The sequence below is a fragment of the Pontimonas salivibrio genome (assembly GCF_002950575.1).
Classification (GTDB): Bacteria; Actinomycetota; Actinomycetes; order Actinomycetales; family Microbacteriaceae; genus Pontimonas; species Pontimonas salivibrio.
The window spans coordinates 454,341-569,683 of the sequence record NZ_CP026923.1 but is presented as its reverse complement, the minus strand read 5'-3'; the positions used below and the strand labels follow the sequence as shown (position 1 = coordinate 569,683).

Genomic DNA, 115,343 nt, shown 5'->3' with positions numbered 1-115,343 from the left:
TGCCACCAGGGGACCTAGCCCAGGAATTGGTAAAGCAGATAGCCGATCGCGAGGGAGGGCAAGACCGAATCCAAACGGTCAAGCACCCCACCGTGTCCCGGAAGAACACTCGACATGTCCTTCACTCCCACCTCACGTTTGATGAACGACTCCAACAGGTCACCCAGTGTCGCGGTCACGACGACAATCCCACCAATCATTAGACCCCACCACGGGCCCACATCAATCATCCACGTACCGGTCGCCACTCCAGCGATGGCTCCTGCCACGCTGGCGCCGGCGAAGCCCTCCCAGGTTTTTCCGGGGCTGATTGTGGGGGCGAGCTTGTGGCGTCCCAGACTTCGCCCCACGGCGTAGGCGGACGTATCAACACTCACCACGATGATGATGATTGCGAAAATCCACCAGGCACCGCCATCCGAGAGCCTGAGGGCCACCGCGGCGGAACCCATGAAGGGCAAATACATCAGCACAAACCAACCCTGCTGAATATCCCGCGCCACACCGGTCCTTGCGCGGGGTTGAACCATGAGCGCAGTACGGCCCGAAGCAATCAAAATAATGCCGGCAAACAGTGTGGTGAAGAGGCCGTCACCACCGTAAAAGTAGGCGCCGGCGAGGATGCCCAGTGAGACCAGCGACAGCAGGGTTCGCGACAGCCTGGCCCCACCCAGTCGCATTGCCCCGACCAATTCCACGACAGCAAACACAAGGAGTGTGCCGGCGAAAAGACCAAACAAAAGCGGCGAGACCAGTAACGCAACGAGAAAAACCCCACCAAGTGCCAGGCCAACCGCAATGGCTTGCCACAGCGGGCGCCCGGCCGCTTGATCAATTCGTTCGTTGGCTTCGCGAACCTGGTGTTCCCACTCGTGATATTGAGCCTCAACGCCACCCAACACGTTGTCGAGTGGGCTACGCTCCCCCGGTTTTTCTGGGGGTAAGTCGTCTTGGCGGGATTCTGTAGTCACCGCAGGTCACACTTCGAGGAGTTCTTCTTCTTTTCTCTTCAGCGCCTCATCGATTCGATCGATGTGGGCCTTGGTCATTGCCTCAAGTTCTTTTTCTCCGCGGAAGACGTCGTCCTCGCCGACCTCCGAGGTGAGGGCCTCAAGGTCATCCTTTGCTTTACGACGCACACTGCGCACAGAAACACGCCCGTCTTCAGCCTTCTGATGGGCGAGCTTCACGTACTCTTTCCGGCGTTCTTCGTTGAGCTCCGGCATGGTGACACGGATGACTTCCCCGTCATTTTGGGGTGTTGCCCCTAAATGTTGCGCCGCAACGATTGCTTTTTCGATGTCTTTGGCCGCCGACTTGTCATAGGGGGTGATAACCATCGTGCGGGCTTCTTGGACCTGCAGGCCTGCAAGCTGATCCAACGGGGTCGGTGTGCCGTAATACTCGACCATGATTTTTTGAAAGAGCGACGGGTTGGCTCGACCGGTGCGGACATTCTGAAAATCGTTGTGGACGGCGTCGACTGCCTTGCCCATTTTTTCGCCAGCTTCGGTTAGTACGTCTTCGATCATTCCAGCCTCCCGGTGTTGACTTTGAGTGTAACGAGCGTTGCTTTGTGGCCAGTGCTAGGACACCAGGGTTCCGATGCGCTCACCTAATAGGGCGCGGGTGACGTTGCCTGCCGGTTCCATCCCAAAGACCAGCATGGGCATGTTGTTGTCCATGCACAAACTAAAGGCCGTGGAGTCGACCACTTTGAGTCCTTTGACCAGGGCTTCCTGGTAGCTCAACCGGTCGAATTTTTGGGCATCGGGGTTTGTTTTTGGGTCAGAAGAATAGACACCATCGACACCGTTTTTGGCGACGAGGACTTCGTCGGCAAGAATCTCGAGTGCACGTTGGGCAGCCACGGTATCGGTGGAAAAATACGGCAACCCGGCGCCGGCACCGAAGACCACAACACGACCTTTTTCCAGGTGGCGCACAGCGCGCAGGGGGATGTAGGGCTCAGCGACCTGGGTCATCGAAATCGCTGACTGCACGCGCACCTGAGCTCCGGCTTGCTCCAAAAAGTCTTGGAGCGCCAGAGCGTTCATCACGGTGCCCAACATGCCCATGTAGTCAGCGCGACGACGATCCATGCCGCGTTGACTGAGTTCAGCTCCGCGGAAAAAGTTTCCACCACCCACGACGACAGCGATTTCTACTTCTGTCGCTGCTTCCGCAATCTCTCTGGCGATTTGGGCGACCACGTCGGGGTTTACTCCGAGTGCTCCGCCACCAAAGGATTCGCCGGAGAGTTTGAGCAAGACGCGTCTGCGGTTCGCCATCGCTCCTCCTTGCGTCATCGAGGTGTCGCCTAGAAGGTTAGCGCCTCGCGGTCTTGTTGGTGGGTTAGGAACCCACCCGGAAGCGAGCGAACCCGCTCACACTCAGTCCGGCCTGCTCCACAACCTGCGCGATCGACAGTTTGTTGTCGCGGGCGTAATCCTGATCCATCAGCGCAACCTGTTTGAAGAAAGCGCCGAGACGCCCTTCAACAATCTTGGGCAAAGCCGCTTCTGGCTTACCCTCGGATCGGCTAATTTCTTCGACCAGCGCACGCTCTTTTTCCACTGCGTCGGCCGGGACCTCGTCGCGGGTGAGGTACTGGGGGTCCGCAAAGGAAATGTGTTGAGCAATTCCTCTGGCCGTGTCGTCATCGCTTCCGCTATAGCCCACCACGACGCCGACCTGCGGGGGCAGGTCTTTGTTGGTGCGGTGTAGGTAGATGGCGAACTTTTCGGCCTCAAGGTGTGCGACGCGACGCAGCTCAACCTTTTCACCGATGATTGCCGCTTCGCCTTCGATCGCTTCCGACACCGTCGAACCCTCGAGCGGTGCGGCAAGGGCAGAGGCGACATCGGCACTTCCAGCCGCGACGACCGCGTCCAGAACCTTGTCGGCCAACGCAATGAACTTCTCGTTTTTTGCGACGAAGTCTGTCTCGCATGCCAGTTCAATCATGAAGGCGTTGCCACCCGAGTCTTTGGCAGCGACGAGTCCTTCGCTGGTGGAGCGGTCTGCGCGCTTGGCGTTACCTTTCGCACCTTTGAGGCGAAGAAGCTCGGTCGCTTTTTCGAGATCCCCGCCGGCTTCGACGAGGGCATTTTTCGTGTCAACCATTCCGGTGCCCAAGAGCTCCCGGAGCTTTTTGACGTCTTCTAGGGAGACATTCGCCATGCGTGGTTCCTCTACTTCTTCTCGGTCTCGGTCTTCTTTGCCGCAGGCTTTTTCGCAGCAGCAGGCTTCTTCTCAGCCGCAGGCTTCTTTTCCGCAGCAGGCTTCTTTTCCGCGGCAGGTTTCTTTTCGGCCGGCTTTTTCTCCGCAGCAGGCTTCTTTTCCGCGGCAGGTTTCTTTGCTGCGGGCTTTTTCGCAGCAGGCTTTTCTGCCACGGCGGCGGCGTCGGTTTCCGCTTTTTCGGCGGCCGGAGCATCAGCAGCAGGTGCGTCAGTAGCAGGAGCTTCTGTGGTCGACTCCTGACCGGCTTCTAGCAGCTCGCGCTCCCATTCGGCCAACGGCTCAACCGCGGAAACGTTGCCTTCTTGTTCAGGCTTCTGGTGGCGCTCGATGAGCCCCTCAGCCACGGCGTCGGCAATCACTTTGGTCAACAGTGCGACCGAGCGAATGGCATCGTCGTTTCCGGGAATCGGGTAGGCGAAGTCGTCGGGGTCCGCGTTGGTGTCGAGAATTCCGATTACCGGAATTCCAAGCTTGCGGGCTTCGTCAATCGCAAGGTGCTCGCGAATGGGGTCAACCACCCACATCGCACTGGGGGTTTTCTGGAGGTTGCGGATACCACCCAGTGATTTGTGAAGCTTGGTGAGTTCACGCTTTTTCATCAGGAGTTCTTTTTTGGTGAAGCCCTGGGTGGTGTCGTCGTAGTTGACTTCTTCGAGTTCTTTCATACGACCCAAACGCTTTGACACGGTTTGGAAGTTGGTGAGCAAACCACCCAACCAACGCTCGTTCACGTAGGGCTGGCCGACACGGGTAGCCTGCTCGGAAATGGCTTCCTGAGCCTGCTTTTTTGTTCCCACAAACAACACGGTTCCGCCGTGGGCGACAGTGTCTTTGACAAAGTCATAGGCCTTGTCGATATAGGTGAGCGACTGCTGCAGGTCGATGACGTGAATGCCACTGCGCTCAGTGAGGATGAATCGCTTGACTTTGGGATTCCAGCGCCTGGTCTGGTGTCCAAAGTGAACGCCGCTATCGAGTAGCTGGCGGATAGTAATGACGGCCATGGCCGTGCTCCTTCATGTTCTCGGTTTATGCGTGTTCCGGCGGAACACGCCCTGGTGCCGGAGCCCAACCTTCCCTCGACAACATGATGTTGTCGAGGACCGAGGGTCAGATCTCGTGATCGACACGCGAAGTCAGCCGACGAATCGGCTGCTGGGTAGAGCATAGCGGGTTTTACCGGGCTGACACCAGGCCGCACAAGGCTCGCCAGCCGGCTCCGTGCCAGGCAACGCCTCTCCACAGGCGAGCCCACCAAAGAGCCAATCACCAGGTATGGACTCCTGCGTGGGCACCACGATGCCCTGGCCTGATAATCCGGGGATGATCCGTCCACTGCTCACTGCTGTACTAATCGCCAGCCTGGTGGCGCCTCCGCCTGCCGTGTGGACTTGGCCGGTCGCCACCGAAAAGGAAGTCGTGCGGGATTTTGACGCCCCGGAAAGTGAGTGGGGTCCAGGCCACCGCGGCCTGGACCTTCGCGCCTCGGTAGGAACCGTGGTGGTCGCACCCGTGTCAGGCCGTATTCACTTCACCGGTGACGTCGTCAACCGCGCAGTGGTGACCATCCGGACGGCCTCAGGTTGGCTGGTCAGCATGGAACCCGTGCGAGTGGATGGCGAGGTGGGCTCTCGCGTGCGAGCGGGCCAACGCATTGGACGTGTCGCACCGGGCCACTGCCCGGGAGGCTGTCTTCACATTGGCTTGCGTGTGGAGGGCGAATACCGCTCACCGGCACGCGAGCTGGGGATACTTCGCCGAGCGAGGCTTCTGCCGTTCACCAACAGTGGCTACACCGCCGACGGGAATTACCCGAAGGGTGGTCTGGCCAGCGGCACTACCCACCGCCTGTCACACCGCCTGTCACACCGTGCGGGTTACGCCCGAGGGTGAGCTTGGTCAAAAGCGCTGCGCAGTCGCTCGATAGACACGTGGGTGTACAGCTCGGTGGTGGCCAAAGATTGGTGGCCTAAATATTCTTGAACGCTTCGCAAATCGGCACCGTGATCGAGCAGGTGGGTGGCGGCAGAATGACGCAGGGTGTGGGGGCCACTCGGGCCATTACCCGGGTAGGGCTCCAACAACGCGGCGATCAGTTGGTAGACCGTGCGTGGGCCTAACGGCCCACCGCGTGAGTTCAGGAAGATTTTCTTCGAGGTTTTTCCCGCCAACAGCGCCTCTCGGCCCGCTTCGAAGTATTCAGTCAGCGCTGTGTGGGCGGGGCCACCCATCGGCACGACCCGTTCACGGTTTCCCTTGCCCACCACGCGCAGGGTGCGCTCGGTGAAATCGACGGCGTCCATTTCGAGACCGCACAGCTCGCCCACACGAAGTGCGGAGGAGTAGAGCAACTCGACGATGGCGCGGTCACGAAGGCCCACCGGGTCGCCGGTGGCAGCGCGCTGCTCGAGCACGTCGAAAATCTCTGACAGTTGGTGTTCGGTCAGGACACGGGGTAAGCGTTTGGGTGCGCTCGGTTGGTGGATTCCTGCGCCGATATCAACGGCGAGAAGTCCTTGGCGGTGTGCCCATGTGGACCACCCTCGAAGGCTGGAAACCCTTCTGCGCAATGTCCTGGGAGCGAGGCCAGCGCTTGCTTGGTCCCACAACCACGAGCGACACAATTCGGCGTCCACACCGGACATACTCTCGACCCCGGCAGCCTCGGCGTAGTCCACGAGCGACTCTAAGTCTTGCTGGTAGCCGCGCAGGGAATGCTCGGAGAGCTCAGCACTGTCTGCTCTCGCATCCAGGTAAGCACGAATGGCAGCCCCCAGGGTCATAGCCTCTAGTGTTTCGAGCGAAACGGTGAGACCCGTGCGACACACCGGATGGGCTCCCAGTCGACGGATCTGACTATCCGCCTGACTGGGCGGCCTGTTCACCTTTGTTGAAGTCCGAATTTTTGTCGGAAAAGACTGCTCTGCGCTGTTCGGGACTCCACGTCCGAAACTCAGAGAGACGATTTTTGGGCTGGGTGAAGACCACCGGAAGGTCCCCGACGACCAGTTCGGAAAAGACCACCTGTTCGGGGTACACAGACACCAGAGATGCGCTGTGGCCGGCATCGATGCCGCTGAGCAAAGCATCGGCTGCGGCGACCATGTCGATGTTGTAACACATGGCTGCCGCCACCGATACGGGAATGCCTTGGTAGGCCGAAAAGGTGGAGTAATGCAGGTGGCCAGCAAGAATGCCTCGCACGTCACTTCCCGCAATGCTCTGCCACAGTGCGGCTTGGTCATCGAGTTCGATCACGCCCATCATGTCGATGGGCGTGGGGATCGGGGGATGGTGCATCGCCACGAGCGTGCCGTGAGGCGCGTCGGTGGCTAACACTCCTCTCAGCCATTCGTGCTGACCGGCACTGAGTTCACCGTGGTGGAACCCGGGCACGGACGTATCGAGGGCGATGACGCGAAGACCATCGATGTCATACACGCGGTCGAGAGGCTTCCCGTTGTTGTCCTCGTCAAAAAGTATGCGGGCGAAAGGCTCGCGTTCATCGTGATTTCCCATCACCCAGATTATTTGCGCACCCAAAGTCTCGGCAAAGGGCTCCACGCTGCGGCGAAGAGTGCGGTAGGCCTCTTCTTCGCCGATATCGGCGAGGTCACCGGTGAATACCAGCGCGGAGGGTCTCTCACCACTAGCGACGACCCGCTCGAGCAGTGCCGTAAGACGTTCAGCTGCGTCGATAGACCCCCACAGCTGGCGATCCCCTCCGAGGAGGTGGGTGTCGCTGATGTGCAGGAGCGACATCCTGGGATCGGGATGCTGACTCAGAGGGGTGTTCACAGTTACAGATTAGGCTTTCTGACTGATTTCCGGGGGCCACAATATGGTTTCCCCAGCCCACTGTTCAATGACACGCTCTGCGCCACGATTGTCACCGGGTAGCCCAATGGTGCCCTTTTTTTCGGCCTCAACCTGGGTTGCACCTGAATGTGCTTCGCTTTTTTTGTACAGTACTGCCATCACTTCACGCTCAAGGTGGGCCGCATGGGCCGCTGTACTAATCGCCCCGGATCTGAGCGGTGCTTCCACAACAATCGTGAGGGTGGCGAGTGCCGCAATGAGACGGTTTCTGGCCAAGAACCCCTTACCCCCGTGGTGTATCCCGGGTGGCACCTCAGACACGACCACACCCCGGTGGGCAATCTCGGCACACATCCCGCGGTGTTCGGGTGGATAGGGCCGGTTGGGTGACTGAGCGAGCACCGCGATGGTGGGCACCCCAGATTCCAGGGACACCATGTGACCAACCGCATCAATTCCTTTCGCCCCACCAGAGACAATGGTGCGCCCGGCGTTGATCTGATGCCAGGCAATCTCCCGTGCGGCATTTAACCCGAGCGCACTGGGCGTCCGGGTTCCCACAATGGCGACATTTCGCCCAGTCCGCCCTAATACTTCAGCGGCCCCTCGGAAGAACAACGCGAGGGGTGCTTTAGTGCCTAAATCCTTCAGGCTTGCCGGCCAGTGGGTGTCACCGGGTGTGAGCACCTGGAGCCCCTCCCGGGAAATAGCGTCCAGGACATAGGGCATGTGTCCGTCGTGGGGCACGGTGAGACCACTCTCGCGAAGTCTCTTGAGGCACGCTTCTGGACGACCGGAAAGAGGTGTGGGGGAGCCTGCCGACAGAATGTCACGAAGCCTGACGGCTCCAAGGGTGGCCACCAACTCGCCCACGAGAGGATCTCCCGGTGGACTGCACAGCGAGAGCCAGAGGCGTGCCAGGCGTTCGGGTTGCTGGAGGGTCATGGTCGGCTACCGTGGCGCAGCGGCAGATCTCCCACAGGGGCCGCAGGCACACAGGTGCAGAGAGGCCCTCTGCCAAAGAGCTGTGGACTACTCGTCTAAGGCGAGGTCGGTGGGCAGTTTCAATTCCTTGTTGCCCAGTTCTTCCACATTGACGTCTTTAAAGGTCAACACTTTGACAGACTTCACAAAACGATCCGCACGGTATATATCCCACACCCATACGTCGTTTAACACCAGTTCGAAGTAGAAATCACCTCCGCGCTCTTGGACACTTTGGGTGACGTCGTTGGCGAGGTAAAAGCGCCTCTCGGTTTCCACCACAAACTGAAACTGGTTAACGACGTCTCGATACTCGCGGTAGAGCGCGAGTTCCGCTTCCCGATCAAAGTCGTCAAATTCTTCGTCCATGGGCGCCTCAGTCTAGTCCCGATGGGGCGGGGTCTTTCAGGGAGGAAATCCAGGTCAAGCGGTGCAGCGGGCAGGGTCCCAACCGCACAATCGCCTCCCGGTGAGCAGCTGAGCCGTAGCCTTTGTGCCCGGCGAAACCATAGCCGGGATAGTGCCCATCGGCATCAATCATCACCTGATCACGCGAGACTTTTGCAATCACCGACGCAGCCGATACGGCTGCCGCGGTGAGATCGGCTTTGGTGCGGGTCACTACGGACAGACCGGGAGGCAAGTGAGCTGAGAGCCAATCCTGATTCCCATCGAGCAACACCACGGCGGAAGCCGGCTCGCCGATACTGCGCCACGCCTGCCGCACGGCCCTGGCTCCGGCAGCACCCAGGGCTGCCATGATGCCATCGGAGTCGATGGCTGAGGCTTCACTTCTCCCAGAGGCTGCCGCCACCAGCCACTGCTGGGCACGCTGTGCGATGTCTCCCCGGCGCTTTTCTGGAATGAGTTTCGAATCGCGTAGTCCTTCAGGGACCGGCCCGCATCCAGGATTCCAGACACCAGCGCTCACCCACACGGGTCCGGCAATGGCGCCTCGACCGACCTCATCCACACCGATCACATACTGCGCACCCGCATCAACGAGGGCCTGTTCGGCTTCCAGGTGAGGCGCACTCATCCGCGCACAGGGTTGTCGGGAATGCCCTGAAAAACAGTGGGGAAGTTGGCCAACCAGGCCCAGTTCTCCGCCGGCCAGCTCACAACAATGGCGCGACCTACGAGATTATCGATGGGCACAAAACCGCCACCTGGTTTAGACAGGTTGGCCCTGGAATCTGCCGAGTTGTAACGGTTATCACCCATGACCCAGAGTGCATCGTCTGGAACCACCACCGAGAAACTGGAACCACTCACCTCGGTCACCCCCTCAGGAAGCGACACATAGGACTCTTCGAGGGGAACCCCGTTAACACTGAGTGCACCCAGCGCATCACAACACACCACCGTGTCACCGGGAAGGCCAATGACGCGTTTAATCAAGTGTTGGTCACCGGATTCATCGGGAAGCCCGAGCCGTGGCCCGACCCAATTAAACAACCGGGTCAATGGGTCATCTTCGTTGGCAAGCCCACTGGGTAACCACCCACCAGGGTCCACAAACACCACCACATCGCCGTGGTTTAGGTCAATGAGACCCGGGGTGAGCTGGCTGACAATCACCCGGTCATCGATTTGAAGGGTTTCCTCCATGGACGAGGTGGGGATCGAAAACGAGCGAATGAGGAACGTTTTGATCAGAAACGACACCACAAGGGCGGCCAAGACAATGATCAGTAGATCCCTGACAATGACAAACAGGTAGCGACCCAGGCGACTAATCAGACCCTGTGGTGCTTTCTGAGCCACTGCGTCACACCCCCTGGAGCCTCAAAAAAGGACCCTAATGGGGTCGCGATATGTCCTAAGTTTAAGACTCGCGCTTTTCGCGGATGCGCGCTTTCTTGCCGCGCAGGCTTCGCACGTAGTAAAGCTTTGCTCGGCGCACTTCACCGCGGGAGAGAATTTCGATGGCATCAATAATGGGCGAGTGCAGCGGGAACGTACGCTCCACGCCGACCTGGAAGCTCACTTTGCGCACCGTGATTGTCTCGGTGAGTCCGTGACCAGAGCGGCTAATGACCAGACCTTGGAAGGCCTGGATACGCGAGCGGTTACCTTCCACGATGTTCACGTCCACTCGGACAGTATCGCCGGGGCGAATATCGGGAATGTCGGACTTAAGTGACTGTGCGTCAAGCGCATCTAAGGTCTGCATGATTGTTCTCTCCAGGCACCACGGGCTGCCAGCGTAGGGGGAAAAAGGACTTTTCCCGGCTCGAATGTGGTCTTCTGGCGCTCTCCCCCGTGGCAGAAACCAGAAGTTCCAACGCTTCAGTGTGCCACACCTGATACTCTGCGTCGAATCAAGAAATAAATCCCGAAACGGTGTGAGAAGAGTGGTGTGAAGTGAGCATCGATATCGACCCAGGTTCCTCGCTACGCAATGTCCCTGTTCAGAAACGCAGCGCCGACCGCATGGAGGCACTGCTCGACGCTGCCGCCAAACTCATTGACGAGGGTGGCATTGACGCAGTAACGACCACCGCTGTCGCCTACCGAAGCGGTTCCTCCGTCGGTGTGCTCTACCGCTACTTCCCCAACGTCGACGCCCTTCTTCGCCAATTGGCCACCAGAAACCTCCACCTTTACCTCCAGGCAGTGCAAGAAGGAAGCGACCTCACGCCCAATGAGCCATGGTCGTCGTGGGACCTCACCTTGGATGCTTTTGTTCGTTTGTGTCGATCAGAACCCAGTTTCTTGCACCTTCGTTTCGGTGAACTCATCACCGACCGCTTCCTCAGCGAAGAAGAGCCCAACAACTCCATCATCGCCAAAGAGTTCGCGAAACTCGTCTCGGAGACTCATTCCATCCCGGTCACCGAGGAAATGATTTTCCACCTCGAAATTGCTGTGGCAATGGGGCAGGCGTTGATGACCGAAGCGTTTAGGCGAAACCCCGAGGGTGACCCGAAAATCATCGAAGAAGCGCGCAGAGTCATCGGTGACTACCTGCGCAGCAGCGTCCCGATCAAATAATTCGTGCGTATTGCAAGGCTGCGCGCATCCGACATTGAGGCGATGCGCCCCGCTGGTGCTTTCGTGGCCAACGTCCTTCGCGAACTTGTTGACGCCGCCCAGCCAGGAGTGAACCTTCTGGAGCTGGATGCACTTGCCCACGAGCGCATCCGAACAGCGGATGCCACCAGTTGTTACATCGACTACCACCCCTCGTTTGGGGCGTCGCCGTTTGGAAAAGTCTTGTGCACATCGGTTAACGATGCTGCCCTTCACGGACTTCCCCGCGACTACACCCTTCAGCCAGGGGACCTCCTCTCCGTGGATTTTGCCGTCGAGCTTGGCGGGTGGGTTGCCGACTCGGCGAGAAGCGTCGTTGTCGGTGAGGGTCAACCAGAAGACCACACCCTCATTGCCGCCACAGAAGAAGCCCTGTGGGCAGGAATCGAACAGGCCAGGCCCGGTAGGCGCCTGGGTGACATTCAGGCCGCGATCGGCCAGGTGGGCCGTCGCTATGGCTACGCCATCAACACCGACTTTGGTGGCCACGGTGTGGGCCGCACCATGCACGAAGAACCGTCAATCCCCAATGACGGTGATCCAGGTACTGGCCCACTGTTAAAACCCGGGATGGTGTTCGCCATTGAGCCGTGGTTTATGCACACCACCGATGAGTTGGTTGTCGACGCTGACGGGTGGACCCTTCGAAGCGCTGATGGCTCCCGCGCCGCACACAGTGAACACACTGTGGCCATCACCGCAGAGGGCCCGCTGGTTCTCACCGAGAGGCCCCAGTAGTACCGCCCACCGCCAAAGGGGTTACCGGGCGCCGCTAGCTACCGGGCAACAAATCCGGTCGGTTGTGTGTCGTTCGAATAGTGGATTGTTCTGCCCGCCACCGCGCAATCTGATCGTGGTGGCCACTGAGGAGGACTTCTGGAACATCCAATCCCCGCCAGGTAGGGGGTTTGGTGTAGCTGGGGTATTCCACACCCGGTAACTGGTGGCTTTCTTCCACTAAAGATTCCGGATTTCCTAACACCCCGGGCACTAGTCGGACACTGGCTTCAATCATGGCCAGTGTTGCCACATCACCCCCGGCCAACACGTAATCGCCAATACTGAGCTCCCGCACATCAATACGGGGGCGGTAATACTCCACCACCCTCTGATCGATTCCCTCATAGCGCCCGCACGCAAAGATGAGGTGGGTGGAGTGCGCCAGCTCGGCGGCCACGGGTTGACTAAAGAGTTTTCCGGCTGGAGTGGGAACAATCAGGGTGGACTGGTCAGTTACTACCGCATCAATCGCTTGCCCCCACGGCTCTGGGGTCATCACCATTCCGGCGCCACCACCGTAAGGGGTGTCATCGACACTGCGGTGGCGGTCGCTCGTGAATTCCCGCAAATCGTGGATGGCGATCGTCACCAACCCTGACTGTTGGGCTTTGCCCATCAGCGACAACTGCAGGGGCGCAAAGTAGTCGGGGAAAATGGTGATGACGTCAATGCGCAAGGGCATCACCCGATTCACCGGAATCCGAATCACCACTGCCGGGCTCGTCACTGTCAGCGTCAGATAAACCGCCATCGAATAGGCCACCTGGCGGTGTCATCTCGATGTAGCCCTCTTCGGTGTTGACTTCTGGCACGAAGGCTCGAACAAAAGGCAGGAGGACCTCTTCTTGTTGCCCCGGCACCGCCACAGCGAGAAGGTCTTGTGCGGGCAGGTGATCCACCCGAACAATTTCACCTAAACGAGCGTCCCCGCGTCGCACCTCCAACCCCACCAGTTGGTGATCAAACCAGGCGTCGGATTCGGTCGAAACGGCATCGGGGTCTTGCTCAACCCACAAAATAGCGCGGACCAAAGTTTCCGCCCGATCGCGGTCATCAATCCCCTCGAAAAACACCACAGGCTGTGCGTTGTAAAAACGCAACCGGGACACCGTGAGTTTTTGGCCAAACCATTCCGAATCGGTCGGCACTTGAACACTCAAGATGGCACCGGGACTAAAGCGCCCCTCGGGGTCGTCGGTGTAGAGCTCCAGCTTCAGCCCGCCTTTAAGGCCGTGGGCTTTGAGTAACCGTGCGACCCGCAACTCCACGCGCTGGGGCTTTGGAGCCGGAAGGCCACCCTTCCGACTAGACATCAGGAGTCCTGATCGACCACGTCCACACGAACCCGACCGCCTTTAGCGAGCGCCCCAATGACAGCGCGAAGTGCTTTTGCGGTGCGACCGCCGCGACCGATGACTCGACCGAGGTCATCCGGGTGAACCCGGATTTCCAGAACATCGCCGCGGGGGCCTTCGACCGGCGTGACCGACACCTCGTCAGGGTGTTCCACAATTTCTTTGACGAGGTGGGTCAACGCACGGTCTAACATGCTCTACTCGGCCTTTTCAGCTTTGGCTTTGGCGTCGTCGCCTTCGGCAGCAGCTTCAGCGGGTGCCTCTTCGGCCGCAGCTTCAGCGGGTGCCTCTTCGGCCGCAGCTGCGGGAGCGTCCTCAGCGGGAGCTTCCTCGGCAGGCGCAGCGTCAGTAGCGGCCTCTTCAGTAGCGGGGGTCTCTTCCGCAGGGGTCTCTTCCGCAGGGGTGTCTTCGACCGGAGCAGCTTCGGCGGGGGCTTCGGCTACTGCCTCAGCGGGTGCTTCGGCCTTGGCCGGCTCAGTTTTGGCCTTCGGCTTCAAGACGGGCTTCTTCTTGGTGTCCGGGTTGAACTCAGGCTTGGGCTCTGGAGGCTGCACCATGTTCTTGGCACCCTTTTCACCCTTGAAGGTGCCCCAGTCGCCGGTGAGCTTCAAAATCGCCAACACCTGGGGGGTGGGCTGTGCTCCAACACCCAACCAGTAGAGGGCGCGCTCCGAGGTGACCTCGATCAGCGAAGGGTTCTCTGTCGGGTGGTATTTCCCGATCTCTTCAATGACGCGGCCATCGCGCTTTTTGCGCGAATCGGCCACAACAATGCGGTAGTAGGGCGCGTGGATTTTTCCCATGCGCTTCAGTCGAATCTTGACAGCCACGTTTCTCCAGTCGTGATGGGTATTGGTGCCAGGCTCGCAAAACCAGGTGGGGTCTGCTTGCGAGAAAGCGGTGGTCGGGCACTACCGACAGATAGAGGGTCGGACGGTGGTGTTACCAGCGTCCTATTCTGTCAGATTCCTTGGCCCCATGTGACCGTTACCGAAAAACTAGCCCGAAAGGCCGAAACTGGACCCGGGTGCTTCGGGAGGTTTGCCGCCTCGGAGCTGTTGGGCGCGGGTGGCCGGGTTACCCGAGCGTGCTTTAGGTTTTTTCGCTTTGCCTTTGCGTTTCGATTTGCCAGAGCCGCCTCCCGCACCGACCGGACCCATGCCCGGTATTTGGGGAACACCACCTTTGGCGACAGTTTTCATCATTTTTTGGGCCTGTTCGAAGCGTGCCATCAACTGGTTCACGTCGGTGACACTCACACCGGAACCCAGGGCGATGCGTTTGCGACGAGACGCGTTTAACAGTTTGGGGTTCACCCGCTCGGTCGGAGTCATCGACCGGATGATCGCTTCGGTGCGGGCAATATCTTTATCGTCGACGTTGTCCAGCTGCTCTTTCATGCCCCTGGCGCCCGGCAGCATGCCGATCATCGACTGGAGGGACCCCATTTTTTTGACCTGCTGGAGTTGGTCAAGAAAGTCATCGAGGGTGAACGTGTCGGAGAGGAACTTTTGTTCCATTTCCGCCCTAGATTCCTCATCGAAGGCCTTTTGGGCCTGTTCGATGAGTGTCATCACGTCACCCAGGTCGAGGATGCGCTTAGCCATCCGATCCGGGTGGAACACTTCGAAGTCGTCGAGCTTTTCACCCGTTGAGGCAAAGAGAATGTCGCGGTCGGTGATGCCCTTCACACTGAGGGCGGCACCACCTTTTTGGTCGCCGTCGAGTTTGGTGAGGACCACCCCAGTGAAGTCGACTCCGTCACCGAACGCTCTGGCTGTGTGAACAGCGTCTTGACCGATCATGGCGTCTAAGACAAAAAGCACTTCGTCGGGTGTGACCGCATCCCGAATGGCCCTCGCCTGCGCCATCATGTCCTCATCAACACCGGTACGACCCGCGGTGTCGACAATGACGACGTCGTGGAGTTTGTCGGTGGCGAAACGAAGAGAATCTTTCGCGACCTTCACCGGGTCGCCCACTCCGCTACCGGGTTCCGGGGCAAACACCGGAACCTCGACCTGGCCACCCACAATTTGCAGCTGGTCAACCGCACCGGGGCGTTGCAGGTCACAGGCCACCAACACGGGGGTGTGACCTTCGGCTTTCAAGTATTTGGCGAGTTTTCCCGCCAACGTCGTTTTACCGGCACCCTGCAGGCCGGCCAACATGATCACCGTGGGGGGAGTTTTCGAGAAAGTGAGCCCCCGGCCAGTGCCTCCGAGGATGGCTTCTAGCTCCTCCATCACAATGCTGACAACCTGTTGGGCGGGGTTTAGTGCCTTATTGACGTCATCACCCAGGGCGCGCTCCCGCACCGCCTGAGTGAACGATTTCACTACTTCGAGGGCGACGTCAGAATCGAGCAGGGCTCGACGTATTTCGCGGACCGTCTTATCAATATCGCTCGGTGACAGTCGACCTTTTGAGCGCAGCGAACGGAAGGTCTCGGTTAACCGATCGGAGAGGGAACCAAATGCCATGGTGGCTAAAGCCTAGCCGAGTGGCCCTCACAGGCCACCCGAGTCGTAGTCTGGTGGGGTGAGATATTCCTTTGACGACCACACCCCCCAGGTGGATCACTCCGCCTACGTGGCCGCGAGCGCAGACCTGATCGGTCGCGTCGTGATTGAACCAGACGCCTGTGTGCTCTTTCACGCGGTGCTGCGAGGTGACACCGAAATCATCACCCTCGGTCGGGGGTCCAACATTCAAGACGGGGTCGCCGTCCACGCCGACCCCGGTTACCCGGTCACTATTGGTGAGGGTGTCAGTGTGGGCCACAACGCGACGTTGCACGGCTGCACCATTGAAAATGATTGCCTGATTGGTATGGGCGCCACCGTGTTAAACGGTGCCGTAATCGGCACCGGGTCACTTGTTGCAGCAGGCGCGGTGGTGTTAGAAGGTCAAGTCATTCCGCCTGGGAGCCTGGTGGCGGGCCTTCCGGCCAAAGTCCGCCGCGAATTGGGTAGTGAAGAAATTGAGGCGATTCGCGCTAACGCCGCCCACTACAACCAGCTGCGCGTCTCTTACGCGAACCAGCACCCAAGTGGGGGTTAGTCGATTAATGCGGTGGCGAAGGCTTTGGCCGAAAAGCCTCGCAGGTTGTCGAGGCCTTCACCGTCGCCAATGAGTTTCACCGGCAACCCGGTGCGCTGTTGCACGGCGAGTACGAAACCTCCACGGGCTGAACCGTCCAGTTTGGTGAGCACCAAACCGGTCACCCCTGCGTGTTCTAAAAACAGCTCCGCCTGAGATAGGCCGTTTTGGCCGGTGGTCGCATCCAACACCAGCAACACTTCAGATACCGGCGTGAGCTTTTCCACCACGCGGCGCACTTTCCCCAACTCATCCATCAGGTCCGATTTGGTCTGGAGGCGACCAGCCGTGTCGATCAAGACCACATCAATGTGTTGCTCCATCGCGCGAGCGACTGCCTGGTAGGCGACAGATGCGGGATCTTGACCGTCTTTTTCGGGGGTGACAATCTGGGCATCCGCACGAGTGGCCCAGTGGCTCAGCTGATCGACAGCGGCCGCCCGAAATGTGTCGGCAGCCCCAATCAGCACACTGCGTCCGGCACTTCGCAAATATTTGGCGAACTTGCCAATCGTTGTGGTTTTGCCCACACCGTTTACTCCCACAATGAGCACCACAGCGGGTCGCTCCGTCAGGGTCAAGGTGGGGTCGTATTCGGCCAAGTGGGCTTCAATACGCTCTGCCAACAACGCCTTCACATCGCTGGGGCGAGTAAGCCCAATGCGCTCTGCTTCACTGCGCACTTCTGTCAACAATGCTTCGGTGTATTCCACACCGGCATCAGCCATCAACAGGGCATCTTCGAGGTCTTCCCAGGTGGACTCATCAAGAGTTTCTTGCTGCCACAACCCACGAAGGGCGCGGCCTAAAGACCAAGTGGCCACCGGGACTATTCGCCTTCTACCGGGGCGAGGGGCACCACGGGGGTGTCTGTGGAAGAGCTGACGGGCACTTCGGATCCGGCGATGATTGCCTGAGTGAAAATGGAGGCGCTGATGACTGCTGCTGCGGCAATGAGTGTCCAGCCAAAGGCCTGCTTGCGTCCCACACGCCACACACTACCGTGGGTGGGACGCTACCGGTAAGCCGCGTGTTGCGAGAGGCTTACGCGTTGGTGAGTGCTTCGTCTCGCACCCGCTGGCCCACCACAGCACTCACGCCGTCATCTCGCATCGATACCCCGTAAAGGGCGTCAGCGATTTCCATGGTCCGTTTTTGGTGGGTGATGATGATCAGCTGCGAATCTTTTCGCAGCGTCCCCATCACATCCAGCAGGCGGCCCAAGTTGGCGTCATCTAGTGCCGCCTCGATTTCATCGAGGATGTAGAAGGGGCTCGGGCGGGCAATAAAAATGGCGATCAACAGGGCGACGGCAGCCAGCGAACGCTCACCACCAGAGAGCAGAGATAATCTCTCAATGTTTTTGCCTCGAGGGCGGACCGACACCTCAACACCGGTGGTGAGTGGAGCGTCAGGGTCGGTCAAACTCAGTGCCCCTTGACCCCCGGGGAACAACACCGGGAACACTTCATCAAAGGCCGCTTTCGTGTCGGCAAAAGCCGCCATAAACACATCACGCATGGTGTCGTCAATGTCGTCAACAATGGACAACAAATCCCGCTTGGAGGCGTTCACATCCTCGAGCTGTTCCACCAAGTATTGGTGGCGTTTTTCCATCGCATCAAACTCTTCCAACGCGAGGGGGTTTACTCGCCCTAGAGCATCCAACTGTTTTTGTGCCCGCGCTAAACGCTTCTGCTGCTCAGCCCGATCAAAAGGCTTCGTGGCGGGGGTCCAAGCCACACCATCTTCAGCCCCAGCATCCTCTGCGCCACCATCTTCAGCGCGACTGTCCTCAGCGCTGTCGGTGGGGGCAGCATCTTCCTCTTCCCCTTCTTGGAGGGGCACGGGCTGGTCGGGGCCGTATTCGCTGATCAACACGTCAAGGCTCAAGCCCAGTTCATCGGTGGCCTTTTGGGTCAGTTGGCCCAGTTGCAGGTTTCGTTCATAGATGTGCATTTCGACCGAGTGCACACTGTCGGTGAGCGCGGTCAGGCGCTCCCGTAATTGCGCTTCGCGCTGTCGAAGCGCGGCCGCTTTTTCGTCACTGGAGGCCCGTGCTGCTTCCAGTTCGGCGACCCGCCGTGACGATTCCTCCACACTGGCCCTCGCCACCCGCACGAGCGCGGGAGTAATCGCGGCGACGCTGGTGGAGCGACGGTGTAGCTCACGTCTCGCGGCAGCACGGTGGGCTTCTTTTTCCCGCTGGTCTAGCCATGCCTGGTGGCGCTGCTGGAGGGCCACTACCTGGGATTCTTGGTAACCCACGTGGGAGCGTGCTGCTTCAACAGCCACCCGGGCATCCACTTCCCCCGCACGCGCCAGTTCAAGGGCTTCCGCGAGAGCAGCACGACCGGATTCATCGACCGCGACGATGGGCTCTGGCTCTGCCTCACTGTGTTGTCCCGCGTTGTCTAGTGCCTCAGCAGCCAGCGACTTGGCTGCTTCTGCCTGGTCGACTCGGGCTTGCGCCCGCTCCCGCTCGCCCCTGGCCGAATCTAAGGTGGCGGCCAAACTGGAAAGCGCTTCGCTGCGCGCTGCCCTACTGGCTTCAAATTCACGCACTTCGGCTAGGGCTCGCTTTGCTTCGGCTGAGGCCTGCGTGGCGTCGTGTTGTGCCTGTTCCAGTCGGCTGGCCGCCCGTTCCACCTCAGTGGAGACCCGCTGGAGTTCCGTGGTGGCTTGGTCGCGCTCTGCGGTTAACTCCACGGCGCTTTGTTGTGCGCCACTTCCGGCTTGCACCCTGGTTCCAGAAAACAGGTCACCCGCTTTGGTGACAATGACGACGTCGGCGGGCAGCTCCGGGTGACCCACCCAGTGGGTGTTGATTTCGTCTAAATCCTCGGCGATAAACACCCGGTGAAGAACCCTCATGAGTCCTTCTGGGCCATTGGCGACATCAGCGGCTGAAACTAAACCTTCCAACTCGACACGCTCCGAGGTGGCGTGTACTTCATCGACGACGAGGGACAGCCTCGCATCGTCGCGGCCGCTCACCCCGCGGGTGAGATCGAGGGCCGCCTGACGGGTGGACACGACCAGTGCGTCAGCTAGTACGCCGAGCGCACGGGCAATGGCTTTTTCGAAACCGGGATTAATGCTGATGAGGTCGGCAACGCGGCCACGAACACCTTCTAGCTGCTCCCCGGTGCCCGCTTGGTCACTCTCCAACGCGAGGCTCAGTGTGTGCACTGTGGCAGCGAGGGCATCTTTTTCTCGCTCCAACCGGTGCAGTTCATGACGCAGAGTGTCTACGTGTTCTTCGGCTTCTGCTTCACGCCGCCAGGCGTCTTGCAGTGCGCCCTCAGCGCTGTCAGTGGATGCTTCTCCTGAGTCGTCCCCGTCAACCTGTGCGTCGTGCCATTGGCGCTCCAATTCCGCAATGCGCTCATCGGCTAACACCACGGCCTCTTTCGCGACGGCAACATCGGCAGTGGCATTTTCTAGTCGAGAGTGAGCCACCGCGAGCGCTTCTTGGCGCTCCTGGTTTTTTCGCAACCAGGTGTCTCGAGCAGCGCGGGATTGCTGTAGCTGTGTGTCAAACGCTTCTAGGGCAGCGCGGGCACTAGCAGTGAGGGCCGCTTTATCGCCCAGTTCGACTTCGGCTGCGGCGAGCGCCTGACGGGCCGTATCGACTAACCCTTCGGCCTCGTCGCGTTCGTCATCACTCACCCCGGGACCAATATCGCTTGCTTCACTCTGCTCGGCCAACAAGCTGACCCGCTCGGCCGCGAGCGCGTGGAGGGAGTCGATACGCTCGGCGACCTGTCGAAGTGAACTATCCACGCCGCGGGCTTCGGCGACTCCTGTGCTGGCCCGCTGTGCCTCGAGGGAGGCGCTTTCTTCCACGACACGGTCTAGTTCGGTCTGAACCAGGGCACGCTCACTGGCACTGGCGCCTTCACTGGCCTGGTAGTCGGCCAGTTCCCGCTGGAGGGTGGCGACATCGTCGGCGAGGAGACGCGATTTGGCGTCGCGCACCGCCGATTGAATACTTTGGGCTTCTCTCGCGACGTCTGCTTGGCGACCCAGGGGTTTGAGTTGACGACGAATTTCGTTGACGAGGTCTTGGAGGCGGGTGAGGTTGCCATCCATGGCTTCTAGTTTGCGAACCGTTTTTTCTTTCCGGCGGCGGTGCTTGGTAATCCCCGCTGCTTCTTCGATGAAGCGCCTACGGTCATCGGCGGAGGCGTAGAGGACACGGTCGAGTTGGCCTTGGCCGACTATGACGTGCATTTCTCGACCGAGCCCCGTGTCGGACAGGAGCTCTTGAACATCTAACAACCTGGCCGATTCTCGGTTGATGGCGTATTCGCTGGAGCCGTTTCGAAACAGGGTGCGAGAAATGGTGACCTCGGAGTAATCAATGGGCAACACACCATCAGAGTTGTCGATGGTGAGGCTCACTTCAGCTCGACCCAGTGGTCCCCTCGATTGGGTGCCCGCGAAGATGACATCTTCCATGGACCCACCGCGGAGGCTTTTTGCCCCCTGCTCGCCCATCACCCATGCCAAAGCGTCGACGACGTTGGATTTTCCGGAACCGTTTGGCCCCACCACGCAGGTGACACCAGGCTCAAACTGAAGGGTGGTCGGTTCAGCGAACGACTTAAAGCCCTTAATGGTGAGGGACTTTAGGTGCACCAACACTCCTACGCTGTGGCGATACCCCGAGCTGTTGCCCAGGAATTCTTCTGGCTAACCTACCCGTTTACGCGGTGTCGGTTGGCATCTGGGGCACCGAAACGACGAGCGATTCATAAACGGTTCCCGCACAATAGTGCGACCGCATCGCCCGCACGGCGTGCCATCTTGGCCGTAGGCCGAAAGCGACTGGGAGAAATACCCGCTTTGGCCGTTGACGTTCACGTACTGCCAATCAAAACTGGTGCCTCCTTCGGCCAATGCGTCCTGAAATACCTTTCGCACATGACCCAAGAGTTCTACCGCTTTGGCGTGGCTCAACCTGGATGCCGGGTAGTCGTAGTGCAGGCGGCTTCGATAGAGCGCCTCATCGGCATAAATGTTTCCCACCCCACTGGTGAGGCGCTGATCGAGCAGTACCCGTTTAATGCCGGAAGACTTTTTACGTATCGCTCTGGCGAGGACGACATCATCGACAGCCGGGTCGAGGAGGTCTCGTCCAATGTGGTGAACCTGGGAGGGCAACCTCGAATCCTCACCCCCACAACCGGCAGGGACCGGAGTACCCGTGCTGGGGCTTTTCCCATCAGTCGCTTCGACCAGGCGGTCGATGGCGAGTGAACCAAAAAGCCGTTGGTCGACAAAACCCCAGGTGATCGATTGCCCCGATGGGCTACGAAGCTCGAGCGACACACGAAGCAGTGCCCCAAACTGGTCCGGGTGTTCGCCCAAGAGCACCTGACCGGACATCCCCAAATGGCACACCACCGCCTCATCGCCCGGCCGATCGGGCGATGAGGGATCAGATAGCGGCAACCACAAAAACTTTCCTCGACGAATCGCGCCGCGGAGTGTCCGACCGACCAGGCGGTGAGTGAAGTCTTCTGCGGGGCCGTCGTGTCGCTTCAGCGCACGCGGATCAAATACGCGCACATCCTCAATCTGCCAGCCGGTGGAATACGGCTCGATCCCTCGCCTGACCACCTCGACTTCGGGTAGTTCGGGCATTTAGGAGCCTCGAAGCGCACTCAGAGCGTTGCGGGCGGCATCAATTTCGGACAGCTTCTTACTGCTTCCCACCCCGCGACCGACGGGTCCGGGAGAGTGTTGCGGGTGGTCAATAAACACGTCGGCACTAAACGTTTTTTGGTGATCAGGCCCGTCCTCGCTCAACACGTAACGCGGGGGCGGCAGCGCCCGGGAGGCGGCGAGTTCTTGTAGCGCCGTTTTAGGATCCGCCGTCTCATCAAAAGTGCGGGGGTCTTTGATGGTCTCGCCCATTAAGCCGATGACGACGTCATCGGCAGCTTTATGGCCCTGTTCGATAAACACGGCCCCGATTACTGCTTCTAGTGCATCGGCCAGCAGGGACGGTTTGGTGCGCCCATCAGTACGCTCTTCGCCTCGACCGAGCAGAAGAAAATGTCCGAGGCCAATCTCGGTAGCAACCTTCGCGAGGGCGTGAGTGGAGACGACGGCCGCGCGGCGTTTGGCCAATTCGCCTTCTGGCAGCTCGGGGTAGTGCTGGTAGAGCAGTGCGGTCACCGATTGGCCCAACACCGCATCGCCCAAAAACTCAAGGCGCTCGTTGTCGGCACCACCGTTTTCGTAGGCGTAACTAGAATGCGTCAGGGCATGACGAAGTGCCTCGTCAGAGACGCTGACCCCTAATGCCCGGCGCAGGACGTCCCAGTCGGGAGGGCTCATTGTTGGCCCGCCGTCTTCTTAAGCGTCGGAGACGCGGCGACCCTTGTACTCCATGAACAGCGGAGTGCCGTTGGAGTCTTCCACGACGTGAGCGCGGTGGGGAAGGCGATACACGGTGCGCCCGTTCTCCACAACTTTCACCAGCGTGGGAATTTCCGTCTTCCACTGCGAGCGACGTGCGTGGGTGTTCGCGCGGGATTTTCTCCGCTTGGGTACAGCCATGATCTGCCTTCTTTACTCTCTCGAGGTGCCATTCTCGTTGGTTGTGGGGTCTTGGTCCATCAGTTCTCGCAACGCTTCCCAGCGAGGATCAAGCCGGTCTTCCGTGTTTTCCTGCCAGTCGTCCGGGCGTTTTTCTCCCGTTTCCGGATCCAGTCCGGGACAGTCAGGCGAACACATCGGCTGGAACGGTAGCTGCAGAACTACTTGGTCGCGAACGACAATGCCCAAGTCGATGGTCTCATCGACCACGGAGCTATCGTAGCCGTCCTGGTCAAAATACGCGAATAGCTCGGTGAAATCCGTTTCGATATCGAGCTCTACCGGATCTAAACACCGCACACACTGCGCCGCAGCGCGTGTGTGAATCTCGCCGGAGGCGAGGATTCCCTCATGCACGCTTTCGAGTTGGCCAGATATTTCCACACTGGCGCCTTCAGGAACTTGAGCGACCGATTCGCCCCACACTTCAGGGGTCGACACCCGAAGGTCAAGCTCCCGCATCGACCCGGGTTTCCCCATCAGATCGTGCACGGGGAGAACAAAAGCAGAGTGTTGGGCCACGAGGCCAAAGCCTACCGGTAGGTCGGCTCAAGATTTCTGTTGGCCACCACGGGTCAGCGAGCGGCCCTACCAGGATGCTCTGAAGCGGCTGGGTGACCTAGTCGGGAAGGCCGTTGGTGTCGATGAAATCTTTCACGACTTGTGGGACGTAGGGAGAAATATCGCCACCCAGGCGGGCGACTTGTCGCACCAGTGAGCTGGAGACGTGGCCGTGGGCAGGGTCGGGCATCAAGAACACGGTTTCGATATCGGCCAGTTTTCTATTCACAATGGCCATCGGGGTTTCATAGGACACGTCAGCGGGTGAGCGCACCCCTTTGACCAAGACTTTTGCTCCCACTTCGACGCAGTAGTCCACGAGCAGGCCCACACTCCAGGAGGTCACCGTCACTCCAGTGATTCCTGCCTGCCCCAGCGCCTTTTCGATTAACGCCACGCGTTGGGCGATCGGCAGCAGGGCCTTTTTGTCGGGGTTGTGCACCACGACGACGTGTAATTGGTCAAAAAGGCCCTGTGCGCGCCTAATCACATCGAGGTGGCCCAGGGTGACAGGGTCAAAGGAACCGGGAACAACAGCGATCGAGGTCACGCAGTAAGCGTAGCGAAGGGGTATTAACGACGTGTTACGCCACTAGCTACGATCCAAATATTCGGCATCAATTTCTGCCAAACGCTCAGACAGGGCACCGCGCAACCCCGGGTAGTCGGCCAAATCGGGCGAAAGCGCCAATATGGCTTTCGCATCGGCTCTCGCCGATTCAATTAATTCCCCGTCCACACTCACGCGCACCAGTTTCAACCCGGAGCGTCCCCCCGACTGGTTCGCCCCCAAGACGTCACCTTCGCGGCGCAGTTCCATATCAATGCGCGCCAATTCGAAACCGTCCGTGGTGGACGCCACGGCGTCCAATCGTTGCCTTGCCATCGACTCGGCCGGTTGGTGGGTCACCAATAAACACACGCCAGGCAGGCCCCCTCGACCGATGCGTCCGCGCAGTTGGTGTAGTTGGCTGATTCCAAACCGGTCAGCGTCCATCACGATCATCATCGTCGCCTGTGGAACATCGACACCGACTTCAATCACTGTGGTGGCCACCAACAAGTCGAGATCACCAGAGTGGAAAGCGGACATCACGTCCTCTTTTTCTTTACTGTCCAATCGGCCGTGGACAACACCAATATGTCTATTGCCCAACAGTTCATGCTCTTTCAGGGTGGCGGCGAGCTCGAGCACTGCCGTGAGCGGCCGGGCTGGCTCACCATCGGCCTGACCGTCTTCCACACCAGCCACCTGGTCGGGGTAGCCGGCACCATCGACGCCGTCGTCAACACCTTCTGTCACCCCGGTCTGGTCGATCGCCGGGGCCACCACAAACACTCGGTGTCCGGCCTCGATTTCTTCATCTGCTCGCTGCCAGACCCGGGAAAACCAAGCAGGGTTTTCCGCCAACGCCACCACGTGGGTGGTCACCGGTTGTCGACCGGCAGGCACCCCCCGAATGGTGGAAATGTCGACATCACCAAAGACGGTCATGGCGACTGTGCGGGGAATGGGGGTGGCGGTGAGGACCAACACGTGCGGGTTTGAGCCTTTATGGCGCAGCACATCGCGCTGGGTCACCCCAAAACGGTGTTGTTCGTCAACGACGACTAACCCCAAGTCGTGAAACTGGGTCGAGTCGCTCAGCAGGGCGTGGGTGCCCACCACAATGCGGGACTGACCGGAGGCAATCATGAGTTCTGCTTTTTTGCGCTCTTTAGCTCCTATCCCACCGGTGAGCAGAGTGGGGGCCAGTTCACTGGCGAGGTCTGGACCCAACGTGTTCACGATGGAGCGGAAATGCTGACTGGCAAGAACTTCCGTGGGGGCAAGCAGTGCCGACTGGCCGCCATCTTCAGCGACTTGAACAATCGCACCCAGTGCGACGACCGTTTTTCCAGAGCCCACTTCACCTTGAATGAGGCGGTGCATGGGAACTCCCGAGGCCAAGTCGGAGGCAATCTCAGTCGCCACCGCCTGCTGATCCTCGGTCAACGAAAACGGCAAACCTTCTCGAAAACGCCGACCCAAACCACCCGGTTCCCGAACAATCGTGCCCTTCGCTTCGGCCACCGCACGCTGTTGTAAGAGTGCGAGCTGCAACACCAACGCTTCGTGAAAGCGCAGGGTATCCCTGGCTTTTTGCCACTGGCTCTCCGATTCAGGCCGGTGAATGTGATTCAGTGCAACGCTTAAGTCCACCAACGTGTGGCGTGATTTCAGCTCGTCGGGAACCGGGTCGGCCACTTCTTCCAGCTGGTCCAAGACTGTCGCGATTGCTTTCTGGATCTGCCAACTAGCCAGTGTCGATGTGGCCGGGTAGATGGGGATTGGGGTTTGCGCCCACGCTTTCGAGCTTTCCTCGGTAGGGGGCGCATCGTCAAAAAGTTCATAGTCGGGGTGGGCGAGTTGTTTGCCACCACGGAAACTGCTGACCTTGCCGGCGAAAATGCCTCTCGCCCCGGGTCGTAAATCGCGGGCACGCCACGCTTGGTTGAAAAAGGTCAGGGTCACCACTCCGGTGCCATCGGTGATGACCACTTCCAGCAGGGAACCTTTTTTGTTTCGCATCAGCCGGTCAGTGACGGAGACCACTTCGGCGACCAGGCTCACCGGCTCCCCCAGGGCAATGCCCTGCAAGGACGTCAGTTCCCCCCTCGTGGCATAACGCCTGGGGTAGTGCTCCAGCAGTTGACCCACCGTGGTGTAACCGAACGCTTTTTTGAGGGCGCGCTGGGTGCGATCGCCCAACACCTGGGCTAATGCGCTCTCCCGGGTAATCGCCACACTTCGAGGCTACCCGCCTCCACCACACCACCCGGTAGCGTGTTCACATGGCGCGCATCATCGCCGGCGAAGCCGGATCGTTGCCACTAGAGGTCCCTCAAGGTCCGACTAGGCCCACCAGCGACCGAGTACGAGAAGCCATGTTCTCCGCCCTGGCCAGTCGCATCAATTTCACTGACCTCAAAGTGCTGGACTTATTTGCCGGGTCCGGCGCACTGGGGCTTGAAGCCCTCAGTCGCGGCGCGAGCACACTGATCGCGGTGGATTCGAATAGGGCTGCCTGCACAGCCATCAGAACCAACAGCCAGCGGCTAGAAAAAGCCCTCACCCGCCCTGTCAGTAGTGATGTGCGCTGCCGGAGCGTCAGTGCCGCACTGGCCACACTGCCGGGCGATGCCACCATCGACCTGGTCTTTATCGACCCACCCTACGAACAGCCCTCCGAAGAAATCATCGAGACTCTAGGGGCCCTCAAGCCACTGGTTAACCCCGAGGCGACGATTGTGGTGGAGCGCTCGACGCGCACCACCGAGCCTGATTGGCCTGAATGGCTGACACTGTTGGGCACCAAAACTTATGGCGACACCCGAGTATTCACACTGTCCCGGTAAGGGTCCCAACCACCACGCTCAATATCTGGTGCCACGCCGGAGACCGTCACCCGAGGAGTTGCCACGCCGTCAATACTCACACCGCCAGTACTGACCTCCCCCGTGCCCACAGCGTCTGCTGATGGCTCAAAGTCACGCACCACACCGACGGGGTGAAAACCCTCCGGCAGGGTGACCTCCGGGGGGAAGGTCGCCAAGAGCCCGTGATCTTCACCACCCATTAACCAGGCATCATCAACCACCGCATCACCATCAAAGTCGATGGCCACATCGCTGGCCTCTGCCAAACGGGTTGCATCGAGTACCAACCCGTCACTGACGTCCATCATCGCGGTCGCGTGCGCGGCGGCAGCAGCTGGCCCGTGATCCAGATCAATGCGTGGAGCGAGGTGGTGGAGCACTTCTGGTTGGCTTCGAAGCTCCGCCAACACTGACGGGTCGAGCACTCCCCCCGCCTGGGTGGTGTGTTCGTTCAGGATTCGAAACCCCCGCTCTGACACACCAGGCTCACCGGTCACCGCCACAACGTCGCCTGGACGGGCGCCTGATCGAAGCACCGGGTGAAGCCCAAAAAGTTGACCGAGCACGGTCACAGACAGGGTCAGTTGTGGGGCGGTGGAGAGATCACCACCCAACACCCCCGCCTCGGGGGCCATATCGGATAGGCCTTTAGCGACCCCCCGGGCGATGCCGACCAGGTCGGCCACGGGAGAATCCGGCGGAGCGGCGAGACCAATGATGACCCCCAGTGGTCTGGCGCCCATCGCCGAAATGTCGGCAAGATTGCTCGTCATGGCTTTATAGCCAATGTCTTCCGGGTGGGACCAATCCCGGCGAAAATCGGGCCCCTCAACCATCATGTCGCAGGTGGTGACCACCTCGGGTGCGTGTAACCCCACGACGGCAGAATCGTCCCCCGGTCCGACCGTCATCCCGCTCGCGCTTGGCAGCAGGGGCAAAATCCTGGCGAGCGTTCCCCGCTCACCCAGGTCGGCTACGGTCAGGGGTTTTTCCAAGTGCTCGGCCACACCCCCACGGTAGCCTGAAGGGGATGGGCAGATGGCGCACCGTGCTGACTTTCGCCGCCGTGGCGATGATGACACTTTCGGCGTGCGCTCCCACAGTGCGCCTACAACCGGCCCCAGAGGCCAACGCGGTCGAATGCGCCAACATGATGGTGCGCCTGCCCGATTCGATCGGTGAACTCGAGAGGCGAAGTGTGGACGCCCAATCGACAGCCGCCTACGGTGACCCGACGGCGGTGATCGTGCGCTGCGGTCTGCCACGGCCCGGGCCTTCTACATTGCCCTGTGCCACCGTCGACGGCGTGGATTGGTTAATTGATGACGGCGACCAACCGCGCTTTGTGTTCCTCAGCTACGGCCTCGCCCCCGCGACAGAAGTCATTGTCGACTCTGATCGGGTTTCCGGAACTGAGGCGCTCCAAGCCTTAAGCGGCGCCGTGGCCAGCCAATCGGCACCGGTCGGCGCATGCTTGGGCGCCGAAGACGTCTTCAGCGAGTAACGCTGCCCCCAGCCATCAACTGACCACATCCATCACCTGGCGACACCCATCACCTGACCACACCCACTACATAGTGGCGCGTGGCTGGGCGTTTATGGCTTAGGAGCCCATCCCGACAAGCTTGCCGGCAATACCACCAGCCGCTTTTAGGGCGATGCCCTGCGAGAAGCCTGCTTGTGGCCAACGAATACGCCGCTCCACGGCTTCTCGGAGGGCATCGGTGAGCACTTCAGCGGGCGGTCTGGTCGGTGACCACAAATACAGCGACAGTGCACCGGGAATGGTGTTCACCTCGTTGACATAGACACTGTCATCGGCTGGATCCCACAACAGGTCCACGCGGACAATGCCGGTAAGCCTGGTCACTTCGGCAACAGCTGTTGCTAATTCGACAGCGCGGGAAGCAACCACGTCGGGTACTTGGGCGGGGAACTCCCGGGGCGCGTGGGTGAGCCCCGCGCCGCCTTCACCTTGGAGGTATTTTTCCTGGTAGCTATAAACCCCACCAGCTCCAGAAGATTCTGCGTCTTTGTCTCCTCGAAGCGGGCGCTCAAGCGCAGTTAATTCGAGGGTGGGATAGGTGCGAAAGGAAATGTTCAGATCGACAATGTCGGCCCGGTAGGGCTCAATGACGGCACCGTTTTTCAGGTGCGGGCTCGAATCGGCCAATGCTCTAGCGGTATCGATGTCGTCCACGATTTCAATTCCGATGGAGGACCCCCCGAAACGGGGTTTCACAATGTAGGGGCCGGCGAACTCCGGCGTGCTGGTGTGGGATACGTGTTGGCGGGGCAAGCTCGGGATACCGGCATTAGCTAACAGGCCCGCGAAGGCGAGTTTGTCCATTCCCACCGCGCCCGCATACAAGCTGGAGCCCGTGTGCGGGATGCCCAAGAGTTCACACACAAAAGCAGCCCCGCCGCCTTCGCCGCCCCCACCGTGGAAACACAGCAGTGCGGCATCGACGTCAAGCCGCTTCGAGCCCATACCTTTTTTCAGGTAGAGGCCTGGTTGTCCGCCAAGGCGGACATCGAGTTCTTTGGAACCAGAAGGTGATCCTTCCAGGTAGTCCTTCGCTTCGGTGTTGTCAGGTACGAGAAGCCATTGACCGTTAGGGGCGACGTAGACCGGCTGAATGGTGTGTCCGGCACTTCTCAGGACACGTTCTGCTTGCAGCCCGGTCAGGATAGAAATTTCGTGTTCGGGACTTGGTCCACCGAAGATGACCGTCCAGGTGTTGTTCGCACTCATCGAGCCTGACCTCCACAGTGCCGACCGGGACGTTTAGGGGTAGTGGTCGGGCAGATCGTTCTCGTAGAGAATAACGTCCCCAGGCTTTGCCTCGTGGAGCACCGCACCGACGGCCTCATCTCGGGTGAGAAACACTTTCGTGTCAGCCCCCGCACCGGAGAGCAGCGCCCGACGGTTGGTGAGACCCACGGCGTAGCACACACCGTCGGCGGCGGTGATTGCTTCGCCCAGTTCCCGGTTGCGCGTCGCCTGTAGGCCGCCCAGTTCCACCATTCCCGGGGTCACCACGAAAAGCCTCCCGCCGCGTTCCGCGGCGAGCTCCTTCGCTCCCGCGATGGCCCGGGCTGCCCCGGGTGGGTTGGAGTTGTAGGTGTCGTCAATGATGGCCACACCGGATTCTGTGGTGGCCACTTCTGCGCGGTGCGCGGCGACGGGCAGGTCACCAAGGGACGCGAGGGCTTTATCGGAGGGGACATCCAGGGCCCACGCAATACCCAGTGCGACGGCAATGTTGATGCCGTGGGCGAGTAGGGGAATTTCCGTGGACACGGGTGTGGCCTCTGGTCCATACGTCACGGTGCCCGCTTCAGCGTCAAGACTGACGTCGGCTTCTAACCCTTGAGCACTGACGGTCACCACCAGGGTTCCCCTCGCCCGGCAGGTCTCTGCCAGGGCGACAAGTTCTGGTTGGTCGACGGGCAGGACGACGACGGACGCATTTTCGGTGATTTCTGATTTGGCCCGCAGGATGGCTTGGTGCGAACCGAGTCGTTCATAGTGGGCCTCACCGATCACGGTGATCGCACCAATGTAGGGCGGGAACCATTTCGAGAGTTCCCGAATGCGGCCTTCCGCGTTCATCCCCATTTCGGCAACAAACACTTCCGTGCCGGGGGCAAGTTTGTCGTTGATGGACCGCGACAGCCCCATCAGGTTGTTAAAGCTCGCCGGTGAGGCCACCACGTCGTAGCGGCTGGCGAGAATTTGCGCGGCATAGCCTTTGGTGGAGGTTTTGCCGTAAGAGCCGGTAATGGCCACAATCTGTGGGTCGACCCTCCGAAGCGTTTCTTGCGCACTGGTCAAATACGGTTTTTGCAGCAACCGCTCCACCGGCCACAACAGCACCAGCGACAGGTCCGTGATGAGGGCTTGGAGGATGACGGGCACGAGGGCTCCTGCTGGACCTAGAAACCACGCCGATACTGCCGCGAGGGCAAACAATAACACGGCGTTAACGACCGCCACCCGAATCAGTCGCCCTGTCCACGCGACAGCTTTCGTTTCGCCCATCACCGGCATTCGCCACGGCGAGAGTGCGGCCACCAGCGGGGCAAGAACCACCAACCAGGCGGCAACACCCAGCCCAAACGGGGCAGCGACATAACCGGCTAAGGCGAGCACTATGGCGAGCGCCCACCAGAGCACACTCATGGGGCGGCGCAGTAACCACAGGCGTTCAATGCGGCTGACTTCGCCGGGTAAGTATTGGACACGCTGTGCAACGCGCAACCAGCGCAACTGGCCGATTACCAACGAGGCCGCGAGAGTCAACGTGGTAACGACGACCAGGAGTTCGAAGCCAATCACCGGGTCACATCTCCTCGTTGTTTAGCCGGCGATCAATCGCCGCGCGAAGGCCTGCCACCAGTGTCTCATCGAGCAGATGCTCGGAGTTGGGCACCACGCTGAGGCGACCCTTGGGTAACACTTCCAAGGTCTTTTTCGCGACATCGAGTGGGGCGGGTTTATCGAATTCGCCCCACACCAATTCGACGGGCATGTCCAGACCTGATGCGTCATCCAGGTAGTCCTCCCCCACGGTGTGGACAAGGATTTCTCGCATGACGCCCTCAGCGTGGCGGTAGTCGGCGGAGCCAAAACGTCGCCTGGCCTGTTCCAGTTGGGATTCGGGAACGAGACCCACGCTTCGTAGGAAACGGATGAACGCATAGCGAGGGTCGGGGCCTTTCGCCGGATGCAGTTTCGTCATCGGCACCCCGGTGAGCACCAGTGCCCGCACACGGCTGGGGTAGGCAGCGGCCAATCTCACCGCAATACGCCCCCCAAAAGAGTGACCCAGCAGGATGGGGGGATTTTCTTCATCGAGGGCGGGCAGGAGCCAGCGGGCATAATCTGCCGGTCGCCACGCTGTGGGCGGCGGATCGACAACGCCGAAGCCGGGAAGCTGCACGGCCGCCGCCGAATAGCCCTCCAACACGCTCTGGAAGTCGCTGGCGTTTCGTCCCCAACCGTGCAGGGCGATGATGTCTACCGGGCCGCTGCCAAAGCGCTCAGCAATGACCGAACCGTCAGCGTAGGAGGCGAGCACGCGTCTTATTCTCCCTGTGGCTCATCAGAGTCGGTGGCGAGGTGTGGGGCGAGCTCCGCCGGGTCTAACTCGCCGTGGAGTACCTGTTGGACCTGCATGACAATGGGCATCGACACACCCCGCGAAGAGGCCAGCTCTAATACCGGTGTCACCGCTTGGAGGCCTTCCGCGGTTTGGTTCATCCGGCGCACCACGTCGTCCAAGGCGTAGCCTTGGCCGAGTAGTCGCCCGGCGGTGTTATTTCTCGACAGCGGTGATTCGCAGGTCGCAATGAGGTCACCGAGGCCTGCAAGGCCCGACATGGTGTGCGGTTCTGCGCCAAAGGCCGCCGCAAACGCACTGATTTCTGCCAACCCGCGGGTGATGATGGAGGCTTTCGTGTTTTCGCCGTAACCCACACCGTCTGCGATACCCACAGCCACGGCGATGAGGTTTTTCAACACTCCCCCGAATTCGGTACCCACGACGTCGTAGTTGACAAACATCCGGAAATACGCCGTGGTGGCTTGTTTAGCGACCGCGGCAGCGGTGTCCGCATCGACCGACGAGGCCACGGCGGCGGTGGGTTGTTCTTTCGCGATTTCTAGTGCGAGGTTTGGCCCGCTGATCACCGCGATGCGCTCTAGTGGGAGCGCCGTCACGTCGTGGATGACTTGGGACATGCGAAGCCCAGTGCCCGATTCGACACCTTTCATCAAACTCACCAGGCGGGTGTCGGGGGCAATCAGCGGCGTGATGGCTTCGAGGTTTTCCCGCAGGGTTTGACTGGGTACCGCCAGGTACACGGTGTGAGCCGAAGCAACGGCCTCTTCAAGATCCGTGGTGGCCGTCAGCGAAGAGGGCAAGTTAATCCCCCGCAGGTAGTCACTGTTACGACTGGTTTCTCGTATCTCTCGGGCCACTTCGCTTCGGCGTGCCCACAGCGTGACGTCGCCTCCGGCGTCGACAAGAATTTTGGCAAACGTGGTCCCCCACGATCCCGCACCCACTACCGCAATGTCAGTCATCGGCCCCTCCCCGGCTCGGTCCCCTGGGGTTCATAGATCGTCTCCGGTGGTGTCTCGCCGCGAAGCGAGGCCACCAGATCTTGGATGGCGTGCATGAGGGCGTCGGTGGCCTCATCGAGTAGTACCCGGGTGATGGGACGGCCCTGAAAGGCCTCAAGGTTCATCGCCTCACCCACCACAACGTTGATCCGGGGCCGAGGAATAACGGAAAGGGATTTTCCATAACGGGCCATCAGGTCTTGGGTGCCCCAGTGGGCTGCCGGGTAAAGGGGTATTCCCGATTCGAGGGCCATTCGAATCGCCCCCGTTTTTCCCTTCATGGGCCACAAATCGGGTTGCCTCGTCAGGGTCCCCTCGGGGTACACAATCAAGCCCTGGTTTTCACTGATCAACTGGTTGGCAGCGCGCAGGGCACCACCGGTGGAACTCGCCCCGCGCTCGACCGGAATTTGCCCCGTCGCTCGAAGCAAAAAGCCGACAACGGGAATCTTAAACAGCGAGGCTTTGGCTAAAAACCGCGGGGTGCGCCCCAGTCGCCACACGGCAACCCCCATCACGATGGGGTCAATTTCGCTGTGGTGGTTGGGCGCAACAATGAACGGCCCAGTACGGGGAAGGGTGGAGTCTTTCGTGACGGTGAGGGTCACAAAAGAGTTAAACAACGGGAGGATGAGGACTTCGATGAGTCGCCACCAGAAGCCGGGGCCACGCTGTGATGCCACCGGGTTAACCCCTCAGCTCGAACGAAGCTCCTAGCCCTTCGAGCTTTTCCCACAGGTGTTCGTAGCCGCGCGAAATAATGCCGACGTTGCTCACCACCGATTCACCTTCGGCGGTGACCGCAGCAATGATGTGACTAAACCCACCGCGCAGGTCGGGTACCCGAATATTTGCTCCGTGGAGCGGGGTCGGCCCGGTGATGACGGCCGCCTGCTCGAGGGGCCGGCGGGGAACCCGCCGGGTGATACTCGCAATGCCTTCCTTGTGCACCTCGATGCGTGCCCCCATATCCACCAGCGCTTCGGTGAACCCGAAGCGTTTCTCGTAGACGGTCTCATGCACGATGGATTGGCCTTGTGCTTGGGTGAGCGCGACGACCATGGGTTGTTGCCAGTCGGTCATGAAACCCGGGTGCACGTCGGTTTCCACCACCACCGGGTGAAGCTCACCCCCGGGGTGTCGAAATTCGATGCCCTCGGGTTTGACCGTGAACTCGCCACCGACTTTGCGGTACACATTCAAAAAGGTCATCAGGTCGAGCTGTTCGGCGCCGCGCACAAAAATGTTGCCCCTTGTGGCTAACGCGGCGGCAGCCCAACTGGCTGCCTCGTTTCGATCAAAGATTGCTTTGTGCTCGTAGGGGCCTAGGGAATCCACACCCTCGATGAGGATGGTTCGGTTGGTTTCCACCGAAATGATGGCGCCCATTTTTTGCAGCACCTGAATCAGGTCCATGATTTCTGGTTCCACTGCGGCGTTGATCAGTTCGGTGACGCCTTTGGCCCGCACTGCGGTGAGCAGCACCTGTTCGGTGGCTCCCACACTGGGGTAGGGCAGTTCTACTTTCGCCCCGGTGAGGCGCTTGGGTGCCCGAAGGGCGATGCCATCGGGAGACTTTTCGACTTCTGCACCGAATGCACGTAGCGCATCGAGGTGGAAGTTGATGGGACGATCCCCGATGTGGCAACCGCCGAGGTCGGGCACGAACGCTTCACCCAGTTGGTGAAGCAGTGGACCACAAAACAAAATCGGGATGCGACTAGAGCCCGCGTGGGCATCAATTTCGGCAAAGTGTGCCGATTTTACCCCTCTGGGGTCGAGCGTCAGCTCACCCGGAGCAGTGTCGGTGACGCTGACGGCGTGGGCTTCAAGAAGTCCCCTCACAACGGCGACGTCGCGAATGACGGGAACGTTGGAGAGGACGCTAGGTTCGTCGGCGAGCAGTGCCGCGACCATGGCTTTGGTGACAAGGTTTTTCGCCCCGCGAACACCCACTTCGCCGACGAGGGGTTTGCCGCCGTGAACGGCGACGACATCGGCTTGTTCGGGTGAGACCGCAGCCGGAGTCGTCGTCGGGGTTGCCGACACCGGGTTCACTTAACCCCCCAGAACGGGAAGTGTTCGAGGGCGCCACGACGCTCTCGTGGTTTCGAAGGCGTCGATTGCGTCTTCGTGGCGAAGGGTGAGACCAATGTCATCAAGTCCTTCCATCAGTCGCCAGCGGGTGTAGTCGTCGATTTCAAACGGTGCCGTTATCGCTCCACACCGTACCTCACGGCTGGCCACATCCACGGCTACCTCTTGGCCCGGGTGTGCCTCAAGTTCAGCCCAAATGGCTTCCACAATCTCTTGGGGCACGGTCGCGACCACAAGACCCTGTTTTCCGGCGTTACCGCGGAAGATGTCGCCAAAGCGTGAAGAGATGACGGCGCCAAAACCAAAATCGCGCAGCGCCCACACGGCGTGCTCTCTGGATGAGCCGGTACCAAAATCCGGTCCAGCCACTAACACTCGAGCCTTGTCGTAGGGCGGGTTGTTCAGGATGAACTCGGGGTCTTGACGCCACTCATAAAACAGCGCGTCGTCGTAGCCGGTTTTGGTGATGCGCTTGAGAAACTTTGCGGGAATGATTTGGTCGGTATCCACGGTGGAGCGTCGAAGGGGGGCGCCCACTCCTTCGACCAGGCTGACTGTGTCCATTAGGCGACCACCTCAGCAATCGAATAGGAGGGAATGTCGATTCCCAGGTCAGAAGGACTAGACAGTGTTCCTCGAATCGCTGTCGCAGCAGCCACCAGGGGTGAGACCAGGTGGGTTCTCGCACCGCGACCTTGGCGGCCTTCAAAGTTTCGATTGGACGTGCTCGCGGCACGCTCACCGGGTTGCAACTGGTCCGGGTTCATCCCTAAACACATGGAACAGCCGGCGAAGCGCCATTCGGCGCCAAACTCTTCAATGACTTTGTGGAGGCCTTCGGCTTCTGCTTCAAGCCGGACCCTGGCAGAACCCGGGACGACCATGACGCGAACGCCGTCCGCTTTTTTCTGACCTTTGATGATGGAGGCGAAAGCACGTAGGTCGTCCAGGCGTGAGTTTGTGCACGAGCCCATAAAGACCACATCGACGGGAATATCTTTCATCCGGGTTCCCGGTTCAAGCTCCATGTAATCCAGTGCGCGCTCAGCCGCGTGACGATCGACCTCGTTGGTGAAAGAAGAGGGTTCCGGCACCGACTCATTAAGGGGAACACCTTGACCGGGGTTTGTCCCCCAAGTCACAAAAGGCTCCAACGTATTGGCGTCGAGGAATACTTCCGCATCGAATACGGCGTCATCGTCGGTGCGAAGCGTCTTCCAATACTCCACCGCCGCGTCCCAATCGTCACCTTGAGGGGCGTGGGGGCGATTCTTCAAATACGCAAAAGTTGTCTCGTCGGGGGCGACCATCCCCGCCCGGGCGCCGGCCTCAATGGACATGTTGCAAATGGTCATCCGGCCATCCATCGACAGCGACCGGATGGCACTGCCACGGTATTCGATGACATAGCCCTGGGCACCCTGGGTGCCGATTTGGGCAATGACGGCCAAAATGATGTCTTTTGCGGTCACACCGGGGCGAAGGGAACCTTCCACGGTGACCGCCATGGTCTTAAATGGCGCCAGCGGCAATGTTTGGGTGGCCAACACGTGTTCGACTTCGCTGGTGCCAATACCAAACGCCATCGCCCCGAAAGCACCGTGGGTGGAGGTGTGTGAATCACCACACACCACGGTGATACCCGGCATGGTGAGGCCCAGTTGTGGCCCGACGACGTGCACAATGCCCTGTTCGGCGTCACCTAAAGAGTGCAGGCGAATACCGAACTCTTCGGCGTTGGTGCGAAGGGCCGCCACCTGTTGCCTCGAGTTGGGCTCGGCGATGGGCTTATCGATGTCGATGGTGGGGGTGTTGTGGTCTTCAGTGGCAATGGTGAGGTCTGGTCGACGCACGGGTCGCCCCGATTGGCGCAGGCCATCAAAAGCCTGCGGACTGGTCACTTCGTGCACGAGGTGGAGGTCAACGTAGAGAAGGTCAGGCTCGCCGTTTTCGCCTTTTTTGACAAGGTGGTCAGCCCACACCTTTTCGGCCAAGGTCGATGCAGCGGGGCGTGAATGCGTATCTGCCGCCATGATCCCTCCCTTTCTCCTCTCGTCCCCGCAGGTCAGTGAGCAACTCGTCGTCACCACTGTGACTAACCACTGTGACTACTAGTCACTGTCTGTCACTGCCGGGGCGACCGCGTGACTACGCGGTGTGCCGTCCAGTTTAGCGCTTAGTTCTTGGCGTCACTCTGGTCGACGTGTTCTGGCTCCGGCAGGACGATCGCACCAGTGTCGAGGTCTTTTTTCAGTTTCATCAGGCTCGCCACGACGGCGATCGTCATCGCCACAACGATGACGATGAGTGACTCCCAGGTGCCGATCACGGGCACCCAGTCGACGTGCTCGCCACCGTTGATGAAGGGCAGTTCGTTGGTGTGGAGGGCGTGGAAGACCAACTTCACTCCAATGAAGCCGAGGATGAAGGCGATCCCGATGTGCAGGTAAGCCAATTTGTCGATGAGGTCACCGAGGAGGAAATAGAGCTGGCGAAGCCCCATCAGGGCGAACACGTTGGCGGTGAACACAATGAAGGGACTCTCGGTGATGCCGTAAATGGCGGGAATGGAATCCACCGCGAAGACGACATCGGCGGTGCCGATGGCGATGAGGACGACGAGAATCGGCGTCCAACGCTTTTTCCCGTCTTCGATGATGCGAAATTTCATCCCGTCGTAGGTGTTGGTCATGTCGATGCGGGTGCGAAGGAAACGGATGACCGCATTTTCCCTCTGCACGTCATCTTCACGACCACTGGAGAGTTGTTGGATGGCCACCACCAGGAGGAAGGCTCCGAAGACGTAGAAAATCCAACTGAAGCTGGCAATGAGGGCCGCGCCCAGCAGGATAAAAATGCCCCGAAAGACGATGGCCAACAAAATCCCCACCATGAGCACTTCCTGCTGGTAGCGCTTGGGCACAGAAAACGACGCCATGATCAGCACAAACACAAACAGGTTGTCCACCGACAGGCTGTATTCGGTGACCCAACCGGCCAAAAACTCCGAACCGTATTGTTCACCGGAGAAAATAAACATCGCCCAGGCAAACACCAACGCCAACGCCACATAAAAACCGACCCACAGGGCCGACTCCTTTGTGGAGGGGACGTGGGGCTTCCACACCACGCGCAACAAATCGAGAAGCAAAATGAGGCTCAACACAATCAGCGAGCCCACTTCAAACCACAACGGGATAGACAGTTCCACACTCACACCTTTGTTCCATCGGACAATACGGTGTTCGAACGTCTCTCCCCAGATGACACCATCTGCTACCGGCCGGGATGATTAACGTCATCCGAGTTGACGACAGGCAGAGTCGGGATACTCCCCTAAGAACGTCCCCAGCTTAACCCCGTGCCCGAAAGGGCCTGCACCGAAGTGCCGAATCGAGACGTGGTGACCCCAGCGGGATTCGAACCCGCGTTACCGCCGTGAGAGGGCGGCGTACTAGGCCGCTATACGATGGGGCCGCGCCGTAGACAGTCGATTATCGCACGAAATCGCCAGCACACAAACCCTGCCACCGAAGCAGGTGACGCGGAGCCAGTAACCTGAAGTCGTGGCCAACGTCGTGATCGCCCCCGATTCTTTTAAGGGCTCCCGCTCGGCAATAAGAGTTGCTGAAGCCATCGCCACAGGGTGGCGCACGGTTCGCCCCAGTGACCACTTGAGTGTCTTGCCGATGGCCGACGGCGGCGAGGGGACATTGGACGCCATCGCCTATGCAACCCCACAGGCCACTTGGCACCACGACAGCGTCACCGGGCCAGAAGGCTCCCCCGTCGAGGCGTCCTGGTTGATGCTGCCCGACCAGACCGCCGTGCTTGAGCTGGCCCAAACATCTGGGCTGCCCCTGATGAGTGCGCCTGATCCTCTTAACGCCACCACAAAAGGTCTGGGGGAACTCATCGCGATCGCAATCAACCGCGGTGCAACGGGGGTGATGATCGGATTGGGAGGCTCTGCCACCACCGATGCCGGCTTAGGGGCAGTGGAAGCCTTAGGGGCCACAGTCTCCAAGAGCGACGCTCACCCCACGGGGGCAATCGGTGTGACTGGGGTCGATACCAGCGGCCTCCACCAGCCGCCCGTGAGAGGAATCACTCTGCTCAGTGACACCACGGCAGTGATGTTCGACGCCCCGTCAGTGTTTGGCCCCCAAAAAGGCGCGACCCCGGATGATGTTCGGGGACTCGAGGAGGCTTTTTCCCTCCTCGTCGCCCACAGCCCGCAGCACTCAACACATCTGACTCCGGGCTCTGGCGCGGCAGGGGCGACCGCCTGGGGCTTGATGACGTTTTTGGGTGCGACGATCCAAGATGGTGCCGCTTTTGTCGCTGACCTAATTGGTGTCACAGAAGCCCTGAAGAGTGCTGACCTGGTGATTACTGGGGAGGGAAAGTTTGACCACACGAGCCTTCGAGGCAAAGTGGTGGGGCATATCTATGGCCTGGCGTCTGCCACCCACACCCGTGGGGCACTGCTCGTCGGCACCTCAGATGACACGGTCTTAGAGGGTTGGAGTATTTCCCGATTGGTCGATTCTGCACCGTCCACAGAAGAAGCAATCCGGAATCCAGAAACCCACCTCATCAGCGCCGCGGCACAACTCGCCCGCGGTTACTAGGCCTGCGCTTGGGGCGCGCTGCGGCGACTGAGAAGGTTAACAAGAATGTGGCTGGGGTGCCTGGACTCGAACCAAGAACAACTGAACCAGAATCAGCCGTGTTGCCAATTACACCACACCCCACCAGGCTGGCGCCGGCTTTCTACCCTAGTACACCTCTAGAGGCTCTGGCGGAGCGAGCGAAGCCTCGCGAGGCTCGAATCCTTTCCCAAGATTTCCATCGACTCAAACAGTGGCGGGCTGACCCTGCGCCCTGAGATTGCCACCCGAAGCGGGGTGAACGCGTGTCGAGGTGAAAGCTCCATCCCTTCGACTAAGGCTTCACGCAGGGTCTCCTCCAGGGCCCCGGTGGTCCACGACTCGAGGCCCTCTAATGCCGACACCGAAGCGTCTAGTACATCGTCTGCGCCTTCGCGCAGGGTCTTTCGCCCCTCGTCGGTGATTTCCAGATCCTGATCGGCGGTGAGGGCAAAGCCCACCATGCCCGGGACCTCCCCGAGTAACCCCACCCGGGGTTGCACGTGGGGCAGGAGGGCTGTGAGGACCTCGCGTTGCGAGGCGGTGGGCTCAGCACCAATAAGCCCTGAGTCTTGGAGGTAGGGCAGGCATCTGGCTAAGAAATCCTCCGGGGCCAGCATGCGCAAGTGGTCGCCGTTAATAGATTCGGCTTTTTTCTGATCAAAGCGCGCCGGATTGGGGTTCACATCTGCCACATCGAATGCGGCAATCATTTCTTCCAGCGTGAACACGTCACGATCGGGGGCAATCGACCAGCCGAGCAGTGCCAAATAGTTCAGTAAGCCTTCGGGGATGAAGCCCCGCTCGCGGTGGAGGAAAAGGTTTGATTCGGGGTCACGCTTGGACAGTTTCTTGTTGTTTTCGCCCATCACGTAGGGGAGGTGACCAAAACGGGGAATCTCACTGGCCACACCGATGTCGATCAGTGCGTGATAGAGGGCAATCTGGCGGGGTGTGGAGGAGAGCAAATCTTCCCCGCGCAACACGTGGGTGATGCCCATCAGGGCATCATCGACGGGGTTCACAAACGTATACAGCGGTGCGCCATTGGGGCGAACCAGCACAAAATCTGTGGTGGAGCCGGCGGGGAAACTGACCGGACCGCGCACCAAGTCCACAAAGTCGAGCGCCCCATCTGGCACCTTGAGCCGCAGTGCCGGTGTTCGACCGTCGTCGAGGAAGGCTTGACGCTCAGCGTCGGTGAGGTTTCGCTCGTGGTTGTCATAGCCTTGCTTTTCACCGCGGCCCTGGGCGAGGTTTCTGGCCGCCATTTCTTCCGGGGTGACAAAACTTTCATAGAGGTGTCCGGCTTCGAGTAGGCGGTTTATGATGTCGCGGTAAATATCCCCGCGCTCAGACTGCCGGTAGGGGCCGTGTGGTCCACCCACTTCGACGCCTTCATCCCAGTTCAGACCCAACCAACCCATCGCATCAAGCAACTGGTGGTAGCTGTCTTCACTGTCACGCGCCTGGTCGGTGTCTTCAATTCGGAACACAAACGCGCCACCGTGGTGGCGCGCATAGGCCCAGTTGAACAGTGCAGTGCGAATCAACCCCACGTGGGGGGTGCCTGTCGGGGATGGGCAAAACCGGACCCGAATATCCGCGCCGGTTGCCTGCGTGGTCGACACCTCAGTTATTGACTCGCTCACGACGACACCCTTTCCCCCGAATGGCGGGTGAGAACCACCCGCAGTGTGACCGTGGCCACTAACACCAATGACACTAACGACAACCCGTTGTAGCCGATGAGGACTAACACCACACCGGAGAGTGCACCACCGGTGGCACCCGCAGCACTCATCACCACGTCGGAGAGCCCTTGGACTCTGGTGCGCCGGGCCACCGGGGTCGATTCGGTGAGTAGTGCCGATCCGGCGACCGTGCCCGCAGACCACCCTGTTCCCAGCAAGATCAGCCCCACGATGACCCACGCTTCGGATTCGGAACCAAACCCGGTGGCCAGCAAGCTGAGCGCGAGCATGGCTTGGCCGGAAAGGATGGTCTGTTTTCGACCCCAACGGTCCGCCAAGATTCCGAATACGGGAGAAAGCGCATACATTCCCGCAATGTGTAAGGAAATGGTGAACCCCACAATGACGAGACTTGCCCCGTGGTCGACCAGGTGCACTGGCGTCATCGCCATCACCGCCACCATGGTGGCGTGGCTGAGCGCAATGGCGATAAACGCACTGCGGCGATCGCCTGGGCGGTCGGCACCGACAGCATCAACAAACGAGTGGTCTGCTGCTTCGGCGGAAATCTGTTTGGCCAGAGCGAGGGGCTCTGGTCGAAGACCCACCCGATAGAGCACTCCGGCGGAGAGTTGGGCCAACATGGTCAACACGAAGGGTCCCGCGAGGGAGGGCAGGCCCAGCCAGATGCCAAACGCGTCACCCGGGCCGATGAGGTTTGGCCCCGACACGGCGCCCACTGTGGTCGCCCACACCACCAGAGATAAATCAGTCGCCCGGTGGGCATCGGTGGAAACATCGGTGGCGGCAAAGCGCGCCTGCAGGTTCACAGCCGTTCCCACACCGATCAGCACGAGGGCAACCAAGAGCACAATGAACAGCCCGGTGATGGTGGACAGCACAGCCAGGAGTGCCCCCACAGCGGCAATCCACGCTCCGGTCGCCAGCGACCAGGAGCGACCGTGGCGGGCCGCCAGGTTCGCCAGGGGAAGTGCACCGAGCGCCGCACCGAGGGTGGCCAAGGTGGCGGCCATTCCCGACCACCCAGGGGAGCCAGAGAGTTCGGTCGCCAAAATGGCCCCCACGGAGAGTGTGGAGCCCATTCCGAGCCCAGCGAGGACTTGACCGGACATTAATACCGTGCGAATGCGCCGCCTTGACCGGTCGATGCTCTCTGGGTCGAGGGTGTTAGTCGTCTGTTCGATCATCGCGGTTCTTTGCCGGATTCGACAGGGTGCCAATTCCTTCAATGGTGATGTCAACGCGTTGGCCGTCCACGAAGCCCCCCAAGCCTGGAGGGGTACCCGTACAAATCACATCACCGGGCAGCAACGTCCACACATCAGAGCAGAAGGCGATAATTTCGGGAATCGAATAGATCAGATCCTTCGTATTGCCAGCCCGCCTGGTTTCGCCATCGACCGAGGTGTGGATATCAAGGTTCGACGGGTCGAGCTCTGTTTCGATCCAGGGCCCCAGCGGACAAAACGTGTCATAGCCTTTGGCCCTAGCCCATTGCCCGTCGGCGAACATGACATCCCGGGCGGATACGTCGTTGGCGATGGTGTAGCCAAAGACCACGCTTTCCCAGTCTTCGGGTTTCACCCGTTTGGCCACGGAGCCAATCACAACGGCCAGTTCCCCTTCGTGCACGATGCGCCCGTGCACGGGGGGCAAAATGATGGGATCGCCTGGGCCCACCACCGCGGTGTTGGGTTTGAGGAACACCAAAGGATTATCGGGGCCTTCGTGACCCATTTCTTGGGCGTGCGCGGCATAGTTCATGCCCACACAGATCACTTTGGAGCGGGGGATCACGGGGGCGAGCAGTCGCACCGATTCGAGTGCGATGCGCTGACCGGTGGTATCCAGCCCGTGGTACAGCGGATCACCGGCGAGCACCACCAGTTCTTCGTCATCAACAATGCCGAACTGGGGCTCACCGCCGTCTGTGGCGAAACGTGCGACCTTCATCCCTCTTAGGCTATCGCCAACCGGGCACGCACCATGCTCCACAGTCCCTCCAGCTTGGCGACCTACCATGGGGTCATGGCCACCCGAGGACTAAGCAATGCGCTCCTGGTCTATGACGGCGACTGTGCGTTTTGTGCCCTCTGGGTGGGTCGCCTGCAGCGCACCCTCACAGTCTTCCCCCGGGTCACCACGTCCGCTGAGGCCGACACTGAGGAACTGGGCTTAAGCGATAGCGATATTCGTGACTACGTCTGGCTCATTACCCCCACCCGCCACTTGGCGGGTGCGGCCGCGTTTTCTGGCCTGCTTCGCGGCCAGCGGCAGTGGGGGTGGCGTTTTTTGGCCCACCTGTTGGATACCTGGCCGGTTTCGGTTGTGGCCGATATGGGCTACCGATTAGTGGCCCGTTTTCGACACCGCCTCCCTGGCTCCACGCCGTCTTGTGAAATTCCCCGCAATGGGTCCCACACCGCTTAACCCCCGGCGCATTCGCGCGGAGATTCTCATTGTTCTGGGGTTAAGCCTGGGGATGAGCGCACTGTATGCGACGGTGAGTTTCTGGAGACGCCTGGCAGATGAACGGGAACTCTCCCAGCAAACCGCGACACTCAACCGCTCGTTAGCTGATGAACAGATCTTTGACGTCATTTACCAACTACTGGGCATTATCAGTGGCCTAGTCCCCGTCGCCTTGGTGTTCTACCTGGTCTGGTCGCACACCAGGCCGCGCCTGGGCGCTATCGGCTTGGATGCGACCAGGCCCACCAGAGATAGTGCGTGGGGTGTGGGCCTTGCCGCGCTCATTGGATTACCCGGCCTCGCCCTCTACATCGTGGGGGTCAACCAGGGCATCACCGTGCAAATTGTTCCCAGCGCCCTATCTGACTACTGGTGGACCATCCCCGTCCTACTGCTCGCCGCAATCAAAGCCGGGATACTCGAAGAAGTCATCGCCGTGGGGTATTTGACCCACCGGCTAGGGCAACTGGGTGTTGCCCCGTGGGCGATTGTGGCCATCCAAGCGCTACTGCGCGGTTTTTACCACCTCTATCAGGGCATTGGACCCTTTTTTGGCAACATCGCCATGGGGGTGGTCTTTGCCCTGTGGTTTATGAAAACCAAGAGGCTCGCACCACTGATCATCGCCCACGCCCTGATCGACGCCGTAGCGTTCGTGGGCTACCCACTGATTATGGGAGTCTTCCCAGATTTTCTCGGTTTCACCCAGTAGCGTCCCCCTCGTGACACCCCCCGACGTAGGCGAACTGGCCCCCGACTTCACCCTCCCGGGAATCGTCGTCGAAGACGGCGAAGCCATCACCCGTCATTTCAGTTTGAGTGAGCGTCGCGGTCACCCCGTCGTCCTCGCCTTTTACCCGGCAGACAACTCCCCCGGGTGCACTGCCCAGCTGTGTAGCTACCAGGACGAATTGGCAAGCTTTCGGGATTTGGGTGCAGAAATTTGGGGCATTTCTCGCCAAAACCAACACAGCCACGAACGCTTCGCCCGCACCAAGAACCTCGGCTTCCCACTGCTCGCTGACGAAAAAGGCGACGTCGTCGCCGCCTACGGTGTCGGGCTACTGGGAATGGGGGTGCGCCGAAGTATTTTCATCGTCGATGCTGAGGGCCGAATTAGCTGGCGCCACATTTCCCTCGTGGGCTTCACCTTCCAAAGCGCCGACACCCTCAAGCGCGAACTGCAACTCATCGCCTAAGTCCCCGGCCACTGCGCCTCACCCTCACGAGCCCACGCGCAGGCTCACTCACCACTTCGGCCGTGGCTAAGTGCCAGCGCTCTGCCGGGCACCCCTGGCAGGTACCTTCCCACACTTCGCACTAGCCACGGTGTGGGCACTGCAGTAGCGTGGAAGAGCCTTCAACGAAGAAGGAGTGAAATGGTCAGCAGTCACATACCCCGTCGCACCGCTCCTGACGGCGCCAGGGGCCCTCACGGTGCCACGGAGGGCAGCATGCCGGGCCTGGCGCAGTGGGGCGAGCGCTGGTTGGCCAGCACCTCGAGGGCGAAAGACCGCTTAGGTGACGACACCGAAGCCTTAGGTCAACTGCGGCCCGTCATCAGAGACTCTTGGCTTCGCTCACTGGGCCGCGTTGACCCGGGCAGTAGTCAACCCCGCAGTGTGCTGGGGCGCAGTGATCTGGTGGACTACCGAAACGCCCACCCTCTCGCCCCCGTATTACCGATCGTTCATCGCCTGTTGCTTCGCTACACCCTGGACCAGGGCCTCATTGTGGCGTTGGGCGATGATGCCGGGAGGCTGTTGTGGGTGGACGGCGATGCCCAGGCGATGCGAAAAGCCGACGCGATGGGCTTTATTGAGGGTGCCGACTGGTCGGAAGAGTCCATGGGTACCAGTGCTCCAGGAACTGCCCTCTGGTTACGACAGGCCGTGCAGGTACGGGCCATCGAACACTTCTCGCACGTTGTGGAGCCATGGAGCTGCAGTGCCATCCCCATCCGCGACCCCCACAGCGACAAAGTCCTCGGCGTATTGGATATCACCGGTGGTGATGACGCCGTCGCACCGGCCACCATCCCGCTGCTGGAGGCCACCGTAGCGGCCATGGAAGCACAGTTGGAACTCCACGGACCCGAGCACTCCAGACGACTCGAGCAGTGGTCGCCTCCAGAGGGTAATCAACCACACGGCAGTGTGACCCCGAAATCGAAAAGTATTACCCCTCGGCGGCGAGCACGCAGCCAACCCGCAATTGCCCCCGTCCTTCGAGTACTCGGTCGAGATTTAGCCGTCATTGAGCGGCCGGGCCACCCTGAGCTCACCCTGGGCCAAAAACACTCCGAAATTCTCACCCTCCTCACCCTTCACCCCCACGGGCTCTCCGCCACCGCACTATCCGAATTGGTCTACGGACCAGGCCGGCCCAACACAACTATTCGGGCTGAAGTGAGCCGGCTCAAAACGGTGCTTCACCGCGCAGGCCTTGGCCTGCGCATCGAGTCGAGGCCGTATCGCCTTCACGGCCAGCTGGATACGGACATTGCCCGCGTGCGGGGCTTTCTTGGCCGCGGGGCCCACCGGGTGGCATTAGCCAAATATGTGGGCCCGGTATTACCCGAATCGCTTGCACCGGGTATTGAGACCCTGCGGCGAGAAACCCACCTGCACCTGCGTGAAGCACTGATGCAGGACGCCTCGGTGGACGTGTTGTTGGATTATGCGAACCTCGGTGAGGTCAGGTTGGACTTAGAAGTGTGGAGGGCGTGCCTGGGCCTACTGCCGGCGAAATCACCCCGACGCACCGAAGTGATGCTGCACATCGAAGCCCTCGAATCACAATGCAACGATATGCAACCTTCCACGAATTAACCTCTGCGCAATCCGTGTGGAGATCCCACACGGTGATGGAACGCAGAGGAGTCAACGATGACTGTGTATGCACAACCGGGCCAAAAAGGCTCAAAAGTCACCTTCAAGTCACGCTACGAACACTGGATTGGTGGTCAGTGGACCAAGCCAGTCAAGGGCAACTACTTTGAAGACATTTCGCCGGTCAATGGAAAACCATTTTGCGAAATCGCCAGAGGAACCGCCGAAGACATCGACGCCGCACTCGATGCCGCACACGCCGCCGCACCGGCCTGGGGAAAAGCCAGTACTACTGAGCGCGCTGCCGTGCTCAACAAAATCGCCGACGTCATAGACGCCAACGTCGAAATGTTGGCGGTGGCCGAAACGTGGGATAACGGCAAACCCATTCGGGAAACCCTGAACGCCGATATCCCTCTCGCCGCCGACCACTTCCGCTACTTTGTGGCAGCGGTTCGGGCCCAAGATGGCGACTTCCAGGAAATGGATGGCGACACGACCGCCTACCACTACCACGAACCGTTGGGTGTGGTGGGGCAGATCATCCCCTGGAACTTCCCCATTTTGATGGCGGCGTGGAAACTCGCACCCGCCCTCTCGGCGGGTAACGCCGTCGTGTTGAAACCGGCCGAACAAACCCCCGCGTCGATTTTGGTCCTCGCGGAACTCATCGGCGACATTTTGCCTCCCGGAGTGCTGAACATTGTGAACGGTTTTGGTGCGGAAGCCGGGAAGCCTTTGGCCTCAAGCCCGAGGATTAGAAAGATTGCTTTCACCGGTGAGACCACCACGGGTCGGTTGATCTTGCAGTATGCAAGTGCCAACATTATCCCCACCACATTGGAGTTGGGGGGCAAAAGCCCCAACATCTTCTTTGACGATGTGTCCCAAGAAAAGGACGACTTTTATGACAAAGCCCAAGAGGGCTTTGTCCTCTTCGCCTTTAACCAGGGTGAAGTGTGTACGTGTCCGAGCCGTGCACTGATTCAAAAGAGCCACTACGACTCGTTCTTGGGTGACGCCGTGGAGCGGACAAAGAAAGCTATTCAGGGAAACCCGCTCGACACGGACACCCAGGTGGGTGCTCAAGCCTCCAACGACCAGTTGGAGAAAATCCTCAGCTACATCGACATCGGTAAGCAGGAGGGCGCCACGCTCGTCTGCGGTGGTGACCGTGTCGACTTGGGTGGTGACCTCGCAGATGGCTACTACGTGGAGCCCGCCATCTTCGAAGGCAACAACAAGATGCGACTGTTCCAGGAAGAAATCTTTGGACCTGTCGTCGCCGTCACGTCGTTTGACGACTATGACGACGCCATCCAGATCGCCAACGACACTCTCTACGGTTTGGGTGCCGGAGTGTGGTCGAGAAATGGCAACACCGCCTACCGCGCCGGTCGCGACATCCAGGCCGGCCGCGTGTGGGTGAACAACTACCACGCGTACCCCGCCGGTGCGGCTTTCGGTGGGTACAAGAGCAGTGGTATCGGTAGGGAGAACAACAAGTTGGCGCTCAGCCACTACCAGCAGACCAAAAACCTGCTGGTGTCTTACAGCGAGAAGCCCCTGGGCTTCTTCTAAACCGACCCACTGCTCACATACACTGGGGGGGCAGGGTCACCCTGCCCCCCCCAGTGGTTCACCCAAATCCAGCGGTTTACCCAAATCCAGCGGTTCACACAGGCACTGAAGACAGAATCGCACCCACCACAACTTCACACCCACACAGAGAACCTCAATGAGGAGGATCAGATGATTGAGGCAACCCCCACAATCGAGGGTGAAACCATTTCCCGCGTCGCCTTAAGCGACGAGGCCGCCACCCTTCTTCGCACCCTCTGGGACATGCATGGACCGCTCATGTTCCACCAATCCGGTGGCTGTTGCGACGGCAGTGCACCGATGTGTTTTGCCGAAGGTGACTATATGACGGGGCCCGGTGATGTTCGACTGGGCGAGTTCGACATTTCTGAAGCCCAGGATGGCTCCCAACCGATTTCTTTCTGGATGTCCACCGAACAGTTCCAGTACTGGTCTCACACCCACCTCACCGTGGACGCTGTCCCAGGACGCGGAGCCGGGTTCTCGCTAGAAGGTCCGGAAGGCAAACGCTTCATCATCCACTCACGACTGATGGAGACCGCAGAACCCTTTGTGGCCTAGGACTAACCCTGCCGGGCCCCCACACGACGCACACGCAAACGTCGTGCCCGCAAACCGCGTGCCCGCAAACGTCGTGCCTGGAGGCACCACGGCAATAGGCACCGTGACCATAGGCATCGCGACAATAGGCGCCACGACGAAAGACTCCGCGCCGCCCTCCCGTTTTCCGGGCTGTTAGGCCCGCTGTCTCCGGCGGAGTAAGTAGGCCACGAGTAGCGCAAGAACAATGATGGCTGCGGCGATACTGACCGTCCACCACAGCAACGTCCCTGCCGAGTCACCCGTGGTGAGCGAGGCAGGAGTGTCCTGAATTTCGATGGGCAGGTTACTGGTGCGGATAAACCCGTCCTGGCCCACCGCCTGTAACTGCAGAGTATGCGCGCCGACTTCTAACGATTGCGGTGTCACTGTGACAGTCACGCTCACGGTGCCGTCCGAGTCGACCGTGGCATTACCGAGCAGCGTCGGTGTACTAAACGCCCACACATCCACACGGGTGTCAGCCATAAACCCACTACCCGAGACTGTGACCTCAGTATTGGACGTTGTCCGGATCACCGTGTCCGTATCAGCTCCTTCGACCACACCTCTAGTGGTGTTGATCCCGACCGTGAAGGCCCACGTATCCGACTCCACACTGACAATGCCCCGATCGGGAACACTCATCACCCGAGTCACCGTCGGATCACCCTTATTCGTGTTGATAATCCCTACTGCGGGGGCATTAGGAGTTTCCCCCGTCGAACGGAGAACCTCCGGAGTGGGTTGTCCTTGGGTGAGAGTAAAGGGCATATCCACCACAATCGTCTCCCCCTCCGCATTCGTCGTCACAATCTGCACCACGTTCCGCCCAATCGGCAACGGCTCGCCCGAACCGGCAAACACGTCCACATCAGCCGAGAACGTCCCATCCTCACCGACCGGGATCTGCGCAATATTCGTCGGAGCATTACCCCCACGACCCGGTAACCACACATCCACCACAGACCCAGGTGCTGCACCCGCACCAGACACGGTTTTGCCCTGCCCAGGAGTCACCACCGGTTCAGGAGTCCCACCCCGGTCAATCACCCCACCAGCACCATCACCACCATCTGGCACGTCAACACCCACATCAACACCACCCGCAGACACACTCACACCACGACCCCCAGGAGACGCCGTGGTCGTCGTCGGCACCGGCACACCACCCACTGTTGCTCCCGGACGCTCCGGAGTAACCGGAGAACCCGCTGTTCCCCCAGGTGGTGGTGGAGGTGTCCCCCCACCCGGTGTCACACCACCCGGAATACCCCCACCCGGACGGCCAGGAACACCACCAGGAACACCGGGACGGCCAGGAACAGCAGGACCAGCAGTTGGCCCCACTGTTGGCACAGGAGTCGCCTCATCATCATCATCGCCACCACCACTGCTGGGCAGCGCAGGAGTCGACACCGACACCGTCACTGTCTCACCGGCACCAATCCCATTCACCCCAGCAACACTGATCGACACGGTCCGCCCACGAGCCAACCCCGTAATCTCACAAAACTGGTCCGTTGGATTATCAAACTCACACGAGAGTGACTCCGGGGTGACTTCATAACTGGTAACCGGCAGGCCACCATCAGAAGCAGGTGCCGCCCACGACACAAACGTCCCCGTGTTACCCACCAACACGGCCTCCACATCACGCACCACCGAGGGGGCAACTGCAGGAACACCCGACGTTTCTGCCGTTCGACCCACCAGCTGGCTGCTGTTGGCGTCGGTGATGGCTTCGACTTTCACGTCATACCCGGTTCCGTTGGTTAGTCCGGTGAACTGGTAAGAGTTTGTTGCCAAGGTTGTTAAGTTGTTGGTCCCATCCGGTGTGACCGCGGTCCCATACGACCCACCAGTGGGGCGAATGGACACGTCATACCGGGTGAAGTTCCCTCCACCTAACTCCGTCGTGTTTGAGGGTTGATCCCAGGTCACATCCAACACACCATCACCGGGAACCGTTGATAGACCCGACACTGCCTGAGCCCTGTCAGCAGGAGCTGTCGCTGGCGACACATTCGACACCGGCCCCACACCCGCCTCATTCACCGCAGCAACCGTGACCGAATACTCCGTGCCATTGGTCAGGCCCGACACGGTGCACGGTGAGGTGGTGTCACAGGAGTTGTTCACAAACTCGTTACCGTCACCATCAGTGGCAACCGCCCGATACGCACTAATCGTCCCCCCACCCACATAATCCGGGGCAATAAACCCGACCGTGAGGGACCCATTACCGAACCCGACCGAGGTCAACCGGGGAGCACCCGGCACCACCGCCTGGACCCGGAAAGAACGCACCACCTTAGACGCCTCGGCAACCTGACCATCCACACCATCTTGAGACGCAGTGATTTCACACAACCCCGTCGCATCAATCGACACCACACCTGCAGACGTCACACTGCACGCAGCAGACGACGTCGCAAACGACACATCCAACCCCCTCGACGAGGAGGCCGACAACTGGAAGGGACGGTCATCGAAGTCTTTATCCCCCACCGCATCAAACGTGATCGTCTGGTTCGCCAAACCCACCTCGATGACTTGGGTCACAGCAGTGGCGGCTAAATAGTTAGTATCCGACCCGGAACTGGCCGTAATCGTGCACGTCGACGCCGACGTAAACGTCACCACACCCGACGCAATCGAACACGCCCCCGACACGGCAAACGACACCGACCCACTCCCCGTCGCCACCGCCGTCGGCGTATACGTATCCCCCACCACCGGATCTGCGGGAACACTCGACGTAAAAGACACAAACTGAGGCGCTTTATTAGAAGTGATCTTTAAAAAATCTTGCACAGTTTCTGACAGAAAATTCTCATCACCCGCACGCACCGCCGTCACCACACACTCACCCACACCCGTGAGCCGCACCAACCCCGACGACGACACCAAACACGGGCCAGACACATCCGTGTACCTCACATCACCAGTGCCGGAACCGCCCACCACACTCACCGGCACCGACTCACCAAACACAGCCGACAACACCGGAGCAGACGAATCCGAATACAACGACGCAGGAAACACCAACTCAGCCTGCGAAGCCTTCGCCACACCCGTCACCGACGCCGACGCATCCGACAAACCCGACGCCGACACCGACACCGTCAGTTCCGACGACTGACCCGCGGACAGACTCGAGACCGTCACCGTCGAACCAGAACGCGTCACCGACCCATTCGTCACCGACTCCGAAAACGAATCCGCCACCGCATTAACCGCATCAAAATTCGTAATCTCCGCCGTAAAACCACCGGCAGTGCGCGTCACCGACCCCAACACCGGAGCAGGATCCACCGGAGGCGGCGCAAACCGCACAATCACAACACCCGAACCACCATCACCCGCCGTTTCGGATGCATTAGATGCCCCGCCACCGCCGCCTCCCGTGCGGTCGTCTCCATGCTCATTGCCGTTAGTTGTCTCTGCGTCTCCTCCACCACCTTGCCCGCCGGTGGCAGCGTCGCTGCCCGAGCCCGACTGGTAACCACCGCCACCTCCCCCGGCCCGATACACGACGGAACCCGAGATGCCGCTCTGTTCTCCATCTCCACCATCGCCACCCTTCCCAAAGGAACCAAAGGAGCTATCCGCATTCCCGCCGACCTGCCCTGCGCCACCACCGCCGCCTCCGTAATAGGCCGAACTATTGTCGGGGTCGTCGGACCCGACGCCACCCGTGTTACCGTCACCTGGAGGGGTGACTGAAAGGCCAGCATTCTTGTTACTAGCCCCGGAGCCGCCGCCGGAGCCGCCATCAGAGCCCTCTTGTTGCTCATGCGCGCCACCACCGCCACCCGCCATCACAATACGAGTAGACGAGACTGTGGGTTGCGGGGTTCTGCTTCCTAGCAGCTGGTCGGAGAGCTTGTAGACATCCGTGAGATCGGCGTAGCCGTCATCGCTATCAAAAATGAGTGCGGAGTCAGCGCCGTTCCTACCGCCAGTGGTAGGCGTTCCCCCAACACCACCATCACCCACAAATATCTTCGCTGTGGTGGAGCCGGTCGGAACAGTGACGGAGCCGCTGTCTCCGGAACCGTCGGTAGCAGAACCGTAGGTATCGTAATAACCCCCGGCACCTCCTCCTGCTAGACCTCCTCCGCCGCCGCCAGCAATTACGAGAGCTTCAAACTCACCGACGTGATTGGGAATGGTCCAGACCATCTCTTCCGACGGTTTGATGAACGTGAGCACACAGTCGTTCCCGACCTTGGTCACCTCAACATGGGTTGGGCTATCGTCGGGATCTCCAATCGCTGCGCTAGTAAGCGCTGTTCCGTCCACTGAGACATCAACTGAGCATCCATCGACGGTGACAGCCGCATACGCGCTTGGGGTCGCGTGGGGTCCGAGAGTGGTGAGGAGGCTACCGGTGAGGACACCAATCAACGTGGCTGCGAGAATACGCCGCACTAGTCCCCCTCAACACGTCCACGACTCACCACACCCCGTCTGCTCGGGGCATGATGGTGGTGTTTCCAGGGTAGAAACCAGCAGACACCGTGAGGGTGGGGTTGGCCATAACCTGGCCGAAAAAAAGCCACCCCACGCGGTGGTCAGGCAGTTACCCAGTAAACGAAGAAGCGGCACCCACGTGGTGACGTGGTCCCTGCTGAAAGGGTCCCCTCTGAAAGGGTCCCTGTTGAGGTGACCGTTGTCGAGGTGACCGGTGTCGAGGTGACCGTTGTTGAGGTGAGCGGTGTTGGGGGGTCTTGCTCAGGTGGTCTTGTTGTTGTCAGACCCGCTGTCCCCAGCCGTGGTGGTGTTAGGACTGCCGGCTACGAATCACCAACGTGGTCACCACCGCAGCGAGGATAATCAGGGCGATCAACCCCACCGTCCACCAGAGCAAACTGTTGGCAGTGTTTGTAGTGGTGGGCGGGGTGTCAGTGAGCGTCACCGGCAGGTTCGCGGTTCGAACGTATCCATCATCACCCACGGCTTGGAGTTGCAGGGTGTGCTCCCCGGTCAACACGGTGGGGTCTAGTTCAACCGTGACCGTCGCGGTCCCCTCTGTCGTAACCGTCGCACTCGCCAACAATGTCGGCGTACTAAACGCCCACACATCCACCCGGGTATCAGCCATAAACCCACTACCCGACACCGTCACCTCAGTAGTGTTAGTTGCCGCAATGGTCGTCGTGGTGTCACTACCCTGAACACTGCTCGTTGCCGTGTCCACACTAATCGTGAAGTCCCAGGCGTCTGCAGTGACACGAATACTGCCCTGGGTCGGTTCACTATCAATCGTGACCTGCTCTGGTTCACCCCTATTCGTTGCCACCACACCCACTACGGGGGCGTTAGGTGTTTCATTGGTTGCTCGCAACACTTCCGGGGTGGGCTCTCCCTGAGTAATCGTGAAGGGCATATCCACCACAATGTCCTCACCCTCCGCATTCGTCGTCACAATTTGGACCACATTGCGGCCAATCGGCAACGGCTCGCCCGAACCGGCAAACACGTCCACATCAGCCGAGAACGTCCCATCCGCACCGACAGGGATCTGCGCAATATTCGTCGGAGCATTACCCCCACGACCCGGTAACCACACATCCACCACACTGCCTGGTGCCGCACCCGCACCAGACACTGTTTTGCCCTGCCCAGGAGTCACCACCGGTTCAGGAATCCCACCACGATCAATCACCCCACCAGCACCATCACCACCATCTGGCACGTCAACACCCACATCAACACCACCAGCAGACACCGACACACCACGACCCCCAGGAGACGCCGTGGTCGTTGTCGGCACTGGTTGCCCACCAATCGTTGCTCCCGGACGCTCCGGCGGGATCGGGTTACCGGAGGTTCCCCCAGGCGGCGGTGGAGGTGTCCCCCCACCCGGTGTCACACCAGGACTAACCACACCACCCGGGTTACCACCGGGACGGCCAGGAACACCACCAGGAACACCCGGACGACCAGGAACAGCAGGCCCCACAGTCGGCCCCGCTGTTGGCACAGGAGTCGCCTCATCATCATCGTTACCACCACGGGGAGCGGGTGGCACAGCCGTGACGGTGACCGTCACCGCCAAGGTCACCGTTTCATAACTCGATGAATCCGTTGGAGTGAATGTTGCGGTGAGCGTTGTCTCGCCCACTGACTCAAACGACAGAGTCGAACCGGTCACATCCGCCACCGTGTCATCCGCACTCGTCCACCCAATAGACCCAGCAGTAAACGCCGAACCATTGACCTGCACAGTCGGATCATCCAACGTCACATCCGCACTACCCACCTGCGCCGACACCGGGTCATAACTATCAAACACAGGAGATGCTTTACCCACAGTGAAGTCTTTGGTTGCCGTCGCCGAGTTGTAATTTGTCGACGACGCCTTCTCCGCCGTCACGGTGCAAGTCGTGTTCACAGCGGCCGTGGTCGACAGAGTTGTCCCAGAGATAACAAAATTTGTACACGACTCCGACCACGACACCAGCCCATCACCCGAACCACCCGTAACCGCCAACTCCACAGAGCCCTCGAAACCAATATCGCCGGAATTTGTGACCGTTAGGGACGCCTGATTTGCCTTCACTACTGACACGGTGATTGTGTCTTGCGAGTCGCCTTGACTCCCGCCCGTTTGACTGACGGTCACATCACAGGACTGACCCGCATTAAAGGCCGGAGTCAGTGTGGGAGTCGAACTGGAGGTGTTGTCAAAAGTGCACGCTGCATCATCAGAAGACCACTCCACGGAGCCACCGCCAGGTCCGAGAGTGGCAGACAGCCCCAACGTCTCCCCGAAAGCAACATCTGAGTCGCTCTGATCGATTGCGACTGACGGCAAGGAATAACGAATGACTACGATTCCCGAATCTCCCGCTGATCCGGTCTGCGAAGAAGTAGACACGTCGGTCTCTACTTCATCGGGCGCCAGCACGACTCCACCACCTCCACCCCCTGTGTTGGTGTCGCGGCTGGCAACATGGCTTCCGAGGTAGGTCGTGTCGCCACCTCCACCAATCCCACCGTCCACATTTGGTTCGGTCTTGGAGTCGTTTTGACGACCTCCAGCGCCGCCTCCGGCGTAGAAGACACTGCCGCCCGACAGTTCGCCACCTGCCGCCAACGTAGTGTCGACGCCTGTGATCGAGGAGGACAATCCGGCTCCCCCCTCCCCTGAGACTGAACCAAAATCACAATCCGGCTTCCAACCCTTTTTACCCGCTGTACCGGCGCCACCTCCGCCGCCTGCAACCGCCGTGATGTCGCCCTGGGCGGAGGAGCAGGTGTTTCCAATCTGTGCGTCTCCACCCGCGTTCCCCAAGGAGCCGGCATCGGTATCGCTGCCTCCTGGTTGGTCGGCCACTGCCTTACCTTGGGTGGTCCAGACCACTGCACCACTCCCGGAACCCCCTCCCACGCCGGAGATATAGCCGCCACCGTCGTTACTGTAGTTTCGGGACACTCCTCCTCCACCACCTACAGCTGTCGCCTTAACAACACCACCGTCTGTTTCTCTCTCAAGGAATGATTCCCCGCCACGGCTACCATAATCGCCCGATGCAAACGACGAGACCCTACCGGGGTTCCCCCCCGCTCCCACCAACACTCTCAATTCCACCGAACCACTGTCGTCAGCATCACCGACCAGGTATGGACTACCAGATCGCGTCGTGTCAATCAGACCCCCGGCACCTCCCCCGCTGAAGGCACCACCTCCACCTCCTGCGACAATCAATGCGTCAACCGATGTGACCCCCGCCGGAATCTCTACGTACATCGTCTGCGTTTCTATGAATTGGACGACGCAGTCGCCATTTTCGTCTTCACCCACGACGGCGTGGCTCGGACTCTCTCCAATTACCCCGATTTGAGGCGGGGACGTGGATGTCGATAGCGCACTGCCTCCATCAGTCAGAGAGACCACCACTCCACAATCCTCGATCACAGAGGAAGCAGCGCGAGCCGGAGGAGGCTCCCACGCTATTGCCGAACCCACAAGCAACATGGTGAGGACAAGTGCGGTTACGCCCCGTCGCGGTCGTAATGGAGCCGGAGATTGCCCCTTTGTGAGCTCTAGAGTTTCCACGTGTTCAGGTTTACCAACCCGGGTGATCAGCGGGGCGTGGTCGGACAAATTCGACCCTTTTTCCAACCACTAATGCAGATCACCGTGCAACCACACAGCAACACCCGACTGGCCCAACGAAACAAGGCGTGTGCGACCCAGCACTCAGGGCAGGTACCTGCCACCTCTCCTCAGCCACTACCCATATCCCACCCTTTTCCAGCCCATTTGCTGGGTTAATCCTCTGTCCCACCCAGGTGCTCCGAAGGTGGCGTCAGTAGCGTCCTGGCTGTGGTGAAGAAGTCTGTGTCCGGGGAGCCGGCAGAAGCCGGGTCTGCCCAGACTGTCGGCCAGTCAGGGCTTGCCCCCTACATCTCTTCTGACCCAGAACGCCTGTCCAAAATGCTGGAGTTCCTCACAGAAACTCCCAGCCCCAAAGAACTCCTGCGCTACTTAGTCCACGTCCCGGTGTTTTCTCCAGGCCCGAAAGCAGGGGCTTTGGGAATGATTTCTGGAGAGGCAGAGCTTGTGGAGCTAGCAAGCTACGGCCTCACCAAAAAACACGGGTTTGTGGAAAGGCGCTCGGTCTGGCAGCAGATACCGCCGTTTGTGGACTTTCACGATGTTTTGCCGGTGAGGCGGTCGGTGGAGACTATGCGCGAAGCGGTCACCAAAGCAGGCATCCACTTAGAACCAGAAGAGTGGGTACAAAGTGTCTTGATTCAACCCGTCCACGGCTACCGCGGTGCACCCATTGGGGCGGTGGTTCAGTTATTCGATATCGAGGCCACCGAGCCGCTTCACCCGGTCATTACCCCGAAAGACTTCCACTCAGCCCTGGTCTTAGCGTTTAAATCAGAGCCGTTTATCAGCGGTCTAGCAGACGCCGATAAGCGTCTCAATTCAGACCTGCCGCTTTTGACCGACCGGGAACTGACCTGCCTGCGGCTTGCTGCGAGGGGCTATAGCAATAAAGAAATCGCTGGACAGCTTCGCCTCAGCGCCAGCACCGTCAAAACCTCGCTCTCCAAGGTGTTTGACAAGCTCGGTACCAGCAAGCGAACAGCAGCGGTGGAAAAAGCCCGGACGCTCGGCATTCTCTAGCCAGGCGACACTCCCGCTCCAGCAAAGGCTTCGATTGGCGGACACGCACAGACCAGGTTTCGATCCCCATAGGCCTGGTCGACCCGGCCGACCGGCATCCAGTATTTGCTAATCACCCGTGGGTCAGCCCCGTGTTGGGAACTATCCACTCCCCCGATGGCGGGATATGTCGCCAGGGTGCGCGAGTAGGGGTGTTCCCACAGGTCGCTGATTGCTTCCGCTGCCGGGTGGGGGGCGTTAGTCAAGGGGTTATCCTCTGCTGGCCACACACCGTCTTTCACCGCACGCGATTCTTCGCGGATGCGAATCATCGCGTCGATGAAACGATCGAGCTCGCCGAGGTCTTCACTTTCGGTGGGCTCCACCATGAGGGTTCCGGGTACCGGAAAGGACATGGTGGGGGCGTGGAAGCCGTAGTCCATGAGGCGCTTGGCGACATCGTCCACACTCACACCGGTCTCAGCGGTGATGGGCCTGATATCGAGGACCACTTCGTGGGCGACGAGACCGTTTTCTCCGACATAGAGCACCGGGTAGTGCTCTGCCAGTCGACTGGCGATGTAGTTGGCGGCGAGGACAGCTCGTGCCGTGGCTTTTCGCAGGCCCTCGGGTCCCATCATCCGCACATAAGCCCAACTAATGGGCAGGATGCTGGGGCTGCCGTAGGGCGCAGCCGATACGGCTGGGCCCTGGTGAACGAAGGATCCTGTCTGCCCGCTGCCCTCATCAAAGGGCGGGTGGGCGGTGGTTTGGGCGAACGGGTGACCGGGCAGGAAGGGGGCGAGGTGTGCTTTTGCACCGACTGGTCCCACCCCGGGGCCTCCCCCACCGTGTGGGATGCAGAAGGTTTTGTGCAGGTTCAGGTGCGACACGTCGCCCCCGATGTCGCCGTAGCGGGAGAAACCAACCAGGGCGTTGAGGTTGGCCCCATCGATGTAGACCTGACCGCCTGCCTCATGGACAAGGTCGGTGATGGTGTTGATGCCGTGTTCGTAGACACCGTGGGTCGAGGGGTAGGTGACCATCAGTGCGGCCAGATTCTCACCGTGTTCGGCGATTTTTGCTTTCACGTCGTCTATGTCGACATCACCCTGTTCGTTACAGGCCAACACCACCACCTGCATTCCTGCCAACACCGCACTGGCAGCGTTGGTGCCGTGGGCGCTGGAGGGAATGAGACAGATGGTGCGGTGGTGATCACCGCGTGAGCGGTGATACCCGCGAATGGCGAGCAGTCCGGCGTATTCGCCTTGACTGCCGGCGTTGGGTTGGAGTGACACCGAGTCGTAGCCGGTGAGCTCCGCCAACCAGGTTTCCAGATGCGACATCAACACCATGTAACCGGCGACATCGTCTGCCGGGGCAAACGGGTGTAGTCCAGCAAATTCTGGCCAGCTGACCGCTTCCATTTCGGTGGCGGCGTTGAGTTTCATGGTGCAACTACCCAGTGGAATCATCCCGCGATCCAGCGCATAATCCTTATCCGCCAGGGATTTCAGGTAGCGCATCATCTGGGTTTCTGACTGGTGCACGTGAAAGACCGGGTGGTCTAAGTAACTCGTGGTGCGCTTCAAGCCTGCCGGCAGCGCATTGTCTTCAGCGTGCTGGCCTCGGTAACCAGTGAGTCCAAACGCCACCGATAATGCCTCGAAAACATCTGCCCCCACCCCGCGGCCTGAGGCTTCGGCGGTGGTCTGATCGAACGACAGCGACACGGTGTCGCTGTCGACTGCTCGGATCAGCAGACCGTGTGTGTAGGCCGTCTGCACAATGTCGTGGGCTTTACCCGGGGTGCGCACCTGAATGGTGTCGAAAAACTCGTCGTGGACGAGGTCAAATCCTGCCTCTTTCAGGCGCTTCGCAAAACCTGCCGCTTGCGCGGCAATGCTCGTGGCAATTGAGCGCAGCCCGTCAGGGCCGTGGTAGACGGCGAACATTCCGGCCATTACCGCAAGCAGTACCTGTGCGGTGCAAATGTTGCTGGTCGCCCGGTCGCGGCGAATGTGCTGTTCGCGGGTTTGTAAGGTCAGCCGGTAGGCGGGGTTACCGAAGCGATCCTGCGAGACACCGACCAGGCGTCCCGGCATTTGGCGCTCTAAGCCTGCACGAACAGCGAGGTAGCCGGCGTGGGGGCCACCAAAGCCCAGGGGAATACCAAAACGCTGCGTGGTTCCCACCGCAATGTCGGCGGACATCTCCCCCGGTGGGGTGAGAAGAGTCAGCGCCATCAAATCGGCGGCGACCACGGCGAGGCCGCCGGCGTCCTTTACCCGGCTGATGGCACCTCGCGGGTCCCATACCCGACCGGATGCTCCCGGGTATTGCACGATGGCACCAAACGCTTCGGGCAGTTCACCGGAAAAATCCGTTTCCTCCAGCTCGATTCCCAGTGGCTCCGCCCGGCCCGCCAGCACGGCTTTGGTTTGGGGCAGGGTGTCCACGTCGACCAAGAACACGTTGGCGGCGACGCCAGAAGCTCGCCTCGCGAGCAGCATCGCTTCGGCGACGGCGGTGGCTTCATCCAACATGGAGGCGTTTGCGACCGGCAGGCCGGTGAGGTCGCCGACCATGGTTTGGAAGTTCAACAGGGCTTCTAGTCGGCCCTGGGAAATTTCTGGCTGGTAGGGGGTGTAGGCGGTATACCAGCTGGGGTTTTCAAAGACGTTTCTCTTCACCACGCTTGGGGTGTAGCTGGGGTAATACCCCATACCCAACATGGACCGGTGGGCGTTGTTGTGATCGGCGAGCGCTCGAAGCTCCTGCAACACTTCCGCTTCACTCGCCGGCGGCGGAATGATCGATTCGAGTGCGCCCTGGCTCAGGTGGGCGGGGACTGCTTTGTCCATCAACTCATCGAGGCTTTCAAAGCCCAATGCTTGGAGCATGAGGGCTTCGGCGGAGTCGTCCACTCCGAGGTGGCGAGCGGAAAAAGGTTGCTGTGTCATCTACTGGCCAATCAGTGCGGTGTAGGCGTCGGCGTCCATCAGGTCTGGACTGTCTGGGGTGTCCACACGAAACAGCCAGCCTTCGCCGTAGGGGTCACGGTTAATCAGTTCAGGGTCATCGACTACGGCCTGGTTGGTCTCGACCACTGTGCCGGTGACGGGGCTAAAGATTTCTCCCACCGATTTGGTCGATTCCACTTCCCCGACAATCGCACCGGCCTGGACGCTGCTGCCCACTGCGGGGTGGTCGACGTAGACGACGTCACCGAGGGCATCAGCGGCGTAGCGGGTGATGCCGATTTTCAGGCTGTCACCGTCGGCCAGGACCCATTCATGATCGGAGGTGTAGCGCAGGTGGGAGGGAACATCTGACATGAGGGTCAGTCCTTTCGTCGGCGATAGAAGGGTAGGGCCACCACCCGTGCGGGGACCATCTGGCCGCGCACGTCGAGGTGTAATTCGGTGTCAAGGTCTTTGTAGTCACGCTCCACCATCGCCATCGCAATGGGGTAGCCAAGGGTGGGCGAGAGCGCACCGGAGGTGACCTGGCCGACGACGTCCATCGTTCCGGGGTCCACTACCGGGTAGCCGGCGCGGGCTGCACGCCGGCCTTCGGCCACCAGGCCCACCAGGATCCGTGTGGAGGGCTCGGGGTGTTCCACCAACCACGCTTTGCCCACAAAGTCGTCTTTTTCTTTATCGACAACCCTGGCTAGGCGCGCCTCTGCGGGCTTCGTAGTGGGGTGTAATTCGTTGCCATACAGCGCCATTCCTGCTTCAAGGCGCAGGGTGTCACGTGCGGCGAGGCCACACAGTTGCAGGTCGTAATCCACTCCGGCAGCAACTAATGCTTGCCAGAGGGCAGCACCGTGGTCTTTGTCGATGTAGAGCTCAAAACCGTCTTCACCGGTGTAACCGGTGCGGGCAACCCACAGTGGTGTATCAACGGATTCTGCGCGAAACACCGCGGAGGTGATCCGGTAGTAGCCCAGGTCCGACAATTCAGTGTCGGGGTGAAGCTCGGGCGCTGCATCAAGTACTTCCCTGGCCACGGGGCCTTGAACGGCCACCATCACGGTCTGGTCGGTGTCGTCTCGCACGCTGGCGTCGAAGCGATCTACCCGGGCGGTCAACTCGGCGACCACTTCGTCGCGGTTACCCGCGTTAGCGACGATGAGGTAGTCGTCTTGTGCGAGGCAGTAGACGACGAGGTCGTCGATGATGCCGGCGCGATCGTTCAGGATGAGTGAATATTTGGCCTCTCCGTTTTCTAGCACTGAGAGTCGACCAGACAGGGCGTAGTCCAACGCGGCAGCAGCCTCGCGGCCTACTACCCGAATTTCTGCCATGTGGCTTAAGTCGAACAGCCCCGCTGTGGTGCGCACCGCGTGGTGTTCGGCGAGGTCAGAGCTGTAGCGAACGGGCATAGACCACCCAGAAAAGTCGGTAAAGCTCGCACCGGCCTGCTCATGAATCTGATGCAGGGGTGTGTGCCTACTAGTCACTGGAGCCTCCCGGATTCGGACGCGACGAATGTCGCTGATGGCTCCCCCTCTGTCATTGGCCTGAGAGTTTCACGCGGGTAGCGCTTTCACCGTCGGCGGGATTGAACCCAATCCGCTTTCCAGAGTAGCCCAGCCGCGCGATACATGGCACCTGAGAGATTGGCGGGGAGGCTTGCTCCTTCGGTGTTGACTGCCGGGGCAGTCAACTCTCTCGCACGGCGTGAGGCCCAGTGTGAAGTTTTGCCTAAGCGTAGCAAAGGCCGACTGGCGGTGACTGACTCGCCTCGCGGAAGCATTTCGTGGTGCCCTGCCGCCCATCACCGCCAGTCACAATCCACCACAGCCACCCATCACAGTCCGCCACTGCCGAAGGGTTCGGTTTCGGCTGATATCCGGTTTCCGGGCCACACACGGCGCGCCCCCTTCGATACCATGGCGCCATGGTTGCCAGTGAGTCCCCCGGGACAATCCGCGAGAGTTTCCCCGACGATTTCGTCTTCGGTGTTGCAACATCGTCGTGGCAGATTGAGGGTTCCAGTAGTACCCGTTCGGAGTCCATTTGGGACCGCTTCGCCAAAATTCCTGGCGCCATCGTCGATGGCAGCACAGGCGATCCCGCCTGTGATCACCTAAACCGGGTCGACGAAGACCTGGCTCTTATTTCTGAACTCGGTGTGGGCGCCTACCGCTTCTCTGTGTCCTGGCCGCGGTTTATGCCAGGCGGCACCGGGACAGTCGCCCACTCGGGTGCAGGGTTTTATGACCGACTGATCGATTCGCTGTTAGAGCGCGGTGTTCAACCACTCCTGACTGCCTACCACTGGGATTTACCCCAAAGCTTGCAAGACGAAGGCGGTTGGCTACACCCCGACATGCCCCGTTGGTTTGCCGACTACTGCCACGCCTTAGGCGAGCGCTACGGCGACCGGGTGAGCCACATGGCCACCTTGAACGAACCGTGGGTGAGTGCCTTCTTGGGCTACGCCGCCGGTATCCACGCCCCCGGTGTGGTCAACAGCACCCAAGCACTAGAGGTCGCCTACCGCCTCATGGTGGCAAGCGGTCACGGTATTGGTGCCCTCACCGATGCCGGAGTGAGCAATCCCGGAATCGTGTTGAACCTCACCACTGTGCGCGTGGATCAACCGGGTGCCGAAAAAGCCCGAGACCACATCGACCGGCTACAAAACACCCTCTTTACCGACCTACTGGCCGGTCGTGGGATATCGGATGAGGTCCGAGACACCACCGACATTCTCACCGACTGGTCGTTTGTGACCGATGAGGGTTTAGAAGCCGCAGCGACCCCCATTTCCTGGTTGGGCGTCAACTACTACACCCCCATTCGTGTGGGGTTGCCCCGCGACACTGACCAGGCCACCGGCGTCGGCCAAGACACCGTGGTGTATCCGGCGTGTCCGCCGGCAAGCCTGCGCCCACGCGGACCACTGACCACCATGGGCTGGGAAGTGGACCCCCAAGGATTACGAGACACCCTGGTGGAAACTGCCGCTGCGCTTCCCGGTGTGCCGTTGTGGGTGACAGAAAATGGTGCGGCCTACGCCGACCGTGTCATCGACGGTGACGTGTATGACCCTGATCGCATTTCTTACCTCACCGGGCACCTTGGTGCCGCAGCAGAGGCCATCAGTGACGGTGTGCCTCTCCAGGGTTACTGCGCGTGGTCACTGTTGGACAACTTGGAATGGGCGGAAGGGCGAACCCAAACGTTTGGTTTGGTTTATGTTCACCCGGAGTCGATGGAGCGCATCCCCAAAGCCAGCTACCACTTCTATGCTGATGTCGCTAAGGGCGAGCGCTAGGAAGTCGCCAGGGAAACCCCTAGGAAGAATCTCCGGAAGGCGATTGACCCGGCTCGTCTCCTGATTGTTCGTTGCCTGATTGCGGGTCACCCTCACCTGAGGCGTCATCTCTTAGAGTGCCCTGGTCTTCCGGTTGGCCCTGGTCCTCTGATTGGCCCTGGGCTTCTGGGTGGCTGAGGCCTTGGCGGGTTTCCCGGGTCATTTCCATGACCCGGGTGAACAGCTCTTCGGTGTTTTCTGAGCGCAAGAGGACGAACTGGTCGATGGTGCTCAGCGGTGCGATGCCGGCGAGTTGCCAGAGCCTGGAGACGGGCTCGTCAGCCACGGGAGTATCTACTGGCCATTCGCCGAGGTCGTAGTCGTGGGCGAGGGCGAGAGTGTCGCGCACTTCTTGTTCGAGAGGGTCGAGCCGCAGTGCCAATCCGATGGGTTCATCCAGGCCGTCCAAGAATTCGACTTCAGCCCTCGGGAAGGGGTCGTCGTCCAACCAGCGGGTCACTTCGAAGCGCCTGGTGCCGTGACCGGTGACGACCAGGTGGCCTTCGGGGGCTTCAATTTCGGTAATGCGCGCGACAGTGCCCACGCCGAAGCGTTGTTCACCGCCGCCGACTTCCGCTCCGCGTTCGATCAGCACAATGCCGAATTCGGGGTAGTCGGTTTCGAGCAGTTCGCCCACCATTTTGAGGTAACGCGGCTCAAACACCCGAAGCGCAAAGGGCATCGCAGGGAGCAAGACGGTGCCAAGGGGGAACATGGGCAATGTGGGCATGGCTCCAGACAATCACGTGGTCCTGGTCCAGACCAGGGGGTGTCGGAAAATTGGCTGTGAATCTTCTCTACACACCTTGCCTAAAGATACCCCTGGGGGTATCTTTAGGGTCATGAAGAAAGATAAGAACACCCTCGCGATGATTTCGTTCATGTCTGGCCCGTGGGGCCGAGGTGCCCGCATCGTCGGCGGTGTCGCCCTGTGGGCGATCGCCATCATCGATGGCGGCTGGGCGTGGTTACTGGCCATCCCCGGCACCATGATGATCACGACCGGGGTGATGAACTACTGCCCCGCCGGTCTGATGCTGGAAAAGCCCAAAGACCGCTCCGAATTTATGGCGTCACTAAAGCCCGTCAACCTACTGAAATAACCCGAGGGTCCACGTAACCCGCCACTGGCAGGTCATCCACCCGGTTGCCTTTTGCGGTGCACGAAGCCTTGGGGACATCCCTCCCCGAGGCCCGATACGAAGTAACACACAACGAGGAGTAATGACGTGAATATTGTCTTGTGGGCCATGCAGTGGCTTTTTGGAATCTACTGGCTCGCCATCGGAGCCGTGCACTTCATCGTCCCGTCGGGACTGCCCGCGCCAATGTCGTGGATGTATGAACTAAGCCCCGAACTCCACGCGATCTCCGGCACGCTAGAAATCTTGGGTGGCCTCGGACTGCTCCTACCCGCGCTGTTGAAGCGCGCAGTGTTCTTAGTACCCCTCGCCGCACTGGGCCTTGCCGGCGTCATGGGTGCGGCAATGATCTGGCACGTGCAGCACGAGAGCTTCGCGCAGACCGGTCCGTTGAACATCACGATCGCTGTGATCATGCTCTTTATCGCCTGGGGCCGTTGGAAGCTGCGGCCACACACCCCCCGGGTCCAGGCCACAGCCCCCGAAAGTCCCGTCCGGGCCTAAGACACTCCCGCTGGCTTAGAGCCAACGAGTCGAAGGCGCAACACGCCGCCCGATGCGCTCCTCCAGTTCGCTCAGTTCAGCCATCACGTCTGTCGCGACCCATACCCGCCAACGCGGGGAGCCCGTGAGCTCCTCCAGAATGCCGGCCGCGCTCAGGTTTTCGATGGCCTCATAGGTGCGACGACGCGACGACCCCGTGGCAGCCTCGGCGCGAGTGATGTCAAGCACGGGAGCGTGCAGCAACGCAGCGAGGAGCGCATGGGTTGTCGACCCCCGCCGGGCGGTGACCCGCTCCTGCCACTGGGTGGGGAGCATCGCCAGTCGGTCAGCCGATTCGAGCGCCGCATCCGCCGCAGCAATGGCGCAGTGAGCGACGTACTCCACCAAAGCAACCGGGTTACCTGCCCGGTAACTGGCCAAATGAGTGAAGTAGCTCTCGACGTCAGCGAGCATTGCGGCAGCGACAGGCACGGTGGCAGTCGCGGTTAATCCGCGGCGACGAAACATCGCACCAATCAAGGCCCGCCCGATACGCCCGTTGCCATCGGTGAAGGGGTGGATAGCCTCGAATTGTCCGTGGACCAGCGCCGCTTGCGTGATCGCTGACATGTCGGTGCGGCGGGCGAACTCCAGCACATCGTCCATGAGTGGGCGCACATGCTCACTCGGAGGTGGCACGTGCACCGCACCACGAGGCGATGAGTCGGACCCGCCGATCCAGTTCTGCATCGGTCGGTACCGGCCGGCGTACTCACCTTCCAGGAGGTCACCCGCCATGAGTTGCTCGTGCGCCCCGAGAATCCCCTCATGGGTGAGGTCCCCATCAGCCCACGAGCTCGCAAGAGCACTGAGCGCCTGACTTGCCGCTATTGTGGCCCGCGCGCTGGCGGTGGCGCCGGCGCCAATCGATGCGCGGGCAAGGTCATCCATGCTCGAGTACACTCGCTCGATCTTTGATGACGCCACCGCTTCTGAGCGCACCAAGAGGAGTTCAAGGCCTCCAAGGTGTTCTGAACGTGCTTCGACACGAGCGATTGATGCAACCGCGCGCTCAACAACGTCATCGAGTCCGGCGGGAAGATTAAGAGTCTTGTCAGCGATAAGGCCCGGGGTCTCCACCGTCACTTCCTTCAGCATCCGATCAGCAAGATTCGGACGATTGCCCGAGGCACTCCGCTGATCTGGGTTGGTCACCCAGGGTTGGGCCACCTTCGTGACCGCGGGCCAGTTGTTGTGAGGGTTGTCGCTCATGTGCCACCTTTATCTTCCGACACTAAGCCTACACTTAAGTGTCACTTGATGACATAAGTGACACTTAAGAAGGTCGTAAGTGTCACTTAGAGAGGATGACCTCGGCGTCGATCATGCGCATCGCGAGCTAGGCACGATCCAGGGGCGTGATGGCCTCCAGCAAATCCCCCAAAACCTCTGCTTCTCGCTCTAGGTCGTACATCGTCTGCAGGTTAAGCCAGAACCCCGCCGTGGTGCCAAAGAATTGGGCTAAGCGCAGCGCAGTGTCAGCTCTGATTCGGCGCTTGCCGTGCACAATCTCACTAATCCGCTGGGGCGCAACACCAATCGCGAGCGCGAGCTTGCGCTGGGAGACACCCCATTCCTGGAGAAACTCCTCCCACAGCACTTCTCCCGGATGCACAGCGTCCCACAGGCCCTCCACGTCAGCTTCGGTGACAGTCGACACGTTCGCCATTGTCAACCCCTCCATGCCTCCACACGAAACACACTCCCCCCTGCTGATTTATCCGAAGGCTGCACTCGCCCGGTCCGTCGCTGCCCGAGGCTCTTACCCGCCGAGCTGCTCAACCAGCTGGTCATGAGAGACGCTGCCCCGCTCTTGCCGGGCGCGCGCCGCGGTCTCAACATCAGCTTGGTCTTCCATCGCCTCTAGGGCGCGACGATAGAACTCCGGAGAGACCACAACAGCTCGGACCCGTGCACCTCGAGAGGTAATTTCTACCGGTTCGCGCTGGGCTGTCGCGATGTAATCACTTTGGCGACCACGAAACTCCGAAAGCGTTACCGATGCCATGGCGCCCAGAATACAAGATGATCAAGTTGTACAACAAGGCCGCTTGGTGGCTAACTCGAGAAACGAAACTCCACGACATCGCCATCGTGCATTACATAGTCCTTGCCCTCAATGCGGGCTTTACCTTGGGCTCTAGCTTCCTGGAGCGACCCCGCTGCCACCAGGTCATCAAAGCTTGTGACTTCCGCTTTGATGAAGCCCTTTTCGAAGTCGGTGTGGATCACACCGGCTGCTTGGGGGGCTTTTGCCCCTTTCGGGATTGTCCAGGCACGGGATTCTTTAGGGCCTGCGGTGAGGTAGGTGTGGAGACCGAGGGTGTCAAAGCCCACTCGGGCGAGCTGATCCAACCCGCTCTCGTCTTGACCGAGCGAGGCGAGAAGTTCCCCGGCCTCTTCCGCACTCAAGTCCATCAGTTCACTTTCCACCTTCGCGTCTAAGAAGACCGCTTTGACCGGTGCAACCATTTCGCGCAGTTCAGCCATCTTGGTGTCACTGGCCAAAACATCCTCGTCGACGTTAAATACATAGAGGAAGGGTTTTGCCGTGAGAAGGCCCAATTCTTTGATGGGGCTCACATCCACACCCGCCTGAAAGAGTGTCTCACCGCGATCAAGAACCTCTTTGGCGGCGAGCGCCGCCTCCAGCGTGGCCGGTTCGGCGCGCTTACCTTTGACTTCCTTTTCTAGGCGCACAATGGCGCGCTCCAAGGTTTGCAGGTCGGCCAAAATCAGTTCGGTGTTGATGGTTTCTAAATCCGATGCGGGGTTGACCCCACCATCGACGTGGACGACATCCGGATCGGAGAACACTCGGACTACTTGGGCAATCGCGTCGGCTTCGCGGATATGGGCTAAAAACTGATTGCCGAGCCCTTCGCCTTCGCTGGCGCCTTTCACAATTCCCGCGATGTCCACAAACGACACCGTCGCCGGAACAACCTTTTCGCTGTTGTGCATTTTCGCGAGAGTGTCGAGCCGGCTATCGGGCAGGTTCACCACACCAATGTTGGGTTCAATCGTGGCGAACGGGTAGTTCGCCGCGAGAACGGTGTTCTTTGTCAGGGCATTAAATAGCGTGGATTTGCCGACATTGGGCAAACCGACGATTCCGATTGTGAGAGCCACAACCCCCGAGCCTACTGGAGCACACCGGGCCCAAGGCCACAAACCCCCAGTGGCGTCAGTCGTGGGTGAGAGACTGAGGCTATGGATTTTCTTGGCTTATTGATCATCGTGGCGCTCCTGGTCGGCGTCGGGCTCGGACTGGGCGTGGCCGTATTTTTTCGCCGTAACCAGTTTGCGACTCTTCAGTCACAACTCCAATCAGAACAAGAGCGCTCCCAGGCCCTTGTGGCCCAACTTGAACTTCTCCAACACCAGTACGACCAGCTGCGGGAGAAAAACACTGAAGATCAGAAACTGATCCACATGCTGGAGCCGCTTCGCGATCAACTGACCAAAGTGGACCGGGCCGTCACCGAAATGGAGCGCGTAAGAAGCGAACAAGCCTCGACGCTTTCCGAACAGCTACGCCAAGTCGTTCACAACGATGAGCAGCTCCGCCGAACGACCGAATCACTAGAGTCGGCACTCCGCGGTGGGCAAACCCGAGGACGTTGGGGCGAGGTGCAACTGCGCCGTATCGCCGAAAGTGCGGGGCTGTTGAACAAGCTCGACTTTGTCGAACAAAAACAGGTCGAAGGCGATGGTCTCGGCAAACCGGATATGACACTTCGACTTCCGGGGGACAAATACATCGCCATCGATTCAAAAGTGCCTTTTTCGGCCTACTGGGATGCCCAAGAGATCCCACCCTCAGCAAGTGGTGATGAACTGCGTCGACGCACAGCACTCTTAGAGGACCACGTCAAAGCCGTGCGATCCCACGTGGAAAGCCTCAGTAAAAAGTCGTACTGGAACAACCTCACCAACTCCCCCGAATTTGTCATCTGCTTTATCCCCACAGAAGCCCTTCTCTCAGCCGCGCTCGAAGAAGACCCCGATTTGATGGAGTGGGCGTTTAGCAAACGGGTCGCCCTCGCATCGCCCGTGTCGGTGTGGTCGGTGATGAAAACTGTCGCCTTCGCCTGGCAACAAGACGCCCTCACCCAAGACGCCAAAACACTCTTCGAAGTGGGCCGAGAACTCCACCAGCGCCTTGGCACCATGGCCGAGCGAATCGACAAACTGGGTCGCTCCATTCGAGGAGCCGTCAAGGACTACAACTCCTTCGTCGGAACCCTCGAATCCCGCGTGATTCCCAGTGCGAGAAAACTGAGTGTGCTGGGCGACAGCGACGGTATGCCAGAACACATGCCCGGGATCGACGAACCAGTGCGAGATATGAGCGCCAGCGAACTCACCTCCGCCCTCGACAGTGATGCTTCTGGCGATGGCGATGGTGATGGTGATGGTGATGGTGATGGTGACAACGATGACCCAGCGGAGCTGACAAAGAATTAGCCGGGTTGCCGCTCTCTAGCGGGGCGCACAGGACGGTGTCTGGCTACTCGTCTAACCACTTGGCGGCTTGGTGGTCAGCGCTCACCCGGCGCATTGTGCCCGAGCGTGAGCGAAGGGCAATACTTTCCGTAGAAATCAGGCCACCCTGGCGGCGCACTCCTCGAACCAGCTCACCGTCGGTCACACCGGTTGCCACGAAGAACGTGTTGTCGCTGCGCACCAAATCGTCCAAACCGTAGACGTGATCAAACTGGAGACCGGCGTCTTTCCCGCGCTGGCGCTCATCGTCAGTCTGTGGGGCCAGTCGACCCTGCATGAAACCCCCTAGGGCTTTAATGGCGCAGGCCGTGGCGACACCCTCAGGGCTTCCCCCCACCCCGACTGCCATATCAATGCGACTGTCGTGCCGGGCAGCATTAATTCCTGCCGCCACGTCACCATCGAAAATGAGCCGTGTTCCGGCACCGGCGTCTCGAATCTGCTGGATCAAATCCTCGTGGCGGGGCCGGTCCAGCACCGCGACGCGAATCTCATCGATGGGCTTACCCTTTGCCCGAGCTAACGCGGCAATGTTTTCAGCCAAGGGCCGGTCAATATCCAACACCCCGATGCCCTCTTCCGAGGCCACCATTTTTTCCATATAAAACACGCTGGACGCATCGAGCATGCTGCCGCGCTCTGCCACGGCAATCATCGAAATGGCGTGGCTTCGCCCGGCAGCGGTCAACGACGTGCCATCGATTGGGTCAACCGCAATATCGACCTGGGGGCCCTGGCCGGTCCCCACCAGTTCACCGTTGAACAGCATCGGCGCATCATCTTTTTCACCCTCCCCGATGACCACCAACCCCTGAAAGTTCACGGTGGAGAGGAATTTACGCATCGCGTCCACGGCGGCTTTGTCAGCCGCGTTCTTATCGCCCCGGCCAATCCAGGGAGTCGCACGAATGGCGGCAGCCTCCGTCGCCCGAACCAGCTCCATCGCCAAGTTTCGATCGGGGTGACTAAACAATTCGCCGGGTTCTTCGTTAATCATGTCCACCCCTTCAGGCCAAGTTTCTCCAGTCTAGTCAGGCGCCCGTTTGTCCTCACCGGCGACAAGGTCGGGGACCCTTCAACGCCTGCAGGCGGGGCGATAGGCTGGTGTCGACGTCATCGCTACCCGTAGGAGAAACTCATGCCGGTTGTCAGCACCGAACAGTACGCCCACATCATCGACCAGGCGAAAGACCGCGGATTCGCACTCCCCGCCATCAACGTCAGCTCTTCCCAAACCATCAACGCCACCCTCCAGGGCTTCGCCGAAGCCGAATCGGACGGCATCATCCAGGTCTCAACCGGTGGTGCTGACTACTTCTCCGGTCACACCATCAAAGCCCGAGTCTCCGGCGCTATTGCTTTTGCCCAATACGTCACCGAAGTGGCAAAGAATTACCCCATCCACGTCGCCGTCCACACCGACCACTGCCCCAAAGACGCCCTCGACGGGTTTGTTCGCCCGCTGATTAGTTACTCCGAAGCTGAAGTAAAAGCCGGCCGGGCCCCCCTGTTCCAGTCCCACATGTGGGACGGATCAGCCGTGCCGTTGGCGGAAAACCTTCAGATCGCCCAGGAATTGCTCGAGCGCACCAGCGCAATCGGGCAAATCCTTGAAGTGGAAATTGGTGTCGTCGGTGGAGAAGAAGACGGTGTCAGCCACGAAATCAACGACAAGCTGTACACCACCCTCGAAGACGCCATCGCAACGGTCGAAGCGCTCGGCCTCGGCGAAAAGGGTCGTTACCTCACCGCGTTGACCTTCGGAAACGTTCACGGTGTCTATAAGCCAGGAAACGTCACACTGAAGCCCGAACTCTTAGCCGAAATTCAAGAAGGTTTGGCCGCCAAATTCTCCACCGGAGCAAAACCGATGGACCTGGTCTTCCACGGCGGGTCTGGCTCAACCGAAGAAGAAATCGCCGCAGCCGTTTCACACGGTGTCATCAAAATGAACGTCGACACGGACACCCAGTATGCGTTTACCCGCAACATCGCACACACCATGCTCACCAAATACGACCAGGTGCTCCGTGTCGACGGTGAAGTGGGAAACAAGAAGGTCTACGACCCGCGCTCATGGGGTAAGGATGCGGAAACCGCCATGGCAGCTCGAGTGGTCTCCGCCGCCCAGCAGCTGGGTTCTGCCGGCAACGCCCTCAAATAGAACGACCCACTAAACGCGTCAGTGCGCCAAAGGCGCACTGTGAGTTCTTAGCGGGTGCGACCACCCAGAGCGCGCTCATCGGTTTTTCCTTGAGCGTCTTTGCGCAGTTCTTTCGGAAGTGAAAACTGCAGGTCCTCTTCAGCAGTACGAATTTCTTCCACATCGCGATAACCCGCATCGGCCAAATCCTCTAAGGCCTGATCAACAAGAACTTCAGGAACGGAAGCCCCTGAGGTGACACCAATGGTGTTCACCCCTTCCAACCATTCCTGTTTGATTTCGCTGGCGTAGTCGACCCGGTAAGACGCGCGGGCACCATACTCCAGGGCCACTTCCACCAGGCGCACACTGTTGGATGAGTTTTCCGATCCCACCACGATGACCAAATCGCACTCTTCGGCAATTTTCTTAATCGCCACCTGCCGGTTTTGGGTGGCGTAGCAAATGTCGTCGCTGGGGGGATCCTGCAGGTGTGGGAAGCGTGCACGCAGCCGCCGCACGGTTTCCATCGTTTCATCGACACTCAACGTGGTCTGTGACAACCAAATGAGGTTCTCCGTTTCCGGAATCTCAATCCGGTCTGCCTCATCCGGGTCATTGACCAGGGTGGTGTTCTCGGGAGCGTGACCCATTGTGCCTTCGACTTCTTCGTGACCGTCGTGGCCGATCAACACAATGTAAAAATCTTGACCCGAGAAGCGCACCGCTTCGCGGTGCACCTTTGTCACCAGAGGACAGGTCGCGTCAATGGCGTGAAGGTCACGCTGTTTCGCCTCTTCCACCACCATCGGTGAGACACCGTGGGCACTAAAGACAATGGTGGAGCCTTCGGGTACTTCTTCCACCTCATCAACAAAGACCACGCCACGCGCTTCAAGTTCGCGGACCACGTGAATGTTGTGGACGATTTGCTTGCGCACGTACACCGGGGCGCCGTAGCGCTCGAGGGCTTTTTCGACGGCAATGACCGCGCGGTCAACACCCGCGCAATACCCGCGAGGGGCTGCAAGCAGGATCCGTTTTGTCCCCGACACGGGGAGATCTTGAAGCTTTTCTCGCCGCGCCGGAATAACGGGTTGCTCGAGCAGGGTCGCAGATCCGTTGGAAATAGTCACCCGCCCAGTGTAGCTAGGGCAGGGACCATGAGGCTGAAAAATCTCACCCCAGTGGCTTAGCCTGGAGCAGTGAGCAGCACAGCGGGAAACGATTCGTCACCGGAGTCTCCGTGGAGCCTGCAACGCCTTTCTGAATCCCTCGAGGTCTACATCAACCGGCTCGGTTCGGTGTGGATTGAAGCAGAAATTACCCAGTGGGGTAGCTCCGGTGGTCACGTCTATGGGCGGGTCAAAGACCCGGAAGAAGACGTCACCGTCGACATCACCATTTGGCGCACCACCAGGGAGCGCATCCCCGAAGGGGTCGGCCAAGGCGACCGTGTTCTACTGAAGGTCAAGCCCAACTGGTATGTCCGCGGCGGCAAACTGTCCATGAATGTTTTGGATTTGCGCCTTGCGGGGCTTGGTGAACTACTGGCCAAGATTGAAGCTCTCCGTGTCGCACTCACCGCGGAGGGCCTGTTCGACCCGGAGCGCAAAAAAGTGCCACCGTTTTTGCCACAGAGTGTGGGTTTGGTCACCGCAAAAGATTCAGACGCCGAAAAAGACGTGTTACACAACGCCACCGCCCGTTGGCCTGAGGTGCAATTTCAGGTCGAACACGCCAGTGTTCAAGGCGATCGCGCGGTGCCAGAAATTATTGCCGCCTTAGATCGCCTCGAGGCCAGCGGAGTTGACGTCATTGTGATCGCCCGAGGCGGCGGTGATTTCCAACACCTCCTTCCCTTTAGCGATGAGCGCCTGTTACGCCGAGTGGCAGCACTCGATATCCCGGTGATTAGTGCCATTGGGCACGAAGCAGACAAACCCCTTTTGGACGATGTGGCGGATGTTCGGGCATCGACCCCCACTGATGCCGCCAAACGGGTAGTTCCCGATGTCGCGGAAGAGCGCCGGCGCATCAACGAAGCACGCTCACGGTTGACCCTTCGCCTCCAGGGCATCATCGATGGTGAAACCGAGCGCCTTGAGATGATGAGACAACGACCCGTCGTGGCCACGCCCAGCACGGTGGTTGATCGTCACGCCGAAGATGTGCTGCGCCTAGTTCAGCGAGGTGTGGACGTCACGGACACCCTTTTGACGTTGCAACACTCCCGGCTGGAGTCCCTGCGGGCAAGCGTCCGTGCGCTCTCCCCGCAAGCCACCCTCGATCGTGGTTACGCCATCGTTCAATTGGCTTCCGGCGAACTGGTCAGTTCGCCGCAGTCGGTGAAGGCCGGCGATGCGTTACGCCTCCGGGTCAAGGACGGCGAAATCGCTGCAGAAGTCACGGACTCTTAAGACACGGACTCTTAGGATGGTCTCGTGACCACTCCCGATAGCGCCCCCGAGCTTCCCGAGGATATTGCCGCCCTCAGTTACGAGCAAGCTCGAGACGAGCTCGTTGACGTTGTCAGCCGCCTGGAACAAGGTCAGGTGACCCTAGAAGAATCCATTTCGTTGTGGGAGCGAGGCGAAGCCCTCGCCACACGCTGTGAACAGTGGCTTGATAATGCCCGCCAGCGCCTCGATTCGGCCCGAAAAGCCGCGGATGAGTAACCAGGAAACTCCCGAAGAAGCCAGAGCCCGTAAGGAAGAAGCGAAGAGGCTTCGCCGGCAGCGACAAAATATTCGAAACTTGGTGGCCTCCATCGGTGCCTCACTCGGCATCGTCGTGTTTTTGGTATTGGTGGTCGCCAGGCCAGATGAGACCATCCCGCAACCCATCGACTATGAAGCAGTCGCCAGTCAAGCCGCACCCAGCGCACCCGCTGACCTGATTGTCCCCGACCTGGATGACACGTGGTCATCAAACCGTGCCACCATCTCTGACGAAACTTTCGGCCAAATGTGGGCGATTGGGCTGATTAGTACCACCGGTGACTATGTCGAAATCGCCCAAGTCTTCAGCCCCAGCGGTGACGCCCTCACCGAAATCATTGGCCCAGGTGGTGACCAGTCCGAGACCACCTTGGCGGGCTCCGACACAATTCGTTGGACGCTCATTGACCGCAGTGGTGTTTCTGACCCGGGTAATGCCTCCTACGCACTGACGGCGGACACCACAATGGGTCTCGTCGTGGTCTCGGGAACCACAGAATCCGGGGTGTTGTTCATCGCCTCGACCATTCAGCGCGGTTACCCCGCAATCTGGCCCTGAGTAGAACACATCCCGCCGGTATGCTGTCTGGCGAGTGGACGCCTTCGGCCTCCCATCGCCCGAGCAATGCGACCACAGAATGACTGCGACCGCACACACCCCGTCACCCCGAGGAAGGTAACTGATGACCTCCGATGATCACGACTTTCGTATCGAACACGACACTATGGGCGAAGTGCGCGTCCCCAAAGATGCCCTCTACCGCGCACAAACCCAGAGAGCTGTCGAAAACTTCCCCATCTCGGGTCGCGGTTTAGAGCCCGGCCACATCATTGCGCTGGCCGAAGTCAAAAAAGCTGCCGCATCAGCTAACCAAGAATTGGGAATCCTGAGCGCAGATATCGCCCAAGCAATCATTCACGCAGCGGATGAGGTCATCTCTGGCCACCACCTCGAGCACTTCCCGGTCGACACCTACCAAACCGGCAGTGGCACCTCGTCGAATATGAACATGAACGAAGTGTTAGCCACGCTGGCCAGTCGCGAATCGAACGAGAGCATTCACCCCAACGACCACGTCAACGCTTCCCAATCCTCTAACGACGTCTTTCCCACATCCGTGCACGTCGCTGTCACCAGCGCGCTGGTCAACGATGTCGTACCGGCACTGGAGCACCTCGCCAGGGCTCTCGAGGACAAAGCACAAGCGTGGGCCACCGTCGTAAAGCCTGGGCGCACCCACCTGATGGATGCCACCCCGGTCACATTTGGCCAAGAATTTAGTGGGTATGCCCGCCAAGTGCGCCTCGGCATTGAGCGGATTCACTCCGCCCTTCCCCGCGTAGCAGAAGTGCCACTTGGAGGAACAGCCACCGGTACAGGGATTAACACCCCGGTGGGCTTTTCCGAGCGCGTCATTGCGCTTCTGGCAACCCACACCGGTCTGCCACTGACTGAAGCGCTGGACCACTTTGAAGCCCAGGGCGCGAGGGATGGTTTGGTCGAAGCCTCCGGCGCCCTTCGCACCATTGCCGTATCGCTGACAAAAATTGCCAACGATGTGCGGTGGATGGGCAGTGGACCCAACACCGGTTTAGGTGAGCTGGCACTACCCGATTTGCAACCGGGCAGTTCGATCATGCCGGGCAAAGTGAACCCCGTCATCCCCGAAGCTCTCCTCATGGTGTGCGCAAAGGTGGTCGGAAACGACCAGACGGTCGCCTGGGCGGGAGCGAGTGGAAACTTTGAACTCAATGTCGCCATCCCCGTGATGGCGTCGTCCCTGTTGGAGTCCACCCGACTGATCGCCAACGCGTCACGGGCTTTTGCCGATAAAACGGTGGCCGGGTTGGAAGTCAACGTGGAGCGCGCACGTGCCTTAGCCGAATCCTCCCCCTCGATTGTGACCCCCCTGAATCGCTTCATCGGATATGAAGCTGCCGCCAAGGTCGCCAAGCACGCAGTGGCAGAAAAGATCACTATCCGTGAAGCGGTGATTGCTTTGGGCTTTGTCGAGCGTGGTGAACTAAGCGAAGAACAACTCGACGCATCCTTAGACGTGCTGAGTATGACCACACCCGGACTTTAAGCCACACGCTCACCACCCGGCCCCACAGGGCGTCATCCACACCCGGGTTCCTGGTGGGTTTATTGGTGGTGCTGGCCGCCCTCCAGCAGGTCAGTGACCAGTGCGGCAATTTGGCTGCGCTCGGAGCGCGACAGCGTGACGTGGCCAAAGAGGGACTGGCCCTTCAACGCTTCAATCACGCTGGCTACACCGTCGTGTCGACCCACGCGCAAGTTGTCACGCTGGGCCACATCGTGGGTGAGTACCACACGAGAGTTTTGCCCGATACGACTCAACACCGTGAGCAACACGTTTCGCTCTAAAGATTGAGCCTCATCCACAATCACGAAGGCGTCGTGGAGTGACCGACCACGGATGTGAGTAAGCGGTAACACTTCCAGAATCCCCCGCTCCATGACTTCACTCACCACATTCGAGGACACCACAGAGCCCAACGTGTCAAAAGTGGCTTCCGCCCAGGGGTTCATCTTCTCGGCGTGATCACCGGGGAGGTATCCGAGCTCTTGGCCACCGACGGCGTAAAGGGGGCGAAACACCATGATTTTCCGATGCAGATTGCGCTCGAGCACCGCTTCCAGCCCGGCACACAACGCCAGGGCAGACTTACCGGTTCCCGCGCGGCCCCCCAACGAAACCATTCCCACGCTGTTATCCAACAGCAGGTCAATCGCCAACCGCTGTTCTGCTGAGCGGCCATGGAGACCAAAAAGGTCGCGGTCACCGTGGACCAAACTGATGGTCTTCCGTGCCGTCACTCGACCCAACGCCGAACCGCGTTCACTGGAAATCACCACACCGGTATTGAGCGGCAGGTCTTCCACCAGCTCCGTCTTCAACGACTCGTTGTCGTACAGGGCTTGAACGTCTTCGGAACCCAAAGCGATTTCTGACAGTCCCGTCCAACCCGAATCGACAGCCAATTCCGCACGGTATTCCTCGGCGGCGAGACCCACCGACGCCGCTTTGACCCTCATGGGGAGGTCTTTAGACACCACAGTGACCGGGATATCCTCGGCTGCAAGATTGACCGCAACAGCCAAAATCCGTGAATCGTTGTCACCCAACTGCAAACCACTGGGCAACACCGACTGGTTGGAGTGGTTCAGTTCAACCCGCAGGGTTCCGCCATCACCCACACTGATCGGAAAGTCCAAGCGTTCATGTTGTTGGCGCAAATCATCCAAGTACCGCAATGCTTGGCGAGCAAAATAGCCAATTTCTGGATCGTGGCGTTTGCCCTCTAGCTCCGAAATAACAACCACGGGGAGTACCACGTGGTGCTCGGCAAAGCGAAACAGTGCTCCCGGATCACTCAGCAGCACTGAGGTGTCGAGGACGAACGTCCGCTCCCTCGTGTCGGCCTGAGTGGTGCTGGCGCTGGTAGTTGAACGAGGGGTTGCGGATCGGGTCACCGTGTCTCCTTCGGAGCTGAGGTATCGCGTTACCCACAGACGCTACGTCAGCAGCCCGCCAGAGCAAGAGAAGACACGCGGCCGCACACAGCCAGAAAGGTGAACTCCTAGTGACCAAACCGTCGGGCCCGACGACCGTAGTCGCGCATGGCTCGAAGAAAGTCGACCTCCCGCAAATCAGGCCCCAATGCTTCAACGAAGTAAAACTCGCTGTGGGCGGCCTGCCAAATCATGAAATCGCTTAAGCGTTGTTCGCCGGAGGTGCGAATCACCAAATCAAGATCTGGTTGCCCCCCGGTGTAGAGGTGTTGGGCGATGCTCTCCACACTGACTGTTTCGGCGAGGCCTTCCAAGTCACCACCCTGCTGGTGGTGGGCGTCGACCAAGCGGCGTACCGCCTGGGTGATTTCTTGTCGACCGCCATAACCCACAGCAAGGTTGACATGGAGGCCCGAGTTGTTCTCTGTTCTGGCTGTTGCGGCATCGAGTTGACCAAGCAGGCCGTCGGGGAGGTCATCACGGTGACCGACGTGTTGGACTCGCCAGTTGCGGAAACGAGAGAGTTGGTCGGCTAAGGATTCAATGATGTCGCACAGGGCATCAAGTTCTGCCTTATCGCGGCCAGTGATGTTGTCGGTGGACAGCAGGTAGAGGGTGACCACTTCAACGCCAAGGTCATCACACCAGGTGAGAAACTCGTGAATCTTGTCCGCACCCGCTCGGTGGCCGTGGGAGGAGGACTCGAGGGCACGCTGTTTCGCCCAACGACGGTTGCCATCGAGAATGAGCCCAATGTGGCGGGGGTGGTTTTTGCCGTCCACCTGACCTTTGAGGCGGCGGGTGTAGAGGCTGTAGATCAACCCCAGTCCGGGAATCAGACTTCTGCGAGGCACAGGACTACCGTAGTCCCATTCCTGGGCCACCGTGCACGGGTGCCACCATTGGCTGCATGCTCAGCCGATGGGTCTTAGCGTGGGGGTGTGAACCACTCCTCGAAACGCCCACAGTCACCTGCAGACGAGCCGTTGCAATCCGACTTCTCCCCGGGCCAGAGCAACGGCGACGGGTTGGGCGAGGACGAGGGCTACCTGGCTGTTCCCTTCGTGGAGGAGGCCATTGACTACCACGCCTCTGCCATCACACCCAGCTGGCGGGGTTGGATACACCTGGGCACATTCCCTTTCGCCATCGTTGCCGGCATTGTGTTGGTCGTCCTCGCAGACGGAGTTGTCGCGACCGTGTCGAGCGCTGTCTTTGCGCTCAGCTCCCTGGCCCTATTTGGTGTGTCGGCCACCTATCACCGGTTTACGTGGTCTACCTGGACAAAAGCCATCCTGCGACGCATTGATCACTCCAACATCTTTTTCCTCATCGCCGGTACGTACACCCCCATCGCCACTCTGGCTTTAGTGCCCGCACAGGGCACACTGTTGTTGACTTTGGTGTGGTCGGGGGCACTACTGGGTGTGGGTTTGCGGGTTTTGTGGCTAAACGCACCCCGTTGGATTTATGTGCCCCTGTATCTCTTGCTCGGTTGGGCTGCCGTGATGTACACCCCAGAATTGTGGGAAGCCAACCAGGCGATGATGGTCCTCGTCGTCGCCGGCGGCTTGCTCTACACGCTGGGTGCCGTCGTCTACGCCACCAAGTGGCCTAATCCGTCAGCCAGAGTGTTTGGCTTTCACGAAATCTTCCACGTCTTTACCGTGTTGGCTTTCGTGTGCCACTGGTCCGCGGTGTTCCTTATCGCGGTGAATCCTCCGCTGTAGCGGAGGAAGAGGGCCCAGTATCAGTGGTGCTCACATTCGAGGGCTCGGTGTCCGCCTGTGTGGCGGCCACTTCCCGGTCGAGACGCTCACCGATTTCTTGGCGGTAGCGCACCCTTCGCACCCGGCGCACCATGTCCAAGATGAGGGCCAGTGCCGCAATCGCCACTAAAAAGGTCACCACAAATCCCACGACTCCCGGTGTCACCGACACCGGGTCGACTTCAATGGGGGGAATAAGTTCGGAGGCGATGATCACGGCCAACGACTCCCCTTTCTGGCTCAGCACCCGCCCATATCCAGGCGATAATCTCTAGCCATTACGGTATCGGAAGGCGGTGTGTGATGTCCCGAGAGGACACCCAGGATTCTGCCACCGCGTACCGTGAGACATCCTTGGGCGCCGAAGCTGCCGAAACGAGTGATTCCGTTGACGACCTTCTCGCTGACCGGTACGGCAACACCTCACAGGACCGTCGGGGCCAACGCCGCTGGGCCATTGCCGGTGGGAGCGGTGTGGCGGTGGTGTTACTCGCCTGGTTGGGTTGGGCGGGTTTAGGACAACCAGGAACACAGTTTGAAACCCGCGACTTGGGTTATCAACTAATCAGTGACCAAGAGGTGAGTGTCCGGTTTGAAGTGTCCACTACCCCCGGAAACACCCTGTCCTGTGCGGTACAAGCGCTCAACGCCCAATACGGGATTGTGGGGTGGAAGATTGTCGATATTCCTGCGGCCGAGGTGCGTACCCGCGTGTTTAACCAACCCCTTCGCACCAGTGAGCCCGCCGTCACAGGCTTGCTCTACGAGTGTTGGTTGACGTAGTCTGAGCAAATCTCAACCGGTGTCCGAATGGGGCCGGTTGTTAGCTATTTAAAGGGGGATTGACTCGTGGCAGACACATCAGACCACACGGTTTGGCTGACCCAGGAAGCCTACGACCGGCTTGCGCTCGAGTTGGAACAACTCTCCACAAAAGGTCGAGCAGAGATTTCTAAACGCATCGAGATCGCCCGCGAAGAGGGCGACTTGAAAGAAAACGGCGGCTACCACGCGGCGAAAGACGAGCAGGCGAAAATCGAATCGCGTATTCGAAATCTCACCGACATGCTCAAACACGCGCACGTGGGTGATGTGCCGGAAAGTTCCGGAGTGGTGGAACCAGGCACTGTGGTGACCGCCCACATCCACGGCGATGAGGAAAAGTTCTTGCTCGGTTCTCGTGAACTCGCCGGCGATACTGACCTCGATGTGTACAGCGAGCAAAGCCCCATCGGCCAAGCCATCATCGGCTTGAAAGTCGGCGATTCCAGTACCTACACGGCCCCCAGCGGTGCCGAAATCGCCGTCGAAATTATCGACGTCGAAACGTTCCGTCCGTAATTCGAGCTACCGGACCCCCTATGCGGGTCCGGCGGTTAGAAGTCAGTGCGCGGCTCGTAACCTTCACGCCGGAGGGCTTCCAGAACCTGTTCGGCATGTTCTGGCCCGCGGGTTTCGATGTGTAGTTCCAGTTCCACCTGACTGATCTGCAGGCCCGTACCGTGGCGGGTGTGGAGCACTTCTACGACGTTGGCGTTTTCATCGGCCACGATTTCTGAGGTTCTCGCTAACTGACCGGGCCGGTCGGGAAGCGGGATACGCATCTTCATGTAACGCCCGGAGCTGGCCAGACCGCGGCTAATCACCCGCTCCAAAATCATGGGGTCAATGTTTCCCCCGCTCAAGATCACCGCGGTGGGGCCTGTGGCTTTCACCAGACCGCTCATGACGGCCGCAACAGCGACAGCTCCCGCAGGTTCGACCACCATTTTGGCTCGCTCCAAGAGCACCAGAATGGCGCGGGCGGTCTCGTCATCGTCAACGGTGACCACCTCATCGACCGTGTGTTTGATGATGTCGAAATTCAACTCTCCCGGTTTCGACACGGCGATGCCGTCAGCAATAGTCGGCTTGACCGACACCTCCACGATTTTCCCGGCTTCGATCGACAGCGGGTAGGGGGCAGCGTTTGTAGCTTGCACACCAATGACTTTGATGCTTCGACCTTCGAGGGCAGCACGCTGCTTCATGACGCTGGCGACACCAGCCATCAGACCACCACCACCGATGGGAACCACAACGGTTTCCACTTCAGGCATTTGGTCAAGAATCTCAAGCCCCACCGTGCCTTGGCCGGCCACCACATCGTGATGGTCAAACGGTGGAATACGCACCGCACCCGTTTGCTTGGCAAACTCACTGGCTGCCCGCAGTGGGCCAATCATGGTGTCGCCGGTGAGGACCACTTCCGCGCCGTAGGCGCGGGTCGCTTGCAGTTTGGGAAGAGCCACACCGGTGGGGGTGAAGATGGTGGCCTTAATGCCCAACTCTTTGGCGGCAAAGGCGACACCTTGGGCGTGGTTTCCCGCGCTGGCCGCCACAACACCGCGGGCGCGCTCCTCTTCACTCAGTTTCGACATCCGGTTAAACGCGCCGCGGATTTTGTAAGAACCGGTGCGTTGCAGATTTTCACACTTCATAAACACCGGAACACCGAGAAGTTCTTCCAAGTAGCGTGAGACTTCCATGGGCGTCACCTGCGCCACGGCAGATACTGTCGCTCGGGCAGCCTCAAAGTCGTCGAGGCTGGGTCCCGGGATTGCGACAGCTGCAGTGTGTTGGTCGACTACGGTCATGCCCTCAAGCCTCCCATTGGCGGGGCCACCCATTTCGCGGCCTCCGGGTCACCCACCCATTCGGAGCGTGACAGGTAAGTGATGAACACGTTCAGGTAGGCGACAACGGGTACCGCAAACAGCACACCCGGGATTCCGGCGAGGAACCCTCCCGCTGAGACGGCCAACACCACGGCCAAAGGGTGAACTTTCACTGCTGCGCCCATCACGAGTGGTTGCAGAACCTGACTCTCTAACTGCTGCACCGCCAAGACGATAATCACCATGATCAGTGCGGCGACCGGTCCGGCATAGACCAACGCGATGAAGGCGGCAATAGCTCCCGTGACAAACGCACCAATAATGGGCACAAAACCGCCGAGGAACACGGCGACGGCGATGGGTAAGACCAAAGGCAAGCCCAAGAAGAACGCCCCCAAGCCAATGCCGAGTGCGTCGACTGCAGCCACAAAGATCTGCACGTTGACGAACTTCGTGAGGGTGGCCCAGCCTTTCGCACTGGCGCCCGCTACCGGAGCCCGGGCATCACTGGGTAAGAGCCCCACCACCCAGCGCCAAATTCTGGCGCCGTCGTGAACAAAGAAAATGAGGGCAAAGAAGGCAATACCAATACCCACCAGCACAGAGCCCACCGAGCTGGTCACCGAGAGTGCACCGGAGAGCACCCAGGCGGTGTTCCACTCCATGTCGATCAGGAAAGACTCGAACCATTGGGTGAGTTGGGCTTCGGTGACACCCAGTGGTGATTCCAGCAGGAAATCGATGAAATCTTCGTAGGCTTCTACGCTTCGCCTTTGCAGGGAGGCGAAATCACGGGTGATTTCTTCAACGACCAACCACACCAGAGCCGCTACCGCGGCAAATAGTGTGACCAGTGTGCTGAGGGTGGCCAACCACCCCGGAAAACCAATACGTCGAAGCTGCCTCGCCAAGGGCGTGGCGAGCACGGCGAGCAGCACCGCAATCAATAGTGGCACCACCAGGAAATTGAGTTGGATAACCAACAGCAGTGCGACGGCTAGGGCGCCAACGATGGCCATGAAGCGCCACGACCAGGCAGCAGCGATTTGCACACCCGGTGGCACTATCGGTTTTTCCCGACCCGCGCGGAGTTGACGTGGCAATGGCATGGGAAACAGTCTAGGTCGCTGTTGGCACAACAGCCCTAGAAGCGGGCCCGATTGTCCATCAAACGCTTAATTCGCTCCGGAATAGGAGGGTGGGTTTGAAACATTCGATCGATGACTCCCGGCTGAATAGGGTCAGCCATCCAGAGGTGGGCCATGGACGCCTGCTGGCGCTTCAAGGGTCGGCCATATTCACCAAGCTTGTTCAGAGCACTGGCCAAGCCCTCTGGGTGCCGGGTGGTCAAAGCACCTGTTGCGTCAGCCAAATACTCCCGTTGCCTCGACACCGCCGCCTGAATCACCCCTGCCAGTAAAGGCGCAAGAACCATGGCCAAAATTCCCACAATCAACAACACCGGGTGTGCGCCACCACCATTTCGCCGCATGCCCCCAAAAAAGGCCATCCGTGCGAGGAAATCAGCGAGCAGTCCGACAACAACCACGAGCCCAAACACGATGGTGGTGACACGAATGTCGAGGTTTTTCACGTGAGCCATCTCGTGGGCCATTACGCCCTCTAACTCGGTGTCGTCCATCAGATCCAAGAGGCCCGTTGTGGCGGCGACGGCAGCGTGTTCTGGGTCGCGTCCAGTCGCAAAAGCGTTTGGGGCCGGGTCGTTCACGATGTAGACCTTGGGCGTGGGAAGGCCCATCGTGATGGCCAGGTTTTCGACAATCCGATACAACCTGGGATTATCGCGCTTCTGAATTTCTTGCGCGCCGGCCATCGCCAAAGCCTGTTTGCCCGCTTGGTAGTACTGGATGACGACATAAATCAGCGCTCCGGCGAGGACCGCCCAGAAAATCAGTCCCGAACCATCACCAAACATGGCAGCCGCGAGAAAACCGAGAGCAGCGACGATGAGGACAAAGCCGGCCATGATGATGTACGTGTTGCGCTTATTCGCCGCGATTGCCCGATACACCGGCCAGCCCTACCTTCGGTAACCCACGACGTGGGGGTTGTGAACTCCGGACACGGTTAGAACTGAATACGCGGGGACTCGGCGATTGCTTCAGGGTTTGCCACTTCGAAGAAGTCGCGCTCACTGAAGCCCAAGTTGTTGGCAAAAATATTGTTGGGGAATAGTTGAATGCGGGTGTTCAGCTCCCGGACACCGCCGTTGTAAAAACGCCTCGCGCTTTGAATCTTGTCTTCAGTGTCGACCAATTCGCCCTGGAGTTGAAGAAAATTTTGGCTCGCCTGGAGCTGTGGGTAGGCCTCAGCCACCGCAAAAATGCTTTTCAGGGCATCCTGCATCATGTTCTCTGCTTGGGCCGCCTCAGTGGGTGACTGAGCCCCGATAGTCGCTGCTCGGGCTTTAGTGACGTTTTCAAACACCGCACTCTCATGCGTTGCATAACCCTTAACGGTGTCGACCAAGTTGGGGATGAGGTCCGCCCGCCTCTTCAACTGGACGGTGATGTCACTCCACGCCTCATCCACCCGCACGTTTAGGGTGACGAGTCCGTTATAGGTCGACCACAGATAGATACCGATTGCGACGACCAGTACGACCAGAATTCCCACAATGATTAGTGCGTCCATGGGCTCGAGCATACTGAGAAGAACTGAACATCCACCAGCCCTAATAGTGCTGGTGCCCCGGCGGGGACTCGAACCCCGACTGGGACGATTTTAAGTCGCCTGCCTCTGCCGATTGGGCTACCGGGGCCCGAAAATAAGTCTAGTTGGCGGACACTTTCGCCTTGGACGCGCGCTTCTTAGCGGTCGCTTCCGCAGCGGGAGAAGGCCTCGCCGCAAATTCTTCAAAAAACTCTCGAGGCTTTTGGACGGCCCGAATACTCGCCACATCCCGACCCCAGAACAACTGAAGCAGCCAGTCGGATACGACCCGGACTTTCCGCTCCCACATCGGCATCGCCAAACCGTGGTAGCCGCGGTGAGCCAAGAAACCCAAGAACCCAGTCAGCGCAAAGTTTCCGACCTGCAAGACACCCACACCGACTCCGAGGCCTGCGACAGCGCCCAAGTTTTTGTGGAAATAGTCTTTGGGTTCTTCGCCACGCAGGACAGCCGTGAGGTTTTTCGCCAGGTGCTTGCCCTGGCGCACGGCGTGCTGGGCGTTCGGGACACAGTATCCACCGACACCACCACCACTCAGATCGGGCACAGCCGCCACATCACCGGAGGTCCACATACCCTCCACAACACCGTTGTCGTCAATAACCCGCAGGTCTGCTTGCGCACGCACCCGACCGCGTTCTTCGAGGGGAACACCGGAGCCACCGAGCATCGACTGGGCTTTTACCCCCGCAGTCCACACCACCAGGTTGGTTTCCAGCGACTCGCCGGTCGAGAGTTCAATACGACCGTCCACCGCGCTGACCAGCTGGGTGTTGAGGTGGATGTGCGCTTCGCGCTTTTCAAGATTCTTAATCACCCAGTGGCTGGTCTTCAACGACACCTCGGGCATGATTCGATCCATCGCCTCGATGAGGTGGAAATGGGTATCCGAGATGGTGAGCTCAGGGAACCTCCGGAGGAGGTCACTGACCAAACCACGCAATTCGGCAAACGTTTCGATTCCGGCAAAGCCACCACCGACCACCACAACGGTGAGGAGGCGGTCTCGCTCTGGCCCTGGGGGCATGTGAGCGGCAATGTTCATGTTGTCGATGAGCCGGTCACGCACGGCAACCGCCTCTTCGACGGTTTTCATGCCAATGGCGACATCCGCAACACCGGGGATGGGGAATGTTCTGGTGACCGCGCCCGCAGTGACCACAACGTGGTCGTAGTCCACAGTGAAGGGGTCGCCAAATTCGGGGGTCACAGTGACCTGTTTATTGGCGTGGTCAATTCCAGTGACCCGGGCGGTAATCACTCGGGTGCGCTTCAGGTGACGGCGGTGGGGCACCACAACGTGACGGGCCTCAATAGAACCTGCCGCCACTTCAGGCAAGAACGGCTGGTAGGTCATGTAGGGCAAGGGGTCAATGAGGGTGACCGACGCTTCATTCTTTCGAAGCTGGCGCTCAAGCTTGAATGCGGCATAGAAACCGGCATATCCGCCACCGATGATCACAATGTTAGACACAATAAAAACTCTCCGACGAAGGGGCGTTACTGTCCTAATCTAGTGGCTTGTTGCGGGCATGCAGTACCGAGAAGCCGGCACCGATTGCGAGCAACACCACCAGCGCGACTCCCCCACCCACCATGAGAAGCGGGATTTGCTCGACAAACCCGGGGTCTGTCCGGGCAGTGACCGGTTGGCTCTCCCCCGCGAAGGGCACCTCGGGCGCAACGATCGGACCCAAGGGGTACACCACTTGTTGGTCGTCGCCTCGACGATAAATCTCCACCCACTCGTCAATAGTTCCTAGCGGATTAGCGGAGACCAGGGGAACATCGGCAGCGACAGCTTGGTAAGCATCAACCAGGCCAAACCCGTACAACGGGTCGGGAATGCTCGGGGTGACCGGTGTTGCCGTTGCCAAGATGCGGTTCACCACATTGGCGGCATCGAGGCCAGGGTATGCGGCACGGACCAGAGCGACAATGCCTGACACAATCGGCGTCGCCCCACTCGTTCCTGCCCACACGGCGTAACCCTCACCGGGTAGGGCGCCGACCAGGTTTTCACTGGGAGCCATCACCCCAATGGTGATTCCTTGGCTGGATGCTTGGGCGCTAGCCACACCCGATTGGTCCACGCCGCCAACAGTCAATACCCCCGGCATGGTCGCTGGCGCCCCGACCACTTCTGTTCCCGCCGAGCGGTTGCCAGCGGCCGCCACCACCACCACGTCGTTGTCTTCGGCATAACCAAACGCTTTGTCCCAACTGACTGGCCATTCCCTCGTGTTTCTGGTGAGTGAAAGTGAAATCACGTCTGCGCCGTTATCGACAGCCCAGATCACCGCCTCGGCAATCTGCTCATCTGCGGGAATGGTCGTGTTTTGAAAACTCATCGACACGCTGAGGATGGAAGCCTCCGGAGCGCTTCCGATAATCCCGTCATCACCACCGTGTCCTCGCCCGGCGGCGAGAGAAGCCACCATGGTGCCGTGCTCACTGGAGGAACCGACCGGTGTTTGGCCATTTACCGAACCGAGACCCGACACATCTGTTCCGCCAATCACCGCGCCACGAAGATCCTCGTGGTTACCGTCCACACCGGTGTCGATAATGGCAATGGTGACGCCCGCACCGCGGGTCACACTCCACGCATCAGTGATCCCAAACTCGTCCAGCCAATACTGACGATCACGCACCTCATCGGCGTGAGCCACCGGGGCGTTGACCCCCAGAGTCACACACAGCGCACCCAGTAGGACACCACCCACCAGGCGGGTCACACTTCTGGAGAACACCGGCACACCTCCAGGCTCCACTGAGTATCGGCTAGGGCCCAGTCCCCCACGGGGTTCACCCCGGGGCCTTCCGCGAGGGAGTGAGCAATCAGGGCGTGCAGGCATTTGACGCGCTCTGGCATGCCACCTGCGCTGATTCCGTCAATTTCGGGGACAACACCCCATTGGGCCCGGGTGTGGAGAAAATCTTCGTGGGCTTTCTGGTACTGCTGGCGCGCCTGCTCATCTTGGTGCAGTCGAGCCTCGTATTCGGCCATCCGTCCGGCGGCTTCCAACCGCGATGCCTCTTTCGTTCCAGAGGGCAGCGAGAGGTAGTAGAGGGTAGGAAAGGGTGTTCCGTCATCGAGGCGTGGAAGGGTCACCACCACCGCGGGGGCACCACACGCACACCGGGCAGCGATGGCGTGTAATCCACGCATCGGGCGACCTAATTGGTGAGCAAGCTGACGGTAATCCTCAGCACTGGGTGTTTCCCACGTCATTCGCCAGATCCTTCTGAGCCTGGCCGTGGTGTGGACTGTGGTGTGGACTGTGGTGTGGACTGTGGCCCGGGAATGAGGGGCTCATTGTCCGAGGGAATAGTCGACTCGTCCACACCGGGCAGAGCGTTGGTGGTGGCTGCGACCAAGTAGCTGGCGAACAGTGATTCTCGCCAATCACCCGAGGCCACCTGGATTTCATTGGTGACCGTCTCGGTGTCCTCTTCACTATCGCTGGGGAGGTCATCAAGAATCAGGTAGGTGATGTCGCCGGGGTACACAAACATGAGCCTGGAGCGCGCCTGAGTTTCCACAAACGCCCGGTCACTCCAACGCTCCAACTGGTCTTCTAGGGCCAATACTTCACGGTCAGTCGCCTCGAGTTCTTCTTTCAACTGCGCGATTTGTTGGCGCTGTTCTGCGAGGACTTGCAGGGAGGGCGACAACACCACAACGGCTGTGACGATTAGTGCCAACAGGGTGGCGGTGAAGCCTGAAGCTTGAAGGGACACAGTAAGTGAGCGCGACTTACCCGGCGCACGCTGCGCCTTCTTTTTCCCACCCTGTGTGTCACCGACCACATCGACAGTGTAGGTCGGTCAACTGACTCCCTCTCGGGGTTAAGCCGGTGGGTCGCTAGCTGGTCGAGAAACGCGGGTACGCTGCCGCTCCCGCGTAGCGGGCTTGACCGGCCAACTCTTCATCAATGCGCAGGAGTTGGTTGTATTTCGCGACCCGTTCGCTTCTGGCCGGTGCACCGGTTTTGATTTGACCACAGTTGGTGGCCACCGCAATATCGGCAATCGTGGTGTCTTCGGTTTCACCGGAGCGGTGCGAGAGCACCGCGGTGTAGCCACTGCTCTGGGCGAGGCCCACCGCGTCGAGCGTTTCGGTGAGTGAACCGATCTGGTTGACCTTCACCAGAATCGAGTTTCCCGCACCCTGGGCGATACCCTGCGCGAGTCGTTCCGGGTTGGTCACAAACAGGTCGTCGCCGACCAGTTGAACTTTGGATCCCAGTTTTTCGGTCAACGAAATCCAACCGGCCCAGTCGTTTTCATCTAACGGGTCTTCGATGGTCACCAGTGGGTAGTCGCCCACGAGTGCTTCGTAGTAGGCCACCATTTCGTCGGCACTCTTGTGTCCGCCCTCGAACCGGTAGGCACCGTCTTCGAACATTTCTGTGGCCGCAACATCTAAACCAAGCGCAATGTCAACACCGGGCCTAAAGCCAGCACGCTCAATGGCTTTCAGCAAAAAGTCCAAGGCTTCGCGGTTACTGGGCAGCTCGGGGGCAAATCCGCCCTCGTCACCCAAACCGGTTTGCAGACCAGCAGCTTTCAATTCGGATTTCAGTGCGTGGTAGGTCTCAGCCCCCATGCGGATTGCGTCCGACATTGAGGCGGCACCAATGGGCAACACCATGAATTCTTGAATATCCACACCGGTATCCGCGTGGGCACCACCGTTGATGACGTTCATCATCGGTACGGGCAACACGTGGGCGTTGGGGCCACCCAAGTATTGGTAGAGGGGCAGGTCGGCTGATTCGGCGGCTGCGTGGGCGACAGCGAGCGATACTCCCAAAATCGAGTTCGCCCCCAGGTTGCTCTTGTTGGGCGTACCGTCAGCGTGAATCAGTTCGTGGTCAACGGCGCGCTGTTCACTGGCTTCCATTCCTTCAATGGCAGGCCCCAACACATCGATGACTGCTGCCACGGCATTGCGCACACCTTTACCGAGGTAGCGAGACGCATCACCGTCGCGAAGCTCATACGCTTCGTGTTGTCCCGTGGATGCACCTGAGGGGACCGCAGCGCGGCCAATGGTCCCGTCTTCCAACAAGACTTCCACCTCGACGGTCGGGTTTCCCCTCGAGTCCAGAATTTCCCTCGCGGTGAGGGCCTCAATTTCGGCCACGACAACGTCCTTCCTGATGGTGTGCTTTGTGTCAGTAGAGCTCAATCCTACTGAGCTGTTTCACCCCCACCCGGAAACAGAGAATCTGTTCACCACGAGGTCACCTCACAGACTGAGACCGGCGATTAACCTGACGATTAACCCGGGGATTAACCCTGGGACTAACCCCGGGACTAACCCAGGAATTAACCCTGCGACTCTCCGAGCTCACGCCAGTTCAGCTGATCGGCTGGGGGTACTTCGGTATCCAACTGGGCGACCTGCGTCACTCCGAGGGTTTCCAGTTCGGAAAACAGTGCTTTCTTGTTCTTTTTCGATTCAGCGAGAACCACCGAGTAGCCGGCAGCGATCAGTTCAGCCTTCAACCTCAAAAGCTCTCGCAGTGGCGTCTGGTCGGTATAGACCAGGGAGCGGCCCGGCGATGTGGTGTGACGCGTCTGGTCCACCACATCGATGAGGCGTTCAAAGCCGAGCGAAAAACCACAGGCCGGAACGTCTTCGCCTAAGAATCGCCCGACCATTCCGTCGTAGCGGCCACCACCACCCAGTGACACACCCATTTCGGGGTGAAACAGCTCGATAATGCTGCCCGTGTAGTAGCCCATCCCCCGAACCAACGTCGGATCAAACACGACTTTTTCCGGCCCAATCAGCTGGGCCACATCCCCCGCCCAACCGACTAGCTCGGCCGCAAGGTCCTCTGGTGCGGCCATCGCGCGAGCAATCGATGGGGCATCTAATGCGACTTGTTGACTGGCCCGCTCCAAGAAACCCCTCATGGCGTCCAGGTCGAGGGTTTCTCCGTGTCTTGTGCCGAGTTCTTCCAGAACACCGTCGATGCCGATTTTGTCGAGCTTGTCGAGGGTGATCAGTACCGACAGGTGCTGATCACCGGCCACACCGGCTGATTCCAACACGGCGGTAAGTAACCGGCGGTCATTAACTCGAAAACGGTAACCAGACACCCCGAGCGCATCGAGAGCATCAGCACTGGCGATCAGTAGCTCGCGCTCGGCAAGCGATGAGGCGTCGCCCACAATGTCGATATCGCACTGCACAAACTGGCGGTAGCGGCCCTTTTGGGGGCGCTCCGCCCGCCACACCGGCGCGATGTGTAGGGCTCGAAACACACTGGGAAGCTCAGAGCGATGAGTCGCCACGTAACGGGCGAGGGGAACGGTCAGATCAAAGCGCAGACCCAAATCGGTTAACTCATCCAGAGAGCCGACGTGTTCTAAGTCAGAGAGTCCCAGTCCGCGGCGCAACACCTGAAAGCTCAGTTTTTCGTTGTCGCCACCTAAACCCGAATGGAGGGTGTTGTGGTCTTCCAGGGCGGGAGTATCAATGGGGTCAAACCCGTGGTGTTGGTAGCGCGAAGAAATGGTCGCCAACACCGCATCGCGGTGTCGTTTTTCTGCGGGAAGGAAATCCCGCATGCCCCGGGGTGGGCCTGCCTTAGATGCCATAGCTCCAGTCTCTCACTCACTCCAGATGCCGAGGGGAGGTCGGCTGGGCCCCACCAGAAGTGTCGCCAGCGCTATCGGGGTGACCTACTGCGCCTTTTCGGCCTCAGCTACCCTCTGTTCAAACTCTCGAAGTGCACCGCGCAGGGCCTGGTCCACGTTAATCCCCCGAGACCGGGCCTGGTCAATCTGGTGGAGTAACCACCTACCCCACGCGCTGGAGTCGGTGGGAGGCAACGGGTCTGTGGCTTCCGGGGCCTGGTCGATTCGTGCCGCACGAGTCATTACGGCGTCGGCTCTGGCTAAACCGGTGAGGCTTTGGGGGACACCATCTAGAACACTACGGCGGTCAGATTTCTCGGCGCTTTTGATTTTCTGCCAGTTGTCTTTAATGTCGTCGACACCACCGACCTGCACACCCTCAAACACGTGCGGGTGTCGCCGGCGCATTTTTTCGTTGACCAGCCGGGCCACATCGTCAATGTCGAATGGGTCCTCCGCGTCAACCCGGGCAATGTCGGTGTGAAAGAGCACCTGGTAGAGCACATCACCCAACTCTTCACGCATCCCCGCGCGATCGTCAGATTCGATCGCATCAACCAATTCGTGGACCTCTTCGATCAGGTAGGACACGAGTGAGTGGTGGTCTTGCTCTCGATCCCACTGACAACCGTTTTCCCCGCGCAGGGTAGCCATCGTCTGGATGAGCGCGTCGAGGTGCGGGTAGTGACTCATGATTCCAGTGTCTCAGCAGCAACGGTCTGGGGGGCCGGAAGTGGATAGAGCGCATCAATGACGCCCTCAACCCACACCACCAGCGCCTGATCTCCTGGTCGATCCGGGAGTGGAATCAGCACCACCCGGGCAGGCGCCATGTAGGTCCCTGTGGGGTAGAGCCGGCGAAGTCGAACCTGGAGCGAGTCGGGCAGCGGCGCACCGACCAGACGCAGTTTTGACCCCATCACTAACACTTCCGACAAACCACTGGCTTGTGCCCGGCGGCGTAACCTCGTGACGGCAACCAGAGTGGTCACCGGTTGGGGTAGCGGACCGTAGCGATCCGTGAGCTCATCGACCACCTGGTCGATGAGGCCATCTTCGGCCAGCGGCGCTGAGGCGTGGGACAGCTTTTGGTAGGCCTCGAGTCGCAACCGGTCACTGTCGATGTAGTCCTCAGGGATTCGCGCATCAACGGGCAACTCCAGGCGCAGCTCGGTTTGTTCGGGGGTGACTTCACCCCGGAAGGTGCCAATCGCTTCGGCGACCATTCGCAGGTAAAGGTCAAAACCAACTCCGGCGATATGACCGGCCTGTTCCCCTCCGAGGAGGTTTCCGGCCCCGCGCAATTCCAGATCCTTCATCGCAATACTCATCCCACCGCCCAGGTCGGAATGGCTGGCGAGGGTTTCTAAACGCTCGTGGGCGGTTTCCCCGAGCGGCACATCGGCGTCGAACAGCAGGTAGGCGTAGGCGCGTTCGCGCCCGCGGCCCACACGGCCGCGCAGTTGGTGCAACTGGGACAGCCCAAACCGGTCGGCCCGCTCCACAATGAGTGTGTTGGCGTTAGTGACATCGATACCGGTTTCGATGATGGTGGTCGAGACCAACACGTCGTAGTGGCCTTCCCAAAAATCAACCATCACCTGTTCAAGTTCGGTTTCCGCCATCTGACCGTGAGCGACCGCAATACGCGCTTCGGGGACAAGGTCAGCAACTTTGCTGGCCACGTCGTAAATACCCCGCACCCGGTTGGAGACATAAAACACTTGCCCCTCGCGCAATAACTCCCGACGAATAGCCGCCGTGATTTGCTGTTCGCTGGAGGGTCCCACAAACGTCAAAATGGGGTGGCGGTTTTCGGGTGGGGTTTGCAGGGTCGACATTTCCCGAATACCGGTGACGGCCATTTCCAATGTCCGAGGAATCGGCGTGGCACTCATCGCCAACACGTCCACGTCGCTTCGCAGCTTTTTCAACCGGTCTTTGTGTTCCACACCAAAACGCTGCTCTTCATCAATGATCAGCAGACCCAGATCCTTAAACCGCACCGAATCAGAAAGTAAGCGGTGGGTGCCAATCACCACATCGATGGTGCCCTCGGCGAGACCCTTAATGACGGAGTTGGCTTGGGCGGTAGTGGAAAACCGTGACAGTGAGGCCAGTCGCACCGGAAACGGTGCGTAGCGTTCGTGAAAGGTCTCCATGTGTTGGCGCACTAACAGAGTGGTGGGAGCCAACACGGCAACCTGTTTGTTGTCCTGCACGGCTTTAAACGCTGCCCTGACGGCAATTTCTGTTTTCCCGAAACCCACATCCCCGGCGATGAGACGATCCATGGGAATGGGTCGCTCCATATCGGCTTTCACCTCGTCGATGGTGGAGAGTTGATCGACGGTTTCGACAAAAGCAAACGCGTCCTCCAACTCCCGTTGGAGGTCATTATCGGGAGAAAACGCAAAACCGGGTTGAGCCATCCGTTGGCTGTAGAGCTTCACCAAATCGACGGCAATATCGCGCACCGCTTTACGGGCGCGCGATTTCACACCCGCCCAATCAGAGCCCCCCATTTTGCTGAGCGCCGGAGATTCCCCGCCCACATAGAGGCTCAGCAAATCCAACTGGTCGGTGGGCACCAGCAACTTATCTGGTGGCCCACCGCGCTTACTGGGGGCATATTCCAACACCACAAACTCGCGGGTCGATTTTTTGGCCTCTCGCCCACCGGTCGAAATTTCCCTCGTTTGCACCTCCACAAACCGACCCACACCGTGGGTTTCGTGGACCACGTAGTCACCGGGTTGCAACTCCAAAGGGTTAACCCCTTCGCGGCGCTTTGCAATGGAGCGTTTTGGTTGCCGGGGTCTGGTTGTGCGGGACCCGCCAAAAAATTCGTGTTCACCCAACAACACCAGTGAACGCTCCGGTAGGACAAAACCTTCGGACACTTCGGCCTGCAACACACCCACCACCCCGGTGGGGGGAAGGTTGTCGGTGCCAGAAATCTCTCGGGCAGGAATGTCCGCATCGGCCAGCAGGTTGATGGCGCGCTCCACTAAGCCGTGACCGGCGGCGGCCACCACCACGCTCATGCCACCCGCGAGAAAGTCCCGAACAGCGGCAATCGCGTCGTGCCCACCGGCCAAATCGGCCGCGATGGGTTGGGCGTTAATGCGCAGATGACTTGCCGTGCCGTCATCCAGCTGATGCAGCGCCCACCACGGTCTCGCACCCGCCTGGTCGAGAACCTCATCGGGGGTGTAAAACTCACCGGCGTGAAAATCGATTGGGCGGGACGTGTCGCCTCCGGCGGCCACCTCCCACGCCGCTTCCAGAAACTCCCGGTTGGTGTCAATCAGTGACAGTGCCCGCGAGCGCACCCGCTCTGGCTCCAACTCGACAATGTGGGTATCTGTGGGGAAGAAATCCATGATGGGCACCATCGAGTCCAACAGCACCGGTTGGAGTGATTCCATCCCCTCCACCACGATGCCTTGGGAGATTTTTTCCAACATGGTTTCCACACCCGGGTATTCACCGACCAGCTCGCTGGCTTTTTGGCGCACGGATTCGCTCAGCAACATTTCACGAGCGGGGGGAATATCGACTGTCCCGGTGGCGGGTTCGATGGAGCGTTGGTCGGCCACCTGGAACCAGGTGAGCTCTTCCACGGTGGAGCCAAAAAAGTCGGCCCGCACCGGGTGGTCCGCCAGGGGTGGAAACACGTCAAGGATGCCGCCACGGATGGCAAACTCGCCACGCCTGGTCACTAGGTCCACCCGTTGATAGGCCAGTTCGGTTAATAACTGTGCCCACTGGTCTAAGCCCAACTGGGTAGCCCCCTGTTGGAGTTGTCCCCAGGGGGCATCGGCAAGTTGGGGGCTTACCGGTTGGATTATTGCTCGCACTGACGCCACGATTACCAGTGGCCGATTGGCGTGTTCCTCGGGGTGGGTGAGCGCGCGGATAGCCGAAAGCCGCCTCGCCACGGTTTCCGGGTGCGGGCTTAAACGCTCATGGGGCAGTGTCTCCCAGGCAGGCAAGTCCCACACTTGAGCAGCCGGGCCATCCCCGGTGTGGCTGGCGAGACGGCCGCGCACTTGGTCGGCTTCGCGGGAACTGGGGGTAATCACCAAGACCACATTGGGGTGGTCTTTAGCGTCCAGTAGGGCGTGGATGAGGGGCACGTGCAGGGCACGAGGGGCAACCGCGTGTGTGCGCACCGCAGGCGAACCTAAGAGGGCCTGGATGGACGGGTCCGCCGCGAGGGCGGGGGCCAGCATGTGCGAACTCACTCCGGGAAGTCTACGGCCGGTTGTGTCATGTCTGCTGTGGCCTACAGCGCGATGAATTAACCGGCTGAGTGGAAGCGTTGTTGCGCGGCTTCTAACCCTTCGACGATAAACCTCTCGACTGCGTCAATGGCGTCGGCTCGAACCCGCTCCACCTCGGCGGCTTCAGCTTTCGGGAATGTACGCAGCACGTATTCCGCCGGATCCATCCGCCCGGGTGGCCTTCCCACACCCAACCGGATGCGGACAAAATCGGGAGTTCCGAGGGCTTTGTGGATGTCGCGTAAACCGTTGTGACCACCGTGGCCACCACCACGCTTCAATCGAATGGTGCCCACGGGAAGATCCAAATCGTCGTGAATGACGATGACCCGCTCAGGCGTGGTCGAGAAGTAGCGCACCAGGGACGACACGGGACCACCAGAAGTGTTCATGTATCCGGAGGGAACCGCCAACACAATCGGCTGGGCGGGAAACTTCACCACATCCCCGAACGATTTCAGCCGTTTCAGCGCCAACCCTTGAGCCTTGGCCCAGTCGGTGACCACGTCTTGACCAATGTTGTGTCTGGTGTGGGCGTATTTGTCCCCCGGGTTACCGAGCCCCACAACGAGCCAGGGGGACGAATCAGATTCGTCCCCCTGGCTGCGTCGAAAAAACAGTGCTTACTCCTCGCTGGAAGAATCACCCGACGAGTCCGCGCCACCGCTGGCGCCGCCCGCGTCGCCCTCAGCAGCTGCGTCAGTAGTCGTGTCATCTTCTTCGGCAGCGGCACGAGGAACGTAGATGGAGAGGATGAGTGCTTCAGGGTCACTGACCAGAGTGGATCCGTCTGGCAGGGGCAGCTCACCAGCGTGAATCTGGGTGCCCTCCGTCAAGCCCTCAATAGAGATGGTGACCCACTCAGGAATGTTGGTCGCTTCCGCCTCAGCAGTAATGGTCAGGTTTTCGTATTGCACCATCGTGCCACTGAAGGGCTCGCCTTCGACGTGGACACCAATATCCACGGTGACTTTTTCACCCTTTCGCACCACGACCATGTCGACGTGTTCGATGATCTGGCGGACGGGGTCGCGCTGCACGTCTTTGACCAAGACAAGCTTTTTACCGTCTTCGAGGTTCAACTCCAACAATGCGTTCGCACGTCGTGCGACGAGCATCATTTCGTGGGCGGGCAGTGACACGTGCAGGGGCTGTTCGCCGTGGCCGTAGACCACAGCGGGAACTTTGCCGGCCACGCGGAGTTTCCTCGCGGCGCCTTTTCCAAACTGGGCTCGCGTCTCGGCGGCCATTTGCTGATTGTCAGCCATTACTACTCTCTCCTTTGTCGGGCCGTGGCCCGGTGTGTCAATTCTCGACTCGAACGCCGAAGCGTGAGGAGAGACCGTGTGCCTCGCCTACCGCGTCGATTACGGAACCTGTGCTCCCTCGCCGAAGTACCTGGCAAAGTGTAGCGGACAGGTACGCTCGTTAGCGACTTGGGTTGCGCCCGGTGTGAGCGTAAAGCTCCCCGCCGGGGGATCACTGCGACCCACCATCGCCACAGCATGAGGAGAAGCATGAGTCGCGCAAATATCGGTGTCGTCGGTTTGGCCGTGATGGGTTCCAACTTGGCCAGAAACCTTGCCGGCCGCCCCGGTAACACTGTGGCGATCTATAACCGCTCCGCGGATAAGACCCACCACCTGGCCACAGCCCACCCAGAGGCCGAGTTTGTCACCGCTGACACGGTGGAGGAGTTTGCCCAAAGCCTCAGCACGCCCCGCACCGCAATCATCATGGTTCAGGCAGGCCCGGCCACCGATCAGGTCATTTCACAATTGGCCGACGTGTTCGAACCTGGCGACATCATTGTCGATGGCGGTAACGCCCACTTCACGGACACGATTCGCCGTGAAGCAGAACTTGCGGCGAGAGGTCTGAATTTTGTCGGTGCCGGCATTTCCGGAGGGGAAGAGGGCGCACTCAATGGCCCGTCGATCATGCCGGGTGGTTCCGCTGAGGCGTGGAACACCCTGGGGCCCATTTTGGAATCGATCGCGGCCGTGGCCGACGGTGAGCCCTGTGTGACGCATGTGGGCACCGACGGGGCGGGACATTTCGTCAAAATGATTCACAACGGCATCGAATATGCCGACATGCAGCTCATCGCGGAAGCTTATGACCTGCTTCGACACGCTGCCGGGCTCAGCCCCCAAGAAATTGCCGACGTGTTCCGTCAATGGAACACGGGTGTGTTGGAGAGCTACCTGATTGACATCACCGCCGAAGTACTCGGACACGTCGATGCCACAACCGGCTCACCGTTGGTTGACGTCATCGTCGACCAAGCAGGTTCTAAAGGCACAGGTGTGTGGACGGTGCAAAGCGCTGTGGGTCTTGGCGTACCGGTCACCGGTATCGCCGAAGCCGTGTTTGCCAGAGCCATTTCGTCCTCTGGTGCATCACGCCGTGCCGGTGGGGGCCTGCCTGGCCCCACCCCCACCGATGGGAAGTCGGGAAGCGCCATTGGTGACGCCCAAGGCTTTATCGACATGGTGGAACAGGCACTTTACGCCTCCAAGATTGTCGCCTACTCGCAAGGTTTTGACGCGATTTCTGAAGCGGCCAGCGAATACAACTGGTCGATTGATCGCGGCGAAATTGCGCGGATTTGGCGGGCCGGATGCATCATCCGCGCCCAATTTCTCGACCGGATTACTGAGGCCTACCGTGAACAGCCAGAGCTTCCCCTACTCCTCGCCGCGCCCTATTTCCACAGCGCCCTTGATGATGCTCAAACCCCGTGGCGGAAGGTCATCCAGGCAGGAGTGGAAACCGGAATCGCCACCCCAGCGTTTAGTTCATCGTTGGCCTACTACGACCAGATTCGCCGCGAGCGCCTCCCCGCCTGCTTGATTCAGGGCCAACGCGACTTCTTTGGTGCCCACACCTACAAGCGTGTTGATGCCGAGGGGGCTTTTCACACTGATTGGTCAGCAGACCGTAGCGAATCCCGGGTGGACTAGAACATCACCAGTCCCACACCGCAATGGCTGAGGGATGTCAGCCTTGTGGGGGGTTTTTTCGTCGGCGAATACTGCGGGCAATCACAAACCACAACACCCCCAGAAGAGTCCAGCTGACTCCGGCGATGAGTGACGCCACCGGCAGACTCACCACTAACACCAGGCACAACACCAACCCCAGTATCGGCACCACAGGAGGGAGGAATCGTTCTGCTCGGGGTTGGGCGAGAGCGCTGTAGTGACCGATGGCGTAGTAGCTGAGCACACCGGTTCCTGAAAGGCCCACCAACCACAGCGGGTCGGTCACCAACACCAGGGTGATGGCTCCCGCTGCCACGGCAAGTTCAGAAAACAGCGGTCCTTTCGTTGCAGGCGAGAGGTGGGCGAGTGCTCCTGGGAGGTCTCGATGCCTCGCCATTTGCAAACTGGTTCGACTGAGCCCCGCGAGGATGGCCAGCAGCGAACCGAGAGAAGCCACCAAAGCCAGCAGCCCCACCAACCACATTGCATCACCAGAAACCAACGCGGTGAGAGGTGCTGGGCTCACGCCGTTTGCGGCGAAGGTGGGAATTAAGGCCAGGGCCAACAACGCGTAAAGGGTGAGGACGATGACTAGTGCACCAATGATTGCCCGGGGCAACGTGCGCACGGGGTCGCGCACCTCTTCACCGAGAGTGGCCATCCTCGCGTAGCCGGCAAAGGAAAAAAACATCAACCCGGCGGCGCTCAACACACCCCAACCGGGTAGTGACCCGAAAGTAATCGACACACCCTCGGAGGCGATTGCGGGCACAGCGAGAAACACCAGACCTCCCACCACCACGGCAACAATGCCGATACTGAGGGTGGCGGTGGCGCGAATACCGCTGATCACGACCGCGCTGAAGGCCACAATGAATGCCACAGCCAACCCACGGGGCTGGTCAGGCAGCACATACGTAGCGGCAATCAGTGCGATGGCGGCAGCTGAAGCAGTTTTGCCGGTAATAAAAAGCCAACCGGCCACGAATCCCACAAACTCGCCGCGATAAGCCCGACCATAGGAATAAATACCACCCGATGTCGGTACGCGAATGGCCAGCTGGGTGGTGACTAACCCGTTTAGTGTCGCCACTATCGTGGCCAAAGCCAGTGACACCAACATCCACTCGCCCGCGAGATCCCACGCGGGGGCCCACACGAAAAACACCCCAGCCCCCACCATCGCCGCGACACCAATCGCGATGGAGCCGGTAACTCCCAACCGACGCTCTAAAGCCTGCACACGGTGAGCTTAAAGCCCGTATGTGAACACTCTCGGTTGCATCCTCTTAGGCTGGTGGGGTGATGCGGTCGATACAGCGAACAACTCAGAATGTCTGATCCACAGCATGTCTGACCCCCTTCCCGAGGAGCTGTGGCCAGAAGATGACCCACAGCCGCTGCGCAGTAACCGGCGGATGCGCATTTTGCGCACCGTCGCCCTCGTCGGTTTAGGGCTACTGGTGCTGCCCAGCCTGATTGGCACGATTGGTCAAGCCAACCGCTCCGCCGCCTATGCCTGTGAATTGGCCCGTCAGTACTACGCCCCCAACGCACCGGGCGTTGATGCACGGTTCGAACTCCTACCGCTCAGTGCAGCCGGATGGCAGTGCTATGTCCCTGTCGGAGCTAACCAAGAGCTCCTGATCGCCACACTTGGCCCCATCCCCGGGGTTCCCAACCTGCGCCCAGTGAGTGGAACTTAAGCCTGACCGTCAAACATTGACGTCACCGAACCGTCGTCGAAGACTTCCCGAATGGCTCGGGCCAGAAGCGGGGCAATGGGCAAGATGGTGAGCCGGTCCCACTTTTTCGAATCCGGCAGCGGGAGGGTGTCGGTGACGACGACCTCGTCAATGGCTTCCGACTGGAGAACTTCGGTCGCGGGGTCAGAAAATACGGCGTGTGTGGCGGCAACGACGACACCTTTCGCACCGGCATTTTTGAGCGCTTCCGCGGCTTTTTGAATGGTGCGACCGGTGTCGATCAGGTCATCGACCAGCAGGCAGACGCGGCCTTCCACGTCACCCACAATTTCGTGAACCGAGACTTGGTTGGGCACGCGGGGGTCACGACGTTTGTGAATAATCGCCAGTGGTGCCCCCAATTTGTCACTCCAAATATCGGCTACCCGCACACGACCCATGTCGGGGCTCACAATGGTGAGCTCGTCAATGTTGAGCTTCTCCCGGAAGTGCTCTAACAGCACCGGCATGGCGAAAAGGTGATCGACGGGTCCGTCAAAGAACCCTTGAATTTGGGCGGCGTGCAGGTCAACACTCATGATCCGATCAGCGCCCGCTGCTTTAAACAGGTCCGCCACGAGTCGGGCGGAAATGGGTTCGCGACCGCGCCCTTTCTTGTCTTGACGCGCGTAGGGATAAAACGGGGCCACGACGGTGATGCGCTTCGCACTGGCACGCTTCAGCGCATCGACCATGATCAACTGCTCCATCAACCATTCGTTGATGGGGTAACTGTGGGCCTGAATGACGAAGGCATCGCACCCGCGAACACTTTCGCCGTAACGGGCGTAAATTTCGCCGTTTGCAAAGGTCCGGTTTTCGCTGGAGAGGACATCGCTACCCAACTGGGTGGCCACATCTTCCGCAAGCTGCGGGTGGGCCCTTCCCGACACAATGATGAGATTTTTCTTATTCGGGGTGGAAATCTGGCCCATAGTGTCCTCGCTGATTTAGTGGGTATCGGGTGTAGTGCGGGAATTCTCGGCGGCCTCAGCCGCCGCGGTGCCGGGTCGATTGGTGCCCACCCAGCCGTCAATGGTGCGCACACTCACGGGTGCGACCGCGAGCGCGCCGGCGGGCACATTACGGCGGATGGTGGTGCCTGCCGCGGTGTACGCCCCGGCACCCACTTCGACGGGTGCCACAAAGACGTTGTCGGAACCTGTTTTGGCGTGCGGGCCTATGACGGTGCGGTGTTTATTCACCCCGTCATAGTTGGCGGTAATGCTGCCTGCACCGATGTTTGCCCCTTCGCCAATGTCGGCATCGCCGATGTAACTCAAGTGTGGCACTTTTGCCCCGCGACCAATGGTCGCGTTCTTGGTTTCGACGAATGCACCGACTTTGCCGCCCTCATTGATGACGGTGCCGGGCCGGAGGTACGCAAAGGGCCCCACGGTGGCACCGGCGGCAATCACCGCAGAGTCGACGACACTGCGCTGAATTCGTGCTCCTGCTCCGACCCGCGCGTGACTGAGGGTGCAATCAGGGCCGATGGTAGCTCCGTTGTCAATGTGGCAGGAGCCCTCAAGGGTCACTCCGGGCAGCAGTGTGACGTCCTGGTCGAGCTGGACTGAGAGGTCAATCCACACTGATTCGGGGGCTTTGATACTCACACCGTCTCGTTGCCAACCGCGCACAATCATGGTGTTCAGCCGGCGCTGCATGCGTTGCAGTTGGATTCGGTCGTTAACACCTTCGACGAGCCACGAATCCTCCACCACGACGGCGTGAACTACGCCCGATTGTGTGGCCACCTGTCCGACGACGTCGGTGAGATATTTTTCGCCCTGCGCGTTGGCTGTGGTGAGGCTCGGCAAGGCGTGGGCCAGAATGTCCCGCCTCGCGACATACACGCCCGCGTTGACTTCGTGGATGGCGCGCTGTTGCTCATCCGCATCGACTTCTTCGACGATGGCCGTGACGATTCCATCGTCACGGCGGATGATCCGGCCGTAACCGGTGGGGTCTTCGTGGATTGTGCTGAGCAGAGTAACCCCTGCTTCCGCTTCTTGGTGAAAGCCGATCATTGCCCCGATTGTTTCCGAATCCAGCAGGGGAACATCGGCGCTCAAAATCACGACATTGTCGACATCGCTCGGGATTTTCTCCAGGGCGAGTTCCACCGCACGTCCCGTGCCGGGGATGTCGTCTTGGTGCACAATATGTGCGTTGTCAGCCCAGGTGTCGACCGCTTCGGAGACTTGCTCTGCTTCGTGGCGAACCACCACAACCGTCTGCTGGGGGTTTAGCGCTTCAGCAGTAGACAGCACGTGGCCGATTAATGGAATACCCGCCAGAGGGTGCAGAACCTTCGGGGTGGCCGATTTCATCCTGGTGCCCGCGCCTGCCGCCAACACCACGACGGCCAACGAAGAAGGGCTCATGCCTACCATTTAAGTGCATGGCTCACGGTTTGACAGCAGGCAAGCGGGAAACTCCCACATCTGGCTCCGCCCCCAGGATTCGAACCTAGACCTAACAGCTCCAAAGGCTGTCGTGCTGCCGTTACACCAAGGCGGAATGTGTCGCTCTGCGCTCTAGTCTGCCAGACCACGATAATGGTTAAATGTCGGCTCCCCGCGATGATGTCGATCACATCATTGAGGCGTGGTCCCAGGAACGCTCCGATTTGGACCTTGCTCCCTTAGGTGTGCTCTCGCGGGTGACCAGAATTGCCAAACATTTGGACCGGCTTCGCCGCAGAGTGTTCAGTGCCCACGACTTGGATGTGTCCGCTTTTGACGTGTTGGCCACACTCCGACGCTCCGGTGAGCCCTACCAACTAAGCCCCACAGTGCTTCGGCAACACACCATGGTGACCAGTGGAGCGATGACCAACAGGATTCACCGGTTGGTGCAACGCGGTTTAGTCACCAGAACCCCCGACAGCGACGATGGCAGGCGGGCCCTGGTGGGCCTCACCCCGCTAGGGCGAAGCGTCGTGGATCGGGCTTTGGCTGATTTGCTAAGGGAAGAAGAGCACGCCCTGCGGGGCTTGAGTGCGTCGGATCGTGAAGCTCTCAGTAATCTGCTTCGCACCCTGAGTCTGGAAATCAGCGACGCGGACGCCTCAGAGGCCTAATTTCCACCTAGCGCTGCTGTGCTGTTTAGGCACCAGGCTCTAACAGGGCGACCAGTTCCAACCACCGCATCTCCCGCTCAGAAATTTCCTGATCAATGGTGTCCACCTGTTGGGTGAGTGCGCTGAGCGGCTCCCACTCTTTAGGGTCAATCACCGCCATTTCTTCAACGAGCGCAGCACGCTCGGTCTGTAGCTTGGCCAAACGCCGCTCAATCTGACCTTGTTCTTTTTCGGCCAGCCGGTGTTCTTTACTGCCCGGTGCTAACCGTGGGGAGGCGGTTGATGACGACGGTTGATGCGTGGACTGATCGGCCGGGTTCTTGGTGTCAGACGAATTGGACGACGTGGTGGGACGTAACTGGAGGTATTCGTCGATACCGCGGGGAAGGTGGCGCAAATTACCGTCAATCAGCGCATACTGTTGGTCCGTCACTCGCTCCACGAGGTAGCGATCGTGGGAGACCACAATGAGTGTTCCCGGCCACGAATCCAAAAGGTCTTCCAGAGCGGTCAACATGTCCGTGTCGAGGTCGTTAGTGGGCTCATCGAGTAGCAACACGTTGGGTTCAGCCAATAACTGCACCAAAATGTTCAACCGTCGACGCTGACCACCAGAAAGCCTGGACACGTGCTGCGAGAGGGTGGCGGAGCCAAAACCTAACTGTTCCAGCAGGTAACTGGGGGTGTATTCGGCTTTACCCGCCACGTAACTGGTTTTGTGATCGGCGACCAAATCGGCGACTCGTTTATCCCACCACGGTTCTAAACCACCATCACGCTGATCGAGACTGCCAATCTTGACTGTTTTGCCGCGTTTGATGCGCCCCTTGGTGGGCTGAAGGCTGCCCTCCAACACGCGAAGGAGAGTGGTTTTTCCTTGGCCGTTCGCCGCCACAATGCCTGTGCGCTCACCGGGGGCAATATTCCACGTCACTCCGCGAAGAATGTCGGTGTCGTCGTATCCTGCCCACACATCGTCTAACTCCAGCACCGTCTTACCCAACCGCTGGGTGGCCAATCTCGACAGGCTCACCTGATCCCTGGGTGGTGGCTCGGTCGCAATCAGGCTTTCAGCCGCCTCAATGCGGAACTTGGGTTTCGTCGTTCTGGCCGGCGCGCCCCGGCGAAGCCACGCGAGTTCTTTTCGCAACAGGTTTTGGCTGCGGGCGAAGCGCACCTGTTCTTGGCGTCCGCGTTCCATTCGCTGCAAGACGTAGGCGGCGTAGCCGCCTTCGTAGGCAGAAATCTGTTGGCGGTTCACTTCCCAGGTCTGATCGGTCACCTGGTCGAGAAACCACCGATCGTGGGTAACAACCAGCAGCGCCGAATCATTTTTGGCAAAACGTTTCTTGAGGTGCCCGGCAAGCCACGACACACTGGCGATATCCAAATGGTTGGTCGGCTCGTCGAGCATCAAGACATCCCAGTCGTGAATGAGAGTTGAGGCTAAACTCACCCGCCTGGTTTGGCCACCACTGAGAGCACTCACAGGTGTGTCGTAATCGATGTCGCCCAAGACACCGCTCAACACGTCACGAACTTTGGGGTCCCTCGCCCACTGGTGGTCGTCAACATCGCCCACCACGGCCTGCAACACACTGTGCTCGCCGCCTAGTTGATCCGACTGGTCGACGTAACCAATGCGCAAACCGTTACGGGCAATGACGTCACCGCGGTCAGGTTGAAGTCGTCCCGCGAGGAGTTTGAGAAGGGTCGATTTTCCTTCACCGTTTCGACCCACGATGCCGATTCGATCCCCGGCACTGAGCGACGCAGAGACACCCGCGAAGACTTCGCGCGTGGGATACTCGAGGTACACCGACTGGGCTCCGAGTAGATGTACCACCAGGGAAGCCTAGTCTGGCCCCCTTGGTCGAGACAGTGAGGAACCCCCGGTGCAACGTTTTCTTGGTCCACTTCTGATCGGCATTCAGGCACTGATTTGGATTGTCGTCGACCAGTGGTCGAAATGGTGGGCGGAATCTGAACTGGAATTTCGGGAATATGTGCCCCTGTGGGGAGACCTTTTTGGTTTCCGCCTGGTCTACAATCCCGGTGCCGCCTTTGGTATCGCTGCCGACTACACCTGGATTCTCTCTATTGTGGCGGCCTTCGCGGTAGTGGGTTTGGTGTGGTTTAGTCTCAGTACCCGCCACTGGTTGTGGGTGATTGGTTTGGGGGCAATGACCGGCGGGGCTATTAGTCACCTCGGTGATCGACTTTTCCGGGACCCAGGGTTCGCCATCGGCCACATCGTTGACTTTTTGGACTACGCCGGATTCTTTGTCGGAAATGTGGCCGACATTGCCCTGGTCGGGGGTGCCATCGTGTTGGTTCTTGCAAGCGTCATCGGAGCCCCTCGGGAGGGTCACGCTGCTCTAGCAGCCGCCGAAGCCGCGGCAAAAGCGGCAGCCGCAGAAACCGGTGCCGCAGAAGCCACTTCCGCAGACACTAACTCCCAGGAGGAAGCCGGCGAAGGCGGCAGCTCCGAGCGTCCCCCTCACTAGGGGCCCCTCAGTAAGCGGGGTCGAGCCGGCCCTCCTACACAGTGTCGGTGGTCTGTTGTGGTGACTGTTCGTTGGGGTGAATGACCGTCTGGGTGACAATCGGGGAATAGCCTCGCCGGCCTAGTTGTTGGGCAATTGTCTGCGCATGCTCGGCATCGTTGGCAAAACCCAAAACGGTCGGTCCGGAACCAGAGACCATGGCCCGAAGAGCTCCTGCTGCATGAACATCGTGCAGGGTGGTCACCAGCTGTGGTTGCAACCGGCACGCTGGCGCCTCTAAATCGTTGTGCAGGAGAGGAGCAAGGCGGGTGGCATCACCGGCCAGCCAAGCGTCTAGAAACCCTTCGGGTAGTTCGGTGGCGAGAGGTGCACTCCGGCCCTCTCCATCAAATTGCCGATAGACCTCCGCAGTGGAGAGCTCGAACGTGGCCGGCACCACCACAAGGTGGAGGGGTTGTTGTGGCAATACTGCGGTCAGGTCGACTCCCCTACCGCGTCCAATGGCACTTCCTCCCTGGAGGGAAAAGGGCACATCAGATCCCAGTTCGGCGGCAATCGCCACGATCTGTGAGTAATCCAGGGGTGGCTGCGAAAACTGTTGCAGGGCAAGAAGTGTTGCTGCTGCATCAGCTGACCCGCCAGCCATCCCGCCAGCGACCGGAACGTTCTTCTCAATCGCGATCGACATCGAAGTGGACCCCGATTCGCCGCGAGCGCTGGCCACCCTCTCCACTGCCTTCCAGGCAATGTTGCCTGGGCCGAGTGGAACCCCCGAGCAGTCCACGCTGCCCGCGCACGATATGCCGAGCGAAGGCGCCTCGGTGAGAGTGACAATTTCCCACAGGTCTACCGCTTGAAAAGCGGTGAGCAGTGGGTGAAAGCCTGTGTCGTCAGCTGGGCCTACCCAGAGGCCGAGGTTAATTTTTCCGGGCGCTTGTGCGACGACAGACCGTGGATGCGCCGGGCTCATACGCCCGAGCTTAGCGTCGTCCCCACCAGTCCCCCGGGGCAGTAATCACGGGCGTTACGGTCACTAATTAGGTGTGCTCGCCGGCGAGGATTTCTCGGGTGATGGATCGGTAGACCAACAACCCGATGGCTTCAATGGACGCTTGCCCCATCACCACGAACGGAACAAGCCCCCAGACGTCTTGATCCAGCGCGAGGGTGATGGGAAGAATGACGATTCCTCCTCGCCCCACTGCTGCAATCAGGATGGCCCGGCGTTTATCGACTGTCACCCCGACGAGGCCTGCCGCTAACAGGCTGAGCGGTGCCATTAACACGAGGAACGCAATCGACAGAGGCACCAACCAGCTCAGTTCACTGAGGCGCTCGGCGGCACCCGGCGTTTTATCCCACGCGGTCACGAAAAACGCGGCGGCCGCCCACCACACGGTGAGGCGCGGCAACAGTGGAAGCTCCGGCGTGGAGTCAAGGGTTTTCCATCGCCACTGGATGACGGCGCTGATGATCACGGGAGCAACAATGACTGCGGCAATCGGGAGGAGTGTGGGGGGAATATCGCTCCACTGGAACACTCCCCCACTTAGCAGAATGGTCAGGGGTGGAACGGCGATGAGCTGACCGGCTAACAGCAACGGTGTGACACCCAGAACGCTCTCGGCATCACCACCCGCCCCTCGAATGATCGGCAGGATTAACGCGACCCCTGGGGCCAGCAACACCAACAGCAGCCCCACCTGCAGTTCGTAGGTGTGCCACACCACACGTGAGAGCACAAAAGCCAGAAGCGGAACAGCAAGAACGTTGATGGCCACCAATGCTCGCCACACCCTGGTTTGGCCTGTCGCTCGACCCAAAGACATGAGGGGTAGCGCGAGGGCGAGATGGAAAATCACCACTGCGTGGATGACCAGTAGGGCCCAGAGCGGCAGCGAAAACGGCAACGGCGCGACAAAGCCCATCAACACCCCCGCACCGAGACCAGCGGGTAACCACAGCAGGGGAACCGACGAGTTCACGAGGACGACTCCAACCACGCATCGAGGGCCACGAAATTGTCCAAGCTCCACGTCTCACACCGACTGGTCGGATCTAATCCGGCCGATTCGATGGCCATGGTCGCCTGGGCAACACCGCCAAGGTGTTCGGCTAGTGCTTGACGGGACATTTTCCGCCTGGTGTGAAAACCCGCATCGATTAAGCGAAACACCCTCTTGCGGGTCGCCTCATCGCCTGGCGGGGTGTGCGAATGCATTCCTACCAACACCGAATCCACACGGGGCTCTGGCCAAAACACCCTCCGGGAAATGGTCGATTCAACCGACCATTTCCCCCACCATGCGCATTTCGCACTCGGTGAGCCGTAATGTTCACTCCCGGGTGCTGCGGCAATACGCCACCCGACTTCTGCTTGGACCATCACCAACACGCGGCGAAACCCGGGGTGCAGGCTCAGCAGGTGGATGACGACCGGCACCGCGACGTTGTAGGGAAGGTTTGCCACTAGGTAGTCGGGTGAGCCAGGAACCTCCTCCAGGCGCAGCGCATCGGCAGTGACCACACCGAGCTCGGCACCCGACAGCCTGGTCGCCACCACGTCGCGTGTGGCCTCGGCAAGCCGGGGATCAATTTCGATTGCGGTCACGGATGCGCCCGCGTGCAAGAGCCCCACGGTGAGGGACCCAAAGCCGGGACCGACTTCGACAACGCTGTCACCTGGTTGGACACCAGAGAGGGTGACAATTTTTCTCACCGTGTTGGCATCACCGAGAAAGTTTTGCCCCTTGGATTTCTGCGGTGTCAGCTCGTAGGTTTCTGCCAGTTGGCGAATATCGCGCGCCTGGAGGTACGCCCCACCGGGCTCAGGAGGCATGAAAGCGTGAGGGTTCTAATTCGTCCCAGGGTTCACCGGTGACCGGGTTGGTCCGAATCGTGGGCGGGTTGTCATCCCAACGCCCGTACACGTCGAAAGTGTTGTCGGTGATTTGGGCTGCCAAGAGGTTCACATCGGTGTCCAAATACTTGGCCATGAAACGCAAGGTGTGGGGAATCATGTACGGGCTGTTGGGTTTGCCGCGGTGGGGCGTGGGAGTCAAAAACGGTGTGTCCGTTTCGATGAGGATGCGGGATTTATTCATCACTGCGAGAGATTCTTGAACACCCTTGGCGTTGCCAAACGTCACCGTGCCCGCAAAGGACGCGTACCAACCGTTGGCGTTCAGAATCTCGGCTAATTCCCGGTCACCGCTGTAGCAGTGGAAGACGGTGCGCTCGGGTGCACCCTCCTTGAGCAGCACGTCAACCACATCGTGGTGGGCGTCTCGGTCGTGAATTTGTAGTGCAAGGTTGTGAGCTTTCGCCAACCGGATATGTTCAATGAAGCTTCTGCGTTGAGGGGGTTGGAGTGGGCCTTCGGTACGAAAAAAGTCCAGACCGGTTTCACCAATCGCCACCACCCGTGGCCTTTTAGCTAGATCGTCAATAACCTGTAACGCGTCATCTAACGTGCCTTTTTGGTGAAGCTCAGGCGCCTCGTTGGGGTGAATAGCAACTGCCGCGAGCACCCGTGGTTCAACGGCCGCGACATCCGCAGACCACAGCGAGGTGGCCACGTTTGTTCCCACTTGGATCACCCCGTGGACTCCGACCGAGCCGGCGCGATCTAAGTGTTCCCGAAAGTCCAGCGGGTTCTCACCATCAGCAATTTCCAGGTGGGCGTGGTTGTCATACACCGCCACCTCTAGGGCTTCCGGCATCGGCGGATAAGCTTCCCGCCGATCGCTGGCTTCCATAGATCCGCGGGTGCGCAGATGTGCCGGAATCTTTTCGGATGCTGCCACCGGGCTACTCCGTATCAATCCTCGGAAACAGTGGCTCCAGTGTCGCCACTGAGTGACCGGTCGGAAGACCGTCAGGGGCTCCGGCGTTCGCGAGCAGCTGCTCCTGCAGTCCACCCAGGGTGTCTGTACCGCCGAGCGCGTCCCACAGCAGGCCACAGGCTTTGGGCATGATGGGAGAGAACAAGATCGCCAGTGTGCGAAGACCGTTCGCCGCCGTATATAACACCGCGGCGAGGCGCCCTCTGGCTGCCTCATCTTTGGCCAACACCCACGGTTCCTGTTCGGTCAGGTAACCGTTTAGTTCATCGACAATCACCCAAATGGCCGCCACAGCCTCATGAATCATGAACCGATCCATCGCATCATTAGCTTTGGCCGTCTGGGTGGCCAAGACGTCGTGAATGTGGTGCTCCGCGTCAGTGGGATCCGACTCTGACACCTCAGGCACCACACCGTCGAAGTAGCGGGTGATCATCGAGACCACCCGGGAGGCGAGGTTGCCGAAACCGTTGGCCAGTTCCGATTCGTATCGTGCCGCGAGGTCTTCCCAACTAAACGAACCGTCTGAACCAAACGTGATGGCACGCAAGAAGTAGTAGCGAAATGCGTCCGAGCCAAACACGTCAGTGATGTCGTGTGGGGCGATGCCGGTCAGTTTTGTCTTGGACATCTTTTCGCCGCCAACCAATAGCCAGCCGTGGGCAAAGACTCGCCTGGGTGGTTGTAGGCCGGCCGCCATCAGCATGGCCGGCCAAATCACGGCGTGGAATCGGGCGATATCTTTGCCGACCAGTTGGGTGGCGGGCCAGCGGCGCTCAAATTCTCTCTCGTCACTGCCCCAACCGGTGGCGGTGATGTAGTTCAGGAGGGCTTCGAACCAGACGTAGGTGACGTGGTCTTTATCAAAGGGCAACTCAATACCCCAGTCGAGTTGCGCGCGCGAAATCGACAGGTCATCAAGACCTCTGGTGACAAACGCAATGATTTCGTTTCGCACACTCTCGGGTTGAATGAAATCGGGTTGTTCGCGGTAGAGCTCTAGAAGCCGATCCTGGAATTGCGACAGCGTGAAGAAATAGTTGGTTTCTTTGAGCACTTCCACGGGACGGCCGTGACTGGGACACACTTTTTGGCCCTCAAATTCACCTTCCCCATCGACGAGGTCTGTGGGCTGCTTGTACTCTTCGCAGCCCACACAGTAAAAACCTTCGTAGTCACCCTTGTAGATGAATCCGCGGTCGTGGAGCAGGGTGAGAAACTTTTTGACGGCCTCTTCGTGGCGTGCATCCGTGGTGCGAATGAAATCGTCGTTGGCGATATCCAACGTGCCCAACAGCGGCAACCACGCTTTTTCCACCAGGTTGTCTGCCCACTGTTGGGGCTCAACGCCGTTAGCCATTGCGGTGCGGAGGATTTTTTGTCCGTGTTCGTCGGTACCGGTCAGCATCCACGCATCATTACCGTTTTGGCGATTCCAACGTGCCAACACGTCGGCAGCCACCTGCGTGTAGCCATGGCCGATGTGGGGTACGTCGTTGACGTAAAAAATCGGCGTCGCGATGAAGAAAGATGATGACTCAGACATATCCCGCCATCCTACGCATCTGCTTCGAGCCAAGCACGATAGAGCTCAGGTTTCGAATGTCCTGTTTCCCGCGCGATCGCGCGGGTCACCTCGGTAGCTTTCTCACCGGCCACCACCCGGTTTGCCACCATCTCGACAGCCTGATCGAAGCTGACCCCGGAGCCTTGTTGCCCTCTAACCACGAGGGTCACTTCACCTTTTACTCCGCCGGAAAACTCACTCGCCAATTCGGCAAGGGTGCCGCGAGTGATTTGTTCGAATTTCTTTGTCAATTCGCGACAGACAGTCGCTTCACGCTCAGCCCCAAAGATTTCTGCCATCTCGGCCAGTGTGCTGGGGAGGCGGTGGGGGGATTCAAAAAAAATCATGGTGCGTTTTTCGTCCGCCAGGTCAGACAGTGCCGCCTTGCGGCCTTTTTTGGGCACGAAGCCTTCAAAACAGAATCGATCTGTCGGCAACCCGCTGACAGCGAGTGCCGAGACGACAGCGTTTGCCCCCGGCAACACACTCACCGGAATGGATTGCCGGTGCGCTTCAGCGACAAGCAGGTACCCGGGGTCAGAAATACCCGGCATTCCGGCGTCACTGACTAACACCACGGGCTGGCTTGCTGCCGTTTTCAGTACTCGCTCGATGACGCCGCTCTCGTTGTGTTCATGCAGCGGGCGCACCTCGGCAGAGGTGTCAATCCCAAGCTTGTGCATGAGCGAGCGAGTACTCCTGGTGTCTTCCGCGACGATAAGCCTGGCCTGTTCAAGGGCTTCCACTAACCGCGGCGTGTGGTCACCGAGGTTTCCAATGGGGGTCGCAGCAACAAAGAGCACAGGCTCATTGTTTCAGCGGCGTCGACAGAGCCCTAATTGAGCCCTCCATGGCTTCTAGTGCGAACGACTGAGCTCTCGCACCAGCAAGGTTGAATCGGTGTGCGGCAACTGGCAGACACCGTCCTGGCAGATATAGCCCGTCGGCACATCCACCTGGTCACGGCCGTCTAGAAGAGAAAAACCGTTCTTGGAAAATGCCCGTGCTTGGTCTGGGCTGACCGCGAGCATCAACCACCCGTGAGGGGTGTGCTGGCGCGCCTCGGTCACCAGCTGATTGTCTGGCGTATCAGCGACCACTACGACTTCACGCATGCCGTGATCGAGCCGCCACAACACTGCAGCTAAGCCACCAAAACCGAGTGGTCGAAGACTGACTGCTTCGGCATAGCGACTCACACTGCGCTGGGCGACTTCGCGGTAGTGGTCTGTGCCGGTGAGTTGATACAGGGTGAGTGCTGCCTGGGCAATGAACGACAGCCCTGAGGGCATCGCCCCTTCGGTGACATCGCCCGAAATCGCTTCCAGGCTGGACACGGTCGGATCACCACCGCCGGGCACAACGAATTCGCCATCGTCAGTGATGCAGGCGTCGACCAGCTCTTTTGCCTCTTTTGCCCACGCGGCTTCGCCTGTGGCGACGGCTAATTCGAGCAGGCCCCAGGCCAGGCCGCCATAGTCTTCCAGGGTTGCTGCGGCCTGGGATGGCTGCCCATCTTTCGACATGCGAATGAGGTGGCCAGGCTCACTTCGGTGTGCGGCGAGCAATTCGTGAGCGAGTGAAGTGGCAAGACCGAGAGGGTCACCTGATACCCCATGTCGTGCCGCTTGGGCGAGGGCACCAATGGCCATCCCGTTCCAGCCGGTGAGGACTTTGTCGTCAATGGCAGGTGGGCTGAGCGTCTGGCGGGTGGCCTGATCCGCAAGGTAATAACCACCCTCTACCCGCCTGCCATCAATCACACTTTCGCTGTCCTGGGCGGAGGCGAGACCCACTTCCAGGCGCATCACCTGAGCAAGAAAGCCCACGATTCCTGTAGCCACATCCACTTGCCCCACTGCGGCATAGAGCGCGAGCAACTGGGCGTTGTCGTACAGCATGCGCTCATAGTGGGGCTCTGACCAGTCTCTTTTCGTCGCGTAGCGAAAGAAGCCCCCCTCGAGGGGATCCACGAGTGGCGAGGCGGCCATCGCTTTCAGGGTTCTCGTCACCAGCGCCGTTGCTTCTGGTTCACCGGTTGTCAGAAGAAACTCGAGCACGGGCGCGATGGGGAACTTAGGAGTTGTGCCGAAGCCACCATATTCCGCATCTTCTTGGCTGATCAGGTGGGAAATAATCGCCTGCCAGTCCTCGGCAGTTAAGCGAAGGGGGTCGCGCTTTTTCGCTTCGGTATCTGCCTGCCTGATGGCCTCTCGAAGGCGCAGCGCGCCCTGATAAATCTCCTCCCGTTGAGCGCCCCACGCGTGGTTGACCGCGTCAACGGTCTGTCGAAAGGAGGGAATATCACCTCTGGGCTGTGGCGGCAGGTAGGTCGCTGCGTGGAACACATCACCATCTGGCGTCGCAAACAGCGTCAATGGCCAGCCCAATTGTTCGATAAACGCTCCGGCCTGGGTCAAGTAGTGGGAGTCCACTTCGGGGTGTTCTTCACGGTCAACTTTGATGGCCACCATGGTGTCGTTCACTAGC

General features: G+C 59.7%; 108 protein-coding genes, 4 tRNA genes, 1 pseudogene and 1 riboswitch (1 of these 114 only partly in view). Of the genes and pseudogenes, 30 read left to right on the top strand and 83 right to left on the bottom strand.

Going from position 1 to position 115,343, the window contains the following annotated elements:
- Positions 1-14: 14 nt before the first annotated feature.
- The 5 genes from C3B54_RS03020 to rpsB all read right to left on the bottom strand — a co-directional run bounded on the left by C3B54_RS03020 (position 15) and on the right by rpsB (position 4,247).
- Entirely contained in the window at positions 15-971 is a 957-nt protein-coding gene (locus C3B54_RS03020) for a phosphatidate cytidylyltransferase (RefSeq protein ID WP_104913180.1), read from the bottom strand.
- A 6-nt stretch (positions 972-977) separates the two neighbouring features.
- A complete protein-coding gene (frr, locus tag C3B54_RS03015) occupies positions 978-1,532 on the bottom strand; it encodes a ribosome recycling factor (protein ID WP_104913179.1) in 555 nt (184 codons plus the stop codon).
- 54 nt (positions 1,533-1,586) lie between these two features.
- Positions 1,587-2,291 (bottom strand): UMP kinase, encoded by a 705-nt coding sequence (gene pyrH, locus C3B54_RS03010; protein WP_104913178.1) that lies wholly within the window; start codon positions 2,289-2,291, stop codon positions 1,587-1,589.
- A gap of 64 nt (positions 2,292-2,355) precedes the next feature.
- Complete coding sequence (gene tsf / locus C3B54_RS03005) at positions 2,356-3,183, bottom strand: translation elongation factor Ts (RefSeq protein WP_104913177.1); 828 nt, start codon at positions 3,181-3,183, stop codon at positions 2,356-2,358.
- An 11-nt stretch (positions 3,184-3,194) separates the two neighbouring features.
- Positions 3,195-4,247: a 30S ribosomal protein S2 gene (gene rpsB, locus C3B54_RS03000; protein WP_104913176.1), complete on the bottom strand. Its 1,053-nt coding sequence runs from the start codon at positions 4,245-4,247 to the stop codon at positions 3,195-3,197.
- A 295-nt stretch (positions 4,248-4,542) separates the two neighbouring features.
- On the opposite strand from rpsB, the gene C3B54_RS02995 reads away from it, so the two are divergent.
- Positions 4,543-5,136: a M23 family metallopeptidase gene (locus C3B54_RS02995; RefSeq protein ID WP_158665488.1), complete on the top strand. Its 594-nt coding sequence runs from the start codon at positions 4,543-4,545 to the stop codon at positions 5,134-5,136.
- Here the strand turns inward: C3B54_RS02995 and C3B54_RS02990 are convergent.
- The 7 genes from C3B54_RS02990 to rplS form a co-directional block, all read right to left on the bottom strand.
- Entirely contained in the window at positions 5,121-6,026 is a 906-nt protein-coding gene (locus tag C3B54_RS02990) for a tyrosine recombinase XerC (RefSeq protein WP_104914235.1), read from the bottom strand. The two genes, C3B54_RS02995 and C3B54_RS02990, sit on opposite strands and share 16 nt — an antisense overlap.
- Before the next feature lie 73 nt (positions 6,027-6,099).
- Positions 6,100-7,041, bottom strand: coding sequence for a phosphodiesterase (locus C3B54_RS02985; RefSeq protein WP_245867989.1), 942 nt, complete (start codon positions 7,039-7,041; stop codon positions 6,100-6,102).
- Positions 7,042-7,050: 9 nt separating this feature from the next.
- Positions 7,051-8,007, bottom strand: a complete 957-nt coding sequence (locus C3B54_RS02980; RefSeq protein ID WP_104913173.1) for a DNA-processing protein DprA — start codon at positions 8,005-8,007, stop codon at positions 7,051-7,053.
- Between the two features lie 87 nt (positions 8,008-8,094).
- The gene (locus C3B54_RS02975; RefSeq protein WP_104913172.1) at positions 8,095-8,415 is read right to left on the bottom strand and encodes a DUF2469 family protein; all 321 of its coding nucleotides are present in this window, start codon (positions 8,413-8,415) and stop codon (positions 8,095-8,097) included.
- A gap of 7 nt (positions 8,416-8,422) precedes the next feature.
- The gene (locus C3B54_RS02970; protein ID WP_104913171.1) at positions 8,423-9,085 is read right to left on the bottom strand and encodes a ribonuclease HII; all 663 of its coding nucleotides are present in this window, start codon (positions 9,083-9,085) and stop codon (positions 8,423-8,425) included.
- Entirely contained in the window at positions 9,082-9,813 is a 732-nt protein-coding gene (gene lepB, locus C3B54_RS02965; RefSeq protein WP_245867988.1) for a signal peptidase I, read from the bottom strand. The genes C3B54_RS02970 and lepB overlap by 4 nt, the downstream gene beginning before the upstream one ends.
- 61 nt (positions 9,814-9,874) lie before the next feature.
- Entirely contained in the window at positions 9,875-10,222 is a 348-nt protein-coding gene (gene rplS, locus C3B54_RS02960; protein ID WP_104913170.1) for a 50S ribosomal protein L19, read from the bottom strand.
- A gap of 191 nt (positions 10,223-10,413) precedes the next feature.
- Between rplS and C3B54_RS02955 the strand changes: the two genes are divergently transcribed.
- Positions 10,414-11,043, top strand: coding sequence for a TetR/AcrR family transcriptional regulator (locus C3B54_RS02955; RefSeq protein ID WP_104913169.1), 630 nt, complete (start codon positions 10,414-10,416; stop codon positions 11,041-11,043).
- A gap of 9 nt (positions 11,044-11,052) precedes the next feature.
- On the top strand, positions 11,053-11,820 hold the full coding sequence (gene map / locus C3B54_RS02950) for a type I methionyl aminopeptidase (protein WP_104914233.1): 768 nt from the start codon (positions 11,053-11,055) through the stop codon (positions 11,818-11,820).
- A gap of 34 nt (positions 11,821-11,854) precedes the next feature.
- Here the strand turns inward: map and trmD are convergent, their stop codons facing one another.
- From trmD to ffh, 5 genes and pseudogenes are all read right to left on the bottom strand, one after another.
- Positions 11,855-12,538, bottom strand: a complete 684-nt coding sequence (trmD, locus tag C3B54_RS02945; protein ID WP_104914232.1) for a tRNA (guanosine(37)-N1)-methyltransferase TrmD — start codon at positions 12,536-12,538, stop codon at positions 11,855-11,857.
- Positions 12,528-13,175 carry a ribosome maturation factor RimM gene (gene rimM, locus C3B54_RS02940; RefSeq protein ID WP_104913168.1) on the bottom strand — a complete coding sequence of 216 codons (648 nt, stop codon included), beginning with the start codon at positions 13,173-13,175 and terminating at the stop codon, positions 12,528-12,530. Before rimM ends, trmD begins: the two co-directional genes overlap by 11 nt.
- Positions 13,175-13,411 (bottom strand): RNA-binding protein, encoded by a 237-nt coding sequence (locus C3B54_RS02935; protein ID WP_104913167.1) that lies wholly within the window; start codon positions 13,409-13,411, stop codon positions 13,175-13,177. The genes rimM and C3B54_RS02935 overlap by 1 nt, the downstream gene beginning before the upstream one ends.
- A 180-nt stretch (positions 13,412-13,591) precedes the next feature.
- A pseudogene (gene rpsP / locus C3B54_RS02930) lies at positions 13,592-14,047 on the bottom strand (30S ribosomal protein S16); the annotation flags it as partial.
- 168 nt (positions 14,048-14,215) lie between these two features.
- Complete coding sequence (gene ffh, locus C3B54_RS02925; protein WP_104913165.1) at positions 14,216-15,700, bottom strand: signal recognition particle protein; 1,485 nt, start codon at positions 15,698-15,700, stop codon at positions 14,216-14,218.
- Positions 15,701-15,758: 58 nt separating this feature from the next.
- Between ffh and C3B54_RS02920 the strand changes: the two genes are divergently transcribed.
- Positions 15,759-16,280, top strand: coding sequence for a gamma carbonic anhydrase family protein (locus C3B54_RS02920; protein ID WP_104913164.1), 522 nt, complete (start codon positions 15,759-15,761; stop codon positions 16,278-16,280).
- Here the strand turns inward: C3B54_RS02920 and ftsY are convergent.
- From ftsY to C3B54_RS02880, 9 genes are all read right to left on the bottom strand, one after another.
- On the bottom strand, positions 16,277-17,143 hold the full coding sequence (ftsY, locus tag C3B54_RS02915) for a signal recognition particle-docking protein FtsY (protein WP_425440309.1): 867 nt from the start codon (positions 17,141-17,143) through the stop codon (positions 16,277-16,279). The genes C3B54_RS02920 and ftsY overlap by 4 nt on opposite strands.
- A 5-nt stretch (positions 17,144-17,148) precedes the next feature.
- Complete coding sequence (locus C3B54_RS08805; protein ID WP_170006114.1) at positions 17,149-17,316, bottom strand: hypothetical protein; 168 nt, start codon at positions 17,314-17,316, stop codon at positions 17,149-17,151.
- Between the two features lie 47 nt (positions 17,317-17,363).
- Positions 17,364-20,963 (bottom strand): chromosome segregation protein SMC, encoded by a 3,600-nt coding sequence (gene smc / locus C3B54_RS02910; protein WP_104914230.1) that lies wholly within the window; start codon positions 20,961-20,963, stop codon positions 17,364-17,366.
- Positions 20,964-21,017: 54 nt separating this feature from the next.
- Positions 21,018-21,971, bottom strand: coding sequence for a bifunctional DNA-formamidopyrimidine glycosylase/DNA-(apurinic or apyrimidinic site) lyase (mutM, locus tag C3B54_RS02905; protein WP_104913163.1), 954 nt, complete (start codon positions 21,969-21,971; stop codon positions 21,018-21,020).
- Positions 21,972-22,670 carry a ribonuclease III gene (rnc, locus tag C3B54_RS02900; RefSeq protein ID WP_104913162.1) on the bottom strand — a complete coding sequence of 233 codons (699 nt, stop codon included), beginning with the start codon at positions 22,668-22,670 and terminating at the stop codon, positions 21,972-21,974.
- An 18-nt stretch (positions 22,671-22,688) separates the two neighbouring features.
- On the bottom strand, positions 22,689-22,892 hold the full coding sequence (gene rpmF / locus C3B54_RS02895) for a 50S ribosomal protein L32 (RefSeq protein WP_104913161.1): 204 nt from the start codon (positions 22,890-22,892) through the stop codon (positions 22,689-22,691).
- A gap of 12 nt (positions 22,893-22,904) precedes the next feature.
- Positions 22,905-23,453, bottom strand: coding sequence for a YceD family protein (locus C3B54_RS02890; protein ID WP_245867987.1), 549 nt, complete (start codon positions 23,451-23,453; stop codon positions 22,905-22,907).
- Positions 23,454-23,550: 97 nt separating this feature from the next.
- Complete coding sequence (coaD, locus tag C3B54_RS02885) at positions 23,551-24,042, bottom strand: pantetheine-phosphate adenylyltransferase (RefSeq protein WP_104913160.1); 492 nt, start codon at positions 24,040-24,042, stop codon at positions 23,551-23,553.
- A 42-nt stretch (positions 24,043-24,084) separates the two neighbouring features.
- Positions 24,085-26,280 (bottom strand): ATP-dependent DNA helicase RecG, encoded by a 2,196-nt coding sequence (locus tag C3B54_RS02880; RefSeq protein ID WP_104913159.1) that lies wholly within the window; start codon positions 26,278-26,280, stop codon positions 24,085-24,087.
- A 47-nt stretch (positions 26,281-26,327) separates the two neighbouring features.
- Here C3B54_RS02880 and rsmD point away from each other — a divergent pair, with 47 nt between their 5' ends.
- A complete protein-coding gene (gene rsmD, locus C3B54_RS02875) occupies positions 26,328-26,891 on the top strand; it encodes a 16S rRNA (guanine(966)-N(2))-methyltransferase RsmD (protein WP_104913158.1) in 564 nt (187 codons plus the stop codon).
- Here the strand turns inward: rsmD and C3B54_RS02870 are convergent.
- A complete protein-coding gene (locus tag C3B54_RS02870) occupies positions 26,855-27,919 on the bottom strand; it encodes a thiamine-phosphate kinase (RefSeq protein ID WP_245867986.1) in 1,065 nt (354 codons plus the stop codon). The two genes, rsmD and C3B54_RS02870, sit on opposite strands and share 37 nt — an antisense overlap.
- Positions 27,920-27,942: 23 nt before the next feature.
- On the opposite strand from C3B54_RS02870, the gene C3B54_RS02865 reads away from it, so the two are divergent.
- Positions 27,943-28,416 (top strand): DUF3515 domain-containing protein, encoded by a 474-nt coding sequence (locus C3B54_RS02865; RefSeq protein WP_104913157.1) that lies wholly within the window; start codon positions 27,943-27,945, stop codon positions 28,414-28,416.
- A 99-nt stretch (positions 28,417-28,515) separates the two neighbouring features.
- On the opposite strand, the gene C3B54_RS02860 is transcribed toward C3B54_RS02865, so the two are convergent.
- From C3B54_RS02860 to C3B54_RS02815, 10 genes are all read right to left on the bottom strand, one after another.
- On the bottom strand, positions 28,516-29,667 hold the full coding sequence (locus C3B54_RS02860) for a D-alanine--D-alanine ligase family protein (protein WP_104913156.1): 1,152 nt from the start codon (positions 29,665-29,667) through the stop codon (positions 28,516-28,518).
- Between the two features lie 33 nt (positions 29,668-29,700).
- Positions 29,701-31,254, bottom strand: coding sequence for a Mur ligase family protein (locus C3B54_RS02855; protein WP_104913155.1), 1,554 nt, complete (start codon positions 31,252-31,254; stop codon positions 29,701-29,703).
- Positions 31,255-31,258: 4 nt separating this feature from the next.
- Positions 31,259-31,996, bottom strand: a complete 738-nt coding sequence (locus tag C3B54_RS02850; protein WP_158665487.1) for an alpha/beta fold hydrolase — start codon at positions 31,994-31,996, stop codon at positions 31,259-31,261.
- A gap of 5 nt (positions 31,997-32,001) precedes the next feature.
- Positions 32,002-33,003 (bottom strand): NAD(P)H-dependent glycerol-3-phosphate dehydrogenase, encoded by a 1,002-nt coding sequence (locus C3B54_RS02845; protein ID WP_104913153.1) that lies wholly within the window; start codon positions 33,001-33,003, stop codon positions 32,002-32,004.
- Positions 33,000-33,725 (bottom strand): lysophospholipid acyltransferase family protein, encoded by a 726-nt coding sequence (locus C3B54_RS02840; protein ID WP_104913152.1) that lies wholly within the window; start codon positions 33,723-33,725, stop codon positions 33,000-33,002. Before C3B54_RS02840 ends, C3B54_RS02845 begins: the two co-directional genes overlap by 4 nt.
- A 4-nt stretch (positions 33,726-33,729) precedes the next feature.
- Positions 33,730-35,091, bottom strand: a complete 1,362-nt coding sequence (gene murA / locus C3B54_RS02835) for a UDP-N-acetylglucosamine 1-carboxyvinyltransferase (protein ID WP_104914227.1) — start codon at positions 35,089-35,091, stop codon at positions 33,730-33,732.
- Positions 35,092-35,100: 9 nt separating this feature from the next.
- Entirely contained in the window at positions 35,101-35,703 is a 603-nt protein-coding gene (gene leuD / locus C3B54_RS02830; protein WP_104913151.1) for a 3-isopropylmalate dehydratase small subunit, read from the bottom strand.
- Positions 35,703-37,172, bottom strand: a complete 1,470-nt coding sequence (gene leuC, locus C3B54_RS02825) for a 3-isopropylmalate dehydratase large subunit (protein ID WP_104913150.1) — start codon at positions 37,170-37,172, stop codon at positions 35,703-35,705. Before leuC ends, leuD begins: the two co-directional genes overlap by 1 nt.
- Before the next feature lie 143 nt (positions 37,173-37,315).
- The gene (locus tag C3B54_RS02820) at positions 37,316-38,350 is read right to left on the bottom strand and encodes a TerC/Alx family metal homeostasis membrane protein (RefSeq protein ID WP_211286385.1); all 1,035 of its coding nucleotides are present in this window, start codon (positions 38,348-38,350) and stop codon (positions 37,316-37,318) included.
- A gap of 190 nt (positions 38,351-38,540) precedes the next feature.
- A tRNA-Glu gene (locus tag C3B54_RS02815) sits at positions 38,541-38,616 on the bottom strand.
- 89 nt (positions 38,617-38,705) lie between these two features.
- Between C3B54_RS02815 and C3B54_RS02810 the strand changes: the two genes are divergently transcribed.
- Complete coding sequence (locus tag C3B54_RS02810; protein WP_104913149.1) at positions 38,706-39,773, top strand: glycerate kinase; 1,068 nt, start codon at positions 38,706-38,708, stop codon at positions 39,771-39,773.
- A 48-nt stretch (positions 39,774-39,821) separates the two neighbouring features.
- On the opposite strand, the gene C3B54_RS02805 is transcribed toward C3B54_RS02810, so the two are convergent.
- From C3B54_RS02805 to C3B54_RS02790, 4 genes are all read right to left on the bottom strand, one after another.
- A tRNA-Gln gene (locus C3B54_RS02805) sits at positions 39,822-39,896 on the bottom strand.
- 35 nt (positions 39,897-39,931) lie between these two features.
- On the bottom strand, positions 39,932-41,443 hold the full coding sequence (gltX, locus tag C3B54_RS02800; protein ID WP_104913148.1) for a glutamate--tRNA ligase: 1,512 nt from the start codon (positions 41,441-41,443) through the stop codon (positions 39,932-39,934).
- Positions 41,440-42,693, bottom strand: a complete 1,254-nt coding sequence (locus C3B54_RS02795; RefSeq protein WP_104913147.1) for an MFS transporter — start codon at positions 42,691-42,693, stop codon at positions 41,440-41,442. Before C3B54_RS02795 ends, gltX begins: the two co-directional genes overlap by 4 nt.
- Entirely contained in the window at positions 42,674-43,459 is a 786-nt protein-coding gene (locus tag C3B54_RS02790) for a fumarylacetoacetate hydrolase family protein (RefSeq protein ID WP_104913146.1), read from the bottom strand. Before C3B54_RS02790 ends, C3B54_RS02795 begins: the two co-directional genes overlap by 20 nt.
- 75 nt (positions 43,460-43,534) lie before the next feature.
- On the opposite strand from C3B54_RS02790, the gene C3B54_RS02785 reads away from it, so the two are divergent.
- The 6 genes from C3B54_RS02785 to C3B54_RS02760 all read left to right on the top strand — a co-directional run bounded on the left by C3B54_RS02785 (position 43,535) and on the right by C3B54_RS02760 (position 48,972).
- Entirely contained in the window at positions 43,535-43,936 is a 402-nt protein-coding gene (locus tag C3B54_RS02785) for a thiol-disulfide oxidoreductase DCC family protein (protein WP_104913145.1), read from the top strand.
- Positions 43,917-44,690, top strand: a complete 774-nt coding sequence (locus C3B54_RS02780) for a CPBP family intramembrane glutamic endopeptidase (protein WP_104913144.1) — start codon at positions 43,917-43,919, stop codon at positions 44,688-44,690. Before C3B54_RS02785 ends, C3B54_RS02780 begins: the two co-directional genes overlap by 20 nt.
- Before the next feature lie 10 nt (positions 44,691-44,700).
- Positions 44,701-45,177: a peroxiredoxin gene (locus C3B54_RS02775; protein WP_104913143.1), complete on the top strand. Its 477-nt coding sequence runs from the start codon at positions 44,701-44,703 to the stop codon at positions 45,175-45,177.
- Positions 45,178-45,357: 180 nt separating this feature from the next.
- Complete coding sequence (locus tag C3B54_RS02770; RefSeq protein WP_158665486.1) at positions 45,358-46,809, top strand: GAF domain-containing protein; 1,452 nt, start codon at positions 45,358-45,360, stop codon at positions 46,807-46,809.
- Positions 46,810-46,866: 57 nt separating this feature from the next.
- On the top strand, positions 46,867-48,390 hold the full coding sequence (gene exaC / locus C3B54_RS02765) for an acetaldehyde dehydrogenase ExaC (protein WP_104913141.1): 1,524 nt from the start codon (positions 46,867-46,869) through the stop codon (positions 48,388-48,390).
- 171 nt (positions 48,391-48,561) lie between these two features.
- A complete protein-coding gene (locus C3B54_RS02760) occupies positions 48,562-48,972 on the top strand; it encodes a DUF779 domain-containing protein (protein WP_104913140.1) in 411 nt (136 codons plus the stop codon).
- A 174-nt stretch (positions 48,973-49,146) separates the two neighbouring features.
- Here the strand turns inward: C3B54_RS02760 and C3B54_RS08985 are convergent, their stop codons facing one another.
- Positions 49,147-53,427, bottom strand: a complete 4,281-nt coding sequence (locus C3B54_RS08985; protein ID WP_104913139.1) for a beta strand repeat-containing protein — start codon at positions 53,425-53,427, stop codon at positions 49,147-49,149.
- 352 nt (positions 53,428-53,779) lie between these two features.
- Complete coding sequence (locus C3B54_RS08980) at positions 53,780-56,752, bottom strand: glycine-rich domain-containing protein (protein ID WP_342749549.1); 2,973 nt, start codon at positions 56,750-56,752, stop codon at positions 53,780-53,782.
- Between the two features lie 579 nt (positions 56,753-57,331).
- Here C3B54_RS08980 and C3B54_RS02745 point away from each other — a divergent pair.
- On the top strand, positions 57,332-58,144 hold the full coding sequence (locus tag C3B54_RS02745) for a helix-turn-helix transcriptional regulator (RefSeq protein ID WP_104913137.1): 813 nt from the start codon (positions 57,332-57,334) through the stop codon (positions 58,142-58,144).
- On the opposite strand, the gene gcvP is transcribed toward C3B54_RS02745, so the two are convergent.
- From gcvP to gcvT, 3 genes are read right to left on the bottom strand one after another with little or no spacing between them, the layout of a single operon-like run.
- The gene (gene gcvP / locus C3B54_RS02740; RefSeq protein ID WP_104913136.1) at positions 58,141-61,089 is read right to left on the bottom strand and encodes an aminomethyl-transferring glycine dehydrogenase; all 2,949 of its coding nucleotides are present in this window, start codon (positions 61,087-61,089) and stop codon (positions 58,141-58,143) included. The two genes, C3B54_RS02745 and gcvP, sit on opposite strands and share 4 nt — an antisense overlap.
- Positions 61,090-61,464, bottom strand: coding sequence for a glycine cleavage system protein GcvH (gene gcvH, locus C3B54_RS02735; protein WP_104913135.1), 375 nt, complete (start codon positions 61,462-61,464; stop codon positions 61,090-61,092).
- Positions 61,465-61,469: 5 nt separating this feature from the next.
- The gene (gcvT, locus tag C3B54_RS02730; RefSeq protein ID WP_104914225.1) at positions 61,470-62,594 is read right to left on the bottom strand and encodes a glycine cleavage system aminomethyltransferase GcvT; all 1,125 of its coding nucleotides are present in this window, start codon (positions 62,592-62,594) and stop codon (positions 61,470-61,472) included.
- Positions 62,595-62,722: 128 nt separating this feature from the next.
- Positions 62,723-62,818: riboswitch (glycine riboswitch) on the bottom strand.
- 216 nt (positions 62,819-63,034) lie between these two features.
- Here gcvT and C3B54_RS02725 point away from each other — a divergent pair.
- Positions 63,035-64,417, top strand: a complete 1,383-nt coding sequence (locus C3B54_RS02725) for a glycoside hydrolase family 1 protein (RefSeq protein WP_104913134.1) — start codon at positions 63,035-63,037, stop codon at positions 64,415-64,417.
- 19 nt (positions 64,418-64,436) lie between these two features.
- Here C3B54_RS02725 and C3B54_RS02720 read toward each other — a convergent pair whose 3' ends face one another.
- Positions 64,437-65,186 (bottom strand): LON peptidase substrate-binding domain-containing protein, encoded by a 750-nt coding sequence (locus C3B54_RS02720; RefSeq protein ID WP_104913133.1) that lies wholly within the window; start codon positions 65,184-65,186, stop codon positions 64,437-64,439.
- A gap of 112 nt (positions 65,187-65,298) precedes the next feature.
- Here C3B54_RS02720 and C3B54_RS02715 point away from each other — a divergent pair, with 112 nt between their 5' ends.
- Both C3B54_RS02715 and C3B54_RS02710 read left to right on the top strand, forming a co-directional pair.
- Positions 65,299-65,559, top strand: coding sequence for a YgaP family membrane protein (locus C3B54_RS02715; RefSeq protein ID WP_158665484.1), 261 nt, complete (start codon positions 65,299-65,301; stop codon positions 65,557-65,559).
- Positions 65,560-65,685: 126 nt separating this feature from the next.
- A complete protein-coding gene (locus C3B54_RS02710) occupies positions 65,686-66,102 on the top strand; it encodes a DoxX family protein (RefSeq protein ID WP_104913132.1) in 417 nt (138 codons plus the stop codon).
- 15 nt (positions 66,103-66,117) lie between these two features.
- On the opposite strand, the gene C3B54_RS02705 is transcribed toward C3B54_RS02710, so the two are convergent.
- The 4 genes from C3B54_RS02705 to ychF form a co-directional block, all read right to left on the bottom strand.
- Positions 66,118-67,353, bottom strand: coding sequence for a Fic family protein (locus C3B54_RS02705; protein ID WP_104913131.1), 1,236 nt, complete (start codon positions 67,351-67,353; stop codon positions 66,118-66,120).
- Between the two features lie 127 nt (positions 67,354-67,480).
- Complete coding sequence (locus C3B54_RS02700; protein ID WP_211286317.1) at positions 67,481-67,810, bottom strand: HigA family addiction module antitoxin; 330 nt, start codon at positions 67,808-67,810, stop codon at positions 67,481-67,483.
- A gap of 93 nt (positions 67,811-67,903) precedes the next feature.
- Positions 67,904-68,149, bottom strand: a complete 246-nt coding sequence (locus C3B54_RS02695; protein ID WP_104913129.1) for a type II toxin-antitoxin system Phd/YefM family antitoxin — start codon at positions 68,147-68,149, stop codon at positions 67,904-67,906.
- A 50-nt stretch (positions 68,150-68,199) separates the two neighbouring features.
- Entirely contained in the window at positions 68,200-69,273 is a 1,074-nt protein-coding gene (ychF, locus tag C3B54_RS02690; RefSeq protein WP_104913128.1) for a redox-regulated ATPase YchF, read from the bottom strand.
- Positions 69,274-69,354: 81 nt separating this feature from the next.
- Between ychF and C3B54_RS02685 the strand changes: the two genes are divergently transcribed.
- Positions 69,355-70,611 (top strand): DNA recombination protein RmuC, encoded by a 1,257-nt coding sequence (locus C3B54_RS02685; RefSeq protein WP_104913127.1) that lies wholly within the window; start codon positions 69,355-69,357, stop codon positions 70,609-70,611.
- Between the two features lie 43 nt (positions 70,612-70,654).
- Here the strand turns inward: C3B54_RS02685 and glpX are convergent, their stop codons facing one another.
- Positions 70,655-71,647, bottom strand: coding sequence for a class II fructose-bisphosphatase (gene glpX, locus C3B54_RS02680; protein ID WP_104914223.1), 993 nt, complete (start codon positions 71,645-71,647; stop codon positions 70,655-70,657).
- Positions 71,648-71,788: 141 nt separating this feature from the next.
- Between glpX and fbaA the strand changes: the two genes are divergently transcribed.
- On the top strand, positions 71,789-72,814 hold the full coding sequence (fbaA, locus tag C3B54_RS02675; protein WP_104913126.1) for a class II fructose-bisphosphate aldolase: 1,026 nt from the start codon (positions 71,789-71,791) through the stop codon (positions 72,812-72,814).
- 47 nt (positions 72,815-72,861) lie between these two features.
- Here the strand turns inward: fbaA and C3B54_RS02670 are convergent, their stop codons facing one another.
- Positions 72,862-73,923, bottom strand: a complete 1,062-nt coding sequence (locus C3B54_RS02670) for a 4-hydroxy-3-methylbut-2-enyl diphosphate reductase (RefSeq protein ID WP_245868033.1) — start codon at positions 73,921-73,923, stop codon at positions 72,862-72,864.
- Positions 73,924-73,998: 75 nt separating this feature from the next.
- Here C3B54_RS02670 and xseA point away from each other — a divergent pair, with 75 nt between their 5' ends.
- The 4 genes from xseA to C3B54_RS02650 all read left to right on the top strand — a co-directional run bounded on the left by xseA (position 73,999) and on the right by C3B54_RS02650 (position 77,600).
- Positions 73,999-75,213 (top strand): exodeoxyribonuclease VII large subunit, encoded by a 1,215-nt coding sequence (gene xseA / locus C3B54_RS02665; protein ID WP_104913125.1) that lies wholly within the window; start codon positions 73,999-74,001, stop codon positions 75,211-75,213.
- A gap of 24 nt (positions 75,214-75,237) precedes the next feature.
- Positions 75,238-75,471 carry an exodeoxyribonuclease VII small subunit gene (locus C3B54_RS02660; protein WP_104913124.1) on the top strand — a complete coding sequence of 78 codons (234 nt, stop codon included), beginning with the start codon at positions 75,238-75,240 and terminating at the stop codon, positions 75,469-75,471.
- Complete coding sequence (locus C3B54_RS02655; RefSeq protein WP_158665483.1) at positions 75,464-76,072, top strand: DUF4245 family protein; 609 nt, start codon at positions 75,464-75,466, stop codon at positions 76,070-76,072. Before C3B54_RS02660 ends, C3B54_RS02655 begins: the two co-directional genes overlap by 8 nt.
- Positions 76,073-76,196: 124 nt before the next feature.
- Positions 76,197-77,600 carry a class II fumarate hydratase gene (locus C3B54_RS02650; RefSeq protein ID WP_104913122.1) on the top strand — a complete coding sequence of 468 codons (1,404 nt, stop codon included), beginning with the start codon at positions 76,197-76,199 and terminating at the stop codon, positions 77,598-77,600.
- 59 nt (positions 77,601-77,659) lie between these two features.
- Here the strand turns inward: C3B54_RS02650 and phoH2 are convergent, their stop codons facing one another.
- Positions 77,660-79,012: an RNA 5'-3' helicase PhoH2 gene (gene phoH2 / locus C3B54_RS02645; protein ID WP_104913121.1), complete on the bottom strand. Its 1,353-nt coding sequence runs from the start codon at positions 79,010-79,012 to the stop codon at positions 77,660-77,662.
- 107 nt (positions 79,013-79,119) lie between these two features.
- Positions 79,120-79,905 carry an isoprenyl transferase gene (locus tag C3B54_RS02640; RefSeq protein ID WP_104914221.1) on the bottom strand — a complete coding sequence of 262 codons (786 nt, stop codon included), beginning with the start codon at positions 79,903-79,905 and terminating at the stop codon, positions 79,120-79,122.
- Between the two features lie 195 nt (positions 79,906-80,100).
- On the opposite strand from C3B54_RS02640, the gene trhA reads away from it, so the two are divergent.
- Positions 80,101-80,781: a PAQR family membrane homeostasis protein TrhA gene (gene trhA, locus C3B54_RS02635; RefSeq protein WP_104914220.1), complete on the top strand. Its 681-nt coding sequence runs from the start codon at positions 80,101-80,103 to the stop codon at positions 80,779-80,781.
- Here the strand turns inward: trhA and C3B54_RS02630 are convergent.
- Positions 80,756-81,067: a hypothetical protein gene (locus C3B54_RS02630; protein ID WP_104913120.1), complete on the bottom strand. Its 312-nt coding sequence runs from the start codon at positions 81,065-81,067 to the stop codon at positions 80,756-80,758. The genes trhA and C3B54_RS02630 overlap by 26 nt on opposite strands.
- Before the next feature lie 56 nt (positions 81,068-81,123).
- On the opposite strand from C3B54_RS02630, the gene C3B54_RS02625 reads away from it, so the two are divergent.
- Positions 81,124-81,603, top strand: coding sequence for a DUF4307 domain-containing protein (locus tag C3B54_RS02625; protein WP_104913119.1), 480 nt, complete (start codon positions 81,124-81,126; stop codon positions 81,601-81,603).
- 66 nt (positions 81,604-81,669) lie between these two features.
- Entirely contained in the window at positions 81,670-82,161 is a 492-nt protein-coding gene (greA, locus tag C3B54_RS02620) for a transcription elongation factor GreA (protein ID WP_104913118.1), read from the top strand.
- A 35-nt stretch (positions 82,162-82,196) separates the two neighbouring features.
- Here greA and ilvA read toward each other — a convergent pair whose 3' ends face one another.
- The 15 genes from ilvA to C3B54_RS02545 all read right to left on the bottom strand — a co-directional run bounded on the left by ilvA (position 82,197) and on the right by C3B54_RS02545 (position 98,385).
- Positions 82,197-83,456, bottom strand: a complete 1,260-nt coding sequence (gene ilvA / locus C3B54_RS02615; RefSeq protein WP_104913117.1) for a threonine ammonia-lyase — start codon at positions 83,454-83,456, stop codon at positions 82,197-82,199.
- Complete coding sequence (locus C3B54_RS02610) at positions 83,453-84,586, bottom strand: AI-2E family transporter (protein WP_104913116.1); 1,134 nt, start codon at positions 84,584-84,586, stop codon at positions 83,453-83,455. The genes ilvA and C3B54_RS02610 overlap by 4 nt, the downstream gene beginning before the upstream one ends.
- A 35-nt stretch (positions 84,587-84,621) precedes the next feature.
- Positions 84,622-85,509, bottom strand: a complete 888-nt coding sequence (locus C3B54_RS02605) for a M48 family metalloprotease (protein WP_104913115.1) — start codon at positions 85,507-85,509, stop codon at positions 84,622-84,624.
- A 56-nt stretch (positions 85,510-85,565) separates the two neighbouring features.
- On the bottom strand, positions 85,566-86,132 hold the full coding sequence (locus tag C3B54_RS02600; RefSeq protein ID WP_104914219.1) for a LemA family protein: 567 nt from the start codon (positions 86,130-86,132) through the stop codon (positions 85,566-85,568).
- Between the two features lie 50 nt (positions 86,133-86,182).
- Positions 86,183-86,259, bottom strand: a tRNA-Leu gene (locus C3B54_RS02595).
- A gap of 12 nt (positions 86,260-86,271) precedes the next feature.
- Positions 86,272-87,645, bottom strand: coding sequence for an NAD(P)/FAD-dependent oxidoreductase (locus C3B54_RS02590; protein ID WP_104913114.1), 1,374 nt, complete (start codon positions 87,643-87,645; stop codon positions 86,272-86,274).
- Between the two features lie 34 nt (positions 87,646-87,679).
- Entirely contained in the window at positions 87,680-88,924 is a 1,245-nt protein-coding gene (locus tag C3B54_RS02585; protein ID WP_245867983.1) for a S8 family peptidase, read from the bottom strand.
- A complete protein-coding gene (locus tag C3B54_RS02580) occupies positions 88,906-89,406 on the bottom strand; it encodes a DUF501 domain-containing protein (RefSeq protein WP_104913113.1) in 501 nt (166 codons plus the stop codon). The genes C3B54_RS02585 and C3B54_RS02580 overlap by 19 nt, the downstream gene beginning before the upstream one ends.
- Positions 89,403-89,984, bottom strand: coding sequence for an FtsB family cell division protein (locus tag C3B54_RS02575; RefSeq protein ID WP_104913112.1), 582 nt, complete (start codon positions 89,982-89,984; stop codon positions 89,403-89,405). The genes C3B54_RS02580 and C3B54_RS02575 overlap by 4 nt, the downstream gene beginning before the upstream one ends.
- A gap of 55 nt (positions 89,985-90,039) precedes the next feature.
- The gene (eno, locus tag C3B54_RS02570) at positions 90,040-91,323 is read right to left on the bottom strand and encodes a phosphopyruvate hydratase (protein WP_104913111.1); all 1,284 of its coding nucleotides are present in this window, start codon (positions 91,321-91,323) and stop codon (positions 90,040-90,042) included.
- Between the two features lie 185 nt (positions 91,324-91,508).
- The gene (locus tag C3B54_RS02565) at positions 91,509-92,789 is read right to left on the bottom strand and encodes a histidine--tRNA ligase (protein ID WP_104913110.1); all 1,281 of its coding nucleotides are present in this window, start codon (positions 92,787-92,789) and stop codon (positions 91,509-91,511) included.
- A gap of 84 nt (positions 92,790-92,873) precedes the next feature.
- A complete protein-coding gene (locus C3B54_RS02560) occupies positions 92,874-93,521 on the bottom strand; it encodes a nucleoside triphosphate pyrophosphohydrolase (RefSeq protein WP_104913109.1) in 648 nt (215 codons plus the stop codon).
- On the bottom strand, positions 93,518-97,066 hold the full coding sequence (mfd, locus tag C3B54_RS02555; protein ID WP_104913108.1) for a transcription-repair coupling factor: 3,549 nt from the start codon (positions 97,064-97,066) through the stop codon (positions 93,518-93,520). Before mfd ends, C3B54_RS02560 begins: the two co-directional genes overlap by 4 nt.
- Positions 97,067-97,134: 68 nt before the next feature.
- A complete protein-coding gene (gene pth, locus C3B54_RS02550) occupies positions 97,135-97,683 on the bottom strand; it encodes an aminoacyl-tRNA hydrolase (protein ID WP_245867981.1) in 549 nt (182 codons plus the stop codon).
- A 57-nt stretch (positions 97,684-97,740) separates the two neighbouring features.
- Entirely contained in the window at positions 97,741-98,385 is a 645-nt protein-coding gene (locus C3B54_RS02545) for a 50S ribosomal protein L25/general stress protein Ctc (RefSeq protein WP_104913106.1), read from the bottom strand.
- A gap of 237 nt (positions 98,386-98,622) precedes the next feature.
- Between C3B54_RS02545 and gndA the strand changes: the two genes are divergently transcribed.
- Positions 98,623-100,083, top strand: a complete 1,461-nt coding sequence (gndA, locus tag C3B54_RS02540) for an NADP-dependent phosphogluconate dehydrogenase (protein ID WP_104913105.1) — start codon at positions 98,623-98,625, stop codon at positions 100,081-100,083.
- A 37-nt stretch (positions 100,084-100,120) separates the two neighbouring features.
- Here gndA and C3B54_RS02535 read toward each other — a convergent pair whose 3' ends face one another.
- Entirely contained in the window at positions 100,121-101,347 is a 1,227-nt protein-coding gene (locus C3B54_RS02535) for an APC family permease (protein ID WP_104913104.1), read from the bottom strand.
- Positions 101,348-101,453: 106 nt separating this feature from the next.
- On the opposite strand from C3B54_RS02535, the gene C3B54_RS02530 reads away from it, so the two are divergent.
- Positions 101,454-101,810 (top strand): hypothetical protein, encoded by a 357-nt coding sequence (locus C3B54_RS02530; RefSeq protein ID WP_158665482.1) that lies wholly within the window; start codon positions 101,454-101,456, stop codon positions 101,808-101,810.
- On the opposite strand, the gene C3B54_RS02525 is transcribed toward C3B54_RS02530, so the two are convergent.
- The 3 genes from C3B54_RS02525 to C3B54_RS02515 form a co-directional block, all read right to left on the bottom strand.
- A complete protein-coding gene (locus C3B54_RS02525) occupies positions 101,807-102,784 on the bottom strand; it encodes a ribose-phosphate diphosphokinase (RefSeq protein ID WP_104913102.1) in 978 nt (325 codons plus the stop codon). The genes C3B54_RS02530 and C3B54_RS02525 overlap by 4 nt on opposite strands.
- A 15-nt stretch (positions 102,785-102,799) precedes the next feature.
- Complete coding sequence (glmU, locus tag C3B54_RS02520) at positions 102,800-104,236, bottom strand: bifunctional UDP-N-acetylglucosamine diphosphorylase/glucosamine-1-phosphate N-acetyltransferase GlmU (RefSeq protein WP_104913101.1); 1,437 nt, start codon at positions 104,234-104,236, stop codon at positions 102,800-102,802.
- A 61-nt stretch (positions 104,237-104,297) separates the two neighbouring features.
- Positions 104,298-104,372 (bottom strand) — tRNA-Gln (locus C3B54_RS02515).
- Between the two features lie 46 nt (positions 104,373-104,418).
- Between C3B54_RS02515 and C3B54_RS02510 the strand changes: the two genes are divergently transcribed.
- Positions 104,419-104,934, top strand: a complete 516-nt coding sequence (locus tag C3B54_RS02510) for a MarR family winged helix-turn-helix transcriptional regulator (RefSeq protein WP_104913100.1) — start codon at positions 104,419-104,421, stop codon at positions 104,932-104,934.
- 25 nt (positions 104,935-104,959) lie between these two features.
- Here the strand turns inward: C3B54_RS02510 and C3B54_RS02505 are convergent, their stop codons facing one another.
- The gene (locus C3B54_RS02505) at positions 104,960-106,780 is read right to left on the bottom strand and encodes an ABC-F family ATP-binding cassette domain-containing protein (RefSeq protein WP_104913099.1); all 1,821 of its coding nucleotides are present in this window, start codon (positions 106,778-106,780) and stop codon (positions 104,960-104,962) included.
- Positions 106,781-106,829: 49 nt separating this feature from the next.
- On the opposite strand from C3B54_RS02505, the gene C3B54_RS02500 reads away from it, so the two are divergent.
- Positions 106,830-107,441 carry a signal peptidase II gene (locus C3B54_RS02500; protein ID WP_104913098.1) on the top strand — a complete coding sequence of 204 codons (612 nt, stop codon included), beginning with the start codon at positions 106,830-106,832 and terminating at the stop codon, positions 107,439-107,441.
- A 34-nt stretch (positions 107,442-107,475) separates the two neighbouring features.
- Here C3B54_RS02500 and C3B54_RS02495 read toward each other — a convergent pair whose 3' ends face one another.
- From C3B54_RS02495 to C3B54_RS02465, 7 genes are all read right to left on the bottom strand, one after another.
- Positions 107,476-108,411 (bottom strand): 4-(cytidine 5'-diphospho)-2-C-methyl-D-erythritol kinase, encoded by a 936-nt coding sequence (locus C3B54_RS02495; protein WP_104913097.1) that lies wholly within the window; start codon positions 108,409-108,411, stop codon positions 107,476-107,478.
- A 67-nt stretch (positions 108,412-108,478) separates the two neighbouring features.
- Positions 108,479-109,426, bottom strand: a complete 948-nt coding sequence (locus tag C3B54_RS02490) for a hypothetical protein (RefSeq protein ID WP_158665481.1) — start codon at positions 109,424-109,426, stop codon at positions 108,479-108,481.
- Positions 109,423-110,280 carry a 16S rRNA (adenine(1518)-N(6)/adenine(1519)-N(6))-dimethyltransferase RsmA gene (gene rsmA / locus C3B54_RS02485; RefSeq protein WP_104913095.1) on the bottom strand — a complete coding sequence of 286 codons (858 nt, stop codon included), beginning with the start codon at positions 110,278-110,280 and terminating at the stop codon, positions 109,423-109,425. Before rsmA ends, C3B54_RS02490 begins: the two co-directional genes overlap by 4 nt.
- Positions 110,270-111,199 carry a TatD family hydrolase gene (locus tag C3B54_RS02480; RefSeq protein ID WP_104914217.1) on the bottom strand — a complete coding sequence of 310 codons (930 nt, stop codon included), beginning with the start codon at positions 111,197-111,199 and terminating at the stop codon, positions 110,270-110,272. The genes rsmA and C3B54_RS02480 overlap by 11 nt, the downstream gene beginning before the upstream one ends.
- 52 nt (positions 111,200-111,251) lie before the next feature.
- Positions 111,252-112,832 (bottom strand): methionine--tRNA ligase, encoded by a 1,581-nt coding sequence (gene metG, locus C3B54_RS02475; RefSeq protein ID WP_104913094.1) that lies wholly within the window; start codon positions 112,830-112,832, stop codon positions 111,252-111,254.
- 11 nt (positions 112,833-112,843) lie between these two features.
- Positions 112,844-113,656, bottom strand: a complete 813-nt coding sequence (gene rsmI / locus C3B54_RS02470) for a 16S rRNA (cytidine(1402)-2'-O)-methyltransferase (protein ID WP_104913093.1) — start codon at positions 113,654-113,656, stop codon at positions 112,844-112,846.
- 54 nt (positions 113,657-113,710) lie between these two features.
- A protein-coding gene (locus tag C3B54_RS02465; RefSeq protein WP_104913092.1) for a thioredoxin domain-containing protein crosses the window boundary here: on the bottom strand, positions 113,711-115,343 show its 3' portion. Its footprint extends 203 nt past the window's final position; 1,633 of the gene's 1,836 nt are visible here — the last part of the coding sequence; the start codon falls outside the window, past its right edge; its stop codon occupies positions 113,711-113,713.

Bases quoted from the DNA above. Each gene is read 5' to 3' on its own strand.
- frr (WP_104913179.1), bottom strand. From the start codon at position 1,532: ATGATCGAAGACGTACTAACCGAAGCTGGCGAAAAAATGGGCAAGGCA.
- pyrH (WP_104913178.1), bottom strand. From the start codon at position 2,291: ATGGCGAACCGCAGACGCGTCTTGCTCAAACTCTCCGGCGAATCCTTT.
- tsf (WP_104913177.1), bottom strand. From the start codon at position 3,183: ATGGCGAATGTCTCCCTAGAAGACGTCAAAAAGCTCCGGGAGCTCTTG.
- rpsB (WP_104913176.1), bottom strand. From the start codon at position 4,247: ATGGCCGTCATTACTATCCGCCAGCTACTCGATAGCGGCGTTCACTTT.
- C3B54_RS02995 (WP_158665488.1), top strand. From the start codon at position 4,543: ATGCCCTGGCCTGATAATCCGGGGATGATCCGTCCACTGCTCACTGCT.
- C3B54_RS02990 (WP_104914235.1), bottom strand. From the start codon at position 6,026: ATGACCCTGGGGGCTGCCATTCGTGCTTACCTGGATGCGAGAGCAGAC.
- C3B54_RS02980 (WP_104913173.1), bottom strand. From the start codon at position 8,007: ATGACCCTCCAGCAACCCGAACGCCTGGCACGCCTCTGGCTCTCGCTG.
- C3B54_RS02975 (WP_104913172.1), bottom strand. From the start codon at position 8,415: ATGGACGAAGAATTTGACGACTTTGATCGGGAAGCGGAACTCGCGCTC.
- C3B54_RS02970 (WP_104913171.1), bottom strand. From the start codon at position 9,085: ATGAGTGCGCCTCACCTGGAAGCCGAACAGGCCCTCGTTGATGCGGGT.
- rplS (WP_104913170.1), bottom strand. From the start codon at position 10,222: ATGCAGACCTTAGATGCGCTTGACGCACAGTCACTTAAGTCCGACATT.
- rimM (WP_104913168.1), bottom strand. From the start codon at position 13,175: ATGTCTAGTCGGAAGGGTGGCCTTCCGGCTCCAAAGCCCCAGCGCGTG.
- C3B54_RS02935 (WP_104913167.1), bottom strand. From the start codon at position 13,411: ATGTTAGACCGTGCGTTGACCCACCTCGTCAAAGAAATTGTGGAACAC.
- ffh (WP_104913165.1), bottom strand. From the start codon at position 15,700: ATGGCATTTGGTTCCCTCTCCGATCGGTTAACCGAGACCTTCCGTTCG.
- mutM (WP_104913163.1), bottom strand. From the start codon at position 21,971: ATGCCCGAACTACCCGAAGTCGAGGTGGTCAGGCGAGGGATCGAGCCG.
- rnc (WP_104913162.1), bottom strand. From the start codon at position 22,670: ATGAGCCCTCCCGACTGGGACGTCCTGCGCCGGGCATTAGGGGTCAGC.
- rpmF (WP_104913161.1), bottom strand. From the start codon at position 22,892: ATGGCTGTACCCAAGCGGAGAAAATCCCGCGCGAACACCCACGCACGT.
- rsmD (WP_104913158.1), top strand. From the start codon at position 26,328: ATGGCGCGCATCATCGCCGGCGAAGCCGGATCGTTGCCACTAGAGGTC.
- C3B54_RS02865 (WP_104913157.1), top strand. From the start codon at position 27,943: ATGGGCAGATGGCGCACCGTGCTGACTTTCGCCGCCGTGGCGATGATG.
- C3B54_RS02860 (WP_104913156.1), bottom strand. From the start codon at position 29,667: ATGAGTGCGAACAACACCTGGACGGTCATCTTCGGTGGACCAAGTCCC.
- C3B54_RS02845 (WP_104913153.1), bottom strand. From the start codon at position 33,003: ATGACTGACATTGCGGTAGTGGGTGCGGGATCGTGGGGGACCACGTTT.
- leuD (WP_104913151.1), bottom strand. From the start codon at position 35,703: ATGGACACAGTCAGCCTGGTCGAAGGAGTGGGCGCCCCCCTTCGACGC.
- leuC (WP_104913150.1), bottom strand. From the start codon at position 37,172: ATGGCGGCAGATACGCATTCACGCCCCGCTGCATCGACCTTGGCCGAA.
- C3B54_RS02795 (WP_104913147.1), bottom strand. From the start codon at position 42,693: ATGATCGAACAGACGACTAACACCCTCGACCCAGAGAGCATCGACCGG.
- C3B54_RS02790 (WP_104913146.1), bottom strand. From the start codon at position 43,459: ATGAAGGTCGCACGTTTCGCCACAGACGGCGGTGAGCCCCAGTTCGGC.
- C3B54_RS02785 (WP_104913145.1), top strand. From the start codon at position 43,535: ATGGCCACCCGAGGACTAAGCAATGCGCTCCTGGTCTATGACGGCGAC.
- C3B54_RS02780 (WP_104913144.1), top strand. From the start codon at position 43,917: ATGGGTCCCACACCGCTTAACCCCCGGCGCATTCGCGCGGAGATTCTC.
- C3B54_RS02770 (WP_158665486.1), top strand. From the start codon at position 45,358: ATGGTCAGCAGTCACATACCCCGTCGCACCGCTCCTGACGGCGCCAGG.
- exaC (WP_104913141.1), top strand. From the start codon at position 46,867: ATGACTGTGTATGCACAACCGGGCCAAAAAGGCTCAAAAGTCACCTTC.
- C3B54_RS02760 (WP_104913140.1), top strand. From the start codon at position 48,562: ATGATTGAGGCAACCCCCACAATCGAGGGTGAAACCATTTCCCGCGTC.
- C3B54_RS08980 (WP_342749549.1), bottom strand. From the start codon at position 56,752: ATGTACGTAGAGATTCCGGCGGGGGTCACATCGGTTGACGCATTGATT.
- gcvP (WP_104913136.1), bottom strand. From the start codon at position 61,089: ATGACACAGCAACCTTTTTCCGCTCGCCACCTCGGAGTGGACGACTCC.
- gcvH (WP_104913135.1), bottom strand. From the start codon at position 61,464: ATGTCAGATGTTCCCTCCCACCTGCGCTACACCTCCGATCATGAATGG.
- C3B54_RS02725 (WP_104913134.1), top strand. From the start codon at position 63,035: ATGGTTGCCAGTGAGTCCCCCGGGACAATCCGCGAGAGTTTCCCCGAC.
- C3B54_RS02720 (WP_104913133.1), bottom strand. From the start codon at position 65,186: ATGCCCACATTGCCCATGTTCCCCCTTGGCACCGTCTTGCTCCCTGCG.
- C3B54_RS02715 (WP_158665484.1), top strand. From the start codon at position 65,299: ATGAAGAAAGATAAGAACACCCTCGCGATGATTTCGTTCATGTCTGGC.
- C3B54_RS02705 (WP_104913131.1), bottom strand. From the start codon at position 67,353: ATGAGCGACAACCCTCACAACAACTGGCCCGCGGTCACGAAGGTGGCC.
- C3B54_RS02700 (WP_211286317.1), bottom strand. From the start codon at position 67,810: ATGGCGAACGTGTCGACTGTCACCGAAGCTGACGTGGAGGGCCTGTGG.
- C3B54_RS02695 (WP_104913129.1), bottom strand. From the start codon at position 68,149: ATGGCATCGGTAACGCTTTCGGAGTTTCGTGGTCGCCAAAGTGATTAC.
- C3B54_RS02685 (WP_104913127.1), top strand. From the start codon at position 69,355: ATGGATTTTCTTGGCTTATTGATCATCGTGGCGCTCCTGGTCGGCGTC.
- glpX (WP_104914223.1), bottom strand. From the start codon at position 71,647: ATGATTAACGAAGAACCCGGCGAATTGTTTAGTCACCCCGATCGAAAC.
- fbaA (WP_104913126.1), top strand. From the start codon at position 71,789: ATGCCGGTTGTCAGCACCGAACAGTACGCCCACATCATCGACCAGGCG.
- C3B54_RS02655 (WP_158665483.1), top strand. From the start codon at position 75,464: ATGAGTAACCAGGAAACTCCCGAAGAAGCCAGAGCCCGTAAGGAAGAA.
- C3B54_RS02650 (WP_104913122.1), top strand. From the start codon at position 76,197: ATGACCTCCGATGATCACGACTTTCGTATCGAACACGACACTATGGGC.
- C3B54_RS02625 (WP_104913119.1), top strand. From the start codon at position 81,124: ATGTCCCGAGAGGACACCCAGGATTCTGCCACCGCGTACCGTGAGACA.
- ilvA (WP_104913117.1), bottom strand. From the start codon at position 83,456: ATGACCGTAGTCGACCAACACACTGCAGCTGTCGCAATCCCGGGACCC.
- C3B54_RS02610 (WP_104913116.1), bottom strand. From the start codon at position 84,586: ATGCCATTGCCACGTCAACTCCGCGCGGGTCGGGAAAAACCGATAGTG.
- C3B54_RS02600 (WP_104914219.1), bottom strand. From the start codon at position 86,132: ATGGACGCACTAATCATTGTGGGAATTCTGGTCGTACTGGTCGTCGCA.
- C3B54_RS02580 (WP_104913113.1), bottom strand. From the start codon at position 89,406: ATGACGTGGGAAACACCCAGTGCTGAGGATTACCGTCAGCTTGCTCAC.
- C3B54_RS02565 (WP_104913110.1), bottom strand. From the start codon at position 92,789: ATGGCATCTAAGGCAGGCCCACCCCGGGGCATGCGGGATTTCCTTCCC.
- C3B54_RS02560 (WP_104913109.1), bottom strand. From the start codon at position 93,521: ATGAGTCACTACCCGCACCTCGACGCGCTCATCCAGACGATGGCTACC.
- mfd (WP_104913108.1), bottom strand. From the start codon at position 97,066: ATGCTGGCCCCCGCCCTCGCGGCGGACCCGTCCATCCAGGCCCTCTTA.
- C3B54_RS02545 (WP_104913106.1), bottom strand. From the start codon at position 98,385: ATGGCTGACAATCAGCAAATGGCCGCCGAGACGCGAGCCCAGTTTGGA.
- gndA (WP_104913105.1), top strand. From the start codon at position 98,623: ATGAGGAGAAGCATGAGTCGCGCAAATATCGGTGTCGTCGGTTTGGCC.
- C3B54_RS02530 (WP_158665482.1), top strand. From the start codon at position 101,454: ATGTCTGACCCCCTTCCCGAGGAGCTGTGGCCAGAAGATGACCCACAG.
- C3B54_RS02525 (WP_104913102.1), bottom strand. From the start codon at position 102,784: ATGGGCCAGATTTCCACCCCGAATAAGAAAAATCTCATCATTGTGTCG.
- glmU (WP_104913101.1), bottom strand. From the start codon at position 104,236: ATGAGCCCTTCTTCGTTGGCCGTCGTGGTGTTGGCGGCAGGCGCGGGC.
- C3B54_RS02510 (WP_104913100.1), top strand. From the start codon at position 104,419: ATGTCGGCTCCCCGCGATGATGTCGATCACATCATTGAGGCGTGGTCC.
- C3B54_RS02495 (WP_104913097.1), bottom strand. From the start codon at position 108,411: ATGAGCCCGGCGCATCCACGGTCTGTCGTCGCACAAGCGCCCGGAAAA.
- rsmA (WP_104913095.1), bottom strand. From the start codon at position 110,280: ATGCCTCCTGAGCCCGGTGGGGCGTACCTCCAGGCGCGCGATATTCGC.
- C3B54_RS02480 (WP_104914217.1), bottom strand. From the start codon at position 111,199: ATGGAAGCCAGCGATCGGCGGGAAGCTTATCCGCCGATGCCGGAAGCC.
- metG (WP_104913094.1), bottom strand. From the start codon at position 112,832: ATGTCTGAGTCATCATCTTTCTTCATCGCGACGCCGATTTTTTACGTC.